Annotated in this window: 95 protein-coding genes, 2 tRNA genes, 1 other RNA gene, 3 pseudogenes and 1 riboswitch; of the genes and pseudogenes, 69 read left to right on the forward strand and 32 right to left on the reverse strand. The window is 71.9% G+C overall.

Annotated features, from left to right (window positions below):
* Window positions 1-446 precede the first annotated feature (446 nt).
* From ACIQZO_RS10990 to ACIQZO_RS11015, 6 genes are all read right to left on the reverse strand, one after another.
* On the reverse strand, window positions 447-1,214 hold the full coding sequence (locus ACIQZO_RS10990) for an iron-containing redox enzyme family protein (RefSeq protein ID WP_403623423.1): 768 nt from the start codon (window positions 1,212-1,214) through the stop codon (window positions 447-449).
* 117 nt (window positions 1,215-1,331) lie between these two features.
* The gene (locus tag ACIQZO_RS10995; RefSeq protein ID WP_403623425.1) at window positions 1,332-3,608 is read right to left on the reverse strand and encodes a CDP-glycerol glycerophosphotransferase family protein; all 2,277 of its coding nucleotides are present in this window, start codon (window positions 3,606-3,608) and stop codon (window positions 1,332-1,334) included.
* Window positions 3,609-3,735: 127 nt separating this feature from the next.
* Window positions 3,736-4,620 carry a carbohydrate ABC transporter permease gene (locus ACIQZO_RS11000; RefSeq protein WP_403623428.1) on the reverse strand — a complete coding sequence of 295 codons (885 nt, stop codon included), beginning with the start codon at window positions 4,618-4,620 and terminating at the stop codon, window positions 3,736-3,738.
* Complete coding sequence (locus ACIQZO_RS11005; protein ID WP_403624236.1) at window positions 4,617-5,939, reverse strand: carbohydrate ABC transporter permease; 1,323 nt, start codon at window positions 5,937-5,939, stop codon at window positions 4,617-4,619. The genes ACIQZO_RS11000 and ACIQZO_RS11005 overlap by 4 nt, the downstream gene beginning before the upstream one ends.
* A 133-nt stretch (window positions 5,940-6,072) precedes the next feature.
* Window positions 6,073-7,434: an ABC transporter substrate-binding protein gene (locus ACIQZO_RS11010; protein WP_403623431.1), complete on the reverse strand. Its 1,362-nt coding sequence runs from the start codon at window positions 7,432-7,434 to the stop codon at window positions 6,073-6,075.
* Between the two features lie 97 nt (window positions 7,435-7,531).
* The gene (locus ACIQZO_RS11015; protein WP_403623434.1) at window positions 7,532-10,411 is read right to left on the reverse strand and encodes an FHA domain-containing protein; all 2,880 of its coding nucleotides are present in this window, start codon (window positions 10,409-10,411) and stop codon (window positions 7,532-7,534) included.
* Window positions 10,412-10,845: 434 nt separating this feature from the next.
* On the opposite strand from ACIQZO_RS11015, the gene ACIQZO_RS11020 reads away from it, so the two are divergent.
* On the forward strand, window positions 10,846-12,576 hold the full coding sequence (locus ACIQZO_RS11020; protein WP_403623437.1) for a protein kinase: 1,731 nt from the start codon (window positions 10,846-10,848) through the stop codon (window positions 12,574-12,576).
* A gap of 160 nt (window positions 12,577-12,736) precedes the next feature.
* The gene (locus tag ACIQZO_RS11025) at window positions 12,737-13,984 is read left to right on the forward strand and encodes a serine/threonine-protein kinase (protein WP_403623439.1); all 1,248 of its coding nucleotides are present in this window, start codon (window positions 12,737-12,739) and stop codon (window positions 13,982-13,984) included.
* A 184-nt stretch (window positions 13,985-14,168) separates the two neighbouring features.
* On the opposite strand, the gene ACIQZO_RS11030 is transcribed toward ACIQZO_RS11025, so the two are convergent.
* Window positions 14,169-15,170 (reverse strand): isopenicillin N synthase family dioxygenase, encoded by a 1,002-nt coding sequence (locus ACIQZO_RS11030; RefSeq protein ID WP_403623442.1) that lies wholly within the window; start codon window positions 15,168-15,170, stop codon window positions 14,169-14,171.
* Between the two features lie 320 nt (window positions 15,171-15,490).
* On the opposite strand from ACIQZO_RS11030, the gene prfB reads away from it, so the two are divergent.
* Window positions 15,491-16,600: a peptide chain release factor 2 gene (prfB, locus tag ACIQZO_RS11035; RefSeq protein WP_327262728.1), complete on the forward strand. Its 1,110-nt coding sequence runs from the start codon at window positions 15,491-15,493 to the stop codon at window positions 16,598-16,600.
* A 113-nt stretch (window positions 16,601-16,713) separates the two neighbouring features.
* On the opposite strand, the gene ACIQZO_RS11040 is transcribed toward prfB, so the two are convergent.
* Window positions 16,714-16,908, reverse strand: a complete 195-nt coding sequence (locus ACIQZO_RS11040) for a hypothetical protein (protein ID WP_030388650.1) — start codon at window positions 16,906-16,908, stop codon at window positions 16,714-16,716.
* A gap of 236 nt (window positions 16,909-17,144) precedes the next feature.
* Here ACIQZO_RS11040 and ftsE point away from each other — a divergent pair, with 236 nt between their 5' ends.
* The 7 genes from ftsE (at window position 17,145) to ACIQZO_RS11075 (ending at window position 21,799) form a co-directional block, all read left to right on the forward strand.
* Window positions 17,145-17,834: a cell division ATP-binding protein FtsE gene (ftsE, locus tag ACIQZO_RS11045; protein ID WP_403623446.1), complete on the forward strand. Its 690-nt coding sequence runs from the start codon at window positions 17,145-17,147 to the stop codon at window positions 17,832-17,834.
* 17 nt (window positions 17,835-17,851) lie between these two features.
* Window positions 17,852-18,820, forward strand: a complete 969-nt coding sequence (gene ftsX / locus ACIQZO_RS11050; protein ID WP_403623449.1) for a permease-like cell division protein FtsX — start codon at window positions 17,852-17,854, stop codon at window positions 18,818-18,820.
* Between the two features lie 67 nt (window positions 18,821-18,887).
* Window positions 18,888-20,081, forward strand: coding sequence for a S41 family peptidase (locus ACIQZO_RS11055; RefSeq protein WP_403623452.1), 1,194 nt, complete (start codon window positions 18,888-18,890; stop codon window positions 20,079-20,081).
* 18 nt (window positions 20,082-20,099) lie between these two features.
* On the forward strand, window positions 20,100-20,585 hold the full coding sequence (gene smpB, locus ACIQZO_RS11060; RefSeq protein WP_403623454.1) for an SsrA-binding protein SmpB: 486 nt from the start codon (window positions 20,100-20,102) through the stop codon (window positions 20,583-20,585).
* 84 nt (window positions 20,586-20,669) lie between these two features.
* Window positions 20,670-21,058, forward strand: a transfer-messenger RNA (tmRNA) gene (gene ssrA / locus ACIQZO_RS11065).
* Between the two features lie 132 nt (window positions 21,059-21,190).
* Complete coding sequence (locus tag ACIQZO_RS11070; protein WP_403623457.1) at window positions 21,191-21,538, forward strand: hypothetical protein; 348 nt, start codon at window positions 21,191-21,193, stop codon at window positions 21,536-21,538.
* Between the two features lie 117 nt (window positions 21,539-21,655).
* Window positions 21,656-21,799 carry a hypothetical protein gene (locus tag ACIQZO_RS11075; protein ID WP_403623460.1) on the forward strand — a complete coding sequence of 48 codons (144 nt, stop codon included), beginning with the start codon at window positions 21,656-21,658 and terminating at the stop codon, window positions 21,797-21,799.
* Here the strand turns inward: ACIQZO_RS11075 and ACIQZO_RS11080 are convergent.
* A complete protein-coding gene (locus tag ACIQZO_RS11080) occupies window positions 21,783-23,021 on the reverse strand; it encodes an MFS transporter (protein WP_403624239.1) in 1,239 nt (412 codons plus the stop codon). The genes ACIQZO_RS11075 and ACIQZO_RS11080 overlap by 17 nt on opposite strands.
* A gap of 94 nt (window positions 23,022-23,115) precedes the next feature.
* Here ACIQZO_RS11080 and ACIQZO_RS11085 point away from each other — a divergent pair, with 94 nt between their 5' ends.
* The 8 genes from ACIQZO_RS11085 (at window position 23,116) to ACIQZO_RS11120 (ending at window position 33,087) form a co-directional block, all read left to right on the forward strand.
* Window positions 23,116-24,081 (forward strand): LysR family transcriptional regulator, encoded by a 966-nt coding sequence (locus ACIQZO_RS11085; protein ID WP_403623463.1) that lies wholly within the window; start codon window positions 23,116-23,118, stop codon window positions 24,079-24,081.
* Window positions 24,082-24,177: 96 nt separating this feature from the next.
* Window positions 24,178-25,548, forward strand: coding sequence for a nitrate/nitrite transporter (locus ACIQZO_RS11090; RefSeq protein ID WP_403623466.1), 1,371 nt, complete (start codon window positions 24,178-24,180; stop codon window positions 25,546-25,548).
* A gap of 114 nt (window positions 25,549-25,662) precedes the next feature.
* On the forward strand, window positions 25,663-26,838 hold the full coding sequence (locus tag ACIQZO_RS11095) for a uroporphyrinogen-III synthase (RefSeq protein ID WP_403623469.1): 1,176 nt from the start codon (window positions 25,663-25,665) through the stop codon (window positions 26,836-26,838).
* Window positions 26,839-26,847: 9 nt separating this feature from the next.
* Window positions 26,848-27,396 (forward strand): GNAT family N-acetyltransferase, encoded by a 549-nt coding sequence (locus ACIQZO_RS11100; RefSeq protein WP_403623472.1) that lies wholly within the window; start codon window positions 26,848-26,850, stop codon window positions 27,394-27,396.
* Window positions 27,397-27,586: 190 nt separating this feature from the next.
* Window positions 27,587-28,147: a CGNR zinc finger domain-containing protein gene (locus ACIQZO_RS11105; RefSeq protein WP_403623475.1), complete on the forward strand. Its 561-nt coding sequence runs from the start codon at window positions 27,587-27,589 to the stop codon at window positions 28,145-28,147.
* 115 nt (window positions 28,148-28,262) lie between these two features.
* Entirely contained in the window at window positions 28,263-30,569 is a 2,307-nt protein-coding gene (locus ACIQZO_RS11110; RefSeq protein ID WP_403623478.1) for a HelD family protein, read from the forward strand.
* A 492-nt stretch (window positions 30,570-31,061) separates the two neighbouring features.
* Window positions 31,062-32,465, forward strand: coding sequence for an NAD-dependent malic enzyme (locus ACIQZO_RS11115; protein WP_403623480.1), 1,404 nt, complete (start codon window positions 31,062-31,064; stop codon window positions 32,463-32,465).
* 340 nt (window positions 32,466-32,805) lie between these two features.
* Window positions 32,806-33,087, forward strand: coding sequence for an HU family DNA-binding protein (locus ACIQZO_RS11120; protein WP_007264399.1), 282 nt, complete (start codon window positions 32,806-32,808; stop codon window positions 33,085-33,087).
* Window positions 33,088-33,512: 425 nt separating this feature from the next.
* On the opposite strand, the gene murA is transcribed toward ACIQZO_RS11120, so the two are convergent.
* Entirely contained in the window at window positions 33,513-34,856 is a 1,344-nt protein-coding gene (gene murA, locus ACIQZO_RS11125) for a UDP-N-acetylglucosamine 1-carboxyvinyltransferase (RefSeq protein ID WP_403623483.1), read from the reverse strand.
* Between the two features lie 263 nt (window positions 34,857-35,119).
* Here murA and ACIQZO_RS11130 point away from each other — a divergent pair, with 263 nt between their 5' ends.
* The 12 genes from ACIQZO_RS11130 to ACIQZO_RS11185 all read left to right on the forward strand — a co-directional run bounded on the left by ACIQZO_RS11130 (window position 35,120) and on the right by ACIQZO_RS11185 (window position 50,200).
* Window positions 35,120-35,680, forward strand: a complete 561-nt coding sequence (locus tag ACIQZO_RS11130; RefSeq protein ID WP_403623486.1) for a YqgE/AlgH family protein — start codon at window positions 35,120-35,122, stop codon at window positions 35,678-35,680.
* A 29-nt stretch (window positions 35,681-35,709) separates the two neighbouring features.
* Window positions 35,710-35,994: a DUF3039 domain-containing protein gene (locus ACIQZO_RS11135; protein ID WP_030161320.1), complete on the forward strand. Its 285-nt coding sequence runs from the start codon at window positions 35,710-35,712 to the stop codon at window positions 35,992-35,994.
* Between the two features lie 171 nt (window positions 35,995-36,165).
* Window positions 36,166-37,803 carry a beta-N-acetylhexosaminidase gene (locus ACIQZO_RS11140; protein WP_403623489.1) on the forward strand — a complete coding sequence of 546 codons (1,638 nt, stop codon included), beginning with the start codon at window positions 36,166-36,168 and terminating at the stop codon, window positions 37,801-37,803.
* A 319-nt stretch (window positions 37,804-38,122) separates the two neighbouring features.
* Window positions 38,123-39,007: an FAD binding domain-containing protein gene (locus ACIQZO_RS11145; protein WP_403624242.1), complete on the forward strand. Its 885-nt coding sequence runs from the start codon at window positions 38,123-38,125 to the stop codon at window positions 39,005-39,007.
* On the forward strand, window positions 39,004-41,166 hold the full coding sequence (locus ACIQZO_RS11150) for a (2Fe-2S)-binding protein (RefSeq protein WP_403623492.1): 2,163 nt from the start codon (window positions 39,004-39,006) through the stop codon (window positions 41,164-41,166). The genes ACIQZO_RS11145 and ACIQZO_RS11150 overlap by 4 nt, the downstream gene beginning before the upstream one ends.
* Before the next feature lie 53 nt (window positions 41,167-41,219).
* Window positions 41,220-43,508 (forward strand): xanthine dehydrogenase family protein molybdopterin-binding subunit, encoded by a 2,289-nt coding sequence (locus ACIQZO_RS11155; protein WP_403624244.1) that lies wholly within the window; start codon window positions 41,220-41,222, stop codon window positions 43,506-43,508.
* A 167-nt stretch (window positions 43,509-43,675) separates the two neighbouring features.
* Window positions 43,676-44,191 carry a hypothetical protein gene (locus ACIQZO_RS11160; protein WP_403623495.1) on the forward strand — a complete coding sequence of 172 codons (516 nt, stop codon included), beginning with the start codon at window positions 43,676-43,678 and terminating at the stop codon, window positions 44,189-44,191.
* Entirely contained in the window at window positions 44,188-45,663 is a 1,476-nt protein-coding gene (locus ACIQZO_RS11165) for a WXG100 family type VII secretion target (RefSeq protein ID WP_403623498.1), read from the forward strand. The genes ACIQZO_RS11160 and ACIQZO_RS11165 overlap by 4 nt, the downstream gene beginning before the upstream one ends.
* A 21-nt stretch (window positions 45,664-45,684) precedes the next feature.
* A complete protein-coding gene (gene mycP / locus ACIQZO_RS11170) occupies window positions 45,685-46,860 on the forward strand; it encodes a type VII secretion-associated serine protease mycosin (RefSeq protein WP_403623501.1) in 1,176 nt (391 codons plus the stop codon).
* A gap of 78 nt (window positions 46,861-46,938) precedes the next feature.
* Window positions 46,939-47,361: a hypothetical protein gene (locus tag ACIQZO_RS11175; RefSeq protein ID WP_403623503.1), complete on the forward strand. Its 423-nt coding sequence runs from the start codon at window positions 46,939-46,941 to the stop codon at window positions 47,359-47,361.
* An 11-nt stretch (window positions 47,362-47,372) separates the two neighbouring features.
* A complete protein-coding gene (locus tag ACIQZO_RS11180; protein ID WP_403623506.1) occupies window positions 47,373-49,655 on the forward strand; it encodes a hypothetical protein in 2,283 nt (760 codons plus the stop codon).
* A gap of 176 nt (window positions 49,656-49,831) precedes the next feature.
* Window positions 49,832-50,200, forward strand: a complete 369-nt coding sequence (locus ACIQZO_RS11185; RefSeq protein WP_403623509.1) for a hypothetical protein — start codon at window positions 49,832-49,834, stop codon at window positions 50,198-50,200.
* A gap of 56 nt (window positions 50,201-50,256) precedes the next feature.
* Here the strand turns inward: ACIQZO_RS11185 and ACIQZO_RS11190 are convergent.
* Window positions 50,257-50,328 (reverse strand) — tRNA-Cys (locus ACIQZO_RS11190).
* Between the two features lie 180 nt (window positions 50,329-50,508).
* On the opposite strand from ACIQZO_RS11190, the gene ACIQZO_RS11195 reads away from it, so the two are divergent.
* From ACIQZO_RS11195 to ACIQZO_RS11220, 6 genes and pseudogenes are all read left to right on the forward strand, one after another.
* Window positions 50,509-51,960: an MFS transporter gene (locus ACIQZO_RS11195; protein WP_403623512.1), complete on the forward strand. Its 1,452-nt coding sequence runs from the start codon at window positions 50,509-50,511 to the stop codon at window positions 51,958-51,960.
* A 118-nt stretch (window positions 51,961-52,078) separates the two neighbouring features.
* A complete protein-coding gene (locus ACIQZO_RS11200; protein ID WP_403623515.1) occupies window positions 52,079-52,279 on the forward strand; it encodes a hypothetical protein in 201 nt (66 codons plus the stop codon).
* Window positions 52,276-52,727 (forward strand): annotated as a pseudogene (locus tag ACIQZO_RS11205) (type II toxin-antitoxin system death-on-curing family toxin). The gene ACIQZO_RS11200 and the pseudogene ACIQZO_RS11205 overlap by 4 nt, the downstream one beginning before the upstream one ends.
* A gap of 136 nt (window positions 52,728-52,863) precedes the next feature.
* Window positions 52,864-54,648, forward strand: coding sequence for a DEAD/DEAH box helicase (locus ACIQZO_RS11210; protein WP_403623518.1), 1,785 nt, complete (start codon window positions 52,864-52,866; stop codon window positions 54,646-54,648).
* Between the two features lie 347 nt (window positions 54,649-54,995).
* Entirely contained in the window at window positions 54,996-55,637 is a 642-nt protein-coding gene (locus ACIQZO_RS11215) for an IclR family transcriptional regulator (RefSeq protein WP_007264382.1), read from the forward strand.
* A gap of 213 nt (window positions 55,638-55,850) precedes the next feature.
* Entirely contained in the window at window positions 55,851-56,648 is a 798-nt protein-coding gene (locus ACIQZO_RS11220) for a S16 family serine protease (RefSeq protein ID WP_403623522.1), read from the forward strand.
* On the opposite strand, the gene ACIQZO_RS11225 is transcribed toward ACIQZO_RS11220, so the two are convergent.
* From ACIQZO_RS11225 to ACIQZO_RS11235, 3 genes are all read right to left on the reverse strand, one after another.
* Window positions 56,578-57,936: an MFS transporter gene (locus tag ACIQZO_RS11225; protein WP_403623525.1), complete on the reverse strand. Its 1,359-nt coding sequence runs from the start codon at window positions 57,934-57,936 to the stop codon at window positions 56,578-56,580. The genes ACIQZO_RS11220 and ACIQZO_RS11225 overlap by 71 nt on opposite strands.
* 60 nt (window positions 57,937-57,996) lie before the next feature.
* Window positions 57,997-58,620 carry an ArsR/SmtB family transcription factor gene (locus ACIQZO_RS11230; protein ID WP_403623528.1) on the reverse strand — a complete coding sequence of 208 codons (624 nt, stop codon included), beginning with the start codon at window positions 58,618-58,620 and terminating at the stop codon, window positions 57,997-57,999.
* 79 nt (window positions 58,621-58,699) lie between these two features.
* The gene (locus ACIQZO_RS11235; protein WP_033226610.1) at window positions 58,700-59,179 is read right to left on the reverse strand and encodes an Lrp/AsnC family transcriptional regulator; all 480 of its coding nucleotides are present in this window, start codon (window positions 59,177-59,179) and stop codon (window positions 58,700-58,702) included.
* Between the two features lie 141 nt (window positions 59,180-59,320).
* Here ACIQZO_RS11235 and hppD point away from each other — a divergent pair, with 141 nt between their 5' ends.
* Entirely contained in the window at window positions 59,321-60,475 is a 1,155-nt protein-coding gene (gene hppD / locus ACIQZO_RS11240; RefSeq protein ID WP_403623531.1) for a 4-hydroxyphenylpyruvate dioxygenase, read from the forward strand.
* Between the two features lie 100 nt (window positions 60,476-60,575).
* Here the strand turns inward: hppD and ACIQZO_RS11245 are convergent, their stop codons facing one another.
* On the reverse strand, window positions 60,576-62,057 hold the full coding sequence (locus tag ACIQZO_RS11245) for a tetratricopeptide repeat protein (RefSeq protein ID WP_403623534.1): 1,482 nt from the start codon (window positions 62,055-62,057) through the stop codon (window positions 60,576-60,578).
* A gap of 96 nt (window positions 62,058-62,153) precedes the next feature.
* On the opposite strand from ACIQZO_RS11245, the gene ACIQZO_RS11250 reads away from it, so the two are divergent.
* Window positions 62,154-63,536, forward strand: a complete 1,383-nt coding sequence (locus ACIQZO_RS11250; RefSeq protein WP_403623537.1) for an FAD-binding oxidoreductase — start codon at window positions 62,154-62,156, stop codon at window positions 63,534-63,536.
* A 41-nt stretch (window positions 63,537-63,577) separates the two neighbouring features.
* On the opposite strand, the gene ACIQZO_RS11255 is transcribed toward ACIQZO_RS11250, so the two are convergent.
* The gene (locus ACIQZO_RS11255) at window positions 63,578-64,057 is read right to left on the reverse strand and encodes an SsgA family sporulation/cell division regulator (RefSeq protein WP_403623540.1); all 480 of its coding nucleotides are present in this window, start codon (window positions 64,055-64,057) and stop codon (window positions 63,578-63,580) included.
* Between the two features lie 257 nt (window positions 64,058-64,314).
* On the opposite strand from ACIQZO_RS11255, the gene ACIQZO_RS11260 reads away from it, so the two are divergent.
* Both ACIQZO_RS11260 and ACIQZO_RS11265 read left to right on the forward strand, forming a co-directional pair.
* Window positions 64,315-65,682, forward strand: coding sequence for an RDD family protein (locus ACIQZO_RS11260; protein ID WP_403623542.1), 1,368 nt, complete (start codon window positions 64,315-64,317; stop codon window positions 65,680-65,682).
* Between the two features lie 88 nt (window positions 65,683-65,770).
* Window positions 65,771-66,502: an RDD family protein gene (locus ACIQZO_RS11265; RefSeq protein WP_403623545.1), complete on the forward strand. Its 732-nt coding sequence runs from the start codon at window positions 65,771-65,773 to the stop codon at window positions 66,500-66,502.
* A gap of 76 nt (window positions 66,503-66,578) precedes the next feature.
* Here ACIQZO_RS11265 and ACIQZO_RS11270 read toward each other — a convergent pair whose 3' ends face one another.
* Window positions 66,579-66,884: a hypothetical protein gene (locus tag ACIQZO_RS11270; protein WP_403623548.1), complete on the reverse strand. Its 306-nt coding sequence runs from the start codon at window positions 66,882-66,884 to the stop codon at window positions 66,579-66,581.
* A 471-nt stretch (window positions 66,885-67,355) separates the two neighbouring features.
* On the opposite strand from ACIQZO_RS11270, the gene ACIQZO_RS11275 reads away from it, so the two are divergent.
* Together ACIQZO_RS11275 and ACIQZO_RS11280 are read left to right on the forward strand one after the other, a co-directional pair.
* Entirely contained in the window at window positions 67,356-69,710 is a 2,355-nt protein-coding gene (locus ACIQZO_RS11275; protein WP_403623551.1) for an immune inhibitor A domain-containing protein, read from the forward strand.
* A gap of 112 nt (window positions 69,711-69,822) precedes the next feature.
* Window positions 69,823-70,125 carry a hypothetical protein gene (locus ACIQZO_RS11280; protein ID WP_052874225.1) on the forward strand — a complete coding sequence of 101 codons (303 nt, stop codon included), beginning with the start codon at window positions 69,823-69,825 and terminating at the stop codon, window positions 70,123-70,125.
* Here the strand turns inward: ACIQZO_RS11280 and ACIQZO_RS11285 are convergent.
* Together ACIQZO_RS11285 and ACIQZO_RS11290 are read right to left on the reverse strand one after the other, a co-directional pair.
* Complete coding sequence (locus ACIQZO_RS11285; protein WP_403623554.1) at window positions 70,122-70,736, reverse strand: isochorismatase family protein; 615 nt, start codon at window positions 70,734-70,736, stop codon at window positions 70,122-70,124. The two genes, ACIQZO_RS11280 and ACIQZO_RS11285, sit on opposite strands and share 4 nt — an antisense overlap.
* 195 nt (window positions 70,737-70,931) lie before the next feature.
* Window positions 70,932-72,260 carry a nicotinate phosphoribosyltransferase gene (locus ACIQZO_RS11290; protein WP_403623557.1) on the reverse strand — a complete coding sequence of 443 codons (1,329 nt, stop codon included), beginning with the start codon at window positions 72,258-72,260 and terminating at the stop codon, window positions 70,932-70,934.
* 143 nt (window positions 72,261-72,403) lie between these two features.
* Between ACIQZO_RS11290 and clpS the strand changes: the two genes are divergently transcribed.
* The 7 genes from clpS to ACIQZO_RS11325 all read left to right on the forward strand — a co-directional run bounded on the left by clpS (window position 72,404) and on the right by ACIQZO_RS11325 (window position 77,136).
* Complete coding sequence (clpS, locus tag ACIQZO_RS11295; protein ID WP_266357143.1) at window positions 72,404-72,718, forward strand: ATP-dependent Clp protease adapter ClpS; 315 nt, start codon at window positions 72,404-72,406, stop codon at window positions 72,716-72,718.
* A complete protein-coding gene (locus ACIQZO_RS11300) occupies window positions 72,718-73,320 on the forward strand; it encodes a DUF2017 domain-containing protein (protein ID WP_403623561.1) in 603 nt (200 codons plus the stop codon). Before clpS ends, ACIQZO_RS11300 begins: the two co-directional genes overlap by 1 nt.
* A 318-nt stretch (window positions 73,321-73,638) precedes the next feature.
* Complete coding sequence (locus tag ACIQZO_RS11305) at window positions 73,639-75,078, forward strand: amino acid permease (protein ID WP_403623564.1); 1,440 nt, start codon at window positions 73,639-73,641, stop codon at window positions 75,076-75,078.
* Window positions 75,079-75,210: 132 nt separating this feature from the next.
* Window positions 75,211-75,633 carry a Mov34/MPN/PAD-1 family protein gene (locus ACIQZO_RS11310; protein WP_403623567.1) on the forward strand — a complete coding sequence of 141 codons (423 nt, stop codon included), beginning with the start codon at window positions 75,211-75,213 and terminating at the stop codon, window positions 75,631-75,633.
* 77 nt (window positions 75,634-75,710) lie between these two features.
* Window positions 75,711-75,818, forward strand: a complete 108-nt coding sequence (locus ACIQZO_RS11315; RefSeq protein WP_314252769.1) for a putative leader peptide — start codon at window positions 75,711-75,713, stop codon at window positions 75,816-75,818.
* Between the two features lie 89 nt (window positions 75,819-75,907).
* A complete protein-coding gene (locus ACIQZO_RS11320; protein WP_403623570.1) occupies window positions 75,908-76,186 on the forward strand; it encodes a MoaD/ThiS family protein in 279 nt (92 codons plus the stop codon).
* Window positions 76,186-77,136, forward strand: coding sequence for a PLP-dependent cysteine synthase family protein (locus ACIQZO_RS11325; RefSeq protein ID WP_403623573.1), 951 nt, complete (start codon window positions 76,186-76,188; stop codon window positions 77,134-77,136). Before ACIQZO_RS11320 ends, ACIQZO_RS11325 begins: the two co-directional genes overlap by 1 nt.
* A gap of 59 nt (window positions 77,137-77,195) precedes the next feature.
* Here ACIQZO_RS11325 and ACIQZO_RS11330 read toward each other — a convergent pair whose 3' ends face one another.
* Both ACIQZO_RS11330 and ACIQZO_RS11335 read right to left on the reverse strand, forming a co-directional pair.
* Window positions 77,196-77,555 carry a DUF488 family protein gene (locus ACIQZO_RS11330; protein WP_403623576.1) on the reverse strand — a complete coding sequence of 120 codons (360 nt, stop codon included), beginning with the start codon at window positions 77,553-77,555 and terminating at the stop codon, window positions 77,196-77,198.
* A complete protein-coding gene (locus tag ACIQZO_RS11335; protein WP_403623579.1) occupies window positions 77,477-77,896 on the reverse strand; it encodes a hypothetical protein in 420 nt (139 codons plus the stop codon). The genes ACIQZO_RS11330 and ACIQZO_RS11335 overlap by 79 nt, the downstream gene beginning before the upstream one ends.
* A 195-nt stretch (window positions 77,897-78,091) precedes the next feature.
* Here ACIQZO_RS11335 and ACIQZO_RS11340 point away from each other — a divergent pair, with 195 nt between their 5' ends.
* Window positions 78,092-78,844, forward strand: coding sequence for an MBL fold metallo-hydrolase (locus tag ACIQZO_RS11340; protein WP_403623581.1), 753 nt, complete (start codon window positions 78,092-78,094; stop codon window positions 78,842-78,844).
* Between the two features lie 86 nt (window positions 78,845-78,930).
* On the opposite strand, the gene ACIQZO_RS11345 is transcribed toward ACIQZO_RS11340, so the two are convergent.
* Window positions 78,931-80,157 carry a PTS transporter subunit EIIC gene (locus tag ACIQZO_RS11345; RefSeq protein WP_403623584.1) on the reverse strand — a complete coding sequence of 409 codons (1,227 nt, stop codon included), beginning with the start codon at window positions 80,155-80,157 and terminating at the stop codon, window positions 78,931-78,933.
* Between the two features lie 309 nt (window positions 80,158-80,466).
* Window positions 80,467-81,768 carry a PTS transporter subunit EIIC gene (locus ACIQZO_RS11350; protein WP_403623587.1) on the reverse strand — a complete coding sequence of 434 codons (1,302 nt, stop codon included), beginning with the start codon at window positions 81,766-81,768 and terminating at the stop codon, window positions 80,467-80,469.
* A 220-nt stretch (window positions 81,769-81,988) separates the two neighbouring features.
* Here ACIQZO_RS11350 and ACIQZO_RS11355 point away from each other — a divergent pair.
* The 4 genes and pseudogenes from ACIQZO_RS11355 to rdgB form a co-directional block, all read left to right on the forward strand.
* Window positions 81,989-82,231, forward strand: a pseudogene (locus ACIQZO_RS11355) (glucose PTS transporter subunit EIIB); the annotation flags it as partial.
* A gap of 105 nt (window positions 82,232-82,336) precedes the next feature.
* Entirely contained in the window at window positions 82,337-83,062 is a 726-nt protein-coding gene (rph, locus tag ACIQZO_RS11360; protein WP_403623590.1) for a ribonuclease PH, read from the forward strand.
* Window positions 83,063-83,188: 126 nt separating this feature from the next.
* Window positions 83,189-83,569 carry a hypothetical protein gene (locus ACIQZO_RS11365; RefSeq protein WP_403623592.1) on the forward strand — a complete coding sequence of 127 codons (381 nt, stop codon included), beginning with the start codon at window positions 83,189-83,191 and terminating at the stop codon, window positions 83,567-83,569.
* A gap of 7 nt (window positions 83,570-83,576) precedes the next feature.
* Window positions 83,577-84,191: an RdgB/HAM1 family non-canonical purine NTP pyrophosphatase gene (gene rdgB, locus ACIQZO_RS11370; protein ID WP_403623595.1), complete on the forward strand. Its 615-nt coding sequence runs from the start codon at window positions 83,577-83,579 to the stop codon at window positions 84,189-84,191.
* 85 nt (window positions 84,192-84,276) lie between these two features.
* Here the strand turns inward: rdgB and ACIQZO_RS11375 are convergent.
* The 3 genes from ACIQZO_RS11375 to bcp form a co-directional block, all read right to left on the reverse strand.
* Window positions 84,277-84,351 (reverse strand) — tRNA-Leu (locus ACIQZO_RS11375).
* Window positions 84,352-84,395: 44 nt separating this feature from the next.
* The gene (locus tag ACIQZO_RS11380) at window positions 84,396-85,052 is read right to left on the reverse strand and encodes an HNH endonuclease (protein WP_403623598.1); all 657 of its coding nucleotides are present in this window, start codon (window positions 85,050-85,052) and stop codon (window positions 84,396-84,398) included.
* 149 nt (window positions 85,053-85,201) lie between these two features.
* The gene (bcp, locus tag ACIQZO_RS11385) at window positions 85,202-85,669 is read right to left on the reverse strand and encodes a thioredoxin-dependent thiol peroxidase (RefSeq protein WP_030009033.1); all 468 of its coding nucleotides are present in this window, start codon (window positions 85,667-85,669) and stop codon (window positions 85,202-85,204) included.
* 58 nt (window positions 85,670-85,727) lie between these two features.
* Here bcp and ACIQZO_RS11390 point away from each other — a divergent pair, with 58 nt between their 5' ends.
* The 3 genes from ACIQZO_RS11390 to ACIQZO_RS11400 all read left to right on the forward strand — a co-directional run bounded on the left by ACIQZO_RS11390 (window position 85,728) and on the right by ACIQZO_RS11400 (window position 86,965).
* Window positions 85,728-86,111, forward strand: coding sequence for a DUF3618 domain-containing protein (locus ACIQZO_RS11390; RefSeq protein ID WP_403623602.1), 384 nt, complete (start codon window positions 85,728-85,730; stop codon window positions 86,109-86,111).
* A gap of 82 nt (window positions 86,112-86,193) precedes the next feature.
* Window positions 86,194-86,496 (forward strand): co-chaperone GroES, encoded by a 303-nt coding sequence (locus tag ACIQZO_RS11395; RefSeq protein WP_202506955.1) that lies wholly within the window; start codon window positions 86,194-86,196, stop codon window positions 86,494-86,496.
* A 47-nt stretch (window positions 86,497-86,543) separates the two neighbouring features.
* A riboswitch (guanidine-III (ykkC-III) riboswitch) is annotated at window positions 86,544-86,613 on the forward strand.
* A gap of 31 nt (window positions 86,614-86,644) precedes the next feature.
* Window positions 86,645-86,965, forward strand: a complete 321-nt coding sequence (locus ACIQZO_RS11400; RefSeq protein ID WP_030009036.1) for a multidrug efflux SMR transporter — start codon at window positions 86,645-86,647, stop codon at window positions 86,963-86,965.
* A gap of 12 nt (window positions 86,966-86,977) precedes the next feature.
* Here ACIQZO_RS11400 and ACIQZO_RS11405 read toward each other — a convergent pair whose 3' ends face one another.
* On the reverse strand, window positions 86,978-89,410 hold the full coding sequence (locus tag ACIQZO_RS11405; protein WP_403623605.1) for a transglycosylase domain-containing protein: 2,433 nt from the start codon (window positions 89,408-89,410) through the stop codon (window positions 86,978-86,980).
* A 174-nt stretch (window positions 89,411-89,584) separates the two neighbouring features.
* Here ACIQZO_RS11405 and ACIQZO_RS11410 point away from each other — a divergent pair, with 174 nt between their 5' ends.
* The 5 genes from ACIQZO_RS11410 (at window position 89,585) to ACIQZO_RS11430 (ending at window position 94,851) form a co-directional block, all read left to right on the forward strand.
* A complete protein-coding gene (locus tag ACIQZO_RS11410; protein ID WP_403623608.1) occupies window positions 89,585-90,400 on the forward strand; it encodes an ABC transporter permease in 816 nt (271 codons plus the stop codon).
* An 85-nt stretch (window positions 90,401-90,485) separates the two neighbouring features.
* Window positions 90,486-91,331, forward strand: a complete 846-nt coding sequence (locus tag ACIQZO_RS11415; RefSeq protein WP_403624248.1) for an ABC transporter permease — start codon at window positions 90,486-90,488, stop codon at window positions 91,329-91,331.
* A gap of 4 nt (window positions 91,332-91,335) precedes the next feature.
* The gene (locus ACIQZO_RS11420) at window positions 91,336-92,304 is read left to right on the forward strand and encodes an ATP-binding cassette domain-containing protein (RefSeq protein ID WP_403623611.1); all 969 of its coding nucleotides are present in this window, start codon (window positions 91,336-91,338) and stop codon (window positions 92,302-92,304) included.
* Between the two features lie 173 nt (window positions 92,305-92,477).
* Window positions 92,478-93,131, forward strand: coding sequence for a DUF1707 domain-containing protein (locus tag ACIQZO_RS11425; RefSeq protein WP_403623614.1), 654 nt, complete (start codon window positions 92,478-92,480; stop codon window positions 93,129-93,131).
* Between the two features lie 328 nt (window positions 93,132-93,459).
* Complete coding sequence (locus ACIQZO_RS11430; RefSeq protein WP_403623617.1) at window positions 93,460-94,851, forward strand: DUF445 domain-containing protein; 1,392 nt, start codon at window positions 93,460-93,462, stop codon at window positions 94,849-94,851.
* On the opposite strand, the gene ACIQZO_RS11435 is transcribed toward ACIQZO_RS11430, so the two are convergent.
* Window positions 94,821-95,903 carry a hypothetical protein gene (locus ACIQZO_RS11435; RefSeq protein WP_403623619.1) on the reverse strand — a complete coding sequence of 361 codons (1,083 nt, stop codon included), beginning with the start codon at window positions 95,901-95,903 and terminating at the stop codon, window positions 94,821-94,823. The two genes, ACIQZO_RS11430 and ACIQZO_RS11435, sit on opposite strands and share 31 nt — an antisense overlap.
* 34 nt (window positions 95,904-95,937) lie before the next feature.
* Entirely contained in the window at window positions 95,938-96,474 is a 537-nt protein-coding gene (locus ACIQZO_RS11440; RefSeq protein WP_403623622.1) for a GNAT family N-acetyltransferase, read from the reverse strand.
* 186 nt (window positions 96,475-96,660) lie between these two features.
* Here ACIQZO_RS11440 and ACIQZO_RS11445 point away from each other — a divergent pair, with 186 nt between their 5' ends.
* Window positions 96,661-96,852, forward strand: coding sequence for a hypothetical protein (locus ACIQZO_RS11445; RefSeq protein WP_403623625.1), 192 nt, complete (start codon window positions 96,661-96,663; stop codon window positions 96,850-96,852).
* A gap of 40 nt (window positions 96,853-96,892) precedes the next feature.
* A complete protein-coding gene (locus ACIQZO_RS11450) occupies window positions 96,893-97,192 on the forward strand; it encodes a hypothetical protein (protein ID WP_403623628.1) in 300 nt (99 codons plus the stop codon).
* Between the two features lie 67 nt (window positions 97,193-97,259).
* Here ACIQZO_RS11450 and ACIQZO_RS11455 read toward each other — a convergent pair whose 3' ends face one another.
* Complete coding sequence (locus ACIQZO_RS11455) at window positions 97,260-97,721, reverse strand: very short patch repair endonuclease (protein ID WP_403623631.1); 462 nt, start codon at window positions 97,719-97,721, stop codon at window positions 97,260-97,262.
* Window positions 97,722-97,764: 43 nt separating this feature from the next.
* On the reverse strand, window positions 97,765-98,763 hold the full coding sequence (locus ACIQZO_RS11460) for a tetratricopeptide repeat protein (protein ID WP_403623634.1): 999 nt from the start codon (window positions 98,761-98,763) through the stop codon (window positions 97,765-97,767).
* 47 nt (window positions 98,764-98,810) lie between these two features.
* Here ACIQZO_RS11460 and ACIQZO_RS11465 point away from each other — a divergent pair, with 47 nt between their 5' ends.
* The 4 genes and pseudogenes from ACIQZO_RS11465 to ACIQZO_RS11480 all read left to right on the forward strand — a co-directional run bounded on the left by ACIQZO_RS11465 (window position 98,811) and on the right by ACIQZO_RS11480 (window position 101,990).
* Window positions 98,811-99,635, forward strand: coding sequence for a class E sortase (locus ACIQZO_RS11465; RefSeq protein ID WP_403623637.1), 825 nt, complete (start codon window positions 98,811-98,813; stop codon window positions 99,633-99,635).
* Window positions 99,636-99,716: 81 nt separating this feature from the next.
* Window positions 99,717-100,094 (forward strand): DUF6412 domain-containing protein, encoded by a 378-nt coding sequence (locus ACIQZO_RS11470; protein WP_403623640.1) that lies wholly within the window; start codon window positions 99,717-99,719, stop codon window positions 100,092-100,094.
* Between the two features lie 114 nt (window positions 100,095-100,208).
* Window positions 100,209-100,980 (forward strand): annotated as a pseudogene (locus ACIQZO_RS11475) (YidC/Oxa1 family membrane protein insertase).
* A gap of 152 nt (window positions 100,981-101,132) precedes the next feature.
* The gene (locus tag ACIQZO_RS11480; protein ID WP_403623642.1) at window positions 101,133-101,990 is read left to right on the forward strand and encodes a fumarylacetoacetate hydrolase family protein; all 858 of its coding nucleotides are present in this window, start codon (window positions 101,133-101,135) and stop codon (window positions 101,988-101,990) included.
* Between the two features lie 250 nt (window positions 101,991-102,240).
* Here the strand turns inward: ACIQZO_RS11480 and ACIQZO_RS11485 are convergent, their stop codons facing one another.
* Window positions 102,241-103,350 (reverse strand): Gfo/Idh/MocA family oxidoreductase, encoded by a 1,110-nt coding sequence (locus ACIQZO_RS11485; RefSeq protein ID WP_403623645.1) that lies wholly within the window; start codon window positions 103,348-103,350, stop codon window positions 102,241-102,243.
* Here ACIQZO_RS11485 and ACIQZO_RS11490 point away from each other — a divergent pair.
* On the forward strand, window positions 103,349-104,638 hold the full coding sequence (locus ACIQZO_RS11490) for an ROK family protein (RefSeq protein ID WP_403623648.1): 1,290 nt from the start codon (window positions 103,349-103,351) through the stop codon (window positions 104,636-104,638). The genes ACIQZO_RS11485 and ACIQZO_RS11490 overlap by 2 nt on opposite strands.
* Window positions 104,639-104,807: the final 169 nt, after the last annotated feature.

The raw sequence follows: 104,807 nt of genomic DNA on the forward strand, positions 1-104,807 counted from the left end.
CAGACCGCGTGCCCACTCGCTACCCTGCACGTGAAAGGTGCCCCCGCCCGCTCATGATCCAGTCCTCAACAAGCCGGATCATCGCAGGCCACGGGGCACCTTTTGCATGCGGTGACAGAACGTCACAGTTCATGGAATCCACGGTGAAACACCGAGGCTGGGCCACGGCGATCATCCGCGCCTTCGAACGGATCCTCGCCCTGCCCCACCCCACCTGACCAGCACGAACGACCTCATCGAGCATCGAGAGGAGGCTCACCCGCAAGCTCCGGGACCGTGGAACCCGACGTCATCCGGCACGTCAGCCGACGCGCACCCCTGACCGGAACCGTCCCCGGACAGGAATCAACGCGACATCACGGACGCAAGACCAACCGGACGTCGCCGTGAAACAACGAGGCCAGATCGGCCACGCGATACCCCAAACGTCGGATTGTGACTGATGGTCATGTGAAGAGATCGGCCAACCTGTCGTAATACCGCATCCGCGCGGTGACAGAGCTGCGGGCGGCCTTCAAGTAGTTCTCGGCCAGTGACGGATCGTGCGCGATCAGCTCGGATGCTATATGCGCGATGAGGGCGGAGTGCTCCGTATCCTCATAGATGTTGGCGTTCAGGAAGTCGCCGTGTTCGACTTCCGGTGCAGCGCTTTCGAAAGCGCTTTTGACGGCCCCGTATTCGGGGACCAGCATCTGCTCGTTCCCCACTCCGAGCGCGCCCAGCGCGCCGATCGGTGAGCTCATGGAGGAGGCCAGGTCGCGTAGGAAGTCGTAGGTCGGTTCGGCCGGCGTGACGGAGTCGGGGGCTATGCCCATGCTGTCCGCCAGCCTGTGCAGCAGCCACGGGTGCGACGCCCGTGCGACGCCGTCCTTCACCCCTCCGTGCTCCCCCTGCAACACCAGGCTGAAACGGGCCCGTTGGTGAACGTTGACGAGCGCGCTCGCCGTCAGGCCGAGCAACTGCGCGAACACCCCGGTCACGAACAGCTCCTGCGTCACCCAGAACTCCAGGGTGGGCCGCGACCTCCCGGCCAGGGCGAAGAACGGATGCCGCTCTACCCCGCTCTCGGGGACCAGCCGGCTCGCTTCCTCGACCACCGGGTGCAGGGGAAACGACCCGGTGGGCAGGAAACGCGCACCGTACTGCCATTGAACGAAGTTCGATTCCACGAGTTGGCTGGCTAACTCCGCGTTCCACGGTCCGGTCAACGCCATCGTGTTACCTCTTCCGTGTTGGGACGCCCGACGGTCAACACAAGCAAGGCGCTCTCATAGTGGCCCAGGAGAAGCAGATTTGGGGGCGGATTTATCGGAAAACTAAGGACGGACCGGCTACTGCCAGAGGCTCGGTGTGGTCAGCGGGGCGAGTGCGGGTTCCGGGGTGGAGGTCGGGGACGGGGCCGGCGGGGTGGGACGGCGTTCCGGGAGGGGCATGACCGCCGGGATCGGGGTCGTCTGGCCCAGGAAGACCCGGCGTACGACCCGTTCCGCCGCGTGGCCGTCGTCGAACTGGCAGAAGCGCGCCCGGAAGGCCGCCCGCAGCTGTGCGGAGCGCGAGCCCTGCCAGTGGCCGGTGGTGAAGATGTCCACCAGCTCGTCCTGGGTCCGGGCGATCGCCCCGGGTGGGCACGACCGCAGGTCGAAGTACGTGCCCCGGGCCGCCTCGTACGCCTCCCAGTCGTCCGCGTGGATCACGATCGGCCGGTCCAGCGCCGCGTAGTCGAACATCAGGGACGAGTAGTCCGTCACCAGTGCGTCCGAGGCCAGGGCCAGCTCCTCCACCGAGGGGTACGAGGAGACGTCGATCAGGCGCGGGTGCGTGTCCGGTGACGGCGGGAGGTCCGCGTACGTGAGGTGGGTGCGGGCGAGGATCGTGAAGCGCGGGCCCAGGTCCCGCAGGACGCGCTCGAAGTCCAGGTGCTCCGGCCGGCTGCGCCGGTAGTCGCGGTGTGTGGGCGCGTACAGGACGACCGTCGAGCCCGCCGGGATGCCCAGCCGTTCGCGCAGTTCCAGCACCTCGGCCGGGCCCGCCCGGTGGAAGACGTCGTTGCGCGGGTAGCCGTACTCCAGCGTCGTGTAGGAGGAGGGCACGGCCTTCTCCCAGACCAGGGTGGAGTGCCGGTTCGAGGACAGCAGGTAGTCCCACTGGTCGGCGCCGCGCAGCAACCCCGCGAAGTCCGGCGTCGGGGTGGCCGCCGGGCGGTCCTGGAGGTCGAGGCCGACGCGCTTGAGCGGGGTCCCGTGCTGCGTCTGGACGAGGATCTGGCCCCGGCGCTTGACCAGGGCGCGGTCGAAGTTGACGTTCGTGACCAGGTGGCCGGCCCGGGCCAGGGCGGTCCAGTACGCCGCCGAGCCCGGGCGCAGCGCCACCGTTTCGCGGGGCAGGGTCGAGGCGTGCGCCGGGTCGCAGATCCACGCCGTGCGCATCTGCGGCGCCAGCTCCCGCAGCTTGGCCTCGATCGCCGCCGGGTTGCAGGAGTAGCCGCCGTGCCAGTACGCGGAGAAGACCGCGAGCTCGGGGCGCAGCGGCAGCAGCCGCTGGATCCGGTAGTGCAGCCGCAGCCGGGACTCCCGCAGGCCCCGCCCCAGGGCCGAGGCTGCGCGGCCCAGCGCCAGTCCGGCCGAGCGCAGCGCCGACAGCAGCCGGTACGTGCGCCGGGTGCCCAGCCGCATCAGGGTGTGCCGGACCCGGTCGGTCCGAGACAGGGACAGCGGCAGGGTGCTGCTGCTGCCGGGGACGCGGTAGCGGCGCAGCAGGGCGCAGGCCCGGGCGAAGAACTCGGCCCGGGCGGCGCGCGGGAGGCGGCGCGGGTTGGCGTACAGGGTGCAGAAGTGCTCGGCCATCCGGCGGTGCAGGGTGGGGCGCCAGCGCTCCAGCTCGGGGCGGCCGGCGAGGTAGCCGAAGACCCGGTCGTACTGGTCGAAGATGTCGAGGTGGCGGCGGCTGGTGGTGGTCAGGATCGAGCCGGTGCGCCGCTGCCGGTAGTGGACGCAGACCCGGTCCAGGACGGCGACGGACTCCGCGGCCAGCAGCGCCGGGTAGGTCCAGGGGGTGTCCTCGTAGAAGCCGGGCGGGAAGGCGAGGCCCTCGCGTTCCACGTACTCGCGGCGGTAGGCCTTGTTCCACACGGCCATCAGCACGCCGAGGAGGGCCGGGCGGTCGGCGAGGCGGAAGCTGGCCGGGCCCTCCTCGGACAGCCGGTGGGAGAGGCGGTTGCGTACGAGCTCGCCCGACCAGAAGGTGCGCGCGTAGTCGTAGACCAGGACGTCGGGGGAGCCGGTGGCCTTCAGCCGGTCGGTGATGGCCTGCAGGGCGCCGGGGGCGAGGGTGTCGTCGCCGTCGAGGAAGATCAGGTAGTCGCCGCTCGCCCGCGCCAGGCCCGCGTTGCGGGCCGGTCCCAGGCCCAGGTTGTGCGCCAGGTGGACGACCGTCACCCGGGGGTCGCGGGCCGCGTACTCGTCGATGATCGAACCGCACGCGTCCGGGGAGGCGTCGTCGACCGCGATCAGCTCCAGATCCGGGTACGACTGCGTCAGGACGGAGTCCAGACTCTCCTGGAGGTAGGCCTGGACCTTGTACGCGGGCACGATGACGCTGAACCGGGGCACGGCACATCCAGGGGTCGGCGCGGGCATATGGCCCAGGAACCCCCGGCGTGGCGATCGGGTTACGCGGTGTGCGGCATTCGGGTTACGCAGTGTCAGCAGGGCATGTCACCGGCCCTGCGGAGGCCGGTTACTTGATCGCCCCGGCCATCACCCCCGAGACGAATTGCCGCTGGAAGGCGAAGAAGACGACGAGCGGGATCACCATCGACAGGAACGCGCCGGGTGCGAGCACGTCGATGTTGTTCCCGAACTGCCGTACCTGCTGCTGGAGCGCGACCGTGACCGGCGGGCTGGCGGAGTCCGCGAAGACCAGCGCCACCAGCATGTCGTTCCACACCCACAGGAACTGGAAGATGCCGAGCGAGGCGATCGCCGGACCGCCGAGCGGTAGCACCACCCGTGTGAACAGCCGCAGTTCACCCGCTCCGTCGAGGCGGGCGGCCTCCAGCAGTTCGCGCGGGATCTCCGCGAAGAAGTTGCGCAGCAGGAACACGGCGAAGGGCAGTCCGAAGGCGGTGTGGAAGAGGACCACTCCGGCCGTGGTCTCGAACAGCCCGATGGCGCCGAAGAGTTCGGAGACCGGGATCAGGGCCACCTGTACGGGGACCACGAGCAGCCCCACGACGAGGAGGAAGAGCCAGTCCCGGCCGGGGAACTCCAGCCAGGCGAAGGCGTATCCGGCGAACGCCCCGAGGGCCAGGACCAGCAGGGTCGCCGGGAAGGCGATCGCGAAGGTGTTCAGGAGGGAGCCGGTGATCGTGCCGCCCGCGAGAAGACGCTCGTAGTTGTCGGCCGTCAGCCGCGAGGGCGCGGTCAGCACCTGCCACCAGCCGCCGTTGTTGAGGTCGGTGGGGGAGAGGAAGGAGGAGAGCAGCAGCCCGAGCGTGGGCAGCAGCCAGAACAGCGCCGCGACGACCAGGAACACGCGCAGCGCGCCTGCGGCCAGCCGGCCCGTGGCACGCTCGGCGAACGTGGCCCTCGTGGGGTCCGGCGTCACGTCGGTACCGCTCATCGGGCCCCCTCCTTGCGCAGCCGGCGGATATTCACGAGCATCACCGGGATCACCAGCACCAGCAGCAGTACGGCGATGGCGCTGCCCAGCCCCGGATCGGCGTCCGTGCCGAAGGAGGTCCGGTACAGCTGGAGCGCCAGCACGTTCGCGTCGTCCTGGACCGCGCCCGGTGCGATCACGAAGACCAGGTCGAAGATCTTCATGACGTTGATGACGAGGGTGACGAGCACGACCGCGAGGACGGGCGCCAGCAGCGGGACGGTGATCCGGCGGAACACCTGCCACTCGTTCGCCCCGTCCACGCGCGCCGCCTCCAGCAGCTCACGCGGTACGGCGGCCAGTCCGGCCCCGATCAGCACCATCGCGAAACCGGCCCACATCCAAACGTACGCCCCGATGACCGCCGGGGTGACGAGCGACGGGCCGAGCCACTGCACCCCGCCGTACGCCTCGCGGAAGTTGGCCGCGGGCAGCCGCAGCAGGGCTCCGTCGGCCCTCGCGGACAGGGTGAAGGTGCCGTCGGCGCGGGCCGTCGCCGTATCGACCACCTTGCCGTCCTTGACCGCTTCGATCCGCATCCCGGCGAAGCCCTGCTCGGTCGGGTCGACCGCGTTGGTCGCGCCACCCCCGCCCCGGGTGAAGTCCTGCCAGACGGTGCCGGTCACCTTCCCCGGCTCGGCCGCGGAGCTGCCCGCGGTACGGGTGCCCTCCGGCAGGGCCTCAGGGGCCACGCCGACCAGCGGGAGCAGCACCGGGGTGCCCGCGCGGACCGGGTCGCGGGTCGTGAAGGCGCCGCCGCCGGCGTCCGTGAGCGGCGAGTCCCGGCCCGGGCGGGCCTTGGGGAAGGCCGAGGACTGCGCGAAGGTGTCGTGGACCCCGACCCAGACCGCGTTGGCGATCCCGCGGTCGGGGTCGTGGTCGTAGACCAGCCGGAAGATGATGCCCGAAGCCAGCATCGAGATCGCCATCGGCATGAACACCAGCAGCTTGAACGCCGTTCCCCAGCGCACCCGTTCGGTGAGCACCGCGAAGATCAGGCCGAGGGCGGTGGCCGTGACCGGGGCGAGCACCACCCAGAGCGCGGTGTTCTTCAGCGCGGTGCGGATCGTGTCGTCGCGGAGGATCTCCCGGTAGTTGTCGCCCCCGACGAAGGTGTCGCCGGAGCGGTCGAAGAAGCTGCGGTAGAGGGAGTAGCCGATCGGATGCACGACGAGCGCGCCGAGCAGTACGAGGGCCGGGAGGAGGAACGCGGCCGCGATCAGCCGGCGGCGGCGCGCCTCGGCGGAGACGCCCTTGCCGGGGGCGCCCTTCGAGGACACCCCCTTCGAGGAGACACCGTTCGAGGAACCGCCCTTCGTCGGGTCGCCCTTCGTCGGGTCGCCCTTCGCCGGGACGCCGTTCGCGGGGACGGCCTTCCCGGAGGAGCCCTGTGCGGCAGAGGCCGACACGGGATCAGTTCCCGTAGGCCTTGGCCGCGTCCGCCTCCAGTTTCGCCTGGGTGCCCGCCACGTCCGACGGGTTCGCCAGGAAGTCCTGGAGCGCCTTCCACTCACCCGCGCCCGGGGTCCCGCCGAAGGCCGCCGGGGCCTGGTCCGACATGTCGAAGCGGAAGTCGTCGCCCGCGGCGATCAGCGCCTTGGCGATGTCCCGCTGGATGGTGTTCGGGTAGACGCCCGGGTCCACCGCCTTGTTCGGGGAGACGAAACCGCCCTCCCGGGCCTGGATCTCCGCCGCGTCCGCCGAGGCCAGGAAGGTCAACAGCGCCTGCGCCCCCTTCGACGGCTTCAGCGCGACCGCCACATCGCCGCCCGAGACCACCGGCGCCTTCTCGCCGACCGCAGGGAAGGGGAACACGAGGGCGTCCTCGCCCACCTTCGCCTCGGTCTGCGCGATGTTCACCGCCACGAAGTCGCCCTCGAAGACCATCGCCGCCGCGGGCCGGTCGCCGCCGGTGAAGGTCTGCGTCACCGACTTCGGGAACTCGGTGGACAGCGCCCCGCTCGGTCCGCCCGCCAGGAAGTCCTTGCGGCCGAACAGCTCGCCGAGCGTGGTCAGCGCCTGCTTGACGCTGTCGTCCGTCCACTTGAGCCGGTGCTTGGCCAGCTGGTCGTACTTCTCCGGCCCCGCCTGCGAGAGGTAGATGTTCTCGAACCAGTCGGTGAGGGTCCAGCCGTCCGCACCCGCCACCGAGACGGCCGCAGTACCGGAGGCGGACAGGGTGTCGGCCGCGGTGATCAGTTCCTTCCAGGTCTTCGGGGGCTGCACCCCCGCCGCCTCGAAGGCCTTCGCGTTGTACCAGATCAGCGACTTGTTGGCGGCCTTGTAGTAGACGCCGTACTGAGTGCCGTCGACCGCGCCGAGCTTCTTCCAGCCCGGCGAGTAGTTCGCGTCGAGCTGGGCCGCGGCCTCCGGGCCCACCGGCTGCGCCCACTTGTTCTGCACCGCCGAGACCAGCGCACCGACCTGCGGGAGCAGTGCGACGTCCGGCGGCGCCCCGCCCGCGATCTTCGTACCGAGGAAGGTGACGATCGGGTCCTGGGCCGGCACGAAGGTGACGGAGGCCCCCGTCCGCTTCTCGAACTCCTTCAGGACCTTGGTGAAGTTCTCCTGCTCCGGGCCCGTCCAGACCGCGGCGACCTCCAGCTTCTCGCCGGGCAGTTTCGGTAACTCCACCCGGGGCGCCGCGGCCGAGCTGCCCTCGGGGCCCTGCGGTTCCTTCTTCCCGCCGTCCCCGCACGCGGTGAGCGCGAGCGCGCCCGCCGCGGCGAGCGCCGTCCAGGTGAGTGTCGTACGGCTCGTTCCCTGCCTGCGCATGGTTCTGCCCCCGATGCCCGTGGTGTGTCCCGGACCACAAGGTCTACGCCGAGCCGTGCGACCCCGCAATACCGCGTCGCGGGGGCGCCCGCAGGCGTCAGGGCGCCGGCGGGAACAGCACCGGTATCGCCGAGACCAGGTGCGAGGCCCGGTCCAGGGCGCTGGCCAGCAGTGCGAGGTCGGTCGGCCCGTTGCCCAGCTCACGAACCGGGCGGCGGGCCGGAGGATCACCCATCCGCTCCCACTCCACCGGGACCACAGTCGGCCTCAGGGTCGCCGTCCGGGGGATCCGGCCGGTGACCCGGCCCGCCTGGAACGGGACGGTCCGCCCGTCCCCGAACCGGAGCAGGCCGCGGCCCGGGCCCGGCTGGTCGGGGGCGTCGAGCTCCACGCGCAGGGACGTCAGCCGGGCCAGCCCGGTCTCCGCCGTACGGTCCGGGCGGGCGCTGGTGGCCACCAGGTGCACGCCGAGCCGGGCGCCCTCGCGGGCCACCGCCTCCAGCGCCCGGACCACCGAGCCGGCGGCGGGGCGGCCCGTACTGCCCAGTCCCGGCGCGACCAGCGCGTCGAGGTCGTCCACGAGTACCACCAGGCGGGGCAGCGGGCTGGGCCCCGCCGGATCGGTCCGGGCCGTCGCGGCGCGCAGCCGGAGCGTGCCGGTGCGCTGCGGGTCGAGGTCGCCGCGTTGCTCGCCCGGGCTGGGGCGGCGGGGCGAGACCATCCGGTCGGCCACTTCGCGCTGCGCGTGCCACTCGGCGAAGGACAGCTCCGCCAGCAGTTCGGAGCGGCGCTTGAGCTCCGCGCCCAGCGCCTGCGCGAACTCCCGCATGCGCAGAGGATCGGAGGCGACCAGGTGCGCGCAGACGTGCGGCAGTTCGGTGCAGGGCAGGAGCCCGTCGCCGCGCTCGCCGCCGGCCCCGTCGAGGAGGAGCAGCCCGAGCCGGTCGGGCCGGGCGGCCGCGGACAGGGAGGCGGCCACCGAGCGCAGCAGCTCGGTCCGCCCGCTCCCGGCGGGCCCCTCGATGAGCAGGTGCGGGCCGTCGTGGACCAGCTCGGTGCCGACGGGCCCGCGCCGTCCGCTGCCCAGCACGATCTCGGCGAGGCCGCCCATGCCCTGCCCCTGGTCGGTGGCGGCGGCCCAGCGGGCCATCAGGGAGGCCGGGGTGGCCCGGGCCAGCCCCAGCTCGTCCAGCAGCCGCGCGGTGGCGGGCAGGGTGGCGGCGGCCGGCCGGTAGGCCGCGGCGGAGCCGCCCTCGGCGGTGCGCAGCGGGGCCAGGGCGCGCGCGAAGCGCTCGGCCCAGGCGGCGGAGACGGCGTCGGCGGTGGCGGTGCCCCCGACGGGGACCGGCCTGCCGCCGCTGATCTCGAAGGTCCGTACGGCCGTGGCCACATCGCCGCTGAGCAGCGCGACCGCGCCGCAGTGCCGGAAGGCGGGGGCGCCCGCGCAGGCGGCCTCGTACGTTTCGGCGACCGGCGAGGCGGGGGTGGCGGCCGGGGCCTCGGCGAGCACGAGTACGTGGATCCCGGCGGCCGGGCCGTGCGAGGCGAGTCGGCCGGTGACATCGCGCAGCGGGCCGGCACCGGGATCGCCGTCGATCACGACGAGCGTGTAGGGGCCCTCGTAGACGGCGGCGGCCCGGCGGATCTGCCCGGCGTCGGCGGCGGCCCAGTGCACGCCGAGCGGACCCTCGTCGAGGCGTCGCGTCAGCTCACCCGTACGGGCGACGGCCTGGTCGCGGTCGTACGCCAGGAGGAGCCGGCAGTCCTGGCCGTGCGCGGGCCGTACGTGGGGGAGCCAGCCGAGCCAGCCCCAGTCGCGCCGCCGGTCGGCGAGGCCGCGCGCCCGGTCGGTGGAGACGAGCACGATCTCCAGCTGCCCCGGCGCGTGCAGGCCGGCCATCTGGGCGACCAGCCAGCGGGCGACGCCGGCCAGCCGGGCTCGCGGGCCCGCGAGTCCGAGGGCGCCGACGGCGGGCAGGGACACCCGGCTCCCGGCGCCGAGCCCCATGTCCAGCACGGCGAGCTGCCCGGTCGTACGGGACCACAGGCGCTCGGTGGGGCCCATGGCGGCCAGCAGCAGCGCGGCGGGGTCGTCGGGGTCGGGTGCGGCGGGCACCGGTTCCTGCGGGGCCTCGGCGGGCTCCTCGCCCCGCACCCACTTGCGGGCCCAGGCCCCGATCGCCTTGCGCCGTCCCGGCCCGGCGGCCGGGCCGAGGACGTCGGAGGCCTCGGGGAGTTCGGGGGCGTCCGGCGCGGTGGCGACCGGGGCGGCAAGGGCGGCGGGATCCGCCCCGGGCGGCGGGCCGGGGAGCGGGCCGGGGCCCTCGGGCCGGGCGGAGACCGAGAGGTGGCCCTGGAGGTCCGGGGTCACCGGCAGCGCGGGAGCGCCCGAGGGCGCCAGCCGCAGGGTGGACTCGCCGACCCTCAGCAGCGCCCCCGGGGGCAGCGCGACGGGCTGCGGCCCCACCGGGGCGCCGTCCAGGGTGGTGCCGTTCGTGGAGTTCAGGTCGGCGACCGCGACCCGCCCGTCGCGGATCACCGTCACCGCGCAGTGCAGCCGGGAGACGTCGGGGTCGTCCAGCGGGACGTCGGCGTCGGCGGAGCGGCCGACCCGGATCTGTCCGCTGTGCAGCAGGTGCACCCCGCCCGCGTCGGGTCCGGCGACGACGTGCAGCTGGGGTGCGCCGAGGCCCTCCTCGGGCAGGACGTCCGGCACCGGTCCGTGCAGCGCCACGACCGCGCCGTCCACGAGGGGCGGTTCGCCGAGCACCCGCCGCTGGAGGTCGAGGCGCTCGGAGCCGGCGTACAGCACGACCGTGCCCCCGGTGTCGGGTCCGCCGACGGTCGCCGCGAGCCCGGAGGCGACCGCGGCCAGCGCGGTGCCGACGGGCGCGGTGACAAGTACGTCACAGCTCGCGGGGGCGGTCGCGGTCTGGTGGCCGCTGCGCGACCCAAGGACGGTCAGCCGGATCTGCATCGCCGTCAGCGGTCCCTTCTGCGCGGTGCGCGGTGTGTGCGCCCGGCAGGGGAATCTCCCGTGACATGACCGTCCGGTCGCCCCCCACCCGGCACGGACGCGTCGTCCGGTCAGGTCTGCCCGGAAGGCGGGGCTCCCGTCCCGTGCCGTTCCGTACATGTGCATCCTCGCACCTGTCACGGACAACACGCCCGGCACCCGGCAACAAATGATCTTGATGTGATCCGACCCGGGCCGGACCCTGGCCGGATCCGGACGGCGAGGTGGCGAAAGACGGGAAAATCGCCTCCGGCATACCCCACAAACGTCACCCTCCGTACATATGTGCGGCAACCAACCTCCGCGGCCCCGCGTCTTTGGGACACCCCCTAGAGTGGGCCGGAAAACCAATCAGCAGATCGACCACAGCAGACGACAGCAGGGGAGCGCGAGACGTGCGGCCAGTCGGCAGCAAATACCTGCTCGAGGAGCCGCTCGGGCGCGGCGCCACGGGCACTGTCTGGCGTGCACGCCAGAGGGAGGCCGCCGGCGCGGAGGCGGCCGTCGCGGGCCAGCCCGGCGAGACCGTGGCCATCAAGGTCCTCAAGGAGGAGCTGGCCCAGGACCCCGACATCGTCATGCGCTTCCTGCGGGAGCGCTCGGTCCTGCTGCGCCTGACCCACCCCAACATCGTGCGCACCCGCGACCTCGTCGTCGAGGGTGATCTGCTGGCCCTGGTCATGGACCTGATCGACGGCCCGGACCTGCACCGCTACCTCCGCGAGAACGGCCCCTTCACGCCCGTCGCCGCGAGCCTGCTGACCGCGCAGATCGCGGACGCCCTCGCCGCCAGCCACGCCGACGGAGTGGTCCACCGCGACCTGAAGCCGGCCAACGTGCTGCTCGACGAGCGCGGCGGACAGATGAAGCCGATGCTCACCGACTTCGGCATCGCCCGCCTCGCGGACTCCCCGGGCCTGACGCGCACCCACGAGTTCGTCGGCACCCCCGCCTACGTCGCCCCCGAGTCCGCGGAGGGCCGCCCGCAGACCTCCGCCGTCGACATCTACGGCGCCGGTATCCTCCTCTACGAGCTGCTCACCGGGCGCCCACCGTTCGCCGGCGGTAGCGCGCTCGAAGTGCTCCACCGCCACCTCAGCGAGGACCCGCAGCGGCCCTCGACCGTGCCCGAGCCGCTGTGGACGGTGATCGAGCGCTGCCTGCGCAAGGAGCCGAACGAGCGCCCGAGTGCCCAGAGCCTGGCCCGCGGGCTGCGCGTGGTGGCCGCCGGCATCGGCGTGCACTCCTCGGCCGCCGAGGTGGAGGCCGCGCTCGGTGTGGGCGCGCTGCTCGCGCCCGACCCCTCGCCGGCCCCGGTCCCCGAGACCCCCGGCGCCGCCGACCCCACCCAGATGCTCCCCGGGACGGGCGCGCAGGCCGGCGCCTACGACCCGAACGGCATGACCAGCGTCCTGCCGCCGGTCGGTGCGGCCGACGCCACCTCGGTGATGCCCCCGGTGCAGCGGCCCGACCAGCCGCATCCGTGGCAGTCGCAGATGCAGGCCGCCCGCGACCGCAACGAGCAGACGCAGATCCAGTACCTCGACCCGAACGAGGACCCCCTGCGCCGCCGCCCGCAGCGACAGGCGCCTCCGCCGCCGCAGCACCGGCCCCAGCAGCAGCCGCAGCAGCCGTACCGTCAGGGCCCGCCGCCCCAGCAGCAGCAGTACCAGCAGCAGCCTCAGCAGCAGCAGTACCGCCAGCCGCAGCAGCCGCCCCAGCAGCAGTACGCGCCTCCGCCGCCGCAGCACTACCAGCCGCAGCAGCACCAGCCCCAGCCGTACCAGCAGCAGCCTCAGCCGCAGCAGCCCCAGTACCGCCAGCCTCAGCAGCAGCCTCCGCAGGCCCCGCCGCAGCAGCGGCCGGCCCCCCGGGAGCCGCGCGAGCCCCGCCGCAGCGCCAACCCGGTGCGGATCCCCGGCCTCGGCTGCCTCAAGGGCTGCCTGGTGCTGATCCTGGTGTTCTTCGTCGCCGGCTGGCTGGTCTGGGAGCTGACCCCGCTCCAGGAGTGGGTCGGCACCGGCAAGGGCTGGTGGGACCAGGTGTGGACCTGGGGCTCCGGAGTCGTCGACTGGGTCAGCACGATCGGGGACTCCGCGGGCTCCTCGGGCTCGACGAATCCCTGACGGGGGCTCTCGGAGCGCCGACTTCGTGGATTTGTCGACTTCTGGGACGTGATTTCTTGTGCAGAAGTGAAGGTCGCCGCGAATCCGGCCCCCTGCTGGCCTCCAACGCCCACTCGGCCGCGTAGCTTTGGTGCGTACGCCAGCCGCTGAGGGAGCAGTCGTGGCACGGAAGATCGGCAGCCGGTACACCGCGCACCAGATCCTGGGGCGCGGCAGCGCGGGCACGGTGTGGCTGGGCGAGGGGCCTGACGGGCCCGTCGCCGTCAAACTGCTGCGCGAGGACCTCGCGTCCGACCAGGAACTCGTCGGGCGGTTCGTCCAGGAGCGCAGCGCGCTGCTCGGCCTGGAGCACCCGCACGTCGTGTCCGTCCGCGACCTCGTCGTGGACGGCACCGACCTCGCCCTCGTCATGGACCTCGTCCGCGGTACGGACCTGCGCACGCGCCTCGACCGCGAGCGGCGGCTCGCCCCCGAGGCGGCCGTGGCGATCGTCGCGGACGTCGCCGACGCGCTGGCCGCGGCGCACGCGGCGGGGGTCGTCCACCGGGACGTCAAGCCGGAGAACGTCCTGCTGGACATGCAGGGCCCGCTCGGCCCCGGCGGTTCGCACCCGGCGCTGCTGACCGACTTCGGCGTGGCCAAGCTGATCGACTCCCCGCGGCGGGCGTCCGCGGGCCGCTCCTCGGCGCCGACGACCCGGATCATCGGCACCCCGGACTACCTGGCGCCGGAGATCGTGGAGGGCCTGCCCCCGCGCGCCGCGGTGGACATATATGCCCTGGCCACGGTCCTGTACGAGCTGCTGGCCGGCTTCACCCCCTTCGGTGGGGGCCACCCGGGCGCGGTCCTTCGGCGGCACGTGACCGAGACGGTGGTCCCGCTGCCCGGGATCCCCGACGAGCTGTGGCAGCTCATCGTGCAGTGCCTGGCCAAGGCTCCGGCCTCGCGGCTGCGGGCCTCGGAGCTGTCGGTCCGGCTGCGGGACCTGCTGCCGATGCTGGCCGGGATGCCGCCGCTGGACGTGGACGAGCCGGACGACGCGGATCCGGACCCCGAGCCCTCGGAGGAACCGGCGGCGGACCCGGTCCGGCGGCGGGGCGTGGTCCCGCTGGTGCCGGGCTCGGCGACGGACTCCAACCGGGACACCCACACCTCGATGCGCGTGCCGGGGCCGGACGAGCTGGCGGGCGGGGCCCTGGGCACCGCCCGCGTGCCGCGCCCGGCGGGCGGCCACCGGCCGGGCTCCGCCCGCCACCGCGCGGAGGCCGCGCGCAAGCGGCGGCTGGTCCTGTCCGTATCGGCCCTGGCGCTGGCCGCGGCGATCGGCCTGGGCACGTGGCTCGCCGTCTCGGGCGACGGGTCGGCCCCCCGGCAGGACAACAAGCAGTCGGTGCCGCGGGTCCCGTGAGGCCGTGCGGCGCCGTGGCCGGGGGCGCCGCCCCCGGACCCCCGCGCCTCGAACGCCGGCGAGGCCGGGTCTTGCGGCCGTCCGGCGATTGAGGACCCGGCCCGGGCGGAGCCCGGGAAACGGCGAAGGGGCGGGACGGGGCGGGGAGAGAGTTCCGCGCAGCGGACGCCCGCGGCCGGTTCGGCTAGGCCGGGACCAGCTCCGGGTGCCAGCGGCGGGCCACCGCCGGGTGGGCGCGGACCCAGCCCTTCAGCTCGTTGCGGCCGTACTCGGCGTGCAGCGGGTTCGAGTCGTCGTGCGCGACCCCCGGCGCGGAGCGCAGGTAGTCGCCCGGGACGGTCTCGATCACCGCGTCCAGCCGCGGGTTGTAGAAGAACGGCACCGAGTACCGCTCCACCGCTCCCGGCGGGCTGACCACCCGGTGGTCGGTCGCCGTCAGGTAGCCCTCGGTCGCGATCTCCAGCAGCTCGCCCAGGTTCACCACGAACGCTCCCGGCATCGGCGGCACGTCCTGGTAGCCGCCGTCCCGCACCACCTGGAGGCCGCCCACCGAGTCCTGGAGCAGCAGCGTCAGGAATCCGTAGTCCTTGTGCGCGCCGACCCCCTGGTCGGCGCCGGAGGGGGCCGATCCCGGGTAGCGGATCAGCTTGGTGTGCAGGTGGGGGCGGTCCGCGAAGGCCGCGTCGAAGAAGTCCGCCGGGGCGCCGATCGCGACGAGCAGCTCCTGGAGCAGGCGGTGGGCCACGGCCGCGAGCCGCGACTGCCAGTCCAGGACCACGCTTCGGAGCTCGGGGAGGGCGGCGGGCCACTGGTTCGGGCCCTCCAGCCACAGGTAGGCCGGGGCGTCCGGCCCCAGGGCCGGCGCCACGCGCTCCGCGCCGACGTCCAGCTGGTCCCGCCAGTCGGAGGCCCCGCCGGTCAGCTCGTGGCCGATCCGGGTGTAGCCGCGGAAGTGCGGCGACTTCAAGTTGCTGACCGCCAGCCGGTCGGCCTCCGGGAGGGCGAAGAACGTCCTGGTCAGTTCGAGGATGCGGGCACTCTCGGCGGCGGTGACGCCGTGCCCGGTCAGGTGCAGGAAACCGGTGTCCCTGGCGGCTGCGTGCAGCTTCTTCAGGAATTCGGCCCGCTGGGCCGGGTCGTCCGCCTGGGAGAGGTCCAGGACGGGGAGGGTGTGCGCGGACGGCATGACGGCTCCGTTTCGGGATGTCACGGGGTCCTGTTCCCCAGAGGTGGTGGGGGCCGCGGGGCAGGGGGAGGGTCTCCGGCAGGGGTGGTGCCGGGACCGCGGGAGCCGCGCGTACAGGACCAAGTCGGATCGGGGTGGATCAGGCTTGGGTTCGGTCCGGCGGCTGACAGCTCGTCGTCGTGACACGCATGTGGTCCACATGGCGGCGCTTGACGAGGAGAACGGTCATACGGTGAGCGTACGCCCGTGCGAGCCATCATCAGAACGGGTGATCCGGCCTGCCCGGACGGCGTTGTCCGGGGACCGGCTACGCTGGACCCGTGGCAGTCGTCGATGTTTCCGAAGAGCTGAAGTCCCTCTCCTCGACCATGGGGTCGATCGAGGCCGTCCTGGACCTCGACAAGCTGAGGGCAGATATCGCCGTGCTCGAGGAGCAGGCCGCCGCGCCGTCCCTGTGGGACGACCCGGAGGCCGCTCAGAAGATCACGAGCAAGCTGTCGCACCTCCAGGCCGAGGTCCGCAAGACCGAGACCCTGCGCGGGCGGATCGACGACCTCGCGGTCCTCTTCGAGCTCGCCCAGGAGATGGACGACGCGGACACCCTCGCGGAGGCCGAGACCGAGCTGGTCTCCGTCCGCAAGGCACTGGACGAGATGGAGGTCCGGACCCTGCTCTCCGGCGAGTACGCCGAGCGCGAGGCCCTGGTCAACATCCGCGCCGAGGCCGGCGGCGTCGACGCCTCCGACTTCGCCGAGCGCCTCCAGCGCATGTACCTGCGCTGGGCCGAGCGGCACGGCTACTCGACCGAGATCTACGAGACCTCGTACGCGGAAGAGGCCGGCATCAAGTCGACCACCTTCGTCGTCAAGGCCCCGTACGCCTACGGAACGCTCTCCGTCGAGCAGGGCACGCACCGCCTCGTGCGCATCTCGCCCTTCGACAACCAGGGCCGCCGCCAGACCTCCTTCGCGGGCGTCGAGGTGCTCCCGGTCGTCGAGACCAGCGACCACGTCGAGATCGACGAGACCGAGCTGCGCGTCGACGTGTACCGCGCCTCCGGCCCCGGTGGCCAGGGCGTCAACACCACCGACTCGGCGGTGCGCATCACGCACCTGCCGACCGGCATCGTCGTGTCCTGCCAGAACGAGCGCTCGCAGATCCAGAACAAGGCCAGTGCGATGAACGTCCTCCAGGCCAAGCTGCTCGAGCGGCGCCGCCAGGAGGAGAAGGACAAGATGGACGCCCTCAAGGACGGCGGCAGCTCCTGGGGCAACCAGATGCGCTCCTACGTCCTGCACCCGTACCAGATGGTCAAGGACCTGCGGACGGAGTTCGAGGTCGGCAACCCGCAGGCGGTGCTCGACGGTGAGATCGACGGCTTCCTGGAGGCCGGAATCCGCTGGCGCAAGCAGCAGGAGCAGACCGCGTAACGGCGCGGAACATGTGGAAGGGCCCGGACACCAGGTGTCCGGGCCCTTCTCGCGTGTGTGATCGGTACGCGGCACGGATACCGCGCGCACCGTAGCGGGGCGTGCCGGGCGCTCTAGGCGGCGTGCTGGGCCACCAGCGCCAGAGCTGCCACGAGTACCACCATGAGCACGATGAGGGTCACGGGGTTCAGGCCGGAGAAGGGGCTGCCCTCCTGCTGGAGGCGCTCCCGATTCGCCCGGCACACCGGGCAGCGGCCCTGGCTGACGGGTGCGGCGCAGTTCGCGCACACGAGCCGGTCATATGTCATGCGCTCCTCCTCTCATCGCCTCGGTCTTCTCGTTGCGTATAACGGTGTGAGGAACCAGACCGTTCCCCCTACCACTGTGCCAGCTTCGCCGACATTCGGCGCGGCCCGTCCGGGCAATCACGGTCCTGACGCCCCGCACCCCGGGATAAATCGGGCAAGTCCTGAGGCCGGGTCCACACCTCGCGCCCGTTCGCGTATGGTCACGCACACCTACTCCCGGCGACCGTGGTGCACCCGTGATCCGATTCGACAGTGTCTCCAAGTCCTACCCGAAGCAGAGCCATCCCGCCCTCAGAGAAGTCTCCCTCGATATCGCGAAGGGCGAGTTCGTCTTCCTGGTCGGCTCCTCCGGCTCCGGCAAGTCCACGTTCCTGCGCCTGATCCTGCGCGAGGAACGGGCGAGCCACGGCCAGGTGCACGTCCTGGGCAAGGACCTCGCCAAGCTCTCCAACTGGAAGGTTCCGCAGATGCGGCGCCAGTTGGGGACCGTCTTCCAGGACTTCCGCCTGCTGCCCAGCAAGACGGTGGCCGAGAACGTGGCCTTCGCCCAGGAGGTCATCGGCAGGCCGCGCGGCGAGATCCGCAAGGCCGTCCCGCAGGTCCTCGAACTCGTGGGCCTGGGCGGCAAGGAGGACCGCATGCCGGGCGAGCTCTCCGGCGGTGAGCAGCAGCGCGTGGCCATCGCCCGCGCCTTCGTCAACCGCCCCGCCCTGCTGATCGCGGACGAGCCCACCGGCAACCTCGACCCGCAGACCTCGGTCGGGATCATGAAGCTGCTGGACCGGATCAACCGGACCGGCACCACGGTGATCATGGCCACCCACGACCAGCAGATCGTCGACCAGATGCGCAAGCGCGTCATCGAACTCGAAAAGGGCCGACTCGTGCGCGACCAGTCGCGCGGCGTCTACGGCTACCAGCACTGAAAGGTCCCTGAGACGCAATGCGCGCCCAGTTCGTCATGTCGGAGATCGGCGTCGGTCTCCGTCGCAATCTCACCATGACCTTCGCGGTCATCATCTCCGTGGCCCTCTCGCTGGCCCTGTTCGGCGGTTCCCTGCTCATGCGCGAGCAGGTGAGCCGGATGAAGGGCTTCTGGTACGACAAGGCCAATGTCTCGATCTACCTCTGCAACAAGCAGGACGCCCAGGAGGCCGGCGAGGCCGCCGCCAAGCCGGACGGTTCGGCGGCCGGCTCCGGCGGTGTCGCCACCTGCCGCAAGGGCGCCGTGACCGACGAGCAGAAGAAGCAGATCGAGTCCGAGCTCAAGCAGCTGACGCTGGTCAAGAGCGTCGCGTACGAGTCGGCGGACGAGGCGTACAAGCACTATCAGGAGCAGTACGGGCACACCGCGCTCGCCTCCTCCATCACGCCCGACCAGATGCAGGAGTCCTTCCGGGTCAAGCTCAAGAACCCGGAGAAGTACAAGGTGGTCACCTCCGCCTTCGCCGGCCGCGACGGCATCCACACCGTCGACGACCAGCGCAAGGAGATCGACGACCTCTTCCGGATCCTCAACTACCTCAACTACGCGGCCCTCGGCATCATGTTGATCATGCTGATCGTGGCGCTGCTGCTGATCGTCAACACCGTGCGCGTCTCGGCGTTCAGCCGCAGGCGGGAGACCGGGATCATGCGGCTGGTGGGTGCCTCCAGCTTCTACATCCAGGTCCCCTTCATCATGGAGGCGGCCGTGGCCGGCCTCATCGGCGCGCTCTTCGCGTGCGCGATGCTGGTCTCCGGCCAGTACTTCGTGATCGACCACGGCGTCGGGCTGCGGGACAAGATCCAGCTCATCGACTTCATGGGCTGGGGATCGGTGCTGGCCAAGCTGCCGTACGTACTCTTCATCGGCCTCTTGATGCCCTCTGTGGCCGCCTTCATCGCCCTGCGCAAGTACCTGAAGGTGTGACAAGCGCCCCGCGAGCGGTACGGGCAACCACCCGTACCGGCGCGGGGCTTGTCCTAGACTCGGCGCCATGCTGGGCTTGCCGAGTATTGCCGCCTTCTGTCTCCGGCCCCGCGACCTGCGTCGCGGGGCCGTTTTGACGTTGGCCTTCCTTGCCGCTGTCGGCGCCGGGGCCTACACCGGCTGCTGGGACCGCGAGGAGGGCGCCGCCGCAGCCGCCGCGGCCCTGGCCGACGTCCCCGCGCCCGAGGCCCCGCGCCAGGCGGGCACCGCCGACCGGGACGCGGTCGCCCGGGCTGCCGCGGAGGCCGTCGCCGAGGGGAAGTCCGGGAAGAAGGCCGCCCAGGAGGTGGTCAGCCGCAGCGGCGACCGCTGGGGCACCGTCTACGACCAGGGCGAGTACCAGGCCTTCTCCGAGGGCCTCGACGGCCTCTGGACCGGCGTCGGGGTATGGGCCGAGCGGGCCCGGGACGGCATGATCAAGGTCGACAAGATCCAGCCGGGCAGTCCCGCCGCCCGAGCCGGACTGCGCGCCGGGGACCGGCTGCTGAGCGTCGACGGGCACGCCGTGACCGGCCTGGCCGTGGCCGACGTGGTCGCCCTGCTGCGCGGTGAGGCCGGCACCCCCGTCGTGCTGAACCTGAGCCGCGACGGCGCCGACCTCACCGAGACCGTGCGCCGCGAGCAGCTGCGCAACGAGCCGGTGACCGTGCGCCAGCGTCCGGACGGGGTCACGGTCATCAAGGTGGCCTCCTTCACCCGAGGTTCCGGCGAGCGCGTCAAGGCCGCCGTCCGCGCGGCCCCGGCCGGCGAGGGGGTCGTGCTCGACCTGCGCGGCAACCCGGGCGGCCTGGTCGCCGAGGCGGTCACCGCCGCCTCGGCCTTCCTGAACGGCGGACTCGTGGCCACCTACGACGTACGGGGCGAGCAGCGGGTCCTGTACGCGGCCGAGGGCGGGGACACCGCCCGGCCGCTGGTGGCCCTCGTCGACGGCGGCACGATGAGCGCGGCCGAGCTGGTGACGGGCGCCCTGCAGGACCGGGGCCGGGCGGTGGCGGTGGGCAGCCGGACCTTCGGCAAGGGCTCGGTGCAGATGCCGACCGAGCTGCCGGACGGCTCGGTGGCCGAGCTGACGGTGGGCACGTACCGCACACCGGCGGGCCGGAGCCTGGACGGCGAGGGCATCACCCCCGACGTGCCGGCGGGCGAACGGGTCGAGGAACGGGCGGTCACAGTATTGGGTGGCCTCGGGGTGGGTCCGTAGTGCGAAAATGACCGCACTATGGCTAAGGAAAAAGGGCGCAAGATGATCGCCCAGAACAAGAAGGCGCGCCACGACTACGCGATCCTCGACACCTACGAGTGCGGTCTCGTGCTCACGGGTACCGAGGTCAAGTCCATGCGCCAGGGCCGGGCCTCGCTGGTGGACGGCTTCGTGTCGGTGGAGAGCGGGGAGGCCTGGCTCTACAACGTGCACGTGCCGGAGTACAGCCAGGGCACCTGGACGAACCACAGCGCCCGGCGCAAGCGCAAGCTCCTCATGCACCGCGAGGAGATCGACAAGCTGGAGCGCAAGGCGGACGAGGCGGGTCACACGATCGTGCCGCTGTCGCTGTACTTCAAGGACGGCCGGGCGAAGGTCGAGATCGCGCTGGCGAAGGGCAAGAAGGAGTACGACAAGCGGCAGACCATGCGGGAGAAGCAGGACACCCGTGAGACGAACCGGACGATCTCGGCCATCCGTCGCAAGCAGCGCGGCACGGTTTAATCATCTGGCACGCGGTGGTCCACTTCGCGTACCATGGTGTCAGCACCGCCCCCCAGGGGTCGGGGCACCTTGAAAAAACAACATGGGGATGATCGGTTTCGACAGCGGATGTCGATGCAGGGGAAGCGAGCCGAGGAAGCGGCAATGATCTCGCTAACCATATGTCGCAAACAATAATCGCCAACTCCAAGAGCGATAACTCCCGCTTCACCCTCGCTGCCTAATAACAGTGAGCTGAAGCCTCTGTGAGGAGCGTCAGCCCGGAAGTGGTCCCGGTCCGGATCCTGGCGTCAATTAGGGATCTAAACCTCTAGCCCCGGTCACGGGGGTTGGAGGGAAAACAAACAGTGACTGAGCCCGTCGGAGACTTGTCCGTGTGATCTCCGGGGCTGAGAAAAGCGCAGCGGACTGCGCTCGGAGAAGCCCTGCTTCTGCACCGTTGGACGCGGGTTCGATTCCCGCCATCTCCACCACCCCATGTGGGCAAAGGCCCCGCAGCCTCTCGGCTGCGGGGCCTTTGTCATGGGGGAAGCATCCGCCCGGCGCTGCCGTTGGCGGTACGGTGCGGAGCCGACTCCGGAGCGGAGTTCCAGCGAGGAGGACACGTGAGTGCGCCGATCCCCGACGAGAGCGGGCCGCTGATCCCCATGCCGGATCTCACGCCTGCCGCCCTTCGTGAGGCCGTCGCGAAGATCGCGCCAAGCCGCGTCCCCGACCTGACACAGCACCTCTTCGAAGTGACGACGAGTGCCCAGCAGACGCAGTCGCCGGCTCCTCTCCGAGCCTTCATCCACTCCTGGGCCGTATTCGTCGAGATCGAACGCCACCCCCGGAGGTCCGCACGCCTCCACGCCCTGGAACGGCTGGTCCAGGAAGGGGTGGAGGATCCCGGGCCCGCACTGGCCGAGATCCAGCAGATCCTCGACAAAGCAGAGGCCGAGACCGGCCTGTGAGCGACTGGACCTGGGACTACAACACTGACGATTCCGCACACATCACCGGTGGCTTGCCTCCTGGAGTGGTCGCGGAGGTCGAGCGGATCGCCACCGAACTGTCATCGCTCGGCCGGGATGCCGAGGCTGTCGGGCGTCCCACCGGGAAGGACCGGCGGTCTGCGGGAATTCGACATCCTCAATCGGCGCGGTTTCATCAACTTCCTGGCCGTCCCCCGGCACGAGTGCGTCTACATCTGCGGCATCACCTGGTACGAGTGACGGCCCGGCCGATGACGAGAGCGAGAAGGGCGCTCGCCGCCGGGAGGGCGTAGGCCGTCGTCGGGCCCAGGTGGTCGACCAGGGCGCCCGCCGAGGCCGCGCCGAGAGAGATGCCCGCGAGGATGGCGGTGACCGCCAGGGTCATGCCCTCGTTGAGGCGGCCCTCCGGGGTGAGGGCGTGGACCCGGGACATCGCCGTGACCATCGTCGGCGCCGTGGCCATGCCCGCCAGCAGCAGGGCGCAGGTCAGCGGGAGCAGCGAGCCCGTGCTCGCCGCGAGCCACGGCAGGGCCATCGCGGCGGCCATGGCCACCAGGCAGGTGCGCAGGCCGAGCGGGCGCAGCGTGCCGTAGAGCAGGCCGGCCGCGCAGGAGCCCGCCGCCTGGAGGGCCAGCACCGGGCCGGAGGCGGCGCCCAGCCCCAGGGCGTCGAGGTGGGCGATCGAGGCGATCTCCATCGAGCCGAAGACCACGCCGGTGGCGAGGAAGAGGGGCAGCAGCGGGGCGAGGGCGCGCAGCGGTGAGCCGCGGCGCGGGCCCGTCGACACCGGGGGCTGGGTGGCGCGGCAGGAGGTGAAGACCAGCATGCCCGTCAGCAGCAGGGCGGCCGCGGTGAGGGTGCCGGCCTCGGGGAACACCACCGAGCAGAGGAAGGCGGCCAGGACCGGGCCGAGCATGTAGCAGAGCTCGTCGGCGGCCTGCTCGAAGGACATCGCGGTGTGGTGCGCGTCCGGGGCGCCGCGCAGCAGGTGCGTCCAGCGGGCGCGGGACATCCCGCCGATGTTGGGGGTGGTGGCGGTCGCGGCGTACGCGGCGAAGAGGGTCCAGGCGGGGGCCCCGGTACGGACGCACGCGATCAGCGACAGCGAGCCGAGGACCGCGATCAGGGTGGCCGGCACGGCGATCCGGGCCTGGCCGTGCCGGTCGACCAGCCGGGCCGTCCAGGGCGCGACCAGCGCGGTGGCGGCCAGGCCGGTGGCCGTGACCGCGCCCGCGAGGGCGTACGAGCCGCGCTGTCCGGCGATCATCATGACCGCGCTGACCCCGAACATGCCCATGGGGAGGCGGGCGAGGAGGTTCCCGGCGGTGAAGCCGCGGGCGCCCGGCAGCGCGAACAGGCGGCCGTAGGGGCCCCGCGGGCGCGGGGGAGCACGGTCGGGAACGGGCGGGGCGGACGGCGCGGACGGTGCGGCGAGGACCAGGGTGCTGCCGGTGACGGACATGAGGGGCATGACCACCACCCTCGGCCCGGACCGGGTGCACGGTCCAACACCTGTCCGGCGCCCATTCACGCCGATCCGTTGTTAGTCTCCGGGGATGATGCCCCGTGATGTGGATCCCCGACTGCTGCGCGGGTTCGTCGCCGTGGCCGAGGAGCTGCACTTCACCCGCGCCGCCGCCCGGCTGTACGTCGCCCAGCAGGCGCTGAGCCGCGACGTACGGCGGCTCGAGGAGGCCCTCGGCACCACGCTGTTCGTCCGTACGACCCGAGCCGTCGAGCCGACCCCCGACGGGGAGCGGCTGCTCCCGCTCGCCCGGCGGGTGCTGGCCGCGCACGAGGCGGTCGCCACCGCCTTCGCCGCCCCCCGGGCGCTGCTCGTCGACCTGAACACCGACGGGCCGAGCACCGCGCGCACCGTGCTGGAGCGGGCCCGGGAACTCGCCCCGGAATGCGAGCTGATGGCCCGCTGGGAGAGCGGGCTGACCTACGCCGCAGCCGAGGTGGCCGCCGGGCGCCTCGACGTCTCCTTCGGGTACGCCGCCGGGCTGGACCCGGTGTGGCGCTCCCGCATCGCGCACCGGCCCGTCCGGTACGAGCCGCTCGCCGTGCTGCTGCCCGAGGGGCACCCGCTGGCCGGGCGGGCGACCGTACCGCTGGACCTGCTGGCCGGGGAGACCGTGTACACGGGCGCCGGGAACCCGCGGACGCCGGAGTGGACCGGGCTGGCGCGCGAGCTGTTCGCCGGGCGCGGGATCCTGATGGCGCCGCCCGCGCCGGTGGCCGTCGGCAAGGACGAGTTCCGCCGGGTCATGGCCAAGACCGGCCATCCCGTACTGGTGACCGTGGACTTCGTCGACATGCCCGGGTCCGTGAAGCGGCCGCTCGTCGACCCGGTACCGCTGTCCCCGCTGTCGATGGTGTGGCGCAAGGGATTCGGCCACCCCGGTCTCGAAGCGCTGCACCGGGCCGCCGCCACCCTCTCCGCCGAACACGGCTGGCTGGAAGTGCCCCCGGCGAGCTGGCTCCCGGCCGCGCTCACAGGTGCCCCCGGCGGTGGGTGAGAGCAAGGTTTCCCCGCGGTCATCCGGCGGGGACCGGGGCCGAAACGCGCCGTTCCTACGGTCGTTCCACGGACGCGACAGCTGTGGAGGCGTGTGATGACAGGTACGACCGCACCGCGCAAGGGGGGCCGCTGGATCGAGCAGTGGGACCCCGAGGACGAGACCTTCTGGAAGGAGACCGGGGAGCGGACCGCCCGCCGCAACCTGGTCTACTCCGTGTTCTCCGAGCACATCGGGTTCTCCATCTGGTCGCTCTGGTCCGTGATGGTCCTCTTCATGGGACCGGCGTACGGGATCGACCCGGCCGGGAAGTTCTTCCTGATCGCGACCGCCACCCTGGTGGGCGCGATCGTCCGGGTGCCGTACACCTTCGCCGTCGCCCGCTTCGGCGGCCGGAACTGGACCGTCGTCAGCGCGCTGCTGCTGCTCGCGCCCACCGTCGCCGCGGTCGTGGTGATGGAGCCCGGCACCTCCTACGGGACCTTCCTGGTCGTCGCGGCCCTCACCGGCGTCGGCGGCGGCAACTTCGCCTCCTCCATGACCAACATCAACGCCTTCTTCCCCCTCCGCAAAAAGGGCTGGGCCCTCGGCCTGAACGCCGGCGGCGGCAACATCGGCGTGCCCGTGGTGCAGCTCGCCGGGCTGCTGGTCATCGCGACCGCAGGGGCCGCGCACCCGCGGTACCTGCTGGGCGCCTACATCCCGCTGATCGTGCTCGCCGCCGCCTTGGCGGCCGTCCGGATGGACAACCTGGCACCCGTGCGCAACGACACCGGCGCGGTCCGCGAGGCGCTGAAGGACGCGCACACCTGGATCATGGCGTTCCTCTACATCGGGACGTTCGGCTCCTTCATCGGCTACAGCTTCGCCTTCGGCCTGGTGCTGCAGACCCAGTTCGGCCGCACCCCGCTCCAGGCCGCCTCCCTGACCTTCATGGGACCGCTGCTCGGATCGCTGATCAGGCCGGTGGGCGGGGCGCTGGCGGACCGGTTCGGCGGGGCGCGGATCACCCTGGGGACCTTCGTCGCGATGGCGGCCGCGACCATGGTGGTGGTCTTCGCCTCCCAGCGGTCCTCGCTGCCGGTCTTCCTCGTCGGGTTCGTGGCGCTGTTCGTCCTGAGCGGGCTCGGCAACGGATCGACGTACAAGATGATCCCGGGCATCTTCCAGGCGAAGGCGCTGGCGCGCGGCATGAGCGGCGAGAGCGCGGCCGCGTACGGGCGGCGGCTCTCCGGCGCCTCCATGGGGATCATCGGGGCGGTTGGCGCGCTCGGCGGGCTGGGCATCAACCTGGTCTTCCGGGAGGCCTTCCGCACATCCGGCTCCGGAACGGCCGCCTTCGTCACCTTCCTCGGCTTCTACGCCCTGTGCTGCGTGGTCACCTGGGCGGTATACCTTCGCCGCCCGGCGGCCCGGGTGGTCCACACGGTCGGGGCCGAGACGAAACCGCAGCTCACGTCGGTGTAACCGGGGCGAAATACGGGTGAACCGAGTCCGACACGCCGTGTTGGCAAGCTCGGTCCGCCCGTACCGCCCCCCACCGCCCCCGCATGCGTCACTAGGCAGGTCACGATGGTCACGATGGACGACACGAACACCGGCCCGCTCGCGGGCTTCACCGTCGGGGTCACGGCGGCCCGGCGGGCCGACGAGCTCATCGCCCTGCTGCGGCGGCGGGGGGCGGCCGTCCTGCACGCGCCCGCCCTGCGGATCGTGCCGCTCGCCGACGACAGCGAGCTGCTGGCCGCCACGAAGGAACTGATCGGCCGCACACCGGACGTGGTCGTGGCCACCACCGCCATCGGCTTCCGCGGGTGGATCGAGGCGGCCGACGGGTGGGGCGTCGGCGAGGACCTGCTGGAGCGGCTGCGGGCCGCCGAACTACTGGCGCGCGGACCGAAGGTGAAGGGCGCCATCCGGGCCGCCGGACTCGTGGAGACCTGGTCCCCGGACTCCGAATCGCTGGCCGAGGTACTGGAGCGGCTGCTGTCGACGGGAGTGGCCGGCCGGCGGATCGCCCTCCAGCTGCACGGGGAGCCGCTGCCGGGCTTCGTCGAGGCGCTGCGGGCGGGCGGCGCCGAGGTGGTCGTGGTCCCGGTGTACCGCTGGATGGCCCCGGAGGACCTCGCGCCGCTGGACCGGCTCCTGGACGCGATGATCGCCGGAGCGGTGGACGCCGTCAGCTTCACCTCCGCGCCGGCGGCGGCCTCGCTGCTGTCCCGGGCGGAGGAACGCGGCCTGCGGGAGGGCGTACTGGACGCGCTGCGCGGCAGGCTGCTGTCCGCCTGCGTCGGCCCGGTGACGGCGCTGCCGCTGCAGGCGCACGGGGTGGACACGGTGCAGCCGGAGCGGTTCCGGCTGGGCCCGCTGGTGCAGCTGCTCTGCCGCGAGCTGCCCGGCCGGGCCCGGGTGCTGCCGGTGGCCGGGCACCGGCTGGAGATCCGCGGCCACGCGGTCCTGGTGGACACGCTGCTGCGCCCCGTACCCCCGGCCGGCATGGCCCTGCTGCGGGCGCTGGCGCGGCGCCCGGGCTGGGTGGTCTCCCGCGCGGACCTGCTGCGCGCGCTGCCCGGCGCGGGCCGGGACGAGCACGCGGTGGAGACGGCGATGGCCCGCCTGCGGGTAGCACTGGGCGCCCCGAACCTGATCCAGACGGTGGTCAAACGGGGCTACCGGCTGTCGCTGGACGCGGGCGGCGAGGCCAAGTACGGGGAGCTCCCGGCGGACGCGGTGACGGCCCGGGGAGTCGTCGGCTAGCGTGCCGGGATGATCGTTGACGGGGTTGAGATGAGGGGCGTCGGGCTCGGCGACGCGGCGGGGCTGGCCGAGACGTTCGCGCGCAACCGGGCCTTCATGGCGCGGTTCGAGCCGGTCCGGCAGGACGTGTTCTACACGGAGGCCGGCCAGCGGGAGCGGATCGAGGGCGTGCTCGCGGAACGGGACGCGGGGCGGATCGTCCCCTACGTGTTCGTGGAGACGGCCACCGGCGCCCCCGTCGGCGCGATCAACCTCGGCTCCATCGTGCGCGGACCGCTGTGCAGCGGCGGCGTGGGGTACTGGGTCGACCGGGACTGGCACGGCAAGGGGCTGGCCACCGCGGCCGTCGAGGAGGTCTGCCGGGTCGCCCGCGACGAGCTGGCTCTGCACCGGGTGGAGGCGGGCACCCTGGTCGACAACCTGGCGTCGCAGCGCGTGCTGGCGAAGGCCGGCTTCGAACAGTTCGGCCTCGCGCCGCGCTATCTCCACATCAACGGCGCATGGCGTGACCACCGCCTCTTCCAACGCCTCCTCCACGACAACCCCCCGTCGCCCTAGCCATCCTTGCGCCCCTCCGGCGAGGCTGAGGGGGCCGGCGAAGCCGAAAGCGGCCGGCGTCAGCCCGCACGTGCGGGCGGCGCGGGGGACGCTTCGTGCAGCGGAAGGGCGACCCACCGGTTCGGGGGCTTCCGCTCGGACCCGCCGGGCGGCAGTCTGGTACGGCACCCCACGACGGGAGGCTGACGGCATGCGGTTCGATTCCGGGCGGATCTGCCTGGACCTGGTGGCCACCTTCACCCCCCGGGAGGGGATCCCGGACGGCGACGGGCTGCGGTTGTGGCTCGCCGGGGCGGGACTGGTGCCCGACCGGACTCCGCTCGCCCGGGTGGGACCCGACTGGGCCGCGGCCTTCCGGTCGCTGCGCGCCGACGTGGAGACGCTCGTACGGGCGGAGCTGCTCGGCACCGATCCCGACGAGCCCGCCCTGTCCCGGGTCAACGCGCTGGCCGCCGGACCACCCCCCGGCCTGTGCGCCGTACGGGACCAGGAAGGGCACCTCGTGCGGGAGTTGTGCGGCGGCGTGGAGTGCGGCGCGCTGCTCGCGGCCGTCGCCCGGGACGCCGTCGAGCTGCTCACCGACCCCGGTGACCTGGCACTGCTGCGGGCCTGCGCCGGCGACGGCTGCACCCGCGTCTACCTGGACACCTCCCGGGGGCACCGGCGCCGATGGTGCTCCAGCGAACGCTGCGGCAACCGGGAGCGCGTGGCCCGGCACCGCCGCCGGGCCCTGGCGGCCGGGTCCCGGTAGGCAGGCGCACCGCCCCGTGTCCACCCCGCGAGACCGGTTCCGGAACGGGCGTGCGGACAGGGGGCCGATTCGCGTACCTTTGACGGTCGCCCATGCACGTCAGAAGGGGGCCTTGGTGGCCGCGCAGAATGCCGCTGTCGACAGCACGGCGGATTCCGTCCGCGATCGGGAGATCGCGGTCGAGCAGACGCATCTCGACCAGGTGTACCGACGCCTCGAGGAGAAGATCCACGAGGCCGAGTTCCTGATGAACGACGCCGCCAAGCGCGGCCAGGTGGGTACGCCAGGCGCGCTCGCCGAGCGCGACGCGCAGGTCTTCCGGGCGGGCATTCACCTGAACCGGCTGAACAACGAGTTCGAGGACTTCCTCTTCGGCCGCGTCGACCTGGTGCTCGGCAAGGACGGGGAGCGAGGTGCGGACGGCGCCTACACCTCCGTCGAGCCCGCCGACGACGCGATCCGCGAGGACCTCACGGCCGACATCGCCGAGACGCTGCACATCGGCCGCATCGGAGTCCTGGACTCCGACTACGCGCCGCTGGTCATCGACTGGCGCGCGCCGGCCGCCGCGCCGTTCTACCGGTCCACGCCCAAGGACCCCGGCCGGGTCGTGCGCCGCCGCGTCATCCGCTCCAAGGGCCGCAAGGTGCTGGGCGTCGAGGACGACCTGATGCGTCCCGAGGTCACCGCGTTCATGGACGGCCGGGAGCTGCCCGCCATCGGCGACGGCGCCCTGATGGCCGCCCTCGGGCGGGCCCGTACGCACTCCATGCGCGACATCGTCTCCTCCATCCAGGCCGAGCAGGACCTGGTCATCCGGGCCCCCGCCACCTCCGTCGCCGAGGTCGCGGGCGGTCCCGGCACCGGCAAGACCGCCGTCGCCCTGCACCGCGCCGCCTACCTGCTCTACCAGGACCGGCGCCGCTATTCCGGCGGCATCCTGATCGTCTCCCCGACCCCGCTGCTCGTCGCGTACACCGAGGGCGTGCTGCCCTCGCTCGGCGAGGAGGGCCAGGTGGCCATCCGGGCGCTGGGCTCGCTCGTCGACGGCGCGGAGGCCACCACCTACGACTCCCCGGCCGTGGCCCGCGTCAAGGGCTCGTCGCGGATGCTGAAGGTGCTCCGCAAGGCCGTGCGCGGCGCGCTGGAGCTCGGCGGCGCCCCCGACCGGCTGCGCGTGGTGGCCTTCGGCCGCCGCCAGGAGCTGGAGGCCGACGAGCTGAACCGGATCCGCCAGAACGTGCTCAGCGGCACCGCCCCGGTCAACCTGCTGCGCCCGCGCGCCCGCAAGCTGCTGCTCGACGCCCTCTACTCGAAGTCCGGCGGCGCCGGCCGGCACAGCGACCCGGAGCTGGCCGCCGAGCTGCGCTCCGCCTTCGACGAGGACATCTCCACCGAGGACGCCTTCATCGGCTTCCTCAATGCCTGGTGGCCCGAGCTGACCCCGCGCGTGGTGCTCGCCGCGCTCGCCGACGAGCGCCACCTCGGCCGCTGGTCGCGCCGGGACCTCAACCCGCGCGAGAGCCGCCAGCTGGCCCGCTCGCTGCGCCGGGTGGGTCCGGACGGCAAGGGCCCCCTGTCGGTGCACGACGTGGCGCTGCTGGACGAGCTCCAGCAGCTGCTCGGCGCCCCGGCGCGGCCGAAGCGCCGACGGGAGATGGACCCGCTCGACCAGCTCAGCGGGCTGGAGGAGCTGATGCCGACCCGCGAGGAGACCCAGTGGGAGCGGGCCGAGCGGCTCGCGGCGGAGCGCACCGAGTACGCGCACGTCATCGTGGACGAGGCCCAGGACCTGACGCCCATGCAGTGGCGGATGGTGGGCCGCCGGGGCCGGCACGGCACCTGGACGGTCGTCGGCGACCCGGCGCAGTCCTCCTGGACGGACCCGGCGGAGGCCGCCGCGGCCCGCGACGAGGCCCTGGGCTCGCGCCCGCGCCGGCGGTTCACCCTGACGGTGAACTACCGCAACCCGGCCGAGGTCGCCGAGGTCGCCTCCCGGGTGCTGCGCCTGGCGATGCCCGGCATGGAGGCGCCGACCGCGGTGCGCTCTACGGGGCTGGAGCCGCGCTTCACGGCCGCCCGGGGTGACCTGGGCACGGCGGTGCGGGAGGAGACCCGGCGGCTGCTGGAGCAGGTGGACGGCACGGTCGGCGTGGTCGTGGCCATGGACCGGCGCGCGGAGGCCGCGGGCTGGCTCGCGGACCTCGGCGGGCGGGCGGTGGCGCTGGGCAGCCTGGAGGCCAAGGGCCTGGAGTACGACGCCACGGTGGTCGTCTCCCCGGCGGAGATCGCGGACGAGTCCCCGGCGGGCCTGCGGGTGCTGTACGTGGCGCTGACGCGTGCGACGCAGCAGTTGACGGTGGTCTCGGCGGACCGGGACAAGCCGGACGCGGACGGGGTGCCGGAGCTGCTGCTGCCGTAGCGGATCCCGTGCGGATCGGCCCGGCGGTGGCGGTTCACCGCCGGGGTCCCGGCCGGGTCGGGACTGCGTACGTCCGGATGGTCCGCGGCCATGAGCGTGGTGCTCGGATACGACCGCGAGCAGGGGGATCACTTTCGGCGATCCTTTGTTAGCCTGAGTACGGCACCGACTCGATCCAAGCCCCCGGGCCCAACCTTCGTCGCTCAGAGCGACCACTTGCCGCGAGGCGAGCATGGCGGGTCGGTGTCATAGACGTATGAATTACCAGGTCCGCGTCCCCCACCTGTGGGGGACGCGGACCTGTTTTGTATGACCCCACCATTCCGAACACCTCTCGAATCTCGTATGGTGGAAGAGTCTTTCCGAATTTTGTAGCTGGTTACCTTGTACTGGCTGGTAGGTGGGACGATCGGACAACAGGCCCTGCCGCACCGGCTGTGCAGCGGGGCTCTGTGTGTTACAGCGAACCAGGGACAGAAGAGGAACACGGCCATGGCAACGGCGCCCAGCGTCTCGTATTCGATGACGGTCCGTCTGGAAGTGCCCGCGAGCGGAACCGCGGTCTCCCAGCTCACCACCGCCGTGGAGTCCTCCGGCGGCTCGGTCACCGGCCTCGACGTGACCGCATCCGGCCACGAGAAGCTCCGGATCGACGTCACCATCGCCGCGACCTCCACGGCGCACGCGGACGAGATCGTCGAGAAGCTGCGCGGCATCGAGGGCGTCAGCCTCGGCAAGGTCTCCGACCGCACCTTCCTGATGCACCTCGGCGGCAAGATCGAGATGGCGTCCAAGCACCCCATCCGCAACCGTGACGACCTCTCGATGATCTACACCCCGGGCGTGGCCCGCGTGTGCATGGCGATCGCCGAGAACCCCGAGGACGCGCGCCGCCTCACCATCAAGCGCAACTCCGTCGCAGTCGTGACGGACGGTTCGGCCGTGCTGGGCCTCGGCAACATCGGCCCGATGGCCGCGCTGCCCGTCATGGAGGGCAAGGCGGCCCTCTTCAAGCGCTTCGCCGGCATCGACGCCTGGCCGATCTGCCTCGACACCCAGGATTCCGACGCGATCGTCGCCATCGTCAAGGCCATCGCCCCCGGCTTCGCGGGCATCAACCTGGAGGACATCTCCGCGCCGCGCTGCTTCGAGATCGAGGCCCGGCTGCGCGAGGCGCTCGACATCCCCGTCTTCCACGACGACCAGCACGGCACCGCGATCGTCGTGCTCGCGGCCCTCACCAACGCACTGCGCGTGGTGGGCAAGGCAGTTGGCGACGTCAAGGTCGTCATGTCGGGCGCCGGCGCGGCCGGTACCGCCATCCTCAAGCTGCTGCTCGCGGCGGGCGTCAAGAACGCGGTGAGCGCCGACATCCACGGCGTCGTGCACGCGGACCGCCCCGACCTCGTGGACGCCGCCGCAGACTCCCCGCTGCGCTGGATCGCCGACAACACCAACCCCGAGGGCTACACGGGCACGCTGAAGGAGGCCGTGGTCGGCGCCGACGTGTTCATCGGCGTCTCGGCCCCCAACGTGCTGTCCGGCGAGGACGTCGCCGCGATGGCGGAAGGCGCGATTGTCTTCGCGCTCGCGAACCCGGACCCCGAGGTGGATCCGGCCGTCGCCCGCCAGACCGCCGCCGTCGTGGCCACCGGCCGCTCCGACTTCCCGAACCAGATCAACAACGTGCTGGTCTTCCCGGGTGTCTTCCGCGGTCTGCTGGACGCCCAGTCCCGCACCGTGAACACCGAGATGATGCTGGCCGCCGCGAGCGCGCTGGCGGACGTCGTCGGCGAGGACGAGCTGAACGCGAACTACATCATCCCGTCGGTGTTCAACGACAAGGTGGCGGGCGCGGTCGCGGGCGCCGTCCGCAAGGCCGCCACGGGGGCCTGAGCCCGGCTGTGACAGCCCTCACGGCGCTCCGCAACCGGCGCGTCGCGAGATGCGGGCCCAGCGGGCCGCCTCTAGTGTTGCGGGGATGCCCGCGAGGTCCGCGGTCCGCAGCGGCGTGTGAGCGAGGGCATGGACGGAGCGTCACCACGGTGTGACTGTGGCGCTTTTCGTGTGACCCCGACGGGTGCCGGATTGGCTTTCCCGCCGCTGGTGGGGGCAGGATGCGTAACCGGGCGAGAGGGTCTGACGTTCAGACCCGGGTCCGGGGACTGTCCTAGGGCCCTGGCAGCATCGGCTTCGATCTCACGCCTCTAAGGCAAGTTGAACACGGGAGTACAACATGAACCGCAGTGAGCTGGTGGCCGCTCTGTCCGAGCGCGCCGAGGTGACCCGCAAGGACGCCGACGCCGTTCTGGCCGCGCTCGCCGAGACCGTTGGCGAGATTGTCGCCAAGGGCGACGAGAAGGTCACCATCCCCGGCTTCCTGACCTTCGAGCGCACCCACCGTGCCGCTCGCACCGCGCGCAACCCGCAGACCGGCGACCCCATCCAGATCCCGGCCGGCTACAGCGTGAAGGTCTCCGCGGGCTCCAAGCTCAAGGAAGCCGCCAAGGGCAAGTAGTCCTGCCCCGGCGCCGAGGGCCGTGCAGGCCCTTGGAACGGCAGTAGTACGCAGAACGACGATGGGCGGTCACCCCCGGGCGGGGTGGCCGCCCTTCGGCTTGTCCGGGGCCGGACGGGCGGACGGACGGGGGCGGGCGGATCGGGCCGGACGGACGGGGACGGAAGCGGACGGACGCGGGCGGACGGGACGCGGGCCGGGGGAGCCGCGCCGACCGGGCCCGGCCCCGGAGGTCCGGGGCGGTCCGCCAGGCCCTGTGAGGCCCCGTCAGGGCCCTTGGCGGGGCCCTGGTATGCCCTTGGCATGCCCCACCCGGCTGCGGGCGGCCACGAGAAAGCCCCCCGGGCCCTGTGCGGGGCCCGGGGGGCTGCTGCGTACGCGGCGCGCGCGGTGCGGCTCGTACGGCTCGTTCGGCTCGTTCGGCGTCAGACGACGTCGCCGCCGGGCAGCTCGACCTTCGCGCCGAGTTCCACGAGCTTCTCCATGAAGTTCTCGTAGCCGCGGTTGATCAGGTCGATGCCGTGGACGCGCGAGGTGCCCTCGGCGGCCAGCGCCGCGATCAGGTACGAGAAGCCGCCGCGCAGGTCGGGGATGACCAGGTCGGCGCCCTGCAGCTTGGTGGGGCCGGAGACGACCGCCGAGTGCAGGAAGTTGCGCTGGCCGAAGCGGCAGGCGCTGCCGCCCAGGCACTCGCGGTACAGCTGGATGTGAGCACCCATCTGGTTGAGCGCGGAGGTGAAGCCGAGCCGCGACTCGTAGACCGTCTCGTGGACGATCGACAGGCCCGAGGCCTGCGTCAGGGCCACGACCAGCGGCTGCTGCCAGTCGGTCTGGAAGCCGGGGTGGACGTCCGTCTCCAGCGCGATGGCGTTGAGCGGGCCGCCCGGGTGCCAGAAGCGGATGCCGTCGTCGTCGATCTCGAACGCCCCGCCGACCCGGCGGAAGGTGTTCAGGAACGTCATCATCGAGCGCTGCTGGGCGCCGCGCACGTAGATGTTGCCGCCGGTCGCCAGCGCCGCGGAAGCCCAGGACGCGGCCTCCAGACGGTCCGGAAGGGCCTTGTGGTTGTAGCCGCCGAGGCGGTCGACACCGGTGATCCGGATCGTCCGGTCGGTGTCGACGGAGATGATCGCGCCCATCTTCTGCAGGACGCAGATGAGGTCCTCGATCTCCGGCTCCACCGCGGCGTTGCTGAGCTCGGTGACGCCCTCGGCCAGGACGGCCGTCAGCAGCACCTGCTCGGTCGAGCCGACCGACGGGTAGGGCAGGCGGATCTTGCAGCCGCGCAGGCGCTGCGGGGCTTCCAGGTACTGACCGCCCTCGCGCTTCTCGATGGTCGCGCCGAACTGGCGGAGCACGTCGAAGTGGAAGTCGATCGGCCGACCGCCGATGTCGCAGCCGCCCAGGCCCGGGATGAAGGCGTGGCCGAGCCGGTGCAGCAGGGGGCCGCAGAACAGGATCGGGATGCGCGAGGAACCCGCGTGCGCGTCGATGTCCGCGACGTTCGCGCTCTCGACGTGGGTGGGGTCGAGGACGAGCTCGCCCGGCTCCTCGCCGGGGCGGACCGTCACCCCGTGCAGCTGGAGCAGCCCGCGGACGACGCGCACGTCACGGATGTCGGGAACGTTGCGCAGCCGACTGGGTCCGCTGCCGAGCAGAGCGGCGACCATGGCCTTGGGCACGAGGTTCTTCGCACCACGGACACGGATCTCGCCCTCGAGCGGGGTACCGCCGTGGACAAGCAGTACATCGTCACTGATGCCGGTCATGAATCTCGCGTTCCGGAGAGGGGTGGGCAGGGGGCCAGGGGAAAGGGTAAGGGCCACCACCCCCTTGTTCGTAAGGCCGACGTGGCCGTAGGACTGTCATGAATTCGGCACAACACCCTCCGTATCCACCACATGGCGGAGCGTTGCGTTCCGCCTGGGCCGTCCGTGCGCGCTCCTCGCTGCTGCCGTGCGCCCTGAGCTGCGGGTGATCCGATCTCCGCGCCCGCTCCCCGGAATCGGCCGATGTGCGGGATCATGGCGGCATGACCGAGGTGTCCTCCCTCACAGGGCGGTTGCTCGTGGCCACCCCAGCCCTTGCGGACCCGAATTTCGACCGCGCGGTGGTGCTGCTCCTCGACCACGACGAGCAGGGCTCCCTCGGCGTGGTCCTCAACCGGCCGACGCCCGTGGGCGTCGGCGACGTCCTGCTGCCCTGGGCGCCGCTGGCCGGCGCCCCCGGTGTGGTCTTCCAGGGCGGACCGGTGGCCATGGACTCGGCCCTGGGGCTCGCGGTGATCCCGGGCGAGGAGGGTCCGCTCGGCTGGCGCCGCGTGCACGGGGCCATCGGACTGGTCGACCTGGAGATGCCGCCGGAGCTGCTGGCCGCGGCCCTGGGGGCCTTGCGGATCTTCGCCGGTTACTCCGGCTGGGGTCCGGGCCAGCTGGAGGCCGAGCTCGGCGAGGGCGCCTGGTACGTGGTGGAGTCGGAGCCCGGTGACGTGTCCTTTCCCGACCCGGAGCGGCTCTGGCGGGCGGTGCTGCGCCGCCAGCGCAGCGACCTCGCGATGGTCGCCACCTATCCGGACGACCCGTCGCTCAACTGACGGGCGCGGGGTTAAGTACCCTGGGTTCCATGAGCACTCTTGAGCCCGAGCGCGGGACTGGCACGGGGACCCTCGTAGAGCCGACGCCGCAGGTGTCGCACGGTGACGGCGACCACGAGCGCTTCGCCCACTACGTCCAGAAGGACAAGATCATGGAGAGCGCGCTCGGGGGCACCCCCGTCGTCGCGCTCTGCGGCAAGGTCTGGGTGCCGGGCCGGGATCCCAAGAAGTACCCGGTCTGCCCCATGTGCAAGGAGATCTACGAGTCCATGGGCCCCGGTGGGGACAAGGACAAGGGCGGCAAGGACAAGTAGTCCGCCCCCCGGCCTCCCTCTTTCGCGGGACCGAGACCCCCGGTGCGCCACAGCGCGTCCGGGGGTCTTTGCCGTGCCCGCACGGAGCGTTAGGGTCGGCGCGACGAGCGCCCTGCGGAACGAGCGTTGCGCAGGGCGCAACCCGCGCACGCAGTCGTGAAGGGCTGACGCATGGACTTGATCCCGGTACCCCGGGTCGCTCTTCTCGACGAGGACGGGCGCCGCTTCACGTTCGGGCCCGAGCCGCTCCTCGACGCCGGGCCGGGAGCCGGTCCCCTCGCGCGCTGGCTGCGGCGGGAACTGGGAGCGGCCACCGGCTGGGAGCTGCCCGCCGCCGGGGCCGGCGTGCGGGCGGAGCTGCGGCTGCGCATCGACCCGGACGTCGAGTGGGACCGGGGGCCGGAGTCGTACCGCATCGACATCGGCCCGGACGGGGCGGAGCTGACCGGCGCGAGCGCGGCCGGGCTGTTCTGGGGCGCCCAGACGCTGCGGCAGCTGCTGGGGCCCGACGCGTACCGGAAGGCTCCGCTGCCCGGCCGCACGTGGAGCCTGCCGTACGCATCCGTCGTGGACGGTCCGCGGTTCGGCTGGCGCGGGATGATGCTGGACGTGGCCCGGCACTTCATGCCCAAGGACGGCGTACTGCGCTACATCGACCTGCTCGCCGCGCACAAGCTCAACGTCCTGCACCTGCACCTGACCGACGACCAGGGCTGGCGGATCGAGATCAAGCGCCACCCGCGCCTCACCGAGGTCGGCGGGTGGCGCCCGCGCAGCCGGTGGGGGCACCGGGCCTCGCCGCTGTGGAACGAGACCCCGCACGGCGGGTACTACACGCAGGACGACATCCGCGAGATCGTCGCGTACGCCGCCGAGCGGCACGTACGGGTGGTGCCGGAGATCGACGTACCGGGGCATTCGCAGGCCGCCATCGCCGCGTACCCGGAGCTGGGGAACACCGACGTGGTCGACACCGCGGCGCTCGGGGTGTGGGACGACTGGGGCATCACCGAGAACGTGCTCGCGCCCACCGAGGCCGTGCTGCGCTTCTACGAGGGGGTCTTCGAGGAGCTGCTGGAACTCTTCCCGGCGGAGGTCTCACCCTTCGTGCACGTGGGCGGGGACGAATGCCCCAAGGCGCAGTGGAAGGCCTCCGCGGTGGCCCAGGAGCGGATCCGCGAGCTGGGTGTGGACGGGGAGGACGGGCTGCAGTCCTGGTTCGTCCGGCACTTCGACGGCTGGCTGGCCGCGCGCGGGCGGCGGCTGATCGGCTGGGACGAGATCCTGGAGGGCGGGCTCGCGGACGGCGCCGCGGTGTCCTCCTGGCGCGGCTACGCGGGCGGGATCGCCGCCGCCGAGGCCGGGCACGACGTGGTCATGTGTCCCGAGCAGCAGGTGTACCTGGACCACCGGCAGGCGGGCGGCGCCGACGAGCCGATGCCCATCGGGTACGTGCGCTCGCTGGAGGACGTCTACCGCTTCGAGCCGGTGCCGCCGAAGCTGTCGCCGGAGGCCGCCGCCCGGGTGCTGGGCGCGCAGGCCAACGTCTGGACCGAGGTGATGGAGAACCAGGACCGGGTCGACTACCAGGTGTTCCCGCGGCTGGTGGCTTTCGCCGAGGTGGTGTGGTCGTGGCAGCCCGAGCCCCCGGAGCGCGACTTCGCGTGGTTCGAGGGGCGGATGGCCGCGCACTACGCGCGGTTGGAGGCGCAGGGGGTCGATTTTCGGCCGCCCGGCGGCCCGTTGCCGCGGCAACGGCGGCCCGGGGTGCCGGGTCGCCCGTTCGAGGGCGCGCCCCCGAACGTGTGACAAGTGGGTGACGGAGTGAACCGGAACCCAAAGAGAACGGGAGCGGAACTCTGGCTCAATTTCCTGCTATACGGGGAAAATCGGGCAATCGGGGAGGAGGGCTGCCGAAGGCGCTGCGACAGGGCCCTACGCCCCGTACGGGACACCGCGCGCGGCGGCGGGGGCGGTGGGCAGACCCTCGCGCCGGGCGGCCCGGAAGATGTGCCAGAGTTGCCACGTCCCGGCGGTGAGCACGTACCGTACGGCGGAACAGGCGTGAGCGCCGGAACCGGGACATCGGGAAGGGGCAGCTGGGTTGACCACGCACGCACCGCACGCACTGGATTCACCTCAGGGGCCGCAGGGCCCGCAGGCGGCGCAGTCCGTGACGCTGCCGGCCTCGCTCGACGAGGCCGTGGCGGCGCTCACCGCCATGCCCGCCGCCGTGCCGGTCGCGGGCGGCACCGACCTGATGGCCGCCGTCAACGCCGGGCTGCTGCGGCCCGCCGCCCTGGTGGGCCTGGGCCGGATCAACGAGATCCGCGGCTGGCAGTACCAGGACGGCCACGCGCTGCTCGGCGCGGGCCTCACGCACGCACGGATGGGGCGGCCGGATTTCGCCGCTCTGATCCCCGCACTGGCCGCCGCCGCCCGCGCCGCCGGCCCCCCGCAGATCCGCAACGCCGGCACCCTCGGCGGCAACATCGCCACCGCCGCGCCCACGGGTGACGCACTGCCCGTGCTGGCCGCGCTGGAGGCCGTACTCGTCATCGTCGGCCCGGACGGGCAGCGGGAGATCCCGGTGTCGTACCTGCTGGCCGGCCGCGAGATGCTGCGGCCCGGTGAACTGATCGGCTTCGTACGGGTGCCCCTGCTGCACGCGCCGCAGGTGTTCCTGAAGGCCACGGGCCGTACCGGGCCCGGGCGCGCGATGGCCTCCGTGGGGCTCGTCCTGGATCCCGCGCGCCGGGGCGTGCGCTGCGCGATCGGCGCGGTCGCCCCGATGCCGCTGCGGCCGCTGGAGGCCGAGCAGTGGGTGGCCTCGCTGATCGACTGGGACGGCGGGCGGAGCCTGGCCCCCGAGGCACTGGAGGCCTTCGGCGAGTACGTCGCGGCCGCCTGCGTGCCCGACCAGGGCGAACCGGTCGCTCCCGGAGTACTGCATCTGCGGCGGACGGTGGCCGTGCTGGCGCGCAGGGCCCTCGGGAGGGCGCTGACCTCATGAGCGAGAACGAGAACGAGAACGTGACCCAGGGGAACGGCACGGCGGGCTGGGGCTGGGAACCCGTCCCGCAGGGCGGCGAGTACGACTCGGACGCCACGGCCTTCGTGAAACTGCCGCAGGACATGCTGGACGCGCTCGGCACCGGGGAGCCGCTCGCGGCACCCGGGCACGGCTACGTGCCGCCGCCGATGATCGTTCCGCTCGGCTCGGGCAGTACGGATCCCGCGGCCACGGGCACATGGACGATTCCGGTGCAGTGGCCGGAGGCCGGCGGCACGGGGCAGGCGGACGCGGCGCACGCGACCGGTGCCGGCCAGGGCTCCGGCGCGGGCCACGGGCAGGGCCCGGGGTCCGGGTCGGTGGGCGGTCCGATTCCGGCGTCGATCCCGATCCCGGCGTCGGTCGCGGCGGCCTTCGCCGAGGCCGAGCCGGAGCAGCAGGCGGCCGACTCGAGCGCGACCGCCGAGTGGCGCTTCCCGGAGGTCGCGCACCAGCCCGAGGCGGACGCTTCGGCGACCGGGCAGTGGGCCGTGCCCGAGTTCGACCAGTACCCCGACCAGTACCCCGACCAGTACTCCGAGCAGCAGAACGACTTCCGGCCGGGCGGGCTGGACGCCGACTGGAGCCAGGCCCCGGCGACGCTGCCGGGCGGCGCCCCGGCTCCGTGGGCCTACCTGACGCAGCAGCCCGCCGGGGACCCGCACGCGGATCCCGGGGCGGGTACGGGCGCCGGTGCGGCGGGCTTCGGTGCGCTGCCCGGTACGGACGAGGCCGCCGCCGCTTCGGCCGCGGCCGAAGCGACCGCGCACGCCGCCGGGCGGCTGCTCGGCGGGCCCGGGGTGGGCGCCGCGGGGCGCGGGCCGCGGGTGCTGGGCGGGCCCGGGGTGGGCACGCCGCTGCCCGAGGGCGAGCCGGTGCACCAGGCCCCGCACGACATCGAGGCCGCGCACGGCCCGGCGGCGGAGCCGGCCGAGGGAGCGAGGGCCGCCGATCACACGGGGCACACGGGGCACGTGGAGCGCCCCGGCCACACGGGCCAGGACGAGTACGCCGGGTACGCGGAGCAGGCCGCCGCGGCCGTCGCCGCCGTGGCCGCCGTCGAGCAGCAGTCGGTGACCTCCGGCGGCCTGGACCTCTTCGGCGGAGTGCGCGCGCAGGAGCAGGCGCCGGCCGCCGAGGCCGCGCGGCCCGACGGCACCGACGCCACCGACGGGCACGGCTTCAGCGCCTTCGGCCACGTGCCGGAGCCCGCGCCCACGGAGGGGCACGGAGCCGCGCACGAAGCCTCGCCGCAGGGTGCCCACAAGGACGCCTACGAGGACGGCCGCGAGGACGGCCGCGAGGACGCCCACGCGGACGCCCACGCGGCGGAGTCGGCCGGAGCGGAGTCCGACCCCGGGAACGGGGACGGGCCGGCCGAGGAGGAGCCCCCGGCCGACCTGACGCCGACCGCGGACACCGCCGACAGCGCGGACGGACTCCCGGACGCGGACACCGCCGAAGGTGTCCCGGTCGAGGTGGCGACGTACGAAGAAGAATCGACCGCCGGGGCCGCCACCCATCACGAGCACCCGTCGGCCTCCTACGTCCTGCGCGTCAACGGCGCCGACCGGCCCGTCACCGGCGCCTGGATCGGCGAGTCCCTGCTGTACGTGCTGCGCGAGCGCCTCGGCCTCGCCGGCGCCAAGGACGGCTGCTCGCAGGGCGAGTGCGGCGCCTGCGCCGTGCAGGTCGACGGCCGGCTCGTCGCCTCCTGCCTGGTGCCCGCGGCGACCGCCGCCGGCAGCGAGGTCCGTACCGTCGAGGGTCTCGCGACCGACGGGGAACTTTCGGACGTCCAGCAGGCGTTGTGCAGGTCGGGCGGGGTGCAGTGCGGGTTCTGCGTGCCCGGCATGGCCATGACGATCCACGACCTGCTGGAGGGCAACCACGCCCCCAGCGAGCTGGAGACCCGGCAGGCCCTGTGCGGCAACCTCTGCCGCTGCTCCGGCTACGCGGGAGTCGTCGACGCCGTGCGCGAGGTCGTGGCCGAGCGCGAGGCGGCAGCCGCCGAGCCCGCGGCACCGGGTTCGGGCACGGGGCCGGGCGCACCGGAGCCGCGTATCCCGCACCAGGCAGCGCCCGGCGAGGGCGGCATCCACCACGGAGGCACGGCGTGAGCGGGCAGGACGCGGCGACCGCGACGACAACGGTGAACACCACGGTGACGACGATGGCCGCCGGCGGATCCGAGGCCACCGAGCCGCAGGAACCGCGCGGAATCGGCGCCTCCGTCCCGGCCGCGGACACCCGCGCCAAGACCGAGGGCACCTTCCCCTACGCCGCCGACCTGTGGGCCGAGGGCCTCCTGTGGGCCGCCGTGCTGCGCTCCCCGCACGCCCACGCCCGGATCCTGTCCATCGACACCACGGCCGCCGCCGAGATGCCCGGCGTACGCGCCGTCGTCACCCACGCCGACGTGCCCGGCGCCACCACGCACGGCCGCCGCATCGCCGACCGGCCGGTCTTCGCGCACGACGTCGTACGCCACCACGGCGAGCCCATCGCCGCCGTCGCCGCCGACCACCCGGACACCGCCCGGCTCGCCGCGGCCGCGATCGCCGTCGAGTACGAACTCCTCGACCCGGTCACCGACCCCGAGCAGTCCTTCGGCGCCCCCGCCCTGCACCCCGACGGCAACCTGATCCGGCACATCCCGCTCCGCTACGGCGACCCGGAGGCCACCGGCGAGGTCGTGGTCGAGGGCTTGTACCGGATCGGCCGCCAGGACCCCGCGCCCATCGGCGCCGAGGCCGGGCTGGCCGTGCCGCGCCCCGACGGCGGCGTGGAGCTCTACACCGCGTCCACCGACCCGCACACCGACCGCGACCTGGCCGCCGCATGCTTCGGACTGGATCCGGACCGCGTGCGCGTCGTCGTCACCGGCGTGCCGGGCGCGACGGCGGACCGCGAGGACGCCGCCTTCCAGCTGCCGCTCGGCCTGCTCGCCCTGCGCACGGGCTGCCCGGTCAAACTGGTCGCCACCCGCGAGGAGTCCTTCCTCGGCCACACCCACCGGCACCCGACGCTGCTGCGCTACCGCCACCACGCGGACGCGGAGGGCCGGTTGGTCAAGGTCGAGGCGCAGATCCTGATGGACGCGGGCGCGTACGCCGACGCCTCCTCGGAATCCCTGGCCGCGGCGGTCGCCTTCGCCTGCGGCCCGTACGTCGTTCCGCACGCCTTCGTCGAGGGCTGGGCGGTACGCACCAACAACCCGCCGTCGGGCCACGTCCGTGGCGAGGGCGCCATGCAGGTGTGCGCCGCGTACGAGGGTCAGATGGACAAGCTCGCGGCCGCCCTCGGCATCGACGGGGCCGAGCTGCGCCTGCGCAACGTCCTGGCGACGGGCGACCTGCTCCCCACCGGCCAGACGGTGACCTGCCCGGCGCCGGTGGCCGAACTGCTGCGCGCGGTGCGCGACTTCGAACTGCCCGCTCTGCCGAAGGACGCCCCCGAGGACGAGTGGCTGCTGCCGGGCGGCCCCGAGGGCGCGGGCGAACCGGGCGCGGTACGGCGCGGGGTCGGCTACGGCGTCGGCATGGTGCACATGCTCGGCGCGGAGGGCACCGACGAGGTCTCCACGGCCACCGTCAAGGTGGTGGGCGGCGCGGCGACGGTCATCTGCGCGGCCGTCGACACCGGCCAGGGCTTCGCCACGCTGGCCCGCCAGATCGTCCAGGAGGTCCTGGGCGTCGACGAGGTCACCATGGCCCCGGTGGACACCGACCAGCCGCCGGCCGGCCCGTCGGCGCACGGCCGCCACACGTGGGTGTCGGGCGGCGCGGTGGAGCGGGCGGCCAAGATGGTCCGCACCCAGCTCCTCCAGCCGATGGCTCACAAGCTGGGCATGTCGACGGAGCTGCTGCAGATCCAGGAAGGCCGCATCACCTCGTACGACGGCGCGTTCTCCATGTCGGTCGCGGAGGCGATGGCCGGCAAGGAACTCTGGGCGACGGCCCAGTGCCGCCCCCACCCGACGGAACCGCTGGACGGGGACGGCCAGGGCGACGCCTTCGTGGGCCTCGCCTTCTGCGCGATCCGCGCGGTGGTGGACGTGGACATCGAACTGGGCTCGGTACGGGTCGTGGAACTCGCCGTCGCCCAGGACGTGGGCCGCATCCTGAACCCCCGCCAGCTGGAGGCCCGTATCGAGGCGGGCGTCACCCAGGGCGTGGGCGCGGCCCTGACGGAGAACCTCCGCACGGTCGCCGGCCTGGTCCGCCACCCGGACCTGACGGGCTACGCCCTGCCGACGGCGCTGGACGCCCCGGCGGTCCGCATCGTCAAACTGGTCGAGGAGCGGGACGTGGTGGCCCCCTTCGGCGCGAAGGCGGCGAGCGCCGTCCCGGTGGTGACGACCCCGGCGGCGGTGGCCTCAGCGGTCCGCGCGGCCACGGGCCGACCGGTCAACCGGCTGCCGATCAGGCCGTCCGCGGCGGTGGGTGCGCCCAACTCGTGACCGTGTGAACCACATTGCATGTGCAACCCCGGACTTGGGGCTGTCGGTACCGGTCGCTAGAGTGATCGGTACGGACGCGCGTGTACGTGTGCACGCGGGTGCGAACGGGGATGGGAAGCGGCGTGAGCGCCGCGACCACGGGGATGACGGGGAGTCGGGAGGCCAACGTGGCAGAGGACAACGGGGCAGGTCTGTTCGGGGTCGACATCGCGGCAGGAGTGTCGGCCGGGATCGCAGCCCAGGCGGCCGCGCAGGGCGCGGCGGCGGCGCTGCGGATCCAGTACGACGACCTGAAGGACTACAAGAACCTGGTGGACGGACTCCTGACGAAGCTTCAGGATTCCCCGGCGCACCACGGGAAGCTGGCGGACGGCACGATGCCGACCGGGGTCCTGGGCACGGGCTTCCCCGCGGCCGACAAGCTCAACACGTCGTACAACATCGTGCACTCGGAGCTGCAGAAGCTGTCGAAGGGGCTCGCAGTGCAGATCGAGGCGCTGGGTATCGCCGTCCAGTCCGCGGGCAAGGGCTACAGCGGGGTGGACGAGGAGGCGAAGCGCCGCATGGCCGCCCTGGCCAAGCAGGCCCACGACCAGTACGTCGAGAAGCGTGACCCGTACGCGGAGAAGACGGCCGAAGGCCCGCAGCCGAACCGGACGGGGAAGGGTATTGATTTCGGATGAGCGGATTCGAGAGCTACACGCACGCACAGCTCTACGCAATGATTGCGGCGCTCGACGATGAGGCGGTCAGCGCCCGTGGGACGCAACTCACCGAGGCCGCCGCAACGATCGAGGAGATCGGAAACAAGCTTAAGGACCACAAGGTCAAGGGCTGGGAGGGCGAGGCGGCCACGGCTTTCCAGAACTGGGTTAACCAGGCGGGAAGCGCCACGCTGGTACTGGCCGAGTACAGCGCCAAGGGCGGCAAGTACCTGACGCAGACGGCCCAGGTCATGCGCGAGGTCAAGCCGAAGAGCGGTACGGGCGACATGCCGAAGTACAGCGCGTCGGCGGAGGCGAGCCTCAAGGAGAACCTGGCGACGTCCCGGGAGTACCACAACGACCCGGACGCGGTGCAGCTCGGGCAGGAGGCGTGGTCGAAGCTGAGCGGAGACCACGCGCGGGCCGTAGACGCGATGAACAAGCTGTCCGGGTCATATGAGCAGTCGTCTTCGGAGATGGACAAAGCGACGATCCCGACGTTCCCGCCGCCGCCGGATGTGCTCGTGCCGCCCGCTCGCTACGGCGAGGAAGACGTGGCCAGGTCGGGCGGAGGATCCGGTGGGGGTGCTGGCTCGGTCGGATCCTCGTACACGCCGGCGAGTTCGGGTAGCGGCGCGTCTTCGAATGACTCGGGCTCGGTAACCGGACATCAGCCGAGGCCGGACAACACGCTTCCGTCGACGCCCGTGCCGGTGATCCCGGACCGCGAGGTGGGTGTGGACCTCGACAGCGTCGCGACGCTTCCGGACCGCACGGCGCCCCCCGTGGCGACCACGCCCGGCGGCCAGCTTCCGACGAGTCCCCTTGGGCCCACCCCCGGACTCATTGCTCCGCCGGTGACTCTTCCGCCGGTCGGCGGGTTGAAGGGGCCGGGCCCCATCGGTACCGGCTCCGGTATCGGTCCGTACCCTGGTCTGACTGGCCCTGGTGCTCCCGGTGGCAAGGTGGGCGGTACGGCTGGCGTGCTCCCGCGTGACAGCGGTATCACCGGCGGCCGTCCCGTGACCTCCACCGGACCCAGCTCGGGCATCCCGCGTGGCACGGTCATCGGCGAGGGTTCTCAGAGCGGCCGCCCCATGGGCGGCGGCGGGATGGGCCACGGTGCCGGCGGCGGCCACGGCAGCAGCCAGGGAGGCTTCGCGGGCGGCCGTCGACTGGCCACCGAGCCGGGCGGTGTGCTCGGAGGGCGTCAGACCGGTGCGGTCGGTCGCCCGATCGCCAGCGGTCAGCCGTTCACCCAGGGCGGCTCGGGCCTCGTTCGCAATGGCGCCGGCGGCGCGGGTATGGGTTCCATGGGCCACGCCGGTGCGGGCACGCGGACTCCGGGCAAGCGGCGGAACGATCAGGGTGGCGAGCGCCCCGACTACCTGACCGAGGACGAAGAGACCTGGCAGGGCAACCGTCGCGTTGCTCCGCCTGTGATCGACTGAGTAGAACGGACATTGCACGGGATGCGCATGCGTAAGGCGACCTCGGCCCTGGTGGGTCTCCTGCTGGCCGGGGTCGCCGCGACCCCGGCCCACGCGGAGACGATTCGATCGCAGCAATGGCATCTCGACGCCATGAAGGCCGACGAGATTTGGAAGATCAGCACCGGTAAAGGGGTCACCGTTGCTGTGATTGACAGTGGAATTACGCAAATTCCCGAATTGGAGGGTCAGTTCGTTCCAGGTAAGACCTTCTCGACGCAAGGCGTCGAGGAACCCGCCGAACAGGGTGGTCACGGCACGGGCATCTCCGCGCTAATCGCAGGAACGGGCAAGCATCCAAGTGGCGATGGCGGGTATGGGCTTGCTCCTGGTGTCAAGATTATGCCCCTCCGTGTTCCCGATGATCAGCAGTGGGCTACGCCATCGTGGGCTGCTGCGATTCGCTACGCCGCAGACTCGGATGCCAAAGTAATCAATATCTCCTTGGGTAGAAGCGGGAAGCCAGAGAACGATGCGACGCGAGCCGAAGCGGTTAGGTACGCGCTCTCAAAGGGGAAGTTGATCTTCGCTGCTGTTGGCAACTCGGGGGATTCGTCAAACGAGCTCGAGTACCCGGGCGCGACACCTGGCGTCGTCGGAGTCGCTGCGGTGGATGCTACGGGTGAACCGAGCAGCGAATCTCAGCACGGCCCCCAAGTTGACCTCACTGCCCCAGGGGTGGACATCGTCTTGGCGTGCGCCGGCAAGACGGGCATCTGCAAGACCCACGGAACCAGTGACTCGTCCGCCCTTGCCTCCGCCTCCGCCGCGCTCCTCTGGTCCGCGCACCCCGACTGGACCAACAACCAGGTCCTCCGTGTCCTTCTGAACACCGCGGGCAAGCCCGTCGACGAATCCGGGCGCAACGACTACGTCGGCTACGGCCTCGTCCGCCCCCGTGTCGCGCTGCAGACGCCCGGTGACCCCGGTCCGGCCGATGTCTACCCGCTGCCCGATCTGGCCGCCGCAGCAGCAGGCGGCGGCAAGCCTTCCGCCTCTCCGGACGGGAAGGCGCCCGACTCCGCGGCGTCCAAGCCGGCCGCCAAGGCCGAGGAGAAGAAGAGCGGCAGCTCGCTTCCCTGGATCGCGCTCGGGCTGGGAGCCTGCGTGCTGATCGGTGGAGCCGTGACCGTGGTCTTCGTACGCCGCAATCGCTGATCCGAACTGATTCCGAACTGATCCGACCTTCTCCGCCTTGATTCGACCTGACCGGCCCTGACTTCGGGAGTTCACGCGATGTCGTTCGACGAGGAATGGTCGGCGGCTCGCGCCTCGGCCTCCGCCAGTGTCACCATGCGCCTCAATCAGGCCCCCGCCGACCCCGGCGGGGGCGGCGGCGCCGACCTGGACCTCAATCAGGACCACATCGGAGCCGTCGGTTCCGAGGCGTACAAGCTGCACACGCGCCTGCAGACCGACGGCAAGCACGCCGCCACCGCCACCGCCGAGGCGGCCGGGGCCCTCACCAAGGAGGGCTTCGCGAGCGGTGCGGCGCTGCTCAAGGTCAACAGCGCCTGGGAGAACCAGGTGAAGACCCTCGTGGCCGCCTGCGCCAACATCTCCAACGGGCTGAACTACTCGCTCGCCTCCCATGCCAAGGACGAGCAGCAGCTCCACGCGGACTTCACCGCGTCCGCGATAGACAAATACCTCAAGTAGGCGGTGCCTTCATGCTGACGTACGAGAACGTGATGAACGCGCCCCTGGGCAAGCTCCAGACGGCCGTCACCGACTGGACGGCGATGGCCGGCAAGCTGGACGAGATGGCCGAGGCCGCTCGCAACGGCATGAAGGCGAAGTCCGACAAGGCCGAGTGGAGCGGGGTCACGGCAGGAGTGGCGCGCGGGTTCGTCGACAAGACGGCCAAGGAGTTCGAGGACGCGGCCAAGGCCGCCAAGGGCATGCACCAGGTCCTCGCCGACGCGCACGCGACGTTCAAGGCCGCCCAGGACGAGCTGAAGAAGCTCGCCGCGGAGGCCCCGGCGGCCGGCTTCCAAGTCGGTGCCGACGGGCGGGTCACCGCCATCCCGCTGCCCACCGAGGGCGAGCGGAACGCGGCCCGGCACGACCCGGACTACCAGCAGGCCCTGAACACGAACCGCAACGCCTGGCAGACCCGGATCAACCGGGCGGTCGAGGACGCGCAGGACGCCGACGACTCGCTTGTCCGGGTTCTCCAGGCGAACGTCACCGACGAACACGACTTCAGTGGACCGAAGTTCACCACTCTCGATGGCGAACAGGCGGCCCGCGCAGCCGATCTGATGAAGAAGGTCACCGGCGAGGGCGGCACGGCCCGCAACGTCGAGGCGCTGCGCGAGCTTGAGGAACTGCTCGACGACAACCGCACGGACCCCGAGTTCTCCACGGGCTTCTACCGGACGATCGGCGCCGAAGGCACCCTGGAGATGTACTCCAAGATGTCCCTGGACGCGACGGGCCTCGGCCCGGCCGGCAAGGACCGTGCGCTGATGGTCGCGAACATCCAGAGCGACATGGGTGCGATGCTCGGCCTCGCGACGCACAAGGACGTCCCCCACCACCTCGACGCCGCCTGGACGACCCAGCTGATGAAGGCTGGCCGCAAGGAGATGGCCGTCTACGGCGGCGTGCAGCAGATCTACGGCTACCAGGCCCTGGGCGCGCTGTTGCGCGAGGGGAAGTACGACACGGAGTTCCTCACCTCGGTCGGCCGCGACATGGTCGCCATGGACCGCAAGGACCCGAGGGCCTGGGAGTTCCACACTCCGTACGGACTGGAGTCCGTCCTCAGCCAGGGCCAGGACGGCCGCGGCTTCTACCCGCTGACCGGCTTGATGAAGGCGCTGGGCAACAATCCGGACGCCGCGACGGCCTTCTTCAACGAGCCGGTGCGCGAGGACAGCAACAAGGACGGCATCGTCACGAAGGACGACAAGCCGGTCGGCGGCCAGCACGGCAAGGACCAGGGCATGGTCGACTACATGCTCGACAAGAAGCCGTACATGGACAGTTTCGACATCAGTCGGACCGGTGACCTGCACCCGGCCCAGCAGGCACTCGGCGACGCCCTCATGTCGGCGGTCTCCCACCGCACGCCGGGTGACGAGGACTCCCCGCCGGTCCCGCACACGAAGGAGATGGCGGCGGTCATGGAGCGGGTCGTCGAGAAGATCGGCGACAAGCCGGAGCTGGTCGACGCGGACCCGGGCGAGCCCGACGGCCCACTGAACGGCCTGTCCGGTCACTTCGGTCAGATGGCGGCCGAGTACATGCCGGACATCCAGGCGTCGGCGGAGAACGGCAGCCGGACGATCAAGGCCAATGGCGAGATGGCCGTGTTCGACAAGGCCGAGATGGCCCGGTTCATCGGGGCGGTGGGCCAGGACCCGGAGGCTTACGGCGCGATCACCACGGCCCAGCGCACCTTCACCACGGCACTGGTCAATGACGTCTTCGCCCATAGGGGCGAGTACGACGACGTCGATGCGGCCGTCAAGGTCGCGGTGCATCCCGGCGGACAGATCGCCGGAATGCTGTCCGAGGCTCGGGCGGAGGGCACCTTCGGTGAGAACGCCCACAAGCAGGAGGAGTACGTCAAGGGCGTCGAGGACAACGCCAAGTGGGTCAACCGCGGAATCACCGCGGCGGGGGGCAAGTACCTCGAGCTTGTGCCGTTGGCCGGCGATGTCGTCGAATGGCTCCAGGAGGACATCACGGAGAGCGTGGTCAAGGGAGCGGAGAAGGACGCGGCGAAGAAGGTCGAGGACAGCAATCAGCGGGCGGGCGAGGAGTACACGCGCGCACAGACCGGCGCATCCGACTCCGCCGCGGACTCGGTCCGCATCGCGGCCCGCGGATCCGGGTTGTCCGAGCGAACCATCGACTCCTACGCGGGTGTCGCGTCCACGGAGACGGCCAACGCCTACTCGAACGGCCGGGACCTGGTGGCCACGATGAACGGCGGATCGTGATGGCTCATTCTCGTACCCACCGTGCGCCGGTCGCAATCGCCGTGGGAGCGGTACTGCTCGCCGGATGCTCCGACGGCAAGGCGTCGGCTGCGCCCGAGCTGCCCGCATCCACCTGCTTCGGGGCTTTCACTCCGGCGGAACTCGCACCTTTCATGGGTACGGGGAGGGAGGTGAGCGTGGACGGGCCGGCCGATGCCCGTCTGAGCGCCGGGCGGGAGAGTGCGATCTGCAACATCTATGTGGACGGGAAGACCCGCTTCTTCGCGACGGTGGAACGTTTGCCGAAGGGACAGCACTTCTTCTGGGCCCCTGCGGTCGATGAGCAGAATCCGGAGCCGCTTCCCTTCGCAGAGAACAGCAAGCTGTGGGACAGCGGCGCCGCGATCTTCCTCTCGTGCACCGGCCCTACTGAGGCCTTCGAGCTCAAGGTGTGGCTCGACGGCTCGACGGAGCAGATCAAGCAGGAGGAACGCCGCCCCCTGTTCGCGGGGCTCATGAAGAAGTACCTGGACTTCGCCAGGGAGCAGGCCGGCTGCGGCGCCTGAGGCGGACAAGGCGAAGGACGCTCAGGGGTGCGCCTGCCCCTGAGCGTCCCGCCGCGAAGCCGTGACCGGAATCGAACCGGCGTAACCCGCTTTGCAGGCGAGTCCCTCAACCACTCGGGCACACGGCTCTGTGGTGGTGATGTGCACGACCGTACGGGGGCCCGTGGGGTCGGGGAAGGGGATCGCGGGTCGTGCAATGCGACTGCCATGCCGCGTTAACAGTCCGGCGGACCTAGGTCTCGCGGCCGAGGGCGGGATCCGTCGAATTGACAGGGTCGATCGCGGGCTACGCACCTTACTCTGGGGCGATGAGCGCCCTTGAACCCCGTGTGCCCCAGCGAACCGCACCGCCCCCGCCCCTGCCCGCGGGCGGGGTTCTCGGGCCCGCGTACCGGACGCTCAGCATCGGGATCATCTCCGTGGTCTTCCTCATCGCCTTCGAGGCCACCGCCGTCGGTACGGCCATGCCCGTCGCCGCCCGCGAGCTCGAGGGCGTCGGGCTCTACGCCTTCGCCTTCTCCGCCTACTTCACCACCAGCCTCTTCGGCATGGTCCTGGCCGGCCAGTGGGCCGACCGGCAGGGGCCGCTGCGGCCCCTGACCGTCGGGATCGCCGCCTTCGCCGCCGGGCTCGTGGTCTCCGGGACCGCGGGCGCCATGTGGGTGTTCGTGCTCGGCCGGGCCGTGCAGGGCTTCGGTGGCGGGCTGGTCATCGTCGCCCTCTACGTCGTCGTCAGCCGGGCCTACGAGGAGCGGCTGCGGCCCGCGATCATGGCCGCCTTCGCGGCCGGCTGGGTGGTCCCCTCGATCGTCGGGCCGCTGGCCTCAGGGACGGTCACCGAGCACCTCGGGTGGCGGTGGGTGTTCCTCGGGATACCGGCGCTGGTGGTGGTCCCCCTGGTGGTGGCGCTGCCCGCGATACGGCGGACCGCGTCCGGGCCCGTGGACCCCGACGCCCCGCCCGTGGCCTTCGACCGACGGCGGATCCGGCTGGCCCTCGGCATCTCGGTGGGGGCGGGGCTGCTCCAGTACGCCGCCCAGGACCTGCGGTGGCTCTCGCTCGCGCCGGGCATCGCCGGCGCCGCGCTGCTGGTGCCGGCCGTGCTGGGGCTGCTGCCGCGCGGGACCTACCGGGCGCGGCGCGGGCTGCCGTCCGTGGTGCTGCTGCGCGGGGTGGCCGCCGGGTCGTTCATCGCGGCGGAGAGTTTCGTACCGCTGATGCTGGTCACCCAGCGGGGGTTGAGCCCGACGATGGCCGGGTTCTCGCTCGCCCTGGGCGGGCTCACCTGGGCGGGCGGCTCGTGGGTGCAGTCCAAGGGCCGGATGGCGCCCTACCGGGAAAGGCTGATGGTGGGCGGGATGGTGCTGGTGGCGATGGCCATCGCCGCGGCCCCCGCCGTGTTGATCGAATCGGTGCCGGTGTGGACGCTGGCGCTGGCCTGGGCGGTGCGCTGCCTGGGCATGGGGCTGGTGATCGGCTCCACGAGCGTGCTGCTGCTCCAGCTGTCGGCGCCGGCGGAGGCGGGGTCCAATTCGGCCGCGCTGCAGATCTCGGACGCGCTGGCCAATGTGGTGCTGCTGGCGGGCGGGGGCGCCGCCTTCGCCGCGCTGGGCGGTGGCGCGGTCGGTGCCTCCCACGCCCTGACGGACGGGGCGTCGGCCTCGCACCCGGCAGCCTTCGCCGTGGTGTTCCTGCCGATGGCCTGCGTGGCGCTGGTCGGCGCCTGGGTCGCGACCCGGCTGGACCCCGCCGAAGCCTGAGCACCGCGCAATGAAGCCTGAGCACCGCGGAATGAAGCCTGAGCACCGCGGAATGGTGCGGCAGCGCCGCCGGGAATTCGGCTGCGTCGCGCAGGGCCCCGGTACTACCGTTCCGGCCATGAACGAGTTGATCATCCGGTTGTCCGACGCCGAGCGGGCGGAGTGCGCCGACCTGGCCGACGCCACCGGCCGCACGCCCGAGGAGCTCGCGCTCGACGCCGTACGGGCGCTGCTGCGGGCCGAGCGGGACCGGGTCGGGGCCGAGGCGCGGCGGCTCGCTCTGCGGCACGCGCCCCTGCTGAAGCGGCTCGGCACATGAGCGGGCCCCGCACGAGCGCCGCCGCGGCCCCGGTGCGCCACCTCACGCTCGCCGAGGTCCTGGACCTGGCCCGGTACGCCTGCCTGGCCCAGGACCAGCCCGTGGAGCTGCGTGCCCCCGGGCTGCTGGAGTCGGCGCTGCACCGGCCCCGCGCCCTGGGGGCACCTCCCAGCGGTAGCTGGGGGAGTTCGGGACGCCGGCCTACGAGGACCTGTACGAGCAGGCCGCCGCGCTGCTCCACGCCATCGCGACGAACCACCCCCTGGTCGACGGGAACAAACGCACCGCCTGGCTCGCCGCGGCGACGTTCCTCGCCGTGAACGGTGTCGACCCGGGCGGCGCGGACCAGGAAATCGCCTACGACCTGGTCATCGACGTGGCCGCCGGGCACGAGACGGATGTCGCGCGGATCGCCGCCCGACTGCGGGCGCTGACCGAAGCGGTGTGACGCTCGCCGCACCCGCCGAGGTCACGGGCCTGTCCCTCCGCGAGGGGCGGGCCCGGGCCGGTAGGGTGGCCCGGTTGTCCTACGTACGACTGACTGCCACCCGTACCAGATACGCCGAGAGCACGAACCGGAGACCGTGACTACTACCGCCTCCCACCACCTCTCACCCGCCTTCCCCGGCCGTGCCCCCTGGGGTACCGCCAACAAGCTGCGCGCCTGGCAGCAGGGGGCGCTCGACCGCTACATCCAGAACCAGCCGCGGGACTTCCTCGCGGTCGCCACGCCCGGCGCCGGCAAGACCACCTTCGCGCTCACCCTCGCCTCCTGGCTGCTGCACCACCACATCATTCAGCAGGTGACCGTGGTCGCGCCGACCGAGCACCTGAAGAAGCAGTGGGCGGAGGCGGCCGCGCGGATAGGTATCCGGCTCGACCCCGAGTACTCCGCCGGACCGCTCAGCAAGGACTACCACGGGGTCGCCGTCACCTATGCCGGTGTCGGCGTGCGCCCGATGCTGCACCGCAACCGCTGCGAGCAGCGCAAGACCCTCGTCATCCTCGACGAGATCCACCACGCCGGTGACTCGAAGTCCTGGGGCGAGGCCTGCCTGGAGGCCTTCGACCCGGCGACCCGGCGCCTGGCCCTGACCGGTACGCCCTTCCGGTCCGACACGAACCCGATCCCCTTCGTCACGTACGAGGAGGGCAACGACGGGATCCGGCGGTCCTCCGCCGACTACACCTACGGCTACGGCAACGCGCTCGGCGACGGCGTCGTGCGGCCGGTCATCTTCCTCTCCTACAGCGGCAACATGCGCTGGCGGACCAAGGCCGGCGACGAGATCGCCGCCCGGCTCGGCGAGCCGATGACCAAGGACGCCATCTCCCAGGCCTGGCGCACCGCGCTGGACCCGCGCGGCGACTGGATGCCGAACGTGCTGCGCGCCGCCGACCGGCGGCTGACGGAGGTCAGGAAGGGCATCCCGGATGCCGGGGGCCTCGTCATCGCCTCCGACCAGGAATCGGCACGCGCCTACGCCAAGCTGCTGCGGGACATCACCGGCAGCAAGGTGACCGTGGTGCTCTCCGACGAAACCGCCGCATCCAAGCGGATCGACGAGTTCAGCGAGGACGGCAGCCGCTGGATGGTCGCGGTCCGGATGGTGTCCGAGGGCGTCGACGTCCCGCGCCTCGCGGTGGGCGTCTACGCCACCACCATCTCCACGCCACTGTTCTTCGCGCAGGCCGTCGGACGTTTCGTGCGTTCGCGCAGGCGCGGCGAGACCGCCTCCGTGTTCCTTCCGACCATTCCCTACCTCCTCGGCTTCGCCAACGAGATGGAGGTCGAGCGCGACCACGTCCTCGACAAGCCCAAGAAGCAGGGCGAGGAGGATCCGTACGCCGAGTCCGAGAAGGAGATGGACGAGGCGAACAAACAGGAGGACGAGGACACCGGCGAAGAGGAGCAGATGTCCTTCGAGGCGCTGGAGTCCGACGCGGTCTTCGACCGGGTCCTCTACGACGGCGCCGAGTTCGGCATGCAGGCGCACCCGGGCAGCGAGGAGGAGCAGGACTACCTCGGCATCCCCGGGCTGCTGGAGCCGGACCAGGTGCAGATGCTGCTGCAGAAGCGGCAGTCCCGGCAGATCGCGCACAGCCGGCGCAAGCCGGACGCGGAGGCGGACCTGCTGGAGCTGCCCGCGGACCGGCGGCCCGTGGTCTCGCACAAGGAACTGCTGGAACTGCGGAAGTCGCTGAACACGATGGTGGGCGCGTACGTCCACCAGAGCGGCAAGCCGCACGGGGTCATCCACACCGAGCTGCGGCGGGTGTGCGGCGGTCCGCCGAGCGCCGAGGCGACCGCGGGGCAGCTGCGCGAGCGCATCAAGAAGGTGCAGGAGTGGGCCACCCGTATGCGGTGAATTGATACGGAAGATGAGGCGGGGTCCGTGCGGAGGTTCGCACGGACCCCGTTCTGCGTCCGTAACGGCCATATAAAGATCTACTTTCGGATCGGGGTCACGAATCGACACCGAGATCGATCAGGAAACGGCATAAACAGGTAGCGCGCGCCCGGATTCTGGACGAGCCCTTCCGCTGAGCGGACCTGCTCGCTACTGTCCCCGCAACAAACGCACCGTGGCAGCGCCGCCGCGGGAGCGCAGCCGGTGCAATGGCCGCTACCGGCGGCCTCTCCGTGCGTCGCCGCGGGACCGGCGACGTGCCGCCCCGAGAGTCACCGCCGCTCACCGAAAGAGGGAGAGGCGTCGTGACCGCGGAAACCTCCCAGACTCTCGACAGAGGGCTCAGAGTCCTCAAACTGCTCGCCGACACCGACCACGGTCTGACCGTCACCGAGCTCTCCAACCGCCTCGGTGTGAACCGCACCGTGGTCTACCGGCTCCTCGCGACCCTCGAACAGCACGCCCTGGTCCGCCGCGACCTCGGCGGCCGGGCCCGGGTCGGCCTCGGAGTGCTGCGGCTGGGCCGACAGGTCCACCCGCTCGTACGCGAGGCCGCCCTGCCCGCGCTGCGGTCCCTCGCCGAGGACATAGGCGCCACCGCGCACCTGACCCTCGTCGACGGCACCGAGGCGCTCGCCGTCGCCGTCGTGGAGCCGACCTGGACGGACTACCACGTGGCCTACCGGGCCGGCTTCCGCCACCCGCTGGACCGCGGGGCCGCCGGGCGGGCCATCCTGGCGGCCCGTCAGGGCTCGCTCATCGAGCCCGGGTACACGCTGACCCACGGGGAGCTGGAAGCGGGCGCCAGTGGCGCTGCCGCGCCGCTCGTGGGCATCACCGGGCTGGAGGGCAGCGTCGGCGTCGTCATGCTGGCGGACGCGGTGCCGGAGCGGGTGGGGCCGCGGGTGGTCGACGCGGCGCGTGAGGTGGCTGACGCCCTGCGCTGAGCGGTGGGCCCGGCGGTCGCTGCCGGGTGCGGCGGCGTCGCTGGGGGCGCTGCCCCCGGACCCCCGCGCCTCAAACGCCGGCGGGGCTGAATGAGCGCCTCAAACGCCGGCGGGGCTGGGGTGAGCGCCTCAAGCGCCGGTGGGCTGGAGGAGCCGGTGGGGCTGGGGGGTGGTCCGGCGGGGTTGGGGCGGGTGGGCGGATAGATTGGGTGGGTGCTCTCACGCCTCACACGTCTGCCGCGTCCCGCTGCCCTCGCCGTCTGCGCCGTACCCGTGCTCGGGCTGTTCGTCGCGGCGGCCTTCGCGCCGCTGCCCTTCGTGGTCGCCATTCCCGGGCTCACGGCCGATGTGCTGGGCTCCGACCAGGGCAAGCCGGTGATCAGTGTCACCGGGGCCCCGGTCCGGGACACCAAGGGTGAGCTGCGGATGACCACCATCCGGGCCACCGGCCCGTCCTCGTCCATGAAGCTGCACGAGCTCGTCGGCCACTGGTTCAAGACCGATCAGGCGGTCATGCCCCGGGAGGCCGTCTATTCCTCGGGCGGAAGCGACGAGGAGATCGAGAAGCACAATCTGGAGGAAATGGCCACGTCGCAGTCGGCCGCCGCCGACGCCGCCCTCGGCTATCTCCACAAGGACCCCAAGGACGTGAAGGTCGACCTCAACCTCGCCGACGTCGGCGGCCCGAGCGCCGGACTGCTCTTCTCCCTCGGCATCGTCAACAAGCTCGACGGCGACGGCAGCGGTGGCGACCTCACCGGCGGTCGCAGCATCGCCGGTACGGGCACCATCACCGCCGACGGCGCGGTCGGTGCGGTCGGCGGGGTGGCCCTGAAGACCCAGGCCGCGCGGCGCGACGGGGCGAGCGTGTTCCTCGTACCGAAGGCCGAGTGCGCGGACGCGCAGTCGGAGCTTCCCGAGGGGCTGCGGCTCGTCCCCGTCACTTCGCTGACGGATGCGGTGAACTCCCTTCGCGCACTGAACCGTGGCGAGGCCGTTCCGAGCTGCTGACGGCCGGCCCGGGCCCCGACTCCGGCTGCCGGTCCAGTCCGCGCCAGGCCGGGAAGACCATCGGGGCGAGCGTCGTCACCAGGTACGTGCCGCCGAACAGCAGCAGCGCCGTGGCGACCCCGAACCCGTCGACCAGCAGCCCCGCCGCGAGTCCGCCCAGCGGCATGGTCAGCTCGCAGCCCGCCGTGGCCACGCCCGAGACGCGGCTGCGCAGCGCCTCCGGCACCTGCTCGTACATGACGGTGGTCAGGATCGGGTTGAGCATGCCCGCGCCCAGGCCGGCCAGCGCCATCGTGACGGCCAGCGGCAGGGTCGTGTCGGTGACGGCGGCCACCACGTACCGGGTCGCCCCGGAGAGCAGGAAGGCCGCCGTGAACACCGCCCGGCGCGGGAACCGCTCGCCCCACATTCCGTAGAGGAGCGCGCCCAGCAGCGCGAAGCCGCCGAAGAGGGAGATCATCAGGCCGATCGCGGCGGGGCCGCCGAGGTTCTCCTGGCCGTGGACCGGCAGCAGGACCGAGGACCAGCCCTGGTCCAGCCCGTTGGTCATCATCACCATCACGGTGACGCCCAGCAGCAGCCGGGTGCGGGCCATGAAGGCCCAGCCCTCGGCGAGTTCGGCGCGGTACGTCCCGAAGGACACCTTCCCGGCGGTGCGCTGCGGTTCGGCGGCCGGGACCCCGCGCAGGAAGGCGGTGACCAGCAGCGCCGATGCCCCGAAGGTCGCCGCGTCCAGCAGCAGTACGGTCTCGGCGTCGAACGCCGCGATGAGCAGGCCGGCCACCGCGGCCCCGATCATCCGGGCGCCGCGCGAGACCGCGTCGTAGAGCCCGGCGGCCCGGGTGATGGTGGTGCCGGCGTGCTCGGCGAGATGGGGCAGGAGCACGGCGCGGGCGGTCAGGCCCGGGGTGTGCACGAGGCCGCCGACGGCCATCAGCGCGCACAGCATCCAGAACTCCAGCAGGCCCGCGTAGTGCAGCAGCGGGATCGCGCCGACCGACAGGCCGCTGATCAGGTCGGAGGCGGCGGAGACCCGGCGGCGGCCGATCCGGTCGATGACCGGTCCGCCGACGAGGGCGGCCACGACGACGGGCAGGGTCGCGCAGAAGGCGACGAGCCCGGCCCGGCCGGCGCTGCCCGTGGTGTGGAGCACGAACATTGGAACGCCGATGAGGGTGAGTGAACTCCCGGCTATGGAGATGGTGTTGGCGGCCAGTACGCCGACCAGCGGGCGCTTGTCCGTACGGCGCTCCGCGCGCGGCGGCCCGTCGGGGGTTAAGGCGAGCACAGCGGGACTCCTGGAGAGGTGGGGGAGGGGCGGCGGGGTGCGGCGGGTGCGGCGGAGCCGCTACTCGGGCGCACCCAGCGGGAAGACGTGCGTGTGGAGGCGGACCGTCTGCGTGCCCTGAGCCTCGGGCAGGCCGCGGTAGTCGTTGATCAGGTCGTGGATCCTGTGGAGCAGTTCCTCGCTCTGCCCGGCGGTCAGCCGCAGCGTGAAGTTGCTGAGGTCGGAGCCGCTGCGCCACTGCGTGGGCCAGTCGCCCGCGGACCGGAGCCAGGCATCGAGCTCCTGGGCGTGGGTCGCGGCGATCTCCCGCAGGAAGACGTCCGCCGCGCCGCGCGTGGCCGGGTCGGCGTCGCGCATCAGCGACTCGTCGAGGCTGGTGCCCTCGTGGGCGGCCCGCCACCAGCGCTCGCGGCCCTTGCCGTGCCCGGGCGCGTCCTCGACGAAGCCGTGGGTGGCGAGCTGGCGCAGGTGGTAGCTGGTGGAGCCGCTGGACTCGCCGAAGCGTTCGGCGAGTTGGGACGCGGTCGCCGGTCCGTCGTGGCGCAGGGCGGTCAGCATGCGCATGCGCAGGGGATGGGCGAGGCCGCGCAGGGAGCGTGCGTCGAGCGCGCGGACCTGGGGCTCCGCCGGATGGGCCGGCTCCACCTGCTCTACCGGCTCCACCGGGCTGGGGTTCTCGGGCATGGCTCGACGATAGAGTTGCAAAGACTTCTATGCAAGGATTTCTTTGCAACGCCTTCTTCGGATGTCGGGGTCATCCTGCTCAGGCCCGGGTGTCGTCCTCCGCCGCCTGCTCCACCAGCGGGATGATCCGCAGCGGTACCGGGTTCTCCATGACGATCGCCGTCGACGCCCGCACGATCCCCTCGAAGCCGACGACACGGTCGATCACCCGCTGGAGGTCGGCGTTCGACCGGGCCACCAGCCGGCACAGCATGTCCCCGTGCCCGGTCGTGGTGTGCAGCTCCAGCACCTCCGGCACCCCGTTCAGGTGGGCCCGTACGTCCGCCCCCTGTCCCTGCTTGATCTCCAGCGTCGCGAAGGCGGTCACCGGATAGCCGAGGGCCGTCGGGTCGACCTGCGGGCCGAACCCGCGGATCACCCCGTTCGACTGGAGCCGGTCCAGGCGTGCCTGCACCGTCCCGCGGGCCACGCCGAGCCTGCGCGAGGCCTCCAGGACCCCGATCCGGGGCTCGCGGGCGAGCAGGACGATGAGCCGGCCGTCGAGTTCGTCGATACCCATGGATGCCTCCGAGTGCCCACGCGTGCTCGCGGGTGGTCATAGTGCACAGATGTTTCAGCCAGCCTGCGGTCATCCTGAACAGTTTGTACAGTCAATCGGGGAACTATTGCGCAGCTTGTGGATCGGCGGGACTCTGCGCTCATGACTGAGTCTCTGGCGAACCTCGAAACCACCCCGCACACCGCGCGTGAGGCAGACCCCTTCCCGGTGAAGGGGATGGACGCGGTCGTCTTCGCCGTCGGCAATGCCAAGCAGGCCGCGCACTACTACTCGACGGCCTTCGGCATGAAGCTCGTGGCCTACTCCGGACCGGAGACCGGCAGCCGCGAGACCGCCAGCTACGTCCTGACCAACGGCTCCGCGCGCTTCGTGCTGACCTCGGTCATCAAGGCGACGACCGACCACGGCCGCTTCCTCGCCGAGCACGTCGCCGAGCACGGCGACGGCGTGATCGACCTCGCCATCGAGGTCCCGGACGCCCGCGCGGCGTACGCGTACGCCGTCGAGCAGGGCGCCCGCGGTCTGGACGAGCCGTACGAGCTCAAGGACGAGCACGGCACGGTCGTACTGGCCGCCATCGCGACCTACGGCCAGACCCGACACACGCTGGTCGAGCGCGGCGACTACACCGGCCCGTACCTGCCGGGCTACGTGGCCGCCGAGCCGATGGTCGCCGCCCCGGCCAAGCGCACCTTCCAGGCCATCGACCACTGCGTCGGCAACGTCGAGCTCGGCCGGATGAACGAGTGGGTCGCGTTCTACAACAAGGTCATGGGCTTCACGAACATGAAGGAGTTCGTCGGCGACGACATCGCGACCGAGTACTCGGCGCTGATGTCCAAGGTGGTCGCGGACGGCACCAAGAAGGTCAAGTTCCCGATCAACGAGCCGGCGATCGCGAAGAAGAAGTCGCAGATCGACGAGTACCTGGAGTTCTACGGCGGCCCCGGCGTCCAGCACATCGCGCTGGCCTCGAACGACATCGTCTCGACGGTCCGCACGATGCGTGCGGCGGGCGTGCAGTTCCTGTCGGTCCCGGACTCGTACTACGACACCCTCGGCGAGTGGGTCGGCGACACCCGGGTGCCGATCGACGAGCTGCGCGAGCTGAAGATCCTGGCGGACCGCGACGAGGACGGCTACCTGCTGCAGATCTTCACCAAGCCGGTGCAGGACCGCCCGACCGTCTTCTTCGAGATCATCGAGCGGCACGGCTCGATGGGCTTCGGCAAGGGCAACTTCAAGGCCCTGTTCGAGGCGATCGAGCGCGAGCAGGACAAGCGCGGCAACCTCTAGCCTCCGGCTCGGCCCGAGGGGGGCCCGGCGCCGCACCCGTTCCCGGGTGCGGCGCCGTCGTGCTTTCGGGGGCTCCGCCCCCGGAGCCCGGACCCGGGAGTCAGCGCCCCGACGGCGTCGGCGTGGGCTTGGCCGCCTTCGGGAGTTCCGGTTCCACCCAGGGGGCCGTCGGGCGGATGTTCTCCGGACCGCCCGGCGGCGGGTTGGCGATCGCCGCAAGGGCCTGCTTCGCCAGCGGGCCGCGCAGCGGCGAGAAGTACGGGTTCGTGCGCATGGCCTCCTCCAGGTGCCGGCGGGCCGCCGCCTCGTCGCCGAGGCCGCGCTCGATCATCGCCCGGTGGAAGGAGAAGTCCGCGTTCCGCAGCCCCGGCTCCGTCGCCTTCTTCGCGTACTCCAGCGCCGCCGCGTCCTCGCCGGCCTGGTGCAGCGCCCAGCCCAGCGCGTCCGCGACCTGCACGCTCTTGTGCCGCTCCCACTCCTGCGACAGCCGTCGCACCGCCGCCGTCGCATCGCCGTGGTCCGCCTCGTACAGGCCGAGGACCACCTCGTCGTCGGCCCCGTTCCTGGTGTCCCGGGCCGCCATCGTGGCCAGCGCCTCGTACTGGGTGCGCGCCTCCTGCCCGCGGCCCAGCGAGTCCAGCAGTTCGCCCAGTTCCCGCGCCAGCTGCGGCACCGGGGTCCGGCCCAGCGCCATCCGGTAGTCCCGGACCGCCTCCCCACCGCGCCCCAGCGCGGCCAGCGCGCGGGCCCGGCCGCCCAGAGCCTCCGCCTGCGCCGGATCCGTGCGCAGCGCGCCCTCGTACTGCCGCAGCGCCTCCGCCGGGTCACCCCGCTCCCAGGACAGTTCCCCGAGCCGGAACAGCGCGTACGCCTTCTCCGCCGGGGCCTTCGCCGCGCCCGCCGCGTGCTCCATCGCCACCACCGCGTCCTCGCGCCAGCCGCGGTCCCGGTACACCTGCGAGGCCCTGACGTACGCGACCAGGCCCGGCCGCATCTCCATCAGCAGCTCCATCGCCTTCTGCGCGCCCTTGTAGTCGCCGAGCCCCGTGTACGCGTCCACCAGTACCGGGTACGCCGTCCACCGCTTGGGCGCCTGCGCCCGTACGAGCTCGCCCCACTTGCGGGCCGTACCGAAGTCCCGCCGGGCGTTGGCCAGCGCGCCCATGCCCGTCATCGCGTCGAAGTTGCCCTTCTCGGCGGGGCGGGCCTCCAGCGACCGTTTCAGGGCCTTCTCCGCCTTCGGGTACCAGCCCGAATCGGCCGTGCGCCGCGCCTGTTCGAGGTAGGCGGAACCGAGGACGGCCCACGAGGCCTCGTCCTCCGGATGCGCCGCGAGCCACTTCTCCCGGTCCGCCACCAGCGCCTTCAGGTCCACCACCGCCGCGGGCGCGCCCATCCCGACCGCCGACGCGGCCCGCTCGCTCGGCTGGGGCGGGCGGGCGTCGTCACCGGTCCGGGCGGGCCGGATCAGCAGGGCCCCGGCGATCAGGACCACGGCGACCCCGGCCGCCACGAGGGTCTTGCGGCCGGTGAAGGTCACGGGCGGCGCCGGCGTCTGTGATTCCTCGTCGATACGGTCCATGGGGTCACTGTGCGTCAATATGAAGAGTTCGCCGAGGTGTCCGATGCGGTGCGCGGGCGTGTTCACACCGATGGCCCCGGATGCCACGCTGGACCCATGGATGACGATCTCTTCGCACGTCTGCGGGCAAGCCTGCTGGAAGGGCTCCCCGCCGAGGCCCTGCTCACCGATCCCCAGGTGACCACCTCCTACGCCACCGACATGGCCAGCTTCTGCGCCGCCGGCACCCCGGCCGTCGTCGTCCTGCCCCGGACCGTGGAACAGGTCCAGCACGTCCTGCGCACCGCCACCGCCCTACGGATCCCCGTGGTCCCGCAGGGCGCCCGGACGGGCCTGTCGGGCGGCGCCAACGCCTCCGACGGCTGCATCGTGCTCTCGCTCGTCAAGATGGACCGGATCCTGGAGATCAGCGGCGTCGACCGGATCGCCGTGGTCGAGCCGGGCGTGGTCAACGCGGTGCTCTCGCGGGCCGTCGCCCAACAGGGCCTGTACTACCCGCCCGACCCCTCCAGCTGGGAGCAGTGCACCATCGGCGGCAACATCGGCACCGCCTCGGGCGGCCTGTGCTGCGTCAAGTACGGGGTCACCGCCGAGTACGTCCTCGGCCTCGACGTGGTCCTGGCCGACGGGCGGCTGCTGCGCACGGGCCGGCGTACCGCCAAGGGAGTGGCCGGCTACGACCTCACCCGGCTCTTCGTGGGCTCCGAGGGCAGCCTGGGCGTCGTGGTCCAGGCCGTCCTCGCCCTGCGCCCTGCGCCGCCCCGGCAGCTGGCGCTGGCCGCCGAGTTCCCCTCCGTGGCCGCCGCCTGCGAGGCCGTGTGCGCGGTCATGGAGGCGGGCCTGACCCCCTCGCTGCTGGAGCTGATGGACCGTACGACCGTCCGCGCCGTCAACGCGCTCGGGAAGATGGGGCTGCCTGAGGCCACCGAAGCCCTGCTGCTGGCCGCCTTCGACACCCCGCACGCCCCCGAGGACCTCGCGGCCGTCGGGGCGCTGTGCACGGCCGCCGGGGCCACCGCCGTCGTGCCCGCTGAGGACGAGGCGGAGTCCGAACTGCTGCTCCAGGCGCGCCGGATGTCCTTCCCGGCCCTGGAGGCGCTGCGGCCGGCGACGATGATCGACGACGTGTGCGTACCGCGCTCGCGGCTCGGCGAGATGCTGGACGGGACGGCCGCCATCGCCCGCGCCCACCACCTGCTCATCGGGGTCTGCGCGCACGCCGGGGACGGCAACACCCACCCGATCGTCTGCTTCGACCCCGCGGACGAGGACGAGACGCGGCGGGCCCGCGAGTCCTTCGGCGAGATCATGGCGCTCGGTCTCTCCCTGGGCGGGACCATCACCGGCGAGCACGGGGTGGGTGTGCTGAAGAAGGAGTGGCTGGCCCGCGAACTCGGCCCGGTCGCGATGGAGATGCAGCGGGCCGTCAAGCAGGCCTTCGACCCCCTGGGGCTGCTCAACCCGGGCAAGCTCTTCTGACGTCCCGCGCCGGGCGCCGCCCGGCGTGAGGCCGCCCGTCATCACAGGTCCCCGTCCGCCGATTCGTCCGACGGCCACGGGTCGCGCAGCCACAGGTCGTCGGCCGGGGTCGGGGTGAGCAGCTCGGCCAGCGCGGCGTCCATGCCGAGCCGTTCGGACTCGGTGCCGGGCGGGACCACGCGCAGGGTGCGCTCGAGCCAGGCCGACACGGAGTTCGAGGGGGCCTCCAGCAGGGCGTCGCCGTCGGGGGAGGTGAGCGCCATGCAGAGCACGGCCTTGCTGTCGACCTTCGTGGGCCAGATCCGGACGTCGCCGTGGCCGCAGGGGCGGAACACGCCCTCGACGAGCAGCTCGCGGGCGAAGGTCCAGTTGACGGGGGTGTGGGAGCCGGTGTGGAAGGTGATGTGCACGGCGTACGGGTCGTCCGTGAGGTAGAGGAGCCGGGCGGGGACGGGGATGCTGCGCTCGGGGGACAGGACCAGCTTCAATTCCAGCTCGCGCTCGATGACGGGGTGGTGCATGACGGCCTCACTTCGGTTCGGTGTGCGGGGCCGGACGGCGCCCCACACCCGGAGAGAGCGCCGGTGCGCCCGGGTATGACGCGACTTCCGGCGGCGAACCGGAGATTGGCTTATTTCTGTCGGTTGACCGAAAAGCGTCGGGCAGGGTGTCGTTCGCTCGTTTGCTTGGATTCTCCCGTTACCGGACCTGTCGGGGGGAGGTTCTTGGCTATGGTCCTCCCTTGCACAAGCCTCAAGCCACGATCGGAGTTGGGGACATGACGGCCTCCCCTGGTGACGGCGAGCACGCGGCCCGCGAGGGCTACTACCCGGATCCGTCCATCCCGGGGTACATCCGCTACTGGAACGGTGCGGCCTGGGTTCCGGGTACGAGCCGCCCTGCCCCGCAGCAGGCTCCCGCCGCGCAGGCCGCGCCCGCCCCGCGCGCGGACGAGACCGGGCCGGTGTTCCTGGACCGGACCTCCATGACCGAGGTGCTGCCGGAGCCCGCCCCCGCCCCCGCCCCCGCCGCCGTCGCCGGGGCGGTCGCCGAGCCCGCGGTGTGGCAGGCCGACCCCGTGCACCAGGCCGGCTTCGGCGGACCCCGCGACCACCGGGTGTCGTGGGGCAGCGCGCCCGATCCGGAACCCGAACCGGAACCGGTGGCGGAGCCCTCCCCGCGGTCGGCGGGCATCTCCCTGGCCCGTACGGCGGGGGCCGCGGCCGCCGCCCCCGCCGCGGCCCCCGCGAGACGCCCCGAGCAGGCCTCCGCGGGGATCCTGTCCGTGCGCTCCCCGGCCGCCCAGAACCCGGCCCCGGCCCCGGCGTGGCCCGACGCCCCCGGAGCGGGCGGGGTCGGGCTCACCTCCTCCTGGCCCGAGGCCGTCGCCGCGCCCGTACCTGCCCCCGCGCCCGCCCCCGTACCGGTAGCCGCGCCCGCGCCCTCCCGGCCCCGTCCGGCGGCGTCGGCGCCCGCGTCCGCCCCCGGGGCCCCGGCCACCGACCGGCCCGAGGTGTGGGCGCCGCGCCCCGCCGGGGTGCGCCCGAGGATCGCCGCCGAGCCGAGGCCCCGTACGCCCGAGCCGCGGGCGGCGGAGGAGGCCCGCCCGGGCGACTCCGGTTCCCGCCCCGCGGGCGCCCGTACGCCCCGGGAGGTGTTCGAGCGCATGGCCGAACGGGCCGTGCGCCCTGCCGGACTGGTCCGCCGGGCCGTGGCCCGCGCCCTGGACTCGCTCGTCCTCGCCGTCTTCGCGGCCGCGGTCGCCGGCCCCCTCCTGCCCGGAGCCAGCGCCCATGTGGAGGCCAAGGTGGAGGCCGCCCGGGCGAGCGGCCGCACCACCACCGTCTGGCTCCTCGACGCGGCCATCGCCGGCCGGCTGGGCCTGGTCCTCGGCGCGGTCCTCCTCTTCGGGATCCTGTACGAGGCGCTGCCCACCGCCCGTTGGGGCCGCACCCCGGGCAAGAAGCTGCTGGGCGTGCGGGTCCTGGCCACCGCCACCCTGCGCCCGCCCACCTTCGGCGCCGCCCTGCGCCGCTGGCTGGTGTACGCCCTCCTCGGCCTGCCGGGCAGCCTCTGGTGCCTCGTGGACCGCCCGCGCCGCCAGGCCTGGCACGACAAGGCCGCCGGGACGTACGTGGCCCGCTGAGCGAGGTACGCCGCCCCCGCGGCCGCGCCTCCCCCCGAATGGACGCGGTCCCGTTGCGGTGCCGCCGAAGCCGGGTTCGACTCGGGCCATGAGTACCGACCAGCCGCCGCCGGGCCAGCCGCCCGAGGACGACCCGTTCCTCAAGAAGCCCCAGGAACCGACGCCTCCGTCGGGCGGTTCGCCGTACGGCTCGCCGCCCCCCGGAAGCGGTGGTGCGCCGCCGCCACCACCCGGAGGCCCGGGTGGTGGCGGGGGATACCCGCCACCACCGCCCCCGTACGGCGGCGGGGACCCGTACGGCGGGAGCGGCGGCTACGGCATGCCCGATCCGCTCGCCGGGATGCCCCCGCTCGCGGACTTCGGCAAGCGGCTCCTCGCGCGCATCATCGACGTCCTGATCATCGCCATCCCGCTGGCCCTCATCCAGCTGGCCTTCGGCACGAACCGCTACCGGTTCGACACGGACCAGGGCGAGGACATCAGCGAGGTCGTCACCAAGTCCTACAGCGGCAGCGGCCTGGTGATGACCCTGATCTCGATCGTCGCGTACGTCGGCTACGACTGGTGGTTCACCAAGAAGAACGGCCAGACGGTCGGCAAGAAGGCCATGGGCCTGCGCGTCGCGATGCTCAACGACGGCAGCGTGCCGAACTCCAACGCCTCCCTGACCCGGGCCGCCGTGCTCTGGCTGCCGACGCTGATCTGCTGCGCCTGCCTGTGGCCGATCGCGCTGGTCGTCTCGATCCTGGTCGACAAGCCGTACAAGCAGGGCCTGCACGACAAGGTGGCCAAGACGGTCGTGGTCCGGGCCACCAGTTAGGTCCCGGGTACCACGCAGCGCAACGCGGGCGGTCTCCCTCCGGGGAGGCCGCCCGCGCCGCGTTCGGCGTCAACCATCAGTGGTGTACGGGGTGTTCGGCCGGGGCCGTCCGGGGTTCGGGCACCCGGGCTGCGCCGCTCGCGCCCTCCCGGCCCGCGGGGGCGCCGGCGCCCCCGCGGGCGCCCGTACGGGCCGCGTGGCGCCCGCGGCGCCGCGGGTGGGGCACGGTGAGGGCGACGAGCAGGCCCAGGGCGAGCGCGGCGGCGGAGATGACCGCGACGCCGAGCCCGGTGCTCGTCTGGGAGAGCAGCAGCATGGCGATCGTCGACACGACGACCGTGGCGGACCCGTATGCGAGCTGTGCGGCAGTCGGTCGCGGCATGGCGATATCCGTCCTCGGGAGGGGAGGGGGAGCCGGCTCGACCAGTTCGCGCGTCGAGTGGCTCTACGACGGGATGCCCGAGCCGGACCGCCGGTAAGCGTGACCTAACACACGGTGCCGGAGCACAGGGGGCGCACAGGATCATTTTCCGGGCGACGGCAGGGGGGAGAAAGGGGGACGGGACGGACCGCCGGAGGGGTCGGGAAGGGCTGTTCGCCCCGTATGGCTGTGGAACGTCCGGATAGCGGAACTCCCTGACCGCATAGTGCAGTTGTAAGGGTCAAGTCAAGGTCTGTCTTTTCTTGCTTCCCTCCGGTCAAATGTCGTCACTTGAGACGCGCGCCGCGCGGAACCCCCCGCTCCTATGGAGAAGTTCCGACCAACGTTGCGGCCGCGGGAGGGGAACGACATCAAGTGACCAGCAATTCCGCCAGACGGCGTGCGATACGCGCTGCCGCTGTCACCGTGACCATGGCTGCTTGTGCGACAAGCGCCACCTTCTTCACCGTTACCGCGGCTCAGGCCGGGGGCAAGGTCCAGGCCGCGCCCGTGGCTGACGGGCAGGATCCGACCGCGCCCGGCAAGGTCGTCGAGCACGACCTCAAGGGCCCGTTCAGCGAGCAGCAGGCCCAGCAGCGCAAGGCCGCTCTGGACCAGGTGCTCCAGGGCAAGAAGGGCGTCGAGCAGCGCGGCGCCTCCAAGGTCGTCAAGCTGGACGACAAGAAGTACGTCGAGCTCGGCCGCGAGAAGACCGACAAGATCTTCACGATCCTCGTCGAGTTCGGCGACCAGGTCGACAGCACGACCATGCACGACCCGGACGGTCCCGGCCCCAAGCCGGCCGTTCCGAAGTACGGCGGTACCCCCGGTCCGCTGCACAACACGATCGCCCAGCCGGACCGTGCGAAGGACAACAGCACCGCCTGGCGCAAGGACTTCAGCCGTCAGTACTTCCAGGACCTGTACTTCGCCACGGGTCAGGGCAAGGACTCGCTGAAGACCTACTACGAGAAGACCTCCTCGGGCCGCTACTCGGTCGAGGGCGAGGTCGCCGACTGGGTCAAGGTCCCGTACAACGAGGCCCGTTACGGCTCCAACTTCTGTGGTCAGAGCAACTGCTCCAACGTGTGGGACACCGTCAAGGACGGCGTCACCGCTTGGTCGGAGGCCCAGAAGAAGGCCGGCAAGACCGACGCGCAGATCAAGGCGCAGCTGGCCCAGTACGACCAGTGGGACCGCTACGACTTCGACGGCGACGGCAACTTCAACGAGCCCGACGGCTACATCGACCACTTCCAGGTCGTTCACGCGGGCGAGGACGAGTCGGCCGGCGGCGGCGTGCAGGGTTCCGACGCACTGTGGGCGCACCGCTGGTACGCCTATGGCACCGCGGCGGGCAAGACCGGCCCGGACAACAACAAGGCCGGCGGCACCCAGATCGGCGCCACCGGCCTCTGGGTCGGCGACTACACGATGCAGCCCGAGAACGGCGGCCTCGGCGTCTTCGCGCACGAGTACGGCCACGACCTCGGCCTGCCCGACCTGTACGACACCTCCGGTGGCGGCGACAACAGCGTCGGCTTCTGGTCCCTGATGTCGGCCGGTTCCTGGCTCGGCAAGGGCAAGGACTCCATCGGCGACCTCCCGGGCGACATGACCGCCTGGGACAAGCTCCAGCTGGGCTGGCTGAACTACGACACGGCCAAGGCCGCGACGAAGTCCACCCACAAGCTGGGTGTGTCGGCGTTCAACACCAAGGACAAGCAGGCGCTGGTCGTCGAGCTGCCCAAGAAGAAGGTCCAGACGGACATCGTCGCTCCGGCCGAGGGCTCCGCCCAGTGGTGGAGCAACATGGGTGACGACCTCAAGAACACCCTCACCCGCTCCGTCGACCTGACGGGCAAGAAGTCCGCCGCCCTGTCCCTCAAGGGCTGGTGGGACATCGAGGCCGACTACGACTACCTCTACACCGAGGTGTCCACGGACGGCGGCGCCACCTGGACCGCGCTGGCCGGCACCGCCGACGGCACGGCCATCCCGGCCGACGCCTCCGGCAGCCCGTCGCTCACCGGTGTCTCGGGTGCCTGGAAGAACCTGGCCTTCCCGCTCGACGCCTACGCGGGCAAGAAGGTCGACCTCCGCTTCCGCTACCAGACGGACGGCGGCGCGGGCGGCAAGGGCTTCGCGGCCGACGCCGTCACCCTCACCGCGGACGGCTCCGCACTGTTCACCGACGGCGCCGAGAACGGCGACAACGGCTGGACCGGCAAGGGCTTCTCGCGCATCGGCAGCGGCTTCACCAAGGAGTACGCCCAGTACTACCTGGCCGAGAACCGCCGTTACGTGTCGTACGACTCCACCCTCAAGGTGGGCCCGTACAACTTCGGCTTCGGCAACACCAAGCCGGACTGGGTCGAGCACTACCCGTACCAGGACGGTCTGCTCATCTGGCAGTGGGACACCAGCCAGAAGGACAACAACACCAGCGTCCACCCGGGCCAGGGTCTGATCCTCCCGATCGACGCCAACGCCAAGCCCATGAAGTGGGCGGACGGCACCCTGCTGCGCAACAAGATCCAGCCGTACGACGCCACCTTCAGCGCGTACTCCACGGATGCCTTCACGCTGCACAAGAACGGCGAAGAGCTGTTCCTGAAGCCGAAGCCCGCCAACATGGTCTTCGACGACCACAAGGGCAAGTACTACTACGACGAGAACCCGACCGGATCGGTGAAGGTCACTGACACCAACACCAAGATCAAGATCCTGAAGGAGACCTACGACGGTGAAGTCATGACCGTCGAGGTCGGTCCCGCCGCGAAGTAATTCGGTAAAACCGCAGGTCAAAGCATGATCGGCCGTCGCCCTCTAGCGGGCGGCGGCCGATCGCGTTTAGATGCCCGGTACGAGTTTCTTATTGACGGGGGAGATGACAGCCATGCCAGGCGGAGGTTTTGTCAGATTGCCGGGCGGCAGTGTGGTGGTGGCGCTCATGCTGCCGAGGCCGTCCGGAGAAGGCGGAAATGTCCGCGTGCTGGTGCACGCCGCGAACCGGGCCCGCGCCCTGACCAGGCTGCGGAACCTCGGGATGCGGGCGGTGTACCTGCGGGGCAACGCGCACCCGCCGACGCCGGACGAGATCACGGCCGTCCTGCACCACCCGGACGGGCTGCTGTGGCGCGGCGCACCGGACCGGGCGCAGGAGCTCTGGCACCCCATCCGGGCCCTGCTGGGTACCTAGGGCGCGTCCTGGGCGGTCCGGGCCGCCTGGCCGCCGACGAGGGTCACACCGGCCGCACGGAGCTCGTCCAGGGCCCGTGCGGTCGTGTGCGGGGCCACGGCGGCGGTCAGGTCCAGCAGGACCCGCGCGGCGAAGCCGGCGCGGGCGGCGTCGAGGGCGGTGGCCCGCACGCAGTGGTCGGTGGCGATGCCGACCACGTCCACCTCGGTGACCTGCCGGTCCCGCAGCCACTGGCCGAGCGCGGTGCCGTTCTCGTCGGCGCCCTCGAAACCGCTGTACGCGGCCTCGTACGCGCCCTTGTCGAAGACGGCGGCGACGGCTCCCGAGGCGACGGCGGGGGCGAAGTTCGGGTGGAAGCCCACACCCTCGGTCCCGGCGACGCAGTGGACGGGCCAGGAGGTCTCGTAGTCCGGCTCGGCCGGGGGGTGCGCGAAGTGCGACCCGGGGTCGACGTGGTGGTCGCGGGTGGCGACGACGTGCCGGTACGCGGGCGTGGCCTGGCCGATGTACTCGGTGACGGCGGCGGCGACGTCCGCTCCGCCGGTGACCGCGAGGCTGCCGCCCTCGCAGAAGTCGTTCTGTACGTCGACGACGATCAGTGCGCGGTGCATTTCGCGTGCCCTTCGGCTCGATGGTGTGCTGCGGCGGTGCTGCGGCGGTTCTACGGCGGGTTCTGCGGGGGGCTCTTCCCCCACCCCGCCCCTTCCCGAAACCGGGGCCCTGCCCCGGACCCCGTACGGCGCTCCGCACTGGCGCCTCGATCGCCGGTGGGACTGATCTCAGCCCCGCCGGGCGGGCCCGCAGGGCTAGACGTACTCCGTCGGGAGCACGGCCTCGCCGCGGGAGAGCTGCGTCGCGGACAGCGGCAGGCCCGCGAGGACGGCGCGGTGGCGGTCCCGGGCGGCCTCCAGCGGCTCGCGGGCGACCACCTCGCCGGCCTTGACCAGCTGGGTCAGGAGCTGGTCGTCGGCCAGGGCCGCCGGCACGGGACCCACGCCGATGACCTCCGCCTCCGCGACCCCCTCCGCGTCCCGCCGCCGCGCGGCCCACTTGCGGCCGCCGATCGAGGTCTTGCCGCCCGTGGACTTCTTCGCCACCGGCGCCGGCGCCGCCTTGGGGTCCGCCGAGGTGGCCCGCGCCACCAGCTTGTAGACCATCGAGCACGTCGGGTGCCCGCTGCCCGTCACCAGCTGGGTGCCCACCCCGTACGCGTCCACCGGGGCCGCCGCCAGCGAGGCGATGGCGTACTCGTCGAGGTCCGAGGTGACCACGATCTTCGTCGAGGTCGCGCCCAGCTCGTCGAGCTGCTGCCGCACCCGGTGGGCCACCAGCAGCAGGTCGCCGGAGTCGATGCGGACCGCACCCAGCTCCGGTCCTGCGATCTCCACCGCGGTGCGGACCGCCTCCGCCACGTCGTACGTGTCCACCAGCAGGGTGGTGCCCCGGCCCAGCGAGGCCACCTGCGCGGTGAAGGCGTCCCGCTCGCTGTCGTGGACCAGGGTGAAGGCGTGGGCGCTCGTGCCGACGGTCGGGATCCCGTAGCGGAATCCGGCCGCCAGGTCCGAGGTCGAGGTGAAGCCGCCCACGTACGCGGCCCGCGACGCGGCGACGGCCGCCAGCTCGTGGGTGCGCCGCGCGCCCATCTCGATCAGCGGGCGGTCGCCCGCCGCCGAGGACATCCGGGAGGCGGCCGCGGCGATCGCCGAGTCGTGGTTGAGGATCGACAGGATCACGGTCTCCAGCAGCACGCACTCGGCGAAGCTGCCCTCCACCCGCAGGACGGGGGAACCGGGGAAGTAGACCTCCCCCTCCGGGTAGCCCCAGATGTCGCCGGAGAAGCGGTACGAGGCCAGCCAGTCGAGGGTCCGCATGTCGACGACGGCCCGCTCGCGCAGGAACTCCAGCACGGCGCCGTCGAAGCGGAAGTTCTCCACCGCGTCGAGCACCCGCCCGGTTCCGGCGACCACCCCGTAGCGGCGCCCCTCGGGCAGCCGCCGGGTGAACACCTCGAAGACCGAACGTCGGTCGGCGGTGCCGTTGGCCAGGGCGGCCTGCAACATCGTGAGCTCGTAATGGTCCGTGAAGAGCGCTGTCGACGGCACGTCCACCGGCAGGCCCAGGTCCGCAGGGTTCATGGCTGGGATGCTAGCGCACATTTCGTCAAAGTGACGAGATGTGCGTGCCGATGAGGAAGCGGGCCCGTCCCGGGGCGCGGGAGCGGTTGGTTGCGGGGGTCGTCCGGCCCCTGTTTGGGCAGTGGCGCAGTCGAGGTGGCAGCATGGGACGAGTGAGTGTTGCTCCTGTTGAGATCGAACGCACCGAATCCGCCGAAGAGACCTTTGCGGTCCCCGAACCCGACGTCCCCTGGGTGACCCTGGTGCACAACGACCCGGTCAACCTCATGAGCTACGTGGCGTACGTGTTCCAGGCGTACTTCGGCTATTCCAAGGACGTGGCGCACAAGCTGATGATGGACGTCCATCACAAGGGGCGGGCGGTCGTGTCCAGCGGCACCCGCGAGGAAATGGAGCGCGACGTGCAGGCCATGCACGGCTACGGCCTGTGGGCGACCCTCTCCCAGGACCGCAACTGATGGGCGGCACCTTCGAGTCCATGAAGGGCGGCGGCGCCGCCATCGCGCTCGACGAGATCGAGATCTCCATCCTGCGCTCCCTGGCCGTCCAGTTGCTGGAGTTGATCGGCCCCGGCGAGCCGGAGCCCGCCGAGGACGCCGACCCGCTCGCCGCGCTGTTCGCCGAGGGCCCCTCCGAGCCCCCGTCCGACCCGGCGCTGGCCCGGCTCTTCCCCGACGCCTACGGGGCCCCGGACGGAGCCGGCGACAAGGGGGTGGACCCCGAGGAGCTCACGGCCCGCTCGGCGGAGTTCCGCCGCTTCACCGAGAACGACCTGCGCGCCCGCAAGCGCGAGGACGCGCTGGCCGTCGTACGCACCCTGGACGGCCTCGCCCCGGCCGGCGACGCGGCGGCGGTGCTGGAGCTGTCCGGTGAGCTGCCGCTGCGCTGGCTCGGCGCGCTCAACGATCTGCGGCTGACCATCGCGGCCCGCCTCGACATCACCGAGGACGACGAGAGCGCGATGCTGTTCCGGCTGCCGGACGAGGATCCGCGCAAGCCGATGGTGATGGCGTACCTCTGGCTCGGCGGTCTCCAGGAGACCTTGATCGAAACCCTCTGAGAACCCTCAAGAGGGAACAGTGTTCGCTCAGCGGACGCTCAAATCCGGATAACGATCAGATCACCGCCATGCGGTGATCTGATCCATTTCTGCGTCTTTAGGGTGAATTTTTGATGCCCTGCGCCACATTTCTCCCCCTCGGGCAGCCGTAAGCCCGTGATAAATCTTCACGATCGCCGACGGGACGCCACCCATGTCCCCCGGCCCGCTTGGACCGGCTGATCGCCGGCGTGCAACTCCATCCGTATCCGGGGGGATCGAGGACCCGATCCGCAGCCGATGAAGGCGCGGACCGGCGTGGAGAAAGGCGCACCAGACATGACCTCTGTGCAGGTCGAGCAGCACGACAAGACGCCCGGCGAGGGCGGTTCGGGCGAAGGCGGCGAGGGTTACCACCGCACGCTCGGCGCCCGCCAGATCCAGATGATCGCGATCGGCGGGGCCATCGGCACCGGCCTGTTCCTGGGAGCGGGCAAGGCCATCTCCAAGGCCGGACCCAGCCTGATCCTGGCCTACGCCATCGCGGGCCTGGTCATCTTCTTCATCATGCGGGCCCTGGGCGAGCTGCTCATGTACCGCCCCGTCGCCGGTTCCTTCTCGGACTACGCCCGCGAGTTCCTGGGCCCGTTCTGGGGATACGTCACCGGCTGGACCTACTGGCTGTTCTGGGTGGTCACCGGCATCACCGAGGTCACCGCGGCCGCCCAGTACATGTCGTACTGGACCCACGACAGCTTCCCGCAATGGGCCTACGCGCTGATCTTCACGGTCATCCTCTACGCCGCCAACCTGATCTCCGTGAAGCTCTTCGGTGAGCTGGAGTTCTGGTTCTCCATGGTCAAGGTCACCGCCATCGTCGGCATGATCCTGATCTGCGCCGGCATCCTCACCATCGGCTTCTCCGACGCGGGCGACACCGCCACCGTCTCCAACCTGTGGAACGACGGCGGCTTCTTCCCCAAGGGCATCGGCGGCACGCTGATGACCCTGCAGATCGTGATGTTCGCCTTCCTGGCGGTCGAGCTGGTCGGTGTCACCGCCGGCGAGTCCAAGGACCCCGAGAAGACCCTGCCCAAGGCCATCAACACCGTGCCGTGGCGCATCGCCGTCTTCTACGTCGGCGCGCTGATCATGATCCTGTCGGTCGTCCCGTGGACGCACTTCCAGCCCGGCGTCTCGCCCTTCGTCGCCGCCTTCGAGCGCATGGGCCTCGGCATCGGCGCCGCGATCGTCAACTTCGTGGTGCTGACCGCCGCCCTGTCCTCCTGCAACTCGGGCATGTACTCCACCGGCCGCATGCTGCGCGACCTCGCGCTCAACGGCCAGGGCCCGAAGTTCTTCGCCAAGCTCACCAAGAGCGGCACCCCGCTCATCGGCACCACCTTCTCCGCCGCGCTGATGCTGGTGGGCGTCTGGATCAACTACGTCGCCCCGGGCAAGGCCTTCGACTACGTCGTCTCCTTCGCCACCATCTCCGGCATGTGGGCCTGGATCATGATCCTGGTCTGCCAGATCCGCTACCGGGCCAAGGCCGACCGCGGCGAGCTGCCGCAGTCCGCGTTCCGCGCCCCCGGCGCCCCTTACACGAGCTGGTTCGCGCTGCTCTTCATCGGCATGGTCATCGTGATGATGGGCGCCGACAAGGACTCCCGCGTCTCGCTGTACTGCGCCCCGCTGTGGGGCCTGATCCTGGGCGTCTCGTACCTGGTCATGAAGTCCCGCGACCCGCGCGGCGCGGCCTTCAGCAAGGCCTCGTAGCTCCTGCCGCACCCGGGTCCCGGCCGCCTGTCACGGCCGGGAACCGAGCTCCCACGGACCTTGTGTCCACCATGCGGGCCCTTCCGTACCACTCCTCGGTACGGAAGGGCCCGTCTGCTTATCCTGTCGCTCATGCTGACCCTCACCCAGGCCCTGTACGACCAGATCGTGGAGCACGCCCGCCAGGACCACCCCGACGAGGCGTGCGGCGTCGTGGCCGGGCCGGCGGGCACCGGCCGCCCCGAGCGGTTCGTCCCGATGCTCAACGCGGCCCGCTCGCCCACGTTCTACGAGTTCGACTCGAAGGATCTGCTGGGGCTCTACCGCGATCTGGACGACCGCGACGAGGAGCCGGTGATCATCTACCACTCGCACACCGCCACCGAGGCCTACCCCTCGCGCACGGACGTCACGTACGCGAACGAGCCCGGAGCGCACTACGTGCTCGTCTCGACGGCGGACAAGGACGGCCTCGGCGAGTTCCAGTTCCGCTCGTACCGGATCGTCGACGGAGTGATCACCGAGGAAGAAGTACGGGTCGTCGAAGCCTACTGACCATCATGTGAGCGGCGGGCGTCCACAATGCGGGATCACACTCCAAACCGGGGACCGGGAATCGTTAACATGACCGCATGGTTTCCCACGACGTGAGCATCGAGACGCCCGGCAGGCTGCTGCTCGTGGCGCGGCTGCACGTCGACCTGTGCCGCCTCGCCAGCGCCATCTGTCCTGCGCTCTGAAACAGAACCCTTCCGCGCGGAGGGCCTACGAACCGCGCGCCGCACCTTTCTCACGCTTCTCACGCACTCCCAGACGACTGGAGACAGCCATGGCCATCGAGGTCCGCATCCCCACCATCCTCCGCACCTACACCGAAGGCGAGAAGGCCGTCTCCGGTGAGGGCGCGACCCTCGCCGACCTCTTCGCGGACCTGGAAACCCGTCACAAGGGCATTGAGGAGCGCATTGTCGACGGCGGCCAGCTGCGCCGCTTCGTCAACGTCTACCTCAACGACGAGGACGTCCGCTTCCTCGACGGCATCTCCACCGCCCTCAAGGACGGCGACAGCATCACCATCCTCCCGGCCGTGGCCGGCGGATCGAAGTAATGCGCTACGACTCCCCGCTGGCCGCGGTCGGCAATACGCCGCTGGTCCGGCTGCCCCGGCTGTCGCCCTCGGACGACGTCCGCATCTGGGCGAAGCTGGAGGACCGCAACCCGACCGGCTCGATCAAGGACCGCCCCGCGCTCCACATGGTCGAGCAGGCCGAGAAGGCCGGCCGGCTGTACCCCGGCTGCACCATCCTGGAGCCCACCTCGGGCAACACCGGCATCTCGCTGGCGATGGCGGCCAGGCTCAAGGGCTACCGCATCGTGTGCGTGATGCCGGAGAACACCAGCCAGGAGCGGCGTGACCTGCTGGCCATGTGGGGAGCCGAGATCATCTCGTCGCCGGCCGCCGGCGGCTCGAACACAGCGGTCCGCGTCGCCAAGGAACTGGCCGCGGAGCACCCCGACTGGGTGATGCTCTACCAGTACGGCAACCCGGACAACGCGGGCGCGCACTACGCCACCACCGGCCCGGAGATCCTCGCGGACCTCCCCTCGATCACCCACTTCGTCGCGGGCCTGGGCACGACCGGCACCCTCATGGGCGTCGGCCGCTACCTGCGCGAACACGTGGCCGGCATCAAGATCGTCGCGGCCGAGCCGCGCTACGACGACCTGGTCTACGGGCTGCGCAACCTGGACGAGGGCTTCGTCCCGGAGCTCTACGACGCCTCCGTCCTCACCACCCGCTTCTCGGTGGGCTCGGCGGACGCGGTGACCCGCACGCGGGACCTCCTCCAGCAGGAGGGGATCTTCGCGGGCGTCTCCACGGGAGCGGCCCTGCACGCGGCGATCGGCGTCGGCCGCAAGGCGGTGGCCGCGGGCGAATCGGCGGACATCGTCTTCGTCGTGGCCGACGGCGGCTGGAAGTACCTGTCGACGGGCGTCTACACCGCCGCGACGACGGAGGAAGCCATCGAGGTCCTCCAGGGCCAACTCTGGGCGTAGCCCCTGCGGGCCGTTGCGGGGCGCTGCCCCGCACCCCCGCACGCTCGCACGCCCGCGCCTCAAACGCCGGCGAGGCTGCATCTTCCAGCCGTCCGGCGTTTGAGGACCGGGTCCGGGCAGAGCCCGGGAAACGGCGAAAGGGCGGGGCGGGGACCAGCGCCGCGCAGCGGCACCGCACCGCCAGCCCCGCTAGCCGGAGAGCCGCTCCGCCAGGATCGCCGCGTGGCTGGAGGCCGGGTCAGGCCGCGCGGCCAGAGCCGGTCCACCAGCACCCGCACCCCGTCCGCCGCCGGCTCCGGCGGGTCGTACACCCGCCGCACGCGGATCACCGGCTCCCGCGTCACCGTGCGCCTCCCAGACCCTTGACCTCGTCCCACACCGTGGGGTCCAGCATCCCCAGCCGGGTCCGGAACTCCCACAGCGACACCTCCTCCGGCCGGTCCGCCTCCAGGAAGCCCGCCCGGCCCTGCGCCCCCACCGTCCCCGGGGGCAGCGGGATCACCCCGGCCCGCCGGTCGTCGTACTTCCCGGTGATCCACGCGACCCGCGCCCGGTGGCCCCGTACCGATCCCACCGCGAGGACCAGGCACGTACGGCCGTCCACCAGGCACCACAGCTCGCCGGCCCTCGGATGCGGCGGCGGCCCGGCTCCGTGCGCCGGCGGAGCCCGGCGGGGCAGCCCGGCCCGGCCCCCGGCGAAGAGCACCAGGAGCGCCACGGCCACCACCGCGACCACCGCGGGCCACCAGGACGTGTCCATGTTTCGACCGTAGCCGTGCGGGAACGCCCCGGCATGGCAACGTCCGTGCCCACCGTCGCTCCCCCGGGTGACAGCGCAGGTGATTCCCCCCACAACGGCCTGCCGCGGAGGAGCGACCGGACGTTTCGCGCCTTACGCTCGACCCACGCACGGCCCGCATTCCGTCCACGGACCGTCCTCGGAGGTTCACGCTCCATGAAGCTCACCGTCGTCGGCTGCTCGGGGTCGTTCCCGTCCGCGGAATCGGCCTGTTCGAGCTACCTCGTCGAGGCCGGCGGTTTCCGGCTGCTCCTCGACATGGGCAACGGCGCCCTCGGTGAGCTCCAGCGCCACATCGGTCTCTACGACCTCGACGCGATCTTCCTGAGCCACCTGCACGCCGACCACTGCATCGACATGTGCGCGTACTTCGTGGCCCGCTACTACCGGCACGAGGGCGGCCGCTGCGGCACCATCCCCGTCTACGGGCCCGAGGGCACCGAGCGCCGCCTGACCACCGCCTACGACGACGTCCCCGACGAGCGCTCGATGAGCGAGGTCTTCGACTTCCGCACGCTGAAGTCCGGGACCTTCGAGATCGGCCCGCTCCAGATCCGTACCGAGCGCGTCTCCCACCCGGTCGAGGCGTACGGCATCCGCATCGAGCACGACGGCCGCTCGCTCACCTACTCCGGTGACACCGGAACCTGCCCCGAGCTGGGCCTGCTCGCCGACGGCAGCGACCTCTTCCTGTGCGAGTCCTCCTTCACGCACGGCAAGGAGGACATCCCCGGCCTGCACCTGAACGGCCGCCAGGCGGGCGAGTACGCGGCGGGCGGCGGCGTGGGCAGGCTGGTCCTCACGCACATCCCGCCGTGGACCGACCCCGAGCAGAACATCGCCGACGCCCGCGCGGTCTACGGCGGCCCGGTCGACCTGGCGTACGCGGGCGCGGTCTACGAGGTCTGAGCCCGGCCCCGACCGGCCGGCGGCAACGAGAAGCCCCCGCCCTCCCATCCGGGAGAGCAGGGGCTTCGACGTGAAGGCGTGCGCGCCTACTTGGCCTCGGCCTTCACCAGCTCGGCGAGCTCCTCGTCGGACTCGCGGCCCGGGGTGGGCAGGTTGAACTTGATGATCGCGAAGCGGAACACCACGTAGTAGACCGCCGCGAAGCAGAGGCCGACCAGCGCCAGCATCCACGGCTTCTCCGCGATGCCCAGGTTCAGCAGGAAGTCGACGAGGCCGGCCGAGAAGCCGAAGCCGTCGCGCATCCCCAGCGCCCAGGTCAGAGCCATGGAGACACCGGTCAGCACCGCGTGGATGGCGTACAGCACCGGCGCGATGAACATGAAGGTGAACTCGATCGGCTCGGTCACACCGGTGACGAAGGAGGTGAGCGCGAGGGAGAGCATCATGCCGCCGACGACCTTGCGGCGCTCGGGGCGCGCGCAGTGGACGATCGCGAGGCAGGCCGCCGGGAGGGCGAACATCATGATCGGGAAGAAGCCGGTCATGAACTGTCCGGCGGTCGGGTCACCGGCGAGGAAGCGGCCGATGTCACCGTGGACGGCGCCGTTCGCGGTGTCGTAGGAGCCGGCCTGGAACCACGGGAAGGAGTTCAGCAGGTGGTGCATGCCGATCGGGATGAGCGCACGGTTGGCGACACCGAAGATGCCCGCGCCGACCGCGCCGGAACCGGTCAGCCACTCACCGAAGTTGTGCAGACCCGTGCCGAGGACCGGCCAGATGAGACCGAAGACGACACCGGCGACCAGACCCGCCAGGGCGGAGAGGATCGGGACGAGGCGGCGGCCGCCGAAGAAGCCCGCCCAGTCCGGCAGCTTGGTCCGGTAGAACTTCTGGTAGAGCAGGGCGGTGATGATGCCCATCACGACACCGCCGAGCACACCGGCGTTGACCGTGGCGTCGACGAGGGCGACCTTGTGGTCGACGACCTTCTCGACCTTCGGCAGGTTGCTGTCGGTGAAGGTGGCGAGGACCTTCTGGAAGACCAGGTAACCGGTGACGGCGGCGAGGGCGGTGGAGCCGTCCGACTTCTTGGCGAAGCCGATCGCGATGCCGACGGCGAACAGCAGCGCCATGTTGTCGAGGATCGCGCCACCGCCGGCGGCCATGTAGCCGGCGATCTTCAGGACGAAGGTGGGGAAGACGTCCGCGTCGCCGAGCATGTCACCCGCGCCCAGGCGGAGCAGGAGCGCGCCGGCGGGCAGCACGGCAACGGGGAGCATGAGGCTCCGGCCGATGCGCTGCATGACAGCCATCACGCCAGCGCCCTTCTTCTTTTCCGCCGAGGGGGCGGTAGCCGTGGACACAACTTCCTCCAGTGGGCAAGGCGACGCCAGAGGGAAACGGGGGACGGCGACGTCTCGGATACGGGGGTACGCGGGCTCAGACAGGCCCTCGTGGTCTACACCAATTGTGGTGTAGACCAGTTGTAACACGGTGAGGGATAGATAAGGAACCTTCGATTTCCTGTGGCCTGGATCACACTCCCGGGCGTATGTCGAAGGGCCCCCGGATCGTGATCCGGGGGCCCTTGACGGACCGTGCGGTAACCCTGCCGGGGGCCGTCAGGCCTTGGTCGTCTCCGACTCCATCGCCGCGATCTCCTCGTCCGACTCCCGCCCCGGCGTCGCGAGGTCGAACTTCGTGATCGCGAACCGGAACACCACGTAGTAGACGAGCGCGAAGCACAGACCGATCGGAACGATCAGCCAGGGTTTCGTCGCCAGATTCCAGTTGATGATGTAGTCGATCAGGCCTGCCGAGAAGCTGAAACCGTCGTGCACGCCCAACCCCCACGTCACCGCCATCGACACGCCCGTCAGCACCGCGTGCACCGCGTACAGCACAGGCGCGACGAAGAGGAAGGAGTATTCCAACGGCTCCGTGATCCCGGTGACGAACGAGGTCAAGGCCACCGACAGCATCAGGCCGCCGACCTCCTTGCGCCGCTGCGGCTTCGCACAGTGCGTGATCGCCAGCGCCGCCGCCGGCAGCGCGAACATCATGATCGGGAAGAAACCCGACAGGAACAGGCCCGCGTTCGGATCGCCGTGCAGGAACATGTTGATGTCGCCGTGATACGTCTTCCCGTCCGCCGCCGTGTACGACCCGAACTGGAACCACATCGGCACGTTCAGGAACTGGTGCAGGCCGATCACCAGCAGCGCGCGGTTCGCGACACCGAAGATGCCCGCACCCCAGGCGCCCAGCCCGCGCAACCAGTCGGAGAAACTCTCCAGCGCGTCCCCGACCGGCGGCCAGACCCACAGGCACAGCGCGGCGAAGGCGATCGCGACGAAGGACATGATGATGGGGACCAGCCGCCGGCCGTTGAAGAAGCCGAGCCAGTCCACCAGCTTCACCCGGTGGTAGCGCTGCCAGAAATAGGCCGTCAGCAGCCCCATGACGATGCCGCCGAAGACCCCCGGATTCTGGTACGTGTACGCCACGAAGGTGTCGTTCGGCCCCAGGCAGCCGCCCCCGATGTCCTTGGTCCCCACCGGGCAGGCCTTCTGGAACGAGTGCAGCACCCCTCGGTAGACAAGGAAGCCCGCCGTGGCCGCGAGTGCGGTCGAACCGTCCGCCTTCTTCGCCATACCGATGGCGACACCGATGCAGAAGAGGAGGGGGAGACCGAGGTCGGGATCGAGCAGTGCCCCGCCCGCACCCGCCATCACCTTGGCGACGTCCGTCCACTGCAGGCCGTCCGCGCCGAAGACGTCCGGCTGCCCCAGCCGCAACAGGATGCCCGCCGCGGGCAGTACGGCGATCGGGAGCTGCAGGCTCCGGCCCATCTTCTGCAATCCCTGGAACGCGCTGTGCCGCCAATTCGGTTGCGGCACTGCGGTGGCGCTCTTCGCGCTCATCGGCGTCCTCCCTGACCGGCCCGTTTTTGGCTGCGGCAACGCGTACGGCACACTGGTGTAGACCAGTTGTGGGCAGGTTGCTGCTGATCGTCATCATTCGGCAGGGGTCGGTCATGCGCCCGCGTAGATGGGCCAACCGTGCGTTACCGTGACGAAGCGGACCGTGCAGGGTGGGTAGCCATGCGCCGGCCGCCGAGACTCGTTCTTCGAAACACTCAGGGAGACACACATGGCCACCAAGGCTGAGAAGATCGTCGCCGGGCTCGGCGGTATCGACAACATCGAAGAGGTCGAGGGCTGCATCACCCGCCTGCGCACCGAGGTCAAGGACCCGGGCCTGGTCGACGAGGCCGCCCTGAAGGCCGCCGGCGCCCACGGCGTCGTCAAGATGGGCACCGCGATCCAGGTCGTCATCGGCACCGACGCCGACCCGATCGCCGCCGACATCGAAGACATGATGTGATCCGGACCCGCTAGCCAGGTCCCAGCCGACCCCGTCCCGGAAGCCCCGGACGGGGTCTTCGCACAGCGACACGGGCCCGGGCCCGCAGCGACTAGGCTCGCAGCCATGTCTCGCATCGACGGCCGCACGCCCGAACAGCTCCGCCCGGTCACCATCGAACGCGGATGGAGCAAGCACGCCGAGGGCTCCGTCCTCATCTCCTTCGGAGACACCAAGGTCTTCTGCACCGCCTCCTTCACCGAAGGCGTCCCGCGCTGGCGCAAGGGCAGCGGCGAAGGCTGGGTCACCTCCGAGTACTCGATGCTGCCGCGCTCCACCAACACCCGCGGCGACCGCGAATCCGTACGCGGCAAGATCGGCGGCCGCACGCACGAGATCTCCCGCCTGATCGGCCGCTCCCTGCGCGCCGTCATCGACTACAAGGCCCTCGGCGAGAACACCATCGTCCTGGACTGCGACGTCCTCCAGGCCGACGGCGGCACCCGCACCGCCGCCATCACCGGCGCCTACGTCGCGCTCGCCGACGCCGTCGCCTGGGGCCAGAAGAAGAAGCTGATCAAGGCCGGCCGCAAGCCGCTCACCGGCACCGTCGGCGCCGTCAGCGTCGGCATCGTCGACGGCGTCCCGCTCCTCGACCTCTGCTACGAGGAGGACGTGCGCGCCGAGACCGACATGAACGTGGTCTGCACCGGCGACGGCCGCTTCGTCGAGGTCCAGGGCACCGCCGAGGGCGAGCCCTTCGACCGCAAGGAACTGAACGCCCTCCTCGACCTCGCCGCCGGAGGCTGCGCGGACCTGGAAGCCATCCAGCTGGGCGCGCTCGAACTTTAGCGGCGGCAACCGCCGGGCCCGGCCCGGCGTCCAGGAAGATACGGGCGCACGGTCTCGAAGCCGTGCGCCCGTCCTCGCACCGTCCGTCGAAGTCCTCGTTACCCAAGCCCTCAGGGGGAGAACCGCATGAAGCTCCGCATCGCGGCCATAGCCGTGGCCGCCGTACTCACCGTTCCGGCCCTGTCCGCGTGCGACGCGATCTCCACCGCGATGGACTGCGCGAACACGGCCGTGGCCATCACGGACGGCGCCAACGACCTCCAGCAGGCCGTCTCCCAGGCGGGCAACAGCCCCCAGGACGCCCAGAACGCGCTCGACCAGATCGAGTCGAACCTCAAGAAGATCGGCGACCAGACGGAGAACGCCGACCTCGGCAAGGCCATCGACTCGATGAACACGGCCGTCAAGAACGTCCGCACCTCGATCGAGAGCGGCAACACCGCCCCGGACATCCAGCCGGTCGCGGACGCGGCCAGCGAGCTCTCGAAGGTCTGCACCCCGGGATAATGGGGGCATGACCTCGACGCCCAGCCGCCTCATCCTGGCCACCCGCAACGCGGGCAAAGTCTCCGAACTCCACGCGATCCTGTCCGACGCCGGCCTGCCGCACGAGCTGGTCGGCGCGGACGCCTACCCGGAGATCCCGGACGTCAAGGAGACCGGCGTCACCTTCGCCGAGAACGCCCTCCTCAAGGCCCACGCACTGGCCCGCGCCACCGGCCTCCCGGCGGTCGCCGACGACTCCGGCCTCTGCGTGGACGTCCTGCACGGCGCCCCCGGCATCTTCTCGGCCCGCTGGGCCGGCTCCCACGGCGACGACAAGGCCAACCTGGACCTGCTGCTGGCCCAGCTCGGCGACATCGCCGACGAGAACCGCGGGGCCCACTTCGCGTGCGCGGCGGCCCTGGCCCTCCCGGACGGCACCGAACGCGTCGTCGAGGGCCGGCTCCTGGGCACCCTGCGCCACACCCCGTCCGGCACGGGCGGCTTCGGCTACGACCCGATCCTCCAGCCGCAGGGCGACACCCGCACGTGCGCGGAACTGACGGCGGCGGAGAAGAACGCCATCTCCCACCGAGGCCAGGCCTTCCGCGCCCTGATCCCCTTCGTCCGAGCCCTCCTGGGCTGAGCCCCGGGTCCGCTGGGACACCTCCGGCGTACCGAAATGCCGAAGGCCTGCCCTCCCGGAGTCCGGGAGGGCAGGCCTTTTGTGTTGGTACGCCCGATCGGATTCGAACCGACAGACACGACCACCTAAAGATCGCCGCTCACCGTTGGCGTACGGGCGCAAACCAAGACCACTGTACTTGGTGGCGGCTGGATACGGTGGGCACTAGCTACGGGATGTGCCAGATCGGACGGGTCTTCCACCGCGGCACCACGTGCTGGTGACCGCATGGCAGTTGGGGCACAGGAGCCGGAGGTTCTCGCGCTGGTCGTTGCTCCAGTCGCCGTCCATGTGGTCGACCTCCAGCGTCATCGGCTGTCCCTGCCAGACGGCTTCGACGCCGCACAGTCGGCACGCTTCGGGAATTCCGATGGCCGCGAGGGCCTGCTTGAGGTGCGCGCTCTGCGCACGGCGGGCCTGCGGGCCTTCCTGCCTGACCAACACCGTTTCCGGGGTCCGCCGGACCTTTGGGCGCCCCGCCGACGAGGGCAATACGAAATGGGAGGTGTTCATCCCGAACGCCTTGACCCTGCGGCTGATGTGGGTGTGGTGGCCGCCCACCACGTCGAGTCCCAGGCGCCTGAGTACTTCGCACATGTTCGTCGACGCGGCCACGGCCTCCGCCAGTACTTCCCGCGTCCACCTCGCCCCGTCCCGCTCGAAGTGCGAGACGTCCACGCCCAGCTTTGGCATGCGGTCGTGCAGGTACCTACGCGACGGGCCGTTCGGATCCACTCCCAGCTTGCGCAGTGCCTCCGTCAGCGTCCGCGCCCCTTCGGCGGCTTCCGCCAGGCGTTCCTTCGTGTACGGGCTGATCGGCATGCCCGCCCCCCTCCGTGATGTCCGGCCATGCGTGCGGCCCTCGTACGGAGTAACGGGCTCGGAAGGCGGACGGGCACGGGGTTTTTCGTCCGATAAACGGAACGGCCCGCACCGGGGGTGCGGGCCAGTTCTGTGGGGTGGGGCGAGGATCAGAGGCCCAGGTCCTTGATGATCTTGGCTACGTGACCCGTGGCCTTGACGTTGTAGAAGGCGTGCTCGACCTTGCCCTCCTCGTCGACGACCACCGTGGAGCGGATGACCCCGGTGACCGTCTTGCCGTACAGCTTCTTCTCGCCGTACGCGCCGTACGCCGTCAGCGTCTCCTTCTCCGGGTCGCTGACCAGGGTGACCTTCAGGTCCTCCTTCTCGCGGAACTTCGCCAGCTTCTCCGGCTTGTCCGGGGACACGCCGATGACGTCGTAGCCGTGTCCCGTCAGGAAGGACAGGTTGTCCGTGAAATCGCAGGCCTGCTTCGTGCAGCCCGGCGTCAGCGCGGACGGGTAGAAGTAGACGATCACCTTGCGGCCCTTGTGGTCGGCGAGCGAGACCTCGTTGCCGTCCGCGTCGGGCAGGGTGAAGGCGGGGGCGGTGTCGCCCGGCTGGAGTCGCTCGCTCATCTTGACTGCTCCTCGGGAGGGGATCGGTATGGCATGAGACTAAGCTGACAGACTGTTCATGGCGGACTACGCCCCACAGGACCACGACGACGACGGAGGCAGCGCGGTGTCGGAAGCCAGGACCCGGGAAGCCAGGACCCCCGCACAGATCGAGGCGGACATCGTTCGCCGCCGCGAGCAGCTCGCCGAGACCCTCGACGAGATCGGCGTGCGCATGCACCCGAAGACGATCATCGGGGACGCGAAGGCACGGGTCGCCTCGACCGTCGACAACACCGCCGGGCGGGCCTTCGCCACGGTGAACCGGGTCGTGACCGACCTGAAGGACAGCCTGCGTCACGACGACGGGACTCCGCGCGTCGACCGGATCGTGCCCATCGCCCTGGTCGCGGTGAGCCTGGTCGGGCTGGTCGTGGTCTCGGCGCGCCGCAGGCGCGGATGACCCTGAGCGGTACGGGGCGGGTACGGACGGGTAGGTTCGGGGCGTGAGAGAGAACACCACCCACGACAAGCTGCCCATCCGCATGCTGCACGACCGCGTGCTCGTGAAGTCCGATCTGCCGGAGGGCGAGCGCCGCTCGGGCGGCGGCATCCTGATCCCCGCGACGGCCGCGGTGGGAAAGCGGCTGGCCTGGGCCGAGGTGGTCGCGGTCGGGCAGAACGTACGGACGGTCGAGCCCGGTGACCGGGTGCTGTACGACCCCGAGGACCGTGCCGAGGTCGAGGTGCGGGGCGCGACCTACGTGCTGATGCGCGAGCGGGACCTGCACGCCGTGGCCGCGGAGCGGCTGGAGGGGTCGGAGGACTCCACCGGGCTGTACCTCTGACGAAGACGTGGGAAAAGGGCTGGTGGCCGAGGTCACCGGCCCTTTTCGCCGCCCTTTGCTACGGTGGAGGAGAACCCGACGAGACGCGCCGTACCGGGTACGACAAGACGACGCACCCCGTATCGCTCGATGTCTCGGAGGTGCCGTCATGGCATGGGTTCTTCTTCTCGTCGCCGGTCTGCTCGAGGTCGGCTGGTCGATCGGCATGAAGTTCACCGACGGCTTCACCCGGCTGTGGCCCAGTGTGTTCACGGGTGCCGGGATCGTCGCGAGCATGGTGCTGCTGTCCTACGCCGCGAAGACCCTGCCCATCGGCACGGCGTACGGGGTGTGGGTGGGCATCGGCGCCGCCGGTGCGGCGGTGCTCGGTATGGCGGTGCTGGGTGAGCCCGTCACCGCCGCCCGGATCTTCTTCATCTGTCTGCTGCTGGTCGCCGTGGTGGGGCTGAAGGCGACCTCCGGTCACTGACCGCGCTCCCTGCTATTCGAGGAACGCCGACGGCGGTCGCAGGCCATCCGCCGGGTCGCCGTCGATTCCTTGGGCGGCTCCCTCGGCGCTGCCCTGCGTGCCCTGGGTGGTGCCGCCCTGGTCGCCGCCCTGGGTGGTGCCGCCGCTGTCCTGACCGCCGCTGTCCTGACCGCCGTTGTCCTGGCCCCCGTTCGTCCGGCCGCCGTTGTCCTGGCCGCCCTGGTTCTGGCCGCCGTTGTTCTGTCCGCCCTGGTTGCGGCCGCCCGTCCCGTTCGAGGGGGTGGGCCGGGTCGGGCGTACCGGGGTGCTGGGTGAGGGTTCGCCGGGGGTCTCCTCGGGCGGTTCGGACTCCGGGCTGGGCGGTGGCGGGGGCTGCGCGGCGCCGGGCTGGAGTTCCAGGTCGAAGTCGACGGGGTCGGTGCCCTCCAGGGCGGTCTTCGTGTACGCGGCCCAGATGCGGGCCGGGTATCCGCCGCCGCCGATGCGGGCCTCGCCGAGGGCGCCGTAGAGGGATTCCAGGGTTCCCGTGTCGGGGTCCTGGCCCATCATCGAGACGACGGTGACCAGGTCCGGGGTGTAGGCCGCGAACCAGGCCGAGCGGTCGAGTTCGCCGGTGCCGGTTTTGCCGGCGGCGGGGTGGCCGGCGGCGAGGGCGGCCGTGCCGGTGCCGTTGTCCACGACGCTGACCAGCATGGATGTGGTGGTGTCGGCGGCCTCGCGGTTGATGGCCTGGGTGGGGGTGCGCTGGGGCAGGCCGATGATGTCGCCGCCCTTGGTGATCTTCTCGACGAAGGTGAAGGGGGTGCGGCGGCCGTGGTCGGCGAGGGTGGCGTAGGCCTGGGCCATGTCCACGACGCTGGCCTGGAGGGTGCCGAGGGCCATGGCCGGGCCGGGTACGAAGTTCGGGGTGTTCTCGGGGATGCCGAGGTCGATGGCGGTCTGCTTGACCTTGCCGGTGCCGACGTCGACGGCCATCTGCGCGTACACGGCGTTGACGGAGAGGTCGGTGGCGGTGTTGACGGTGATGTTCCCGTACGAGACCTGGCCCTCGTTCTCGGGGGCGAAGCGGATCCGGCCGCCGACGACGGGGCGTTTGTTGTCGCCGTTGTAGATCGTGTTCGGGGTGATCCGGCGGCCGTCCTGGGTGCGGGAGTCGTTCTCGACGGCGGCTGCGAAGACGAACGGCTTGAAGGTGGAGGCGACCTGGTAGTCGTGCCGGGTCGCGTTGTTGACGTACTGCTTGGTGTAGTCGATGCCGCCGTAGAGGGCGACGACCTTGCCGGTGGCCGGGTCGATGGAGACCCCGCCGGCGCGGACCAGCCGGTCCGCCTTGCGGGTCTCGGGTTCGAGCTTGCTGACCATCTGCGCGTCGACGGCGTCGACCAAGGCGGTCTGGCGGCGCTTGTCGATGGTGGAGGTGATCCGGTAGCCGCCCTCGGCGAGGGTCTTGTCGTCGAGGATCTTGTTCTCGACGATGTAGTCCTTGATCGCTTCCACGAGGTAGCCGCGCTGGCCGGACAGTCCGGCGGCCGCGCGGACCTTGCCCGGTTCGGGGAACCGGATCGTCGCGCGTTCGGCGGCGGGCAGCCACTGCTTCTTGACCATGCCGTCGAGCACGTAGTTCCAGCGGGCTACGGCGCGTGGGCGGCTCTGGGGGTGGGAGACGACGTCGAAGGCGCTGGGGGAGTTGAGGAGGGTGGCGAGGTAGGCGCCCTCGGCGGTGGTGAGCTTGTTGACGTCCTTGCCGTAGTAGGCCTGGGCGGCGGCCTGGATGCCGTAGGCGTTGCGGCCGAAGTAGCTGGTGTTCAGGTAGCCCTCGAGGATGTAGTCCTTGGACTTCTCGCGACCGAGTTTGATCGCGATGAAGAACTCCTTGACCTTGCGGTTGATCGTCTGTTCCTGGCCCAAGTAGTAGTTCTTGACGTACTGCTGGGTGATCGTGGACCCGGACTGGGTGCCCTTGCCGGTCGCGGTGTTCCAGGCGGCGCGGAGCATCGCCTTGGGGTCGACCGCCCGTTCGGAGTGGAAGTCCCGGTCCTCGGCGGCCAGTACGGCTTCCTGCACGGTCCGGGGGATCTGGGACAGGGGCACGTTGACGCGGTTGACCTCGCCGTCGCGGGCGATCTGGGAGCCGTCGGAGTAGAGGTAGACGTTGGACTGCGCGGTGGCGGCGGCGTTGGCCGGCGGGATGTCGACCAGCAGGTAGCCGGCCACGAGCGCGCCGCCGATCAGCAGGGCGAGGAGCAGGATGCCGCCCAGGACCATGCGCCAGGTGGGGACGAGGCGGCGCCAGCCGGTTCGCCGGCGCCGGGCCTTCTTGCCCGGTCCGCCCGGCGGGGTCAGGGCCCGGTCGGGCGTCCGCGGCTGCGGGACGTCGCGCGGTCCGCCGGGCGGGGTGTCGGGGTCACGAGGGGTCCAGCCCGGGGGTGGTGACTGGTCGCTCATCTCCAGGGCTCCTCGACGCCGTTCGAAATATCCACTTCTGTACCTCATGGTGTCTACCCGATGGCCGGTGATTCCGCTCCGGACGGGCATAAATCGGTCGCGTGGCTCGCCCCTCCGCACTAAGCTCGCGCGCTTTGGCCGACGTAGGAACGACGTGGGAAACGGAGGGATACGGTGAGCCGGAGAGTGCGTCTCTACCTGGCAGTCGCCGCAGGCGGATTCAGGCGGTACGCCACCTATGGGACGGCGACAGCGGCCGGGGTGTTCACCAACACCGTGTTCGGGTTCATCGTCGCGTACACGTACATCGCGCTGTGGGACGAGCGTCCCGGACTCGGCGGCTACGACCAGGCGCAGGCGCTGACCTTCGTCTGGGTGAGCCAATCGCTGCTGGCCGCCGCGGCGCTGATCGGCGGCGGGTTCCAGGAGGAGCTCCAGGAGCGGATCCGGACGGGTGACATCGCGGTCGACCTGTACCGGCCCGCGGACCTTCAGATGTGGTGGCTGGCGGCAGATCTGGGCCGGGCGGGCTTCCAGTTGCTGGGCCGCGGGGTGGTGCCGCTGGTGGCGGGGGCGCTGGCGTTCCCGCTGGCGCTGCCCGTCGATCCGCTGCGCTGGCTGCTGTTCCTGGCGTCCGCACTGCTGGCCCTGGTGGTGAGCTTCGCGCTGCGCTACATGGTGGGGCTGGTGGCCTTCTGGCTGATGGACGGGGCGGGCATCAACATCATGGCCACCGTCGCCTCGATCTTCTTCTCCGGGATGCTGCTGCCGCTGACCGTCTTCCCGGGCGGCTTCGGCGAGTTGGTCAGGGCCCTGCCGTGGGCGGCGATGCTCCAGGTCCCGATGGACGTCCTGCTGGGCATGCACGCGGGGGCCGGGGGCGCGGCCGAGGCGCTGGGCTTCCAGGCCGGATGGGCGCTCGTACTCCTGGGCACGGGGCGGCTGTTGCAGTCGGCCGCGACACGGAAGGTGGTGGTCCAGGGTGGCTGAGGCGGAGGTGGAGGCGGAGGTGCACGCCGGGGCGGAGGTGCAGGCCGAAGCCGGGGCGGTACGGGCGCGTGCGCGGGAGTTCGCCGTGGATGGGGCGCCGGCGGAGGGGTCCCGGCGCGGCGGCCCGGTCCGGGAAGGGCTGCGCGGCTACCTGCTGATCGTGGGCATGTGGATCCGGTCCACGATGACGTACCGCACGTCCTTCGTCCTGACGACCGTCGGGCACGCGGCGATCACCCTGCTGGACTTCGTCGCGATCTACATCATGTTCTCCCACGTGGACGACCTCGGCGGCTTCACGCTGCCCGAGATCGCCCTGCTGTACGGCTCCTGCTCGGCCTCGCTCGGCCTGGCGGACATGCTGCTGGGGAACACCGACCGGATCGGCGCCCGGATCCGCGACGGCTCGCTCGACACGATGCTGGTGCGTCCGGTCCCGGTCCTCGCGCAGGTCGCGGCGGACCGGTTCGCGCTGCGCCGGCTGGGCCGGATCGGACAGGGGCTCGGGGTCATGGGCTGGGCGCTCTGGTCGCTGGACGTGGACTGGACGGCCGGGAAGGTGCTGCTAGTCCCCGTGATGGTCCTCGCCGGGGCGGCGATCTTCGCGGCGGTGATGGTCACCGGCGCGGCCTTCCAGTTCGTGACGGGGGACGCGGCGGAGGTGCAGAACTCCTTCACCTACGGCGGCTGCACCATGCTCCAGTACCCGCCGACGGTCTTCGCGAAGGACCTGCTGCGCGGGGTGACCTTCATCGTCCCGCTGGCCTTCGTCAACTGGCTGCCCGCACTGCACGTGTTGGGGCGGCCGGATCCGCTGGGACTGCCCGGGTGGGTCGCGTACCTGAGCCCGCTGGTGGCCTTCCTGGTGTTCCTGCCCGCGTCGCTGGCGTGGCGCGCGGGAGTCCGTTCGTACCGAAGCACGGGGAGCTAGAGCTGTGGTGGATGCGCTGATCTCGTTGGACGGGGTCGAGAAGGTCTTTGACGTACGGCGCCGGGTGAGCCTGATGCGCCGGGAGAAACGCCAGGTCAGGGCGGTGGACGGGATCAGTTTCGAGGTCGCCCGGGGCGAGATGGTCGGCTATATCGGGCCCAACGGTGCCGGGAAGTCGACCACGATCAAGATGCTGACCGGCATCCTGACCCCGAGCGGCGGCCGGCTGCGGGTCGCGGGCATCGACCCGGCGCGCGAGCGGATGCGGCTCGCGCACCGGATCGGGGTGGTGTTCGGGCAGCGCACCACGCTGTGGTGGGACCTGCCGCTGAAGGACTCGTACGGGTTGATGCGGCGGCTGTACCGGGTGCCGCGGGCCCGCTTCGAGGAGAACCTGGAGCGCTGCGTGGACCGCCTCGACCTGGCGGAGCTGCTGGACGTGCCGGTACGGCAGTTGTCGCTGGGGCAGCGGATGCGCGGGGACATCGCGGCGGCGCTGCTGCACGATCCGGAGGTGCTGTACCTGGACGAGCCGACGATCGGGCTCGACGTGGTGAGCAAGGCGAAGGTACGGGGGTTCCTGCGGCAGCTGAACGAGGAACTCGGCACGACGGTGCTGCTCACGACGCACGACCTCCAGGACATCGAGCAGCTGTGCGAGCGGGTGATGGTGATCGACCACGGGCAGTTGATGTACGACGGGCCGCTGGGCGGGCTGCACACGGCGGGGGCGGTGGGGGAGAGCGAGCGCACGCTGGTGGTCGACCTGGAGCGCGAGCTCGCGCCGATCAGCGTGGCGGGCGCGCGGGTGGTGAAGGTGGAGGGGCCGCGGCAGTGGCTGGCCTTCCCCGCGGGGGCGTCGGCGGCGCCGCTGGTGGCGGCGGTGGCGGCGGACTACCCGCTGGTGGACCTGTCGGTGCGGGAGCCGGACATCGAGGACGTGATCGCGCGGATGTACGCGGGGCGGGGGTGAGGGCGGGGTGGATCCGGGGTCGCGGTCCGGGGCCGGGCGGGTGCGGTGTCTGCGCCCGGTGCCGGTGCCGGTTCGGTGCCGGGCTGATGTCGGGGGAATATGGGGGAGATCTCGGGACGATCTCAGGGGCTTAGTCATACAACTCCCCGACAACCCTGCATAGTCTGGTCCGCATGAGTGACGAGCGGCCGGAGAAGCCGTTGCCGGAGCTGAGGGCGTCGGACGCCGACCGGGACCGGGTGGCGGAGCGTCTGCGGGACGCCGTCGCCGAGGGCCGGCTCGACATGGAGGAGTTCGAGGAGCGGCTGGACGCGGCGTACAAGTCCCGTACGTACGCGGAACTGGAACCGCTGACGCGGGACCTGCCCGCGCCAGCGGCCGGCGGGCCGGCGGCCCGGCCGTCGGCGGCCGCGGAGCCCTGGACGGGCCGGATCGGCGGGGCGGGCTCCTCGACGGCGGCCGTGGCGGTCCTGTCGGGCTTCCAGCGCAAGGGGCGGTGGACGGTGCCGGCGCGGCTCGACGCGGTGGCGTTCTGGGGCGGCGGCCTGCTGGACCTGCGCGAGGCGGACTTCGCGCAGCGCGAGGTGGTGATCAACTGCATCGCGGTCATGGGCGGCATCGAGATCACGGTCCCGCCGGGGGTGGAGCTCGACGTCCGAGGCATCGGGGTCATGGGCGCCTTCGAGCACAGCAACAACCCGGGCCCGCCCGAACCGGGCGCCCCGCGGGTGGTCGTGACGGGCTTCGCCTTCTGGGGCGGCGTGGAGGTCAAGGTCAAACCCCGCAAACGCCCCCCGGGCAAGGACCCCCTCCGCAAACAGCTCTAGGTCGTCACAGCACCGCCCCGGGCAGTGCGCGGAGCCGAGGACGCGGCCCCCGCCGAGGCGGCGGGACGGTGCCGGTTGGTACGCGTACCCGCAGGGGTGGCGGGACGGTGCCGGTTGGTACGCGTACCCGCAGGGGTGGCGGGCATGCCCGGGCGTCACCCCGCGGGAGCGGCTCGGCATGCCCGGGCGTCACCCCGCGGGAGCGGCTCGGCATGCCCGGGCGTCACCCCGCGCGGGAGCGGACTGGCGTGGCGGGAACTCCTCGTCCCTCCCGGGAGTCGGATGCTATGCAGACAAAACCGGCGCCCCCGGGGGAAGGCAGGAGCACGTGGAGAACCGCAGCACCACCGGAGGTACCGGCACCACCGGAGGTACCGGCACCACCGGAGGTACGGGAGGTACCGGAACCGTGCCACCGGCCCCCGCACAGGCACCCCCGCCCCCCACCCGCGGCGCGTTCGTCTTCAGCGCCGCCGACGAGGAGCGGCGTCGCGGGGTCCGCCGGATGAAGGCCACCGCGACCGGTCTGCTGATCCTGGTCGCGCTGGTCTACGTACTGGCCAAGTACGCCCAGCACGCCTGGGGCGCCGGCGGCTGGGCCGGGTACGTCGCCGCCGCGGCCGAGGCCGGCATGGTCGGCGCGCTCGCGGACTGGTTCGCCGTCACCGCCCTCTTCCGGCGCCCGCTCGGCCTGCCCATCCCGCACACCGCGATCATCCCGACCAAGAAGGACCAGCTCGGCGTCTCCCTGGGCGAGTTCGTCGGGGAGAACTTCCTCTCCTCCGACGTGGTCCGGGCCCGCCTCCACGCCCTCGGCATCGGTGGCCGCCTCGGCTCCTGGCTGGCCGAGCCCGAACACGCCGACCGGGTCACCGCCGAGCTCGCCGCCGCGCTCCGCGGCGCCCTGACCGTGCTGCGCGACTCCGACGTGCAGGCCGTCGTCGGCGAGGCCATCACCCGGCGGGCCGAGACCGCCGAGATCGCGCCGGGCATCGGCAAGACGCTGGAGCGGGTCGTCGAGGACGGTGGCCACCGCCGGGCCGTCGACCTCATCTGCGCCAAGGCCCACGACTGGCTGGTCACGCACGGTGCCTCGATCACGGACGCGGTCCAGGGCGGCGCCCCCGGCTGGACCCCGCGGTTCGTGGACCGCAAGGTGGGCGAGCGCGTCTACAAGGAGCTGCTCCGCTTCGTCACGGAGATGCGGGACATGCCGGAGCACCCCGCGCGCGGTGCGGTGGACCGGTTCCTGACGGACTTCGCGGCCGACCTCCAGTCGGACACGGAGACCCGCGCGAAGGTGGAGCGGCTCAAGTCCGAGATCCTGGCGCGCGACGAGGTCCAGGACGTCATCGCCTCCGCGTGGTCGGCGATCCGCTCGATGATCATCTCGGCGGCCGAGGACGAGCAGAGCGAGCTGCGCCTGCGGGTCCGCGCCTCGCTGATCTCCCTCGGCGCGCGACTCGCCACCGACGGCCGCCTGCAGGCGAAGGTGGAGGGCTGGATCGAGGGCGCCGTCGTCTACGTCGTCACCACCTACCGGACCGAGATCACCTCGCTGATCACGGACACCGTGGCGGGTTGGGACGCCGAGCACACCTCCCGCAAGATCGAGGCCCACATCGGCCGCGACCTGCAGTTCATCCGTATCAACGGCACGGTGGTCGGCGCCCTGGCCGGCCTGATGATCTATACGGTGTCCCGCGCCTTCGGGGCGTAGGACGGCGGGGGCGTGCGCGGGAGCGCCCGCGGGAGGCGGAGCGGCGGGAGCGTGCGCGGGAGCGGCAGTTCCAGCTGGGCGTGCCCGCGTGCGGTGACGGCCGGGGGCGCGGGGCGGGCGGTGCCCAGGGCGAGGAGCGCGCGCACGGCGGCGACCACGTCCGCCGGTCTGTCGCGGAGCAGCCCCGGCGTCGTACTGGCCACCAGGACGCCCCGGGACTCCAGGCGCAGCCGCCGGTGCAGGGTGGCCTGCCAGGCGTCGCGCGTGTAGTGGTACTCCGCGGAGTCGATTTCCAGCGCCACGCCCTCCTCGGGCCAGTACGCGTCCGGGCTGGCGAGGAAGGCCCCGTCGGGGCCGTGGAGGCGGGCGTTCCACAGCGGGGCCGGGAGGTCGGTGGCCACCAGGGTGTCGCGGGCGCGGCCCTCGGCGATCGACCGGACCCCGGTGACCAGTTCCGCGGTGGCCGCCCGCACGGCGGGGCGGCCGCGGATCCGGCCGGCACGCAGTTCGGCGTGCAGGTCGTGCGGGTGGCACCAGCCGCCCTGGACCACGTTGGCCAGTACGGAGCGCACCAGGTCGGGATCGTCCGTACGGGCCGCGAAGTCCGCGGCGGCCCGGATCGGGCGGGTGCTGGGGACGCCGGAGATCTGGATGGTGGCGGGCCAGCGGGAGGTCGAGCCGGGCCGGACCCGGCCCGCGGCGGCCGGCGAGCGCGGGGCGCGGACGAGGACGTCCAGCGGTTCGGGCGGGGCGTCGCGGATGCCCAGGAGCGCGAGGGCGGCGCCGCCCGTCAGCGCGGCGGTGGACCCGGAGAGCGGATCGGCCGCGGGGTGGGCGGCGTACAGGACGGCGGACAGCGCGTGCTGCCGGGTGTCCGGCGGGCCGGTCTGCAGGAGGTACACCCGTGGCAGGAGTCTCTGCCAGGGCCCTCCGCGGCGGCTGCGGCCGCTGATCGTGCCGGCTGGGATGCCGGCCTGCTTGAGCTGGTGGTAGGTGGCCAGGTTCAGCTGGCGCTGGGCGATACGGGCGAGGGCTCCGGGGCAGGTGATCATGCCCGGGGCATGCCCGGTGGGGCGGGCGCGATGCTCAGGCCGCGGGGTGGTTCGGGGCGAGGAAGACGACGACGCCGTTCTGTGTCCCGGGCAGCGGGGTGATCTCGTGCCAGCCGAGGCGCCGGTAGGTGGCGACGGTGTCGGTGGCCACCCGGGCGGTCAGCAGCCAGGCCCGCTCGTCCGGGGCGTCGGCGGTGATCTCGGCGAGCAGGGCGCGCCCGGTGCCGTGCCCGCGCGCGTGCGGGCGTACGGCGAGCTCGTCGATCTCCAGCGCGCCGATGAGCAGTTCCCGTACGCGCGGCCGGCCCAGCTGCGCGGTGACCTGCCCGTAGGCGCGGTCGCGGGGGAAGGTCTTGGGGGTCAGCCAGGCGGTCGCGAAGCCGTCGATGCCGGCGGGCGATTGCGCGAAGGCGGTACGGAATCCGGCGCGGCGGCTGTCCGCCTGGAGCCGGAGGGAGAACTGGCGAATGGTTTCTTCGTCCTCGTTCCACGGTGGCGCGGAGAAGACCTCGCTGTAGGCGTCGGCCAGTTCGTCCGACAGGTCCAGCACGGCCGGTCCGTAGCAGATCACGTTTGCAGCTCCTTGGGCCGGCTTGGGCGGGTTGGGTCGTATCGCCCGTGTAGGAGAGTGAATCTACGCGGGGGAGGTTCCACGCAGTGCAGGTGGGCGGATCCGGAGGGTGTGCGACAAATCCGACTTCCGTACGCGGCCCGGGCCCGCCCGTATCGCCGCCCCCCGGCGCGGCGTTGAAACCGTGTGCGTACCTCTCTCCTGCGCCAGGCCCTGGCCGGGCTCGCCGCGTGCGCGGTGGCGTTCTTCATCATCCTGGGTGTCATGGCGGTCCTGCCCCGCGCCGTCCAGGACAGTCTCCCGCCCGGCATCCTCGGCGGCGCGGTGGTGGTCCTCGGCGTGACGGCCGCCCGCCGCTACGCGCGCCGCGCGCGTTAGCCTCGTACCGTCACTTTTCGAACGGCTGGAGGCCCCCACGATGGCGCAGATCCCCACCTCGGCAATAGCGGCGGCCGGACTGGTCGGCGGCTACGCCACGGCCCGCTGGACCGGCCGCCGACCGCTCGGCGGCGTGATCCTCGCGGCCGCGGGCACCCTCGCGGCCCGCGAATGGCACCGCCGCACGTCCCCGAGGACGACGGCCCTCCTCGGCACGGCCTACGTCGCCGCGTTCGCGGGATCGCACCCCCTGGCGAAGAAGATCGGCCCCTGGCCGGCGGTCTTCACGGCGGCCGCCGCGATGGCCGCAGCCTCACACGCCGCGGCCGACTCGCGCTAGCCCGCCGGTAGCCCGCCGGCTGCGCGCAGAGCTTGTCGGTCGAGTCGTTTCAGTCGCTCGACTCGCCTCAGCCGTTTCCGAGAGGGTGGTCCGGGGGACGGGGCGTGTGCTCCGGCGGGGGTTCGTCCCGCTTCAGGGTGATCGCGCGGGCCACTTCCTCGGGCGTCTGGTGCTCCCAGAATCGGAGCACCGTCCAGCCCTCCGTCTCCAGGTGGGCGGTCGTCTCGCGGTCGCGGGACATGTTCTTGTCCAGCTTGGCCCGCCACCATTCGGCATTGGCCTTCGGTCGCGTCGCGTGCTCGGGGCAGCCGTGCCAGAAGCAGCCGTCGAGGAACACGGCGATCCTCGCGCGGGTGAAGGCGATGTCGATGGTGCGCCGGCGTATGCCGGGAACGGGGAGGCTCACGCGATAGCGGAGGCCGGACGCGTGGAGGAGACGGCGAACGGCCAGCTCCTGTGTCGTGTCGCGCGAGGCCTGTCGACTCATGCGCGCCGAGACACCGGGGGAGGAGGGGACGGCACCAGGCATGGACGCATGATGTCAGCCCCCCTCGTCCACCATCGACTCGGACTCAGGTGGCGTTGTGGCACTCCGCGTACGGCTTGCCCGAGGTGCACCAGCAGGGGGCCGTGGGGGTCGGGGGCCAGGGGGTGGCCTTGCCGCGGGCGGCCAGGGTTGTGGCGTATTCGGCCAGGAGGGACGGGGAGGCCGGGGAGGTCCTCTCCGACGCCGCGAAGGCCTCGTAGGACGGGACGCTCGCCGTGACGATGCCGAGGTTCGTGGTGCCCGAGGCGGCCAGGGCGCGCAGGGAGGTCTCGATGTCCCGCAGGTGGGCCTCGTGCGAGGGGTACTCGGAGGCCAGGGTCGGGTAGCTGGTCAGCAGCTCCGACAGTTCGCGCTGCGGCCAGTGCAGGATCGCCACCGGGAAGGGGCGCGAGAGGGCCGCGCGGCGGTCGCCCAGTTCGGCGCGCAGGCGGGCGATCTCGGCGCGCAGCTCGGTGGGGTCGTCGGAGCCCAGGGCCCAGATGCGCTTCGGGTCGTGGAGCTCGTCGAGGGGGATCGGGCCGATGTGGCGGGTGTCCGCGACCATGTCCCAGTCGTCGTGCGGGCGCCCGAGGAGGCGGCGTACGCGGTGGCGGCCCGTCAGGAGGGCGGTGGTGGCCGGGGTCAGCGGGTCGTCCTCCGCGATCAGGAGGGTGGCCGCCTCGGTGAAGCAGTCGTGCGAGGCCTCCAACTCGTCGTGGGCCTCCAAGGCTTCCGCGATCACCTCCCACGGCGCCGGGTCCTTGGGCGAGGCGGCGCGGATGCCCGAGATGAGGGCGCGGGCCTCGGCCTCGTGGCCGTACTCCCAGAGGTTCGCCGCCTGCAGGGCCTTGATCAGGTGGGGGTCGGACGGGGTGGAGGAGAGGAGCTGGTCGTACAGGGCACTCGCCCGGTCGCGTGCGTCCCCCAGTTCGAGGTGGGCCGCGGCCTGGAGGAGCAAGGGCTCCTGGTCCTCGGGGTAGCGGGTCGCTGTGCGGATCAGGCGCTCGGCTTCGGCGATGTGCTCGGCAGGCGTGTCGGGGCGCATGGTTCACACCGTACTGCCGCTGGTCAGTTGACGGGGGAGGACTTAGGGTGCCGCCCGTGCGAGATCGCTTACCCGTGGTGGTGCAGGGGGGCGGCCGGCGGGGGCGCCGGGCCGGTTCCGCCGGTGTGCTGTGGGCGGCCGCCGAGCTGATCGTCACCGTGGGCGTGGTGGTCCTGTTGCTGGTGGTGCACCAGGTGTGGTGGACGAACCGGCAGGCCGTGGCCGCCGCGCAGGAGCAGGTACAGGCTCTGGAGCGGGCCTGGGGCGGTGCCGAGCCCGTCCTCGGTGCTTCGTCCCCATCCCCGTCCCCGTCCCCTCCGGGCGGCAGCGTCGATTCCGATCCCGATCCCGATCGCGGGCCCGATCGCGGGCCCGGCCGCGATGCCGGTGGCGGTCCGGGGTCCGCCGCGGGGCCGTCGGCCGGGCCCCCGGACCGGGCCTACGCCGTCCTGCGCATTCCGCGTCTCGGGCTCGTCGTTCCCGTCGCGCAGGGCGTCGACAAGCGGGCCGTCCTGGACAAGGGGTACGCCGGGCAGTACCCGGGGACCGCCGGGCCCGGGGCGCAGGGGAACTTCGCGCTGGCCGGGCACCGCAACACCCACGGCGAGCCCTTCCGGTACATCAACCGGCTGCGGGCGGGCGACGAGCTGATCGTCGACATACGGGGGCGCCGGTACACGTATGTGGTCGGGAGGACACTGAGCCGGACGACCGAGCGGGACACCGGGGTGATCGCGCCCGTGCCGCGGAGCGTGGTGAAGCCGGACCAGGGGTACAGCGAGCCGGGCGCCTACATCACGCTCACCACCTGCACGCCCGAGTACAGCTCGAAGTACCGGCTCGTGGTCTGGGGGACCCTCAGGGCGTCCTAGCCGGATGGGTTGTCGGTGGGCCCGGTTACTATCGGTCTCGTACGGGAGTTCGTGCGCGGGAGTGGAGAGGGGGAGGTCCGTATGGCTCGGCAGCAACTGCAGCAGCAGGCGCAGCGACGACGAGGCGGCGGCCGCCTGCCGTCCTTCGCACTGTTCGCCCGGACCTCGCGGGCCCTTGCCGTGCTGCTCCCGCTCGTGCTGCTCGGGGGATTCCTCGGGCTGTTCGCCGGGGAGGGCGGGCTGGGCGCCGTCGTGGTCGCCTTCGCGGCCACCGTCGCCGTGGGTACCGCGGCCCTGGCCGCCGCCGCGCGGCTCGTGCGGCCCGTGCCGCCGCACCGAATACGCACCGCGATCCGTGATCGCGAGCAGCGCACGGCGTTCCTGCCGCAGCGCGATCCCGATGCCTCGGGCCGCGCGCGGCCCAGGGCGCCCGGCCGTCTCCTCCCGACGGCCGCGTAGGGGCGCGCAGTACATCCCGCCTTCTGCTGACTGATCACTGTCGTCGCCCCTCGCGGGTCGTCACGCCGAAATGCATCTCTTTCGACGTTCGACGAGACCCTTCGGAGGGCCCGCGTGTCCGTTTTCACCCACCTTGTTGCTGAGCTGGGCCGGCTTCTCGAGCCGGTGCTGGCGCAGTCCGCGACCGCTGCCGCGATCGTGCTGTTCACCGTGCTCGTGCGGCTCGCCCTGCACCCGCTGAGCCGGGCCGCGTTCCGGGGGGGCGACTCCCGTGGCGGGGTGCCTGCCCGTGCTGCTGCAGCTGCCGGTGTTCTTCGTGATGTACCACGCGTTCTCCTCCGCCGAGGTGGGCGGGAAGGCCAACGAGCTGCTCGGGCACCGGCTCTTCGCCGCGCCGCTGGGCTCCCGGTGGACCGAGGCGCTGGGAGAGGGAGGCCTGTTCGGGGCGCAGGGGCTGGTGTTCCTCGGCCTGTTCGCGGCGATCGCGGTGGTGGCCGCGTGGAGCGCGGTGCGGGGGCGCCGTACGGCCGCGGCGGTCGCGGCTGCCGCTGCCACCGCCGCGGCCACTGCGCCGAAGAAGGCCGGTGCCCGTACCGGTGCCCGTACCGGTGCCCGTACCGGGTCCGGGACCGGCGCCCTGTCCGGGGCTGGGGTCATGGCCGAGGTGAGTGCCGAGCAGCAGGAGGTCATGCGCAAGCTGGGCGGCGTACTGCCCCTGCTGTCCTTCGGGACGCTGATCACGGCTGCCGTGGTGCCGCTGGCCGCCGGTCTCTACCTGGTGACCACCACCGCGTGGTCGGTGGCGGAGCGGGCTTGGCTCCAGTACCGCAAGGAGCGGGCGGAGGGGCAGACGGAGCAGCGGGCCGAGCAGCCGGCAGCAGGCTGAGGGATGGAGGCAGGCGTTCCAGTCTGTGAACAGGGTCTTGCGGATTGGGTGGACATCTTGGAGGATCGACCAAATCCTCCGATGGCCGCAACCCATCGGCCGGCCCTGGGCATGCCCACGGGCCGACCAGCCACGACCACGGGAGAATGCCCATGAAGCTGCTGCGTGTCGGACCCGTAGGGTCGGAGCGCCCCGCGCTGCTCGACCGGGACGGGACCCTGCGTGACCTGTCCGGCCTGATCACGGATGTGGACGGCGCTCTGCTCGCCGACGACGCCGTGCTGACCCGGGTGCGGGAGGCGGCCGACTCCGGTGAGCTTCCGGTCCTGGGCAGCGAGGGTCTGCGGATCGGTGCGCCCGTCGGGCGCATCGGCAAGGTCGTGGGCATCGGCCTGAACTACTTCGGGCACGCGGCCGAGATCGGCGCGGAGCCGCCGGCCGAGCCGATCCTGTTCCTGAAGGCCCCGGACACCGTGGTCGGCCCCGACGACACCGTGCTGATCCCGCGCGGCAGCGTGAAGACGGACTGGGAGGCCGAGCTCGGCGTCGTCATCGGCGCCACCGCGGCCTACCTGGACTCCGCGGAGCAGGGGCTCGCGCACGTCGGCGGCTACGTGCTGGTCAACGACGTTTCGGAGCGCGAGTTCCAGATCGAGCGCGGCGGCACCTGGGACAAGGGCAAGAACTGCGAGACCTTCACCCCGCTGGGCCCGTGGCTGCTCACGGCCGACGAGGTGCCGGACCCGCAGGTCCTGGACGTGAAGCTGTGGGTCAACGGCGAGCTCAAGCAGGACGGCAACACCGCGGACCAGATCTTCCCGGTCGGCGAGGTCGTCAAGTACCTGAGCCACTTCATGACCCTGTACCCGGGCGACGTCATCGTCACCGGTACGCCGGCGGGCGTGGCCATGGGCCGGCCCGAGCCGAAGCCCTACCTGCGGGCCGGTGACGTCGTGGAGGTGGAGATCGAGGGTCTCGGCCGTCAGCGCCAGGAGTTCAAGGGCGCGTAGCGCGCGCAGCGGGCCGGACGACCCGAGGACGAGGGAAGGCGAGGGGCGGGGCTGCCGGTGGCGGCCCCGCCCCTCGCCCGTGGGTACGGGGCCGCCACCGGCCCTCGGCCGGCAGGCGGCGACGCCGGTCGGTGGGCGCCGGGCCGGACCCGTCGGTGGCGGTCACGTCGTCCGGGTCCGGGGCAGGGTTCGAGCGCGTCCGTGTGCCCGTGCTTCGCATGTCACTCGGAGCCGGACGCCGGGCGGGGATCTACGCAGGGGCGGGGATCTCCACCGCCACACCCTCCCGGGACGACCGGCGGGCCGCCTCCAGTACGTCGAGGCACTGCGCGGCCTCGTGCGCCGTCACCGGCGCGGGCCCGCCCGTGCGCAGCGCGGCCTCCACCGCCGCGTAGTAGGCCGGGTAGTCGCCCTGCTCCGTCGGCACCGGGATCCCGCCGCCGGTCAGCGGAGACTCGCCGGAGCCCAGCCGGCCCCACAGGTGCGGGGGCTCCTCGCCCCAGGGCAGGTCCCCGTCCGGCCGCAGCCCGTCGCGCAGGGCGCCCTCCTGCGGGTCGAGGCCGTACTTCACGTAGCCGGCGCGGGAGCCCAGGACACGCATCCGCGGGCCGAGCTGGGCGGTGGTCGCGCTCACGTAGAGGTGGGAGCGGATCCCGTTCGCGTGCGTGATCGCGATGAAGGTGTCGTCGTCGGTCTCGGCGCCCGGGCGGCGTACGTCGGCCTCCGCGTAGACCCGTACCGCCGGACCGAACAGCACGAGGGCCTGGTCGACGACGTGGCTGCCGAGGTCGTACAGCAGGCCGCCGATCTCCTCCGGGGCGCCCGACTCGCGCCAGCCGCCCTTCAATTGCGGGCGCCAGCGCTCGAACCGGGACTCGAAGCGCTGGACCTCGCCGAGTTCGCCGTCGGCGATGAGGCGGCGCAGGGTGAGGAAGTCATTGTCCCAGCGGCGGTTCTGGAAGACGGAGAGGAAGGTTCCGCTGTGGTCCGCGAGGGCGGCGAGTGCGCGGGCCTCGGCAGCGGTGGCGGCGAGGGGTTTGTCCACGACCACCGGGATACCGGCCTCGAGGGCGGCGGTGGCGAGCGGGACGTGCGTCCGGTTGGGGGAGGCGATCACGACCAGGTCGAGGTCCCGGTCCCACAGCTCGTCGGCGGTGGCGGCGATGCGGACATCGGGGAACTCCGCGCGGGCCTGGGCCTGTCGGGCCGGGTCGGAGGTGACGACCGTGTCGAGGGTGAGTCCGTCCGTGGCGGCCACGAGGGGGGCGTGGAAGACGGAACCGGCGAGTCCGTAGCCGATGAGGCCGACGCGGAGCGGTGCGGGGGTGTCGGGAGAGGCGGGGGAGGCGGGGGTGCTCATGCAACCACTTTGGCAACAGTGTTGCCGAAGTGCAAGGAGGGTGGACAATGGTCTGGTGAACAGGGGTAGCGGAGACGGACGCGGCGGGGTGAACCTGCCGGCGCTGCGCGGGTACAACGAGGCGCTGGTGCTGGACCTCCTGCGCGGTGCGGGCCCGGCGGGTCTGGGCCGCGCCGAGCTCGCCGCCCGTACGGGACTGACCCCGCAGGCCGTCAGCAAGATCACGGCCCGGCTCGGCGCGGACGGGCTGGTCGCCGAGGCCGGGCGCGCCGCGTCCACCGGCGGAAAGCCGCGCACCCTGCTGCGGCTGGTGCCGGAGGTGCGGCACGCGGTCGGGGTGCACGTGGACCGCGACGAGCTCCGGGCGGTACGGGTGGACCTGGCGGGGCGTGTCGCCGACGAGAGCCGCGGCCCGCTCGACTTCGGGGCCGGCCCGGAGGCGGCGGTGGAGGCGATCGTACGGGCGGTCGCGCGGGTCGCGGACCCGGCCGGGCTGCCGCTCCTGGGCGTCGGGGTGGCCGCACCGGGACCGCTCGACCACGAGATCGGGGCGATGGGGCGGGTCACGGGGTTCCCGAGCTGGAAGGGCTTCCCGCTTCGGGGAGTGCTGGAGGGGCGGCTGGGCCTGCCGGTGCTGCTGGACAAGGACACGAACGCCGGTGCGGTCGCGGCCGCGGGGGCGTGGCTCCGGGCGGCTTGGCCGGGTGCGGGTGCGGGACATGGCGCGGGTGCCGGGCGGGGCGTGGGCGCCGGGCGTGGCGTGGGTGCGGGACATGGCGCGGGTGCCGGGCGGGGCGGTGTGGGCGCCTGGCCGGAGGTGGATGTCCATGCCGGCGGCGGGCCCCATACCTGCGTGTACCTGCACGTCGGGACCGGGCTCGGTGCGGGACTGTGGCTGCGCGGCGGGGTCTATCGGGGTGCTCGCTCGGCGGCGGGGGAGTTCGGCCACCAGGTGCTCCTGCTGGACGGGCCGCAGTGCCGGTGCGGGGCGCGCGGCTGCGTGGAGGTGCTGTGCCTGGGGGCGGTGGCCCGGGGTGATCTTCCCGAGGCCGCACGGATCCTGGGCGAGGCCGCGGCGAACTTGGTCGCACTGCTGGATGTGGACCGTGTGCTGCTCGGCGGGCGTGTGGTGGCGGCGGCGCCGGACGTCTTCGTGGCCGGGGTCGGAGCCGTGCTCGCGGCGCGGGCGCTGGATCCGGCCCGGCCGGTGGTGGCGCTGGCGGGGGCGGGGGTGGCGGAGGGGGCGGCGGAGATGGTGCTGGCGCCGTTGTTCGGGCGGGCGGGGTGAGGTTGCCGGGTGCGGGTGCGGGTGCGGGTGCGGGTGCCGTGCCGTGCCGTGCGGCGCCGTTGCCGGGGGCGCTGCCCCCGGACCCCCGCGCCTCAAACGCCGGCGGGGCTGAGGGGGGCGCCTCAAACGCCGGCGGGGCTGGGGGGGGTGTGGCGGGGGTGGATTGGGC

The sequence above is a fragment of the Streptomyces sp. NPDC097617 genome (genome assembly GCF_044761485.1).
GTDB lineage: Bacteria > Actinomycetota > Actinomycetes > Streptomycetales > Streptomycetaceae > Streptomyces.

Coding starts and splice junctions, on each gene's coding strand:
- hppD (WP_403623531.1), top strand. CDS start 59,321: ATGACTGAGTCTCTGGCGAACCTCGAAACCACCCCGCACACCGCGCGT.
- ACIQZO_RS11150 (WP_403623492.1), top strand. CDS start 39,004: ATGAGCGAGAACGAGAACGAGAACGTGACCCAGGGGAACGGCACGGCG.
- ACIQZO_RS11230 (WP_403623528.1), bottom strand. CDS start 58,620: ATGCCCGAGAACCCCAGCCCGGTGGAGCCGGTAGAGCAGGTGGAGCCG.
- ACIQZO_RS11405 (WP_403623605.1), bottom strand. CDS start 89,410: ATGAGCGACCAGTCACCACCCCCGGGCTGGACCCCTCGTGACCCCGAC.
- ACIQZO_RS11450 (WP_403623628.1), top strand. CDS start 96,893: ATGGCGCAGATCCCCACCTCGGCAATAGCGGCGGCCGGACTGGTCGGC.
- ACIQZO_RS11290 (WP_403623557.1), bottom strand. CDS start 72,260: ATGAACCCTGCGGACCTGGGCCTGCCGGTGGACGTGCCGTCGACAGCG.
- ACIQZO_RS11260 (WP_403623542.1), top strand. CDS start 64,315: ATGACGGCCTCCCCTGGTGACGGCGAGCACGCGGCCCGCGAGGGCTAC.
- ACIQZO_RS11105 (WP_403623475.1), top strand. CDS start 27,587: ATGCGGTTCGATTCCGGGCGGATCTGCCTGGACCTGGTGGCCACCTTC.
- ftsX (WP_403623449.1), top strand. CDS start 17,852: ATGCGCGCCCAGTTCGTCATGTCGGAGATCGGCGTCGGTCTCCGTCGC.
- murA (WP_403623483.1), bottom strand. CDS start 34,856: ATGACCGGCATCAGTGACGATGTACTGCTTGTCCACGGCGGTACCCCG.
- ACIQZO_RS11305 (WP_403623564.1), top strand. CDS start 73,639: ATGACCTCTGTGCAGGTCGAGCAGCACGACAAGACGCCCGGCGAGGGC.
- bcp (WP_030009033.1), bottom strand. CDS start 85,669: ATGAGCGAGCGACTCCAGCCGGGCGACACCGCCCCCGCCTTCACCCTG.
- ACIQZO_RS11250 (WP_403623537.1), top strand. CDS start 62,154: ATGGATGACGATCTCTTCGCACGTCTGCGGGCAAGCCTGCTGGAAGGG.
- ACIQZO_RS11270 (WP_403623548.1), bottom strand. CDS start 66,884: ATGCCGCGACCGACTGCCGCACAGCTCGCATACGGGTCCGCCACGGTC.
- ACIQZO_RS11175 (WP_403623503.1), top strand. CDS start 46,939: ATGTCGTTCGACGAGGAATGGTCGGCGGCTCGCGCCTCGGCCTCCGCC.
- clpS (WP_266357143.1), top strand. CDS start 72,404: ATGGGACGAGTGAGTGTTGCTCCTGTTGAGATCGAACGCACCGAATCC.
- ACIQZO_RS11090 (WP_403623466.1), top strand. CDS start 24,178: ATGACAGGTACGACCGCACCGCGCAAGGGGGGCCGCTGGATCGAGCAG.
- ACIQZO_RS11200 (WP_403623515.1), top strand. CDS start 52,079: ATGAACGAGTTGATCATCCGGTTGTCCGACGCCGAGCGGGCGGAGTGC.
- ACIQZO_RS11320 (WP_403623570.1), top strand. CDS start 75,908: ATGGCCATCGAGGTCCGCATCCCCACCATCCTCCGCACCTACACCGAA.
- ACIQZO_RS11235 (WP_033226610.1), bottom strand. CDS start 59,179: ATGGGTATCGACGAACTCGACGGCCGGCTCATCGTCCTGCTCGCCCGC.
- ACIQZO_RS11470 (WP_403623640.1), top strand. CDS start 99,717: ATGGCTCGGCAGCAACTGCAGCAGCAGGCGCAGCGACGACGAGGCGGC.
- ACIQZO_RS11120 (WP_007264399.1), top strand. CDS start 32,806: ATGAACCGCAGTGAGCTGGTGGCCGCTCTGTCCGAGCGCGCCGAGGTG.
- ACIQZO_RS11040 (WP_030388650.1), bottom strand. CDS start 16,908: ATGACATATGACCGGCTCGTGTGCGCGAACTGCGCCGCACCCGTCAGC.
- ACIQZO_RS11340 (WP_403623581.1), top strand. CDS start 78,092: ATGAAGCTCACCGTCGTCGGCTGCTCGGGGTCGTTCCCGTCCGCGGAA.
- ACIQZO_RS11325 (WP_403623573.1), top strand. CDS start 76,186: ATGCGCTACGACTCCCCGCTGGCCGCGGTCGGCAATACGCCGCTGGTC.
- ACIQZO_RS11380 (WP_403623598.1), bottom strand. CDS start 85,052: ATGCCGATCAGCCCGTACACGAAGGAACGCCTGGCGGAAGCCGCCGAA.
- ACIQZO_RS11280 (WP_052874225.1), top strand. CDS start 69,823: ATGCCAGGCGGAGGTTTTGTCAGATTGCCGGGCGGCAGTGTGGTGGTG.
- ACIQZO_RS11030 (WP_403623442.1), bottom strand. CDS start 15,170: ATGCCGTCCGCGCACACCCTCCCCGTCCTGGACCTCTCCCAGGCGGAC.
- ACIQZO_RS11480 (WP_403623642.1), top strand. CDS start 101,133: ATGAAGCTGCTGCGTGTCGGACCCGTAGGGTCGGAGCGCCCCGCGCTG.
- ACIQZO_RS11335 (WP_403623579.1), bottom strand. CDS start 77,896: ATGGACACGTCCTGGTGGCCCGCGGTGGTCGCGGTGGTGGCCGTGGCG.
- ACIQZO_RS11080 (WP_403624239.1), bottom strand. CDS start 23,021: ATGTCCGTCACCGGCAGCACCCTGGTCCTCGCCGCACCGTCCGCGCCG.
- ACIQZO_RS11135 (WP_030161320.1), top strand. CDS start 35,710: ATGAGCACTCTTGAGCCCGAGCGCGGGACTGGCACGGGGACCCTCGTA.
- ACIQZO_RS10990 (WP_403623423.1), bottom strand. CDS start 1,214: ATGGCGTTGACCGGACCGTGGAACGCGGAGTTAGCCAGCCAACTCGTG.
- ACIQZO_RS11435 (WP_403623619.1), bottom strand. CDS start 95,903: ATGATCACCTGCCCCGGAGCCCTCGCCCGTATCGCCCAGCGCCAGCTG.
- ACIQZO_RS11485 (WP_403623645.1), bottom strand. CDS start 103,350: ATGAGCACCCCCGCCTCCCCCGCCTCTCCCGACACCCCCGCACCGCTC.
- ACIQZO_RS11015 (WP_403623434.1), bottom strand. CDS start 10,411: ATGCAGATCCGGCTGACCGTCCTTGGGTCGCGCAGCGGCCACCAGACC.
- ACIQZO_RS11315 (WP_314252769.1), top strand. CDS start 75,711: ATGGTTTCCCACGACGTGAGCATCGAGACGCCCGGCAGGCTGCTGCTC.
- ACIQZO_RS11265 (WP_403623545.1), top strand. CDS start 65,771: ATGAGTACCGACCAGCCGCCGCCGGGCCAGCCGCCCGAGGACGACCCG.
- ACIQZO_RS11010 (WP_403623431.1), bottom strand. CDS start 7,434: ATGCGCAGGCAGGGAACGAGCCGTACGACACTCACCTGGACGGCGCTC.
- ACIQZO_RS11365 (WP_403623592.1), top strand. CDS start 83,189: ATGAAGCTCCGCATCGCGGCCATAGCCGTGGCCGCCGTACTCACCGTT.
- ACIQZO_RS11130 (WP_403623486.1), top strand. CDS start 35,120: ATGACCGAGGTGTCCTCCCTCACAGGGCGGTTGCTCGTGGCCACCCCA.
- ACIQZO_RS11195 (WP_403623512.1), top strand. CDS start 50,509: ATGAGCGCCCTTGAACCCCGTGTGCCCCAGCGAACCGCACCGCCCCCG.
- ACIQZO_RS11395 (WP_202506955.1), top strand. CDS start 86,194: ATGCTGCACGACCGCGTGCTCGTGAAGTCCGATCTGCCGGAGGGCGAG.
- ACIQZO_RS11055 (WP_403623452.1), top strand. CDS start 18,888: ATGCTGGGCTTGCCGAGTATTGCCGCCTTCTGTCTCCGGCCCCGCGAC.
- ACIQZO_RS11245 (WP_403623534.1), bottom strand. CDS start 62,057: ATGGACCGTATCGACGAGGAATCACAGACGCCGGCGCCGCCCGTGACC.
- rdgB (WP_403623595.1), top strand. CDS start 83,577: ATGACCTCGACGCCCAGCCGCCTCATCCTGGCCACCCGCAACGCGGGC.
- ACIQZO_RS11095 (WP_403623469.1), top strand. CDS start 25,663: ATGGACGACACGAACACCGGCCCGCTCGCGGGCTTCACCGTCGGGGTC.
- ACIQZO_RS11075 (WP_403623460.1), top strand. CDS start 21,656: ATGCCGAGGCTGTCGGGCGTCCCACCGGGAAGGACCGGCGGTCTGCGG.
- mycP (WP_403623501.1), top strand. CDS start 45,685: ATGCGCATGCGTAAGGCGACCTCGGCCCTGGTGGGTCTCCTGCTGGCC.
- ACIQZO_RS11490 (WP_403623648.1), top strand. CDS start 103,349: ATGCAACCACTTTGGCAACAGTGTTGCCGAAGTGCAAGGAGGGTGGAC.
- ACIQZO_RS11140 (WP_403623489.1), top strand. CDS start 36,166: ATGGACTTGATCCCGGTACCCCGGGTCGCTCTTCTCGACGAGGACGGG.
- ACIQZO_RS11255 (WP_403623540.1), bottom strand. CDS start 64,057: ATGCACCACCCCGTCATCGAGCGCGAGCTGGAATTGAAGCTGGTCCTG.
- ACIQZO_RS11285 (WP_403623554.1), bottom strand. CDS start 70,736: ATGCACCGCGCACTGATCGTCGTCGACGTACAGAACGACTTCTGCGAG.
- ACIQZO_RS11165 (WP_403623498.1), top strand. CDS start 44,188: ATGAGCGGATTCGAGAGCTACACGCACGCACAGCTCTACGCAATGATT.
- ACIQZO_RS11425 (WP_403623614.1), top strand. CDS start 92,478: ATGAGTGACGAGCGGCCGGAGAAGCCGTTGCCGGAGCTGAGGGCGTCG.
- ACIQZO_RS11455 (WP_403623631.1), bottom strand. CDS start 97,721: ATGCCTGGTGCCGTCCCCTCCTCCCCCGGTGTCTCGGCGCGCATGAGT.
- rph (WP_403623590.1), top strand. CDS start 82,337: ATGTCTCGCATCGACGGCCGCACGCCCGAACAGCTCCGCCCGGTCACC.
- ACIQZO_RS11155 (WP_403624244.1), top strand. CDS start 41,220: ATGGCCGCCGGCGGATCCGAGGCCACCGAGCCGCAGGAACCGCGCGGA.
- ACIQZO_RS11000 (WP_403623428.1), bottom strand. CDS start 4,620: ATGAGCGGTACCGACGTGACGCCGGACCCCACGAGGGCCACGTTCGCC.
- ACIQZO_RS11115 (WP_403623480.1), top strand. CDS start 31,062: ATGGCAACGGCGCCCAGCGTCTCGTATTCGATGACGGTCCGTCTGGAA.
- ACIQZO_RS11100 (WP_403623472.1), top strand. CDS start 26,848: ATGATCGTTGACGGGGTTGAGATGAGGGGCGTCGGGCTCGGCGACGCG.
- smpB (WP_403623454.1), top strand. CDS start 20,100: ATGGCTAAGGAAAAAGGGCGCAAGATGATCGCCCAGAACAAGAAGGCG.
- ACIQZO_RS11275 (WP_403623551.1), top strand. CDS start 67,356: ATGGCTGCTTGTGCGACAAGCGCCACCTTCTTCACCGTTACCGCGGCT.
- ACIQZO_RS11400 (WP_030009036.1), top strand. CDS start 86,645: ATGGCATGGGTTCTTCTTCTCGTCGCCGGTCTGCTCGAGGTCGGCTGG.
- ACIQZO_RS11350 (WP_403623587.1), bottom strand. CDS start 81,768: ATGAGCGCGAAGAGCGCCACCGCAGTGCCGCAACCGAATTGGCGGCAC.
- ACIQZO_RS11085 (WP_403623463.1), top strand. CDS start 23,116: ATGATGCCCCGTGATGTGGATCCCCGACTGCTGCGCGGGTTCGTCGCC.
- ACIQZO_RS11345 (WP_403623584.1), bottom strand. CDS start 80,157: ATGGCTGTCATGCAGCGCATCGGCCGGAGCCTCATGCTCCCCGTTGCC.
- ACIQZO_RS11460 (WP_403623634.1), bottom strand. CDS start 98,763: ATGCGCCCCGACACGCCTGCCGAGCACATCGCCGAAGCCGAGCGCCTG.
- ACIQZO_RS11390 (WP_403623602.1), top strand. CDS start 85,728: ATGGCGGACTACGCCCCACAGGACCACGACGACGACGGAGGCAGCGCG.
- ACIQZO_RS11180 (WP_403623506.1), top strand. CDS start 47,373: ATGCTGACGTACGAGAACGTGATGAACGCGCCCCTGGGCAAGCTCCAG.
- ACIQZO_RS11310 (WP_403623567.1), top strand. CDS start 75,211: ATGCTGACCCTCACCCAGGCCCTGTACGACCAGATCGTGGAGCACGCC.
- ACIQZO_RS11300 (WP_403623561.1), top strand. CDS start 72,718: ATGGGCGGCACCTTCGAGTCCATGAAGGGCGGCGGCGCCGCCATCGCG.